Here is a 115,343-nt window from a genome sequence, read left to right as displayed (position 1 = left end):
AGACGACCTTCGTCGCATGGCGTATAAAGAACAATACCAAAACCTACATCTGTACATTCTTCAATTTTTTCAATAATTGTTTTTCCATTATTGGCTTGCTCTTGCAAAATAATCGGTTCTAGCCCTAATGCTCTTAGTACATTCTCTACTTGCGTGCGGAGAAGAGTATCCCGACCATGAACAATGAAAACTTTATGATTGGAATAAATGGGTATCTCTTTTTTTAATTCCGAAACAGCAGTATCCAATGAGTTTTGAGCTTCTTCCAAAATTTCATCAGTTATATCTTTTGTATATTGTTCGTCTCTTGATACTATTTCTCTTGAATATCTAAAGGAAGAATATACGCGGAGACTTTTCTGTTTTCTATCCAACTCATCTTGTTTAACTTTTCTAATTGTTTCAGTGTTTAATTCAGATTGCGTTACAACAAATCGACAAGCATTATCTATCAAATAACCATATACTCTTAATGGTTGCCCTTTTAGATGCCGAACTGCAAACTTCTCCAATACTTTTTCTTTATCATCTATATCAAGCTGATGATATTGTCTATTATTGCCATTTTTATCTTTTTCATTGGTTTCTACTAATACATGATAAAACATCATTTTTCCCTTCAGCATTATTCTCTCAATATTTTTCAGACGACCTTTTAAACGCTAAAAGTCGTCTGAAAATCCCCCTTATCAAATCTTACAAGCCCCGCCCGCGCAGCTGTCATCTTGAATATCGGCCTGCGTATCGTCCGCTCCGTCGCGGGTGTTATGGTAGTACAGGGTTTTGACGCCGTATTTATAGGCGGTCAGCAGGTCTTTGAGCATTTGTTTCATGGAAACTTTGCTGCCTTCAAATTTGTTCGGGTCGTAGGCGGTATTGGCGGAAATCGATTGATCGACGAATTTTTGCATTACGCCGACGAGTTTCAGGTAGCCTTCGTTGCCGGGAAGCTGCCACAGGGTTTCGTAGGCATCTTTCAGGGTTTCAAATTCCGGTACGACTTGTTTCAAAATACCGTCTTTTGATGCTTTAACGCTGACCAGGCCACGTGGGGGCTCGATGCCGTTGGTGGCGTTGGCAATTTGCGAGCTGGTTTCAGACGGCATGAGTGCGGTCAGGGTTGAGTTGCGCAGACCGTATTTGACGATGTCGGCGCGCAGGCTTTCCCAGTCGTAGTGCAAAGGCTCGTTGCACACGGCATCCAAGTCTTTTTTGTAGGTGTCGATAGGCAGTTTGCCTTGCGAATAAACGGTTTGATTGAACAGCGGGCATGCGCCGTATTCTTTGGCAAGGTTTACCGATGCTTTGAGCAGGTAATACTGCATGGCTTCAAAGGTGCGGTGGGTCAGGCCGAGGGCTGAGTCGTCGCTGTAAGGTACGCCGTTTTTCGCCAGATAGTAGGCGTAGTTGATGACGCCGATACCGAGTGTGCGGCGGTTCATGGTTGCGGTGCGAGCGGCTGCAACCGGATAGTCTTGATAATCCAACAGGGCATCAAGTGCACGTACGGTCAAATCGGCAAGCTCTTCCAGTTCGTCCAAGTTGTTCAATGCGCCCAAGTTGAAAGCGGACAGGGTACACAAGGCAATTTCGCCTTCAGCGTCGTTGATGTTGTCCAGCGGTTTGGTCGGCAGGGCGATTTCCATGCACAAGTTGGACTGATGAACAGGCGCAACGCGCGGATCAAACGGGCTGTGCGTGTTGCAGTGGTCAACGTTCTGGATGTAGATACGACCGGTACCGGCGCGCTCCTGCATCAGGGTGGAGAACAATTCTGTTGCCGGTAAAGTACGTTTGCGGATGTTTGGATCTTGTTCGTATTGAGTGTAGAGACGCTCGAATTCGTCTTGGTCGGCGAAGAAGGCATCATACAAACCTGGAACTTCATTCGGCGAGAACAGGGTAATGTTGCCGCCTTTAATCAAGCGGGTGTACAGCAGGCGGTTGATTTGTACGCCGTAGTCCAATTGGCGGATACGGTTGTCTTCTACGCCGCGGTTGTTTTTCAATACCAACAGGCTTTCGGCTTCGATGTGCCACAATGGGTAGAACAAGGTTGCCGCGCCGCCGCGTACGCCGCCTTGCGAGCAGGATTTAACGGCCGCTTGGAACATTTTGAAAAACGGAATGCAGCCGGTGTGTTGCGCTTCGCCGCCACGGATTTCGCTGCCCAAGCCGCGGATACGGCCGGCGTTGATGCCGATGCCTGCGCGTTGGGAAACGTATTTCACAATCGCGCTGGTGGTGGCGTTGATGGAGTCGAGGCTGTCGTCGCATTCAATCAATACGCAGCTTGAGAATTGACGGGTAGGCGTACGCACGCCGCTCATGATAGGTGTAGGCAGCGATACTTTGAATGTGGAAACGGCGTCGTAAAAGCGTTTGACGTAATCCAAACGGGGCTCTTTCGGATATTTGCTGAAGAGACACATCGCCACCAAAATGTATAAAAACTGAGGTGTTTCATAAATTTGGCGGGTAACGCGGTTTTGAACCAGATATTTGCCTTCCAGCTGTTTTACGGCAGCATAAGAGAAGGTCATGTCGCGGCTGTGGTCGATATAGGCATTCAGCTCGTCGAATTCTTCGCGGCTGTAATCTGCGATGATATGGCGGTCGTATTTGCCTGCTTCGGTCAGTTTTTTAACGTGATCGTAGAGGTGAGGCGGCTCGAATTCGCCATAAGCGATTTTGCGCAGATGGAAAATGGCGAGGCGGGCGGCCAGATATTGATAATCGGGCGTATCTTGTGAGATCAGGTCGGCCGCGGCCTTGATGATGGTCTCATGGATGTCGTCGGTACGGATACCGTTGTAAAACTGAATATGTGATTTGAGCTCGACTTGCGATACGGAGACGTTTTGTAAGCCTTCCGCCGCCCAAGTAACAACGCGGTGGATTTTGTCTAAATCGATATTTTCCAAGCGTCCGTCGCGTTTGGTTACTTTAATATTCGTTGCTGCATTCATTGTTCAGTCTTCCCATTAAAAAACACAAGATACGGTATGTGATTGCTTTGAACGGCACAATATAATGTATTTTTCTTTGTTTAACTAGACTTGACAATGCGCTTTTTTCGGGGTGTGGATTAGGGGATGGGAGGCTTAAACCAGATTTTATGTGGCTTTGTGGCGATTTGACATTTTTTTGCATTTGCATCACATTTGTCCAAACATTAGCTAGAGGCTTATGAAATAAAGAAATTTATATTCGGCTTCTGTCTGCATGGAAGGTGTGTTAAATTTTGCAAAGCAAGAAGGATAGTGCTGTAATTGCTTACACTCATTTATCATGAAACATATTGAGAAGTTTGTCGATGTATTAGGCGAGGCATATAATGGGATGACTATCCAACCTAAACTGGGAGCAAATCATGTTGACACTGAAAACTTTAGGTTCTGCACTGGTAGTGGTTGCCGTATTGAGCTTGGGTACTTATTCTGCAGAGGCGGCGGCCAAACCGCATGGCCATCATGTGAGCAAACACCAGCATGCGAAGAAAAACAAATTGCATCCTGCTTGCAAGAGATACCTTGAGCGCCGTGCTGCTTGGTATCGCTATAAAGGCAACAAGGCCGAGTTGAGGGAAAACCGTAAAGCGGCAAAAGCGTTCCGCGGTTTGCCTTATGCCGAGCAAAAAATTCAATGCCAAGCTGCTTATCAGGCATTTGATGATTTTGATCACGGCAAATTCCGCCGCCGTTAATCGTCTGATTTAAACAAAGGCCGTCTGAATGTTTCAGACGGCCTTTGATATTTATTTCTCAATAATGATTTTGTTTTCGGCTTGAGGCTCGTATTGGGTGGATTCATCACCGTAATACAATACGCCCAGCTTGATGGGGATGCGGCCTTGCGATTTGCGGTGGGCATTGGAGTCGCGCAGGGAGTAGGCGCAACCGCAATATTCTTGTTGGTAGAAATGCTCGCGCTTGCTGATTTCAATCATGCGTGCACTGCCGCCGCCTTTGCGCCAGTTGAAATCCCAATAAACCAAGTCATCGTACGGTTCGGCAGCGCGATGGCCGCAGCCGTTGATCTGTTTCATGTCTTTCCAGCGTGAAATGCCCAGTGAGCTGGTGAAAACATGGAAGCCGTTTTCATGAGCGTATTGGGCCGCTTTTTCAAAACGCATATCGAAACACATGGTGCAGCGGATACCGCGTTCGGGTTCAAATTCCATGCCTTTGGCTTTGGCGAACCATTCTTTGCGGTCATTTTCGTAGTCGTCGTCTTTATCGACAAAGGGAATGCCGAATTTGTCCGCAAAGCGCATGTTTTCTTCTTTGCGCAACATATATTCTTTGTGCGGATGGATATTGGGGTTGTAAAAATAAATGGTGTAGTCGATGCCGCTGGCAAGCATGGCTTCCATCACTTCGCCGGAACATGGGGCGCAGCAGGAATGCAGCAGGACTTTTTTATGGCCGCCGGGCGGAACGAGGATGGGGCGGTCAATGTCGGTAACGATGGGAGTGTTTAATTTGGTCATGGTTGGATTCTATTTATTGTTAAGTGTTTCAGACGGCCTTGGGTATTGAGGCCGTCTGAAATATAAAATGAAGCATATATTTTAACAGAGCCGCACTTTATGGAACAGTTTACTACTGCTTTTTCTTTTCGTTCAATGGTTTGAACTCTTGTGCATCCGGAGGCGGGGCTGCGAAGATGGTGTCTGGATTGGGGTGCGCTCCGAATTCTGCCAGCAGGTTGCGGTAGTCCAACGATTGCTTCATCAGTTCGGCAGCGGCGGTACGCAGGTTGTCCACATCTTCCGGCGGCAGATAAAAACTGGTCGGAATGTTCAATACTTTTTCCCTCAACTCGGAAGGAGGGAGGTCTTTGAGGTTGAGGCTGACGAAGGAGAAGCTGATGCCGTCGGTTTGTTTGTCTTTATTCCACTGATCGACGAAAGCACGGAAACGGCGCAGGGATTCTTGCGAGTTTTGGTCAATGGGGATATTGACGATGGAGGAGACGACGTCGCGGAAACCGGGAACGGCCGCAGTTTTGTCCAAATTGCTGCTGACTTGGTTTTGCGCATTGACGTTGATGACGACGATATGGCGGATGTTGTTTTGCAGGATTTTGTTTGTCAGGATTTTTTCCGGGTACATTTCCGTCATATCCAAAAGGCTACGCATACCCAGATTGTCGGTCAGGCCGCCGTCTATCAGGTGGATGTAGGGTCGGTTTTTCCCGTCTGCGTATTTTTGGAAGCGCTCGTAAAATTCTTTTATGGTGCGGCTTTGTTGTCTGCCTGTTTCGCTGTCGTCTGCATCTTCGATTTTGATCGGTGGCGTGTAGCTGCAGCGTCCGCCGTTGTTGTTTAGGGTAATCGGTGCAAATACCATAGGCACGGAGCTTGAAGCTGCGACGGCGCGGGCAAGTCGCAAGTCGCCCAAGTCGATACACATCGGGTCGAAATATTCCTGCGTGAAATTGAAACGCTCGCCTATGCCCATATCGGTGGCGGAAATGATGGCAAACGGGCCTTTGGCATTTTTTTCCAAATCGCGGAAAGTGGTTTTGCCGAAAAGGTAGTTTTCAAACTGCTCCTGTAACAGATCGCCGCGTCCGTATTCAGGCGAGGCCAGTCGGGGCAGATTGGACATGGAAAATGCTTGTTTGACGACTTGGCGTTGGAAGTTTTGGTGTAGGAAACGTTTATAAAACAAAGGAATGGTTTCTTCGCCCTTGAGTGCAAAATAAGCTGCCAAAACCGAGCCGCCGGATACGCCGACCACTACATCGACATTCGACATCAAAGACTGTTTTTTGCCGCCGATAGTAATCTGCTGCTTATGAAGCTGCTCCAACACGCCATAACCCAAGGCCGCCGCACGCGTACCGCCGCCGGAGAACATCAACACAACAAGCGTATCGTCTTCGTCGTTGCGCTGAAGCCGGCTGGTTTCAAAGCGGTAGCCGCGTTGCAGGTCGACCGTATCAATACCGGCAACAGGCTGATATTTTACCAGTGAGCAGGCGGATAATAGGGCTGCGGAGAGCAGGGAAAGGGCAGATTTAAAAGAGAATTTCGGCATAAACACAGGAAAGTCGGTTGTTTATTCAAAACGGATTATAAAGGTTTTCAGACGGACTTTATAGAAGGCAGACTTTCAGACGGCCTTTTTGCGTCGATTTTCCGTTATAATCGACACAATCTTTATCTTTCCAAACCCTTATGGCGCAACCAAACCGCATCAACCACGAACCTATCTTTCTGCTTGCTTCCGCCCCTTGGCGCGAGAGCAGCTTGTGGGTGGAGGCTTTCAGCCGCCGCTATGGGCGGGTGGCTTTGTTGGCCAGAAGCGCGCGCAAACGGCAGAGTGAATTGCGCGGCGTGTTGGTGCCGTTTGTGCCGGTGAGCGCGTCTTGGTATGGCTCGCAAGAGTTGAAGACCCTGCATCGCGCCGAATGGATAGGCGGGTGGCCGCAACCGCAGGGCAGGGCTTTGTTCAGCGGATTGTATGTGAACGAGTTGATGCTGAAGTTGACCGTCCGCGAAGACCCGTTGCCCGAGCTTTACGATGTTTTGGCGGAAACCATGAAAACCATCTGTTGCGAGGCCAACCACATTGCCGCTTTGCGCCGTTTTGAATGGTCTCTGTTGACACGCTTGGGCTTTGCCCCCGATTTGTTCCATGACGGCAACGGCAATGAAATTAACGGCGAAGAAACTTATTGGCTCACACCGGAAGAGGCTGTAATTCCCCTGTCTGAGGCCGACCGCTTTCACACACTCAATAAGGGCGTGGCCGTATTGGGCGCGACTTTAATCGATTTGAGGGAAGGTAGTTTCGTTCATCAGGAAAGCCTCGGTCAGGCTTTGAAAGTGACGCGGCTTTTGATTGACAACCTTCTACCAGAGGGCATTAAGTCTCGGCAGGTTTTGCAGCAGTTGCAGCAGTTTGGTTTGGGCAGTTGAATTTTTTCAGACGGCCTTTGTAGGTAAAGGCTCAGGCCGTCTGAAACCTTAATGAAAGGACATTATTATGTTGTTAGGCGTAAACATCGACCATATTGCCACCGTCCGCAATGCGCGCGGTACGATTTATCCCAGCCCTGTCGAGGCGGCGCTGATTGCGGAAACCCACGGCGCAGATTTGATTACCATGCACTTGCGTGAAGACCGCCGCCATATTAAAGATGCGGACGTGTTCGCCGTTAAAAACGCCATCCGCACGCGTCTGAATTTGGAAATGGCGCTGACGGAAGAAATGCTGGAAAACGCGCTCAACGTCATGCCTGAAGATGTGTGCCTCGTGCCTGAAAAACGTCAAGAAGTGACTACAGAAGGCGGTTTGGACGTATTGGCGCAACAGGATAAAGTGGCCGAATTCACCAAAATCCTGACCGGCGCAGGCATCCGCGTGTCTTTGTTTATCGATGCCGACAACGCGCAAATCCAAGCCGCTTATGATGTCGGCGCACCCGTTATCGAATTGCACACCGGTGCATATGCCGATGCGCACAGCCACGCCGAGCAAATAAAACAATTCGAGCGCATTCAAAACGGCGCGCATTACGCCAGCGATTTGGGTTTGGTCGTTAACGCCGGACACGGCCTGACCATTCACAATGTTACGCCGATTGCTCAAATTCTCGCCATCCGCGAGCTGAACATCGGCCATTCGCTGATTTCCCAAGCACTCTTCCTCGGCCTGCCTGAAGCTGTCCGCCAGATGAAGGAAGTCATGTTCAGAGCAAGAATGCTGCCTTAACGGCATCAGCCATACAGGCTAAAGCGGTTTGCTTTGGCCGGTATCCACACTTTCAGACGGCCTGACTATTTAAACAAGGAGCAGACCCATGATTTACGGAATAGGTACAGACATTGTTTCCCTCAAACGCATTATCCGCCTAAACAAAAAATTCGGACTGGCATTTGCGCAACGCATTCTCAGTCCGGAAGAGCTGTTGGAGTTTCCGCAGGCAGGCAAACCGGTTAACTATCTTGCCAAACGCTTTGCCGCCAAAGAGGCTTTTGCCAAAGCCGTCGGGACGGGCATACGCGGCGTGGTGTCCTTCCGCAATATCGGTGTTGGGCATGATGCATTGGGCAAGCCTGAATTGTTTTTTGCACCGGCTTTGACCAAATGGCTGGAAGAGCAGGGCATCCGCGGCTGTCATCTGAGCATGAGCGATGAAGAGGATACCGTCATGGCTTTTGTCATTGCGGAAAAATAAGGCCGGATTTAAGTATTCTGAAATAGAGCATCCTTTTCAGACGGCCTGAAGAGTTAGGTATTTGTCAAAGGTCGGGCGTATAGGCCCGACATCGTTTTTTTTTACACATAAATCGGCAGGTGTCGCCGCCTGCCTCATATAAGAATAATCTCATGATGACTGAAGACACACGTCCATTGGTGCAAGTGGTTGCTGGGATTTTGCTCGACAAAAACGGCCGCTACCTGCTCAGTTCCCGCCCGGAGGGCAAGCTGTATGCCGGCTATTGGGAATTTGCCGGCGGCAAGGTTGAAGCAGGCGAAAGCGATTTTCAAGCCTTGCAACGCGAGTTTGAAGAAGAACTCGGCATCCGTATCCTCGTCGCTACGCCATGGCTGACCAAAGTCCATTCCTACGAACACGCACATGTACGCCTGCATTTTTTATGGGTAGAAGCCGACCAATGGGCGGGCGAAATCCAATCGAGGGAAGGGCAGAAATGGGCATGGCAAAAGGCAGGGGATTTTACCGTTGCGCCGATGTTGCCTGCCAATAGCGCATTATTACGTTCCCTCTCTATTCCGCGCCAGCTTCAAGGCCGTCTGAAAAGCGGCTTGAGCGGTCAAAACAGCATGGGCGAATATCATGTTGTGCCATATATGTCGGCTCAGCATCAAACCGCATCTGCCGTATTGTTGGAATTTGCCGATTGGCAGCAAGGCAAGCCGATAGAAGCGTCTAGCGCATGGCCAATCATTGAAAATGCCGAACAATGGCAGCAGGTGCAAAATGCGGATGCCGTCGTATGGAAAGTGGCGAATGAAGCGGCCGCCAAGCAAGTTATGGATATTTTGGCGCAAGGCGTGGCTATGCCGTTGATTGCAGCTGCTCCGGAAAGTATGGTTTCCATTTATCGCGAACAGTGGCAGAGCATGGGTGCGCATGCTGTTTTGATCGATAATGATATTGAGGCCGTCTGAAATGAGTAAAAATCAAAAACTACTGATTGCTGCTGTTTTACTGATTGTGTTTGCGGCGGCTAAACTGCTGCTCTTGGATTGGTGGCAGCGGCAACAGACAAAAGCGAATGTAGTCGAATGTAGTCTGACACAAGGCTGCGTTCTGCCTGACGGTTCAAAAGTGCGTGCGACCTCTATCAATACACACGAGCCGTTTGATATTGTGGTGGAGAATGTGCCGGAGAATACGGGTGCGGTCAGTATCAGTTTCAGTATGAAAAACATGAACATGGGCTTCAACCGCTATAACCTGACGCAACAATCGCCACAAAGTTGGCAGGCTGCGCAAATCCGCTTGCCGTTTTGCGTCGAAGGCCGCCATGATTACACTGCCGACATTACCATTGGCAAACAGACTTTTCAGACGGCATTTAGTGCAGAGTAGTCATCATGCAAAGGCCGTCTGAAAATTTAAAGGCTAAAATTTTAAAATTTTTCAGAAGGTATATTTAAAAGTTCCTTATAAATGAATCAATTATAAATTATTTTTGGATAGATTGTTTACAATTATTTTGACTATAAGCCAAAAGCACAAAACGGACAGAAGCTAAGCCACGCAAGGATTTGATGTGGTACAGCCTGTCCATTTTTTACATTTGTTGCAAAAAAATCGTTTATTAATAACTGAAATTTTTATAATTTTTTTGAAAAAAGTGTTTGACAAGACCGGTTTTATTTTTTAAATTTGTTTCCATAAATAAAAACTACATCGCACTACAAAGGAACATCATCATGAATCTGTATCAAACCACTCTCTCTTGTTATAGATTTTCTCCCATCTCTGCCGCTCCCGTCGCCGCCAGTTTATTGGCAGTCCCGACGGTCTGAAGGCTCTCAACCCGAATCCAGTTTCCGTATTCCTACAAACGCTTCGGGTTTTAAAATATCTGTATCTCCAATCGAATTCATATTTTGATTAATAAAAATTAAAAAACGTACACCTCTGCTTCAGCCTTATTGTATTTATTGTTTTGATAACTATTTGTATTTATTGATTTTAAATTTTCAGATGGTTGATGATTGAAATTTTACAGGCCGTCTGAAAACAGTTTTTAGAACGATTGTTTCTTTTTAAACGGTTCGTTTCAAGTTGTGAAAAAACCGAGCCGTCCGATTAATACTGATGAAAAAAGTCTATAAAGGAGAAATATGATGAGTCAACACTCTGCCGGAGCACGTTTCCGCCAAGCCGTGAAAGAATCAAATCCACTTGCCGTGGTCGGTTGCGTCAATGCTTATTTTGCACGATTGGCCACTCAAAGCGGTTTCAAAGCGATTTACCTGTCTGGCGGCGGCGTGGCAGCCTGCTCTTGCGGTATCCCTGATTTGGGCATCACCACAATGGAAGATGTTCTGATCGACGCGCGACGCATTACGGACAACGTGGATACGCCTCTGCTGGTGGACATCGATGTGGGTTGGGGCGGTGCATTCAATATTGCCCGTACCATTCGCAACTTTGAACGCGCTGGTGTTGCAGCAGTTCACATCGAAGATCAGGTAGCGCAAAAACGCTGCGGCCACCGTCCGAACAAAGCCATCGTTTCTAAAGATGAAATGGTCGACCGTATCAAAGCTGCCGTAGATGCGCGCGTTGATGAGAACTTTGTGATTATGGCGCGTACCGATGCGCTGGCGGTAGAAGGTTTGGATGCCGCTATCGAACGCACTCAGGCTTGTGTCGAAGCCGGTGCAGACATGATTTTCCCTGAAGCCATGACCGATTTGAAAATGTACCGCCAATTTGCAGATGCAGTGAAAGTACCTGTATTGGCCAACATTACCGAGTTTGGTTCCACTCCGCTTTATACCCAAAGCGAGCTGGCTGAAAACGGCGTGTCACTGGTGCTGTATCCACTGTCGTCATTCCGCGCAGCAAGCAAAGCCGCTCTGAATGTTTATGAAGCAATTATGCGCGATGGAACTCAGGCCGCAGTGGTTGACAGTATGCAAACCCGTGCCGAGCTGTACGAGCATCTAAACTATCATGCCTTCGAGCAAAAACTGGATAAATTGTTTCAAAAATAAGTAACCGCTTTCAGACGGCCTTTCAACAAATCCGCATCGGCCGTCTGAAAAATAAAACCCACAAAAATACAAAGGAGAAATACCATGACTGAAACTACTCAAACCCCGACTTTCAAACCTAAAAAATCCGTTGCGCTTTCTGGCGTTGCGGCCGGTAATACCGAATTGTGTACCGTTGGCCGTACCGGCAACGATTTGAGCTATCGCGGTTATGACATCTTGGATTTGGCACAAAAATGCGAGTTTGAAGAAGTCGCCCACCTGCTGATTCACGGTCATCTGCCCAACAAATTCGAGCTGGCCGCTTATAAAACCAAGCTCAAATCCATGCGCGGCCTGCCTATCCGTGTGATTAAAGTTTTGGAAAGCCTGCCTGCACATACCCATCCGATGGATGTGATGCGTACCGGCGTATCCATGCTGGGCTGCGTTCATCCTGAACGTGAAAGCCATCCGGAAAGTGAAGCGCGCGACATCGCCGACAAACTGATTGCCAGCCTCGGCAGCCTCCTCTTGTACTGGTATCAATATTCGCACAACGGCAAACGCATTGAAGTTGAAAGCGACGAAGAGACCATCGGCGGTCATTTCCTGCACTTGTTGCACGGCAAACGCCCAAGCGAATCACACATCAAAGCCATGCACGTTTCACTGATTCTGTATGCCGAACACGAGTTCAACGCTTCTACCTTCACTGCCCGCGTGATTGCCGGTACAGGCTCTGATATGTACTCCAGCATTACCGGTGCAATCGGCGCCTTGAAAGGTCCGAAACACGGCGGTGCGAACGAGGTGGCTTACGATATTCAAAAACGCTACCGCAATGCCGACGAAGCCGAAGCAGACATCCGCGAACGTATCGGCCGCAAAGAAATCGTGATCGGTTTCGGTCATCCGGTGTACACCATCTCCGACCCTCGCAACGTTGTTATTAAAGAAGTGGCACGCGGTTTGAGCAAAGAAACCGGCGATATGCGCCTCTTTGACATTGCCGAACGCTTGGAGAGCGTGATGTGGGAAGAGAAAAAAATGTTCCCGAATCTGGACTGGTTCTCCGCCGTTTCCTACCAAAAATTGGGCGTACCGACCGCTATGTTCACACCGCTGTTCGTGATTTCCCGTACAACCGGTTGGAGCGCACACGTTCTCGAGCAACGCAAAGACGGCAAAATCATCCGTCCGAGCGCAAACTACACAGGCCCTGAAGATTTGGCATTCGTGGAGATTGAAAACCGTTGATACGCGTAACAGCAGGGTGGGCCGCCAGCCCGCCCCATCTCGAAATGCCGTTTGAAAACAATGAATAAATGATGTTTTCGTTTTTCGACGGCCTAGTGCAGTATGCGAGAGAGAGAGCCGGCCGTTTGGAAAACATGCTGCTCTGCTGTCGTCATTCCCATACAGGCAGAAATTCAAAAGTTGAAATGTCCTGCTGTAAAGAGTGCTGAAAAATTTAAGTTTGGATTTCCGTCTATACGGGAATGATGGTAGCGGAGCAGCAATTTTTTTTCATACCGCGAATAGATTTCAGACAACAAGCAATAAAACAGAATTTATGGTTTCAGACGGCCTTAAGGTCCGAATCAACAGGCCGTCTGAAACCCAAAACCAAAAAAAGAATAGATTTAGGAGAACCGACATGACTGCCAACCAACGCTACCGCAAAGCTTTACCCGGTACGGATTTGGAATATTACGACGCGCGTCAGGCGTGTGAAGACATCAAACCAGGCTCTTATGACAAGCTGCCTTACACAAGCCGCATCTTGGCTGAGAACTTGGTCAACCGCGCAGACAAAGTCGACCTGCCTACGCTGCAAAGCTGGCTGGGTCAGCTGATTGAGGGAAAACAGGAAATCGACTTCCCTTGGTATCCGGCGCGCGTGGTGTGTCACGATATTCTGGGTCAGACAGCGTTGGTGGATTTGGCAGGTTTGCGCGATGCGATTGCAGAGAAGGGCGGCGATCCTGCCAAAGTGAATCCGGTGGTGCAGACGCAGCTGATTGTCGATCACTCGCTGGCGGTGGAATGCGGCGGCTACGACCCCGATGCGTTCCGCAAAAACCGCGAAATCGAAGACCGCCGCAACGAAGACCGTTTCCACTTTATCAACTGGACGAAAACCGCCTTTGAAAATGTGGACGTGATTCCGGCGGGTAACGGCATCATGCACCAAATCAATCTGGAAAAAATGTCGCCCGTCGTCCAAGTTAAAAACGGCGTGGCGTTTCCCGATACCTGCGTCGGCACCGATTCGCATACGCCGCACGTCGATGCGCTGGGCGTGATTTCCGTGGGTGTGGGCGGTTTGGAAGCGGAAACGGTGATGCTGGGGCGCGCGTCCATGATGCGCCTGCCCGATATCGTCGGCGTTGAACTGACCGGCAAACGCCAGCCGGGCATTACTGCCACCGACATCGTGTTGGCACTGACCGAATTCTTGCGTAAAGAGCGCGTGGTTGGCGCATTTGTCGAGTTTTTCGGTGAAGGTGCAAGAAGCCTGTCGATCGGCGACCGCGCCACCATTTCCAACATGACCCCTGAGTTCGGCGCGACTGCCGCGATGTTTGCTATTGATGAGCAAACCATTGATTATTTGAAACTGACCGGACGCGACGACGCGCAAGTGAAATTGGTAGAAACCTACGCCAAAACCGCAGGCTTGTGGGCAGATGCCTTGAAAACCGCCGTTTATCCTCGCGTATTGAAATTTGATTTGAGCAGCGTAACGCGCAATATGGCAGGCCCGAGCAACCCGCACGCGCGTTTTGCCACCGTCGATTTGACGGCAAAAGGGCTGGCGAAGCCTTACGAAGAGCCTTCAGACGGCCAAATGCCTGACGGAGCAGTGATTATTGCTGCGATTACTTCCTGTACCAATACTTCCAATCCGCGCAACGTTGTCGCCGCCGCGCTGTTGGCACGCAATGCCAACCGCCTCGGCTTGAAACGCAAACCTTGGGTGAAATCTTCGTTTGCCCCGGGTTCAAAAGTAGCTGAAATTTATTTGAAAGAAGCAGGCTTGTTGCCCGAAATGGAAAAACTCGGCTTCGGTATCGTCGCCTTCGCATGTACCACCTGCAACGGCATGAGCGGTGCGCTCGATCCGAAAATCCAGAAAGAAATCATCGACCGCGATTTGTACGCCACCGCCGTATTGTCGGGCAACCGCAACTTCGACGGCCGCATCCACCCGTATGCGAAACAGGCTTTCCTCGCTTCGCCTCCTTTGGTTGTTGCCTATGCGCTGGCAGGCAGCATCCGTTTCGATATTGAAAACGACGTACTCGGCGTTGCAGACGGCCGCGAAATCCGCCTGAAAGACATTTGGCCGACCGACGAAGAAATCGATGCCGTCGTTGCCGAATATGTGAAACCGCAGCAGTTCCGCGACGTGTATGTGCCGATGTTCGACACCGGCAAAGCGCAAAAAGCCCCAAGCCCACTGTACGATTGGCGTCCGATGTCCACCTATATCCGCCGCCCACCTTACTGGGAAGGCGCATTGGCAGGGGAACGCACATTAAGAGGTATGCGACCGCTGGCGATTTTGCCCGACAACATCACCACCGACCACATTTCACCGTCCAACGCGATTTTGGCGGCGAGTGCGGCAGGCGAATATCTGGCAAAAATGGGTTTGCCCGAAGAAGACTTCAATTCCTACGCCACCCACCGCGGCGACCACCTTACCGCCCAACGCGCCACCTTCGCTAATCCGAAACTGTTTAACGAAATGGTGAAAAACGAAGACGGCAGCGTACGCCAAGGTTCGCTGGCACGCGTTGAACCCGAAGGCGAAACCATGCGCATGTGGGAAGCCATCGAAACCTATATGAACCGCAAACAGCCGCTCATCATCATCGCCGGTGCGGACTACGGCCAAGGCTCCAGCCGCGACTGGGCGGCGAAGGGCGTGCGGCTGGCGGGCGTGGAAGCCATCGCCGCCGAAGGCTTCGAGCGCATCCACCGCACCAACCTCATCGGCATGGGCGTTTTGCCGCTGCAATTCAAACCCGGCACCAACCGCCACACCCTGCAACTGGACGGCACGGAAACCTACGATGTGGTCGGCGAACGCAAACCGCGCGGCGACCTGACCCTCGTCATCCACCGCAAAAACGGCGAAACCGTCGAAGTCCCCGTTACCTGCCGCCTCGATACTGCAGAAGAAGTGTTGGTGTACGAAGCCGGCGGCGTGCTGCAACGGTTTGCACAGGACTTTTTGGAAGGAAATGCAGCGTAAGGTAAATCGGGCATCGTCAAAATGCCCGGGCTACGCCCAAAAAGGTTTTCAGACGGCCTTGAATGTTTGAGAGGCCGTCTGAAAAAACCATACTAAAAATACAAAGGAGAACCCGAAATGCCGCAAATTAAAATCCCCGCCGTTTACTACCGCGGCGGTACATCTAAAGGCATTTTCTTCAAACGCACCGATCTGCCGGCCGCTGCGCAGGAAGCAGGCGAGGCACGCGACAAAATCCTCTTGCGCGTACTCGGCAGCCCCGACCCTTACGGCAAACAGATTGACGGTTTGGGTAACGCCAGTTCGTCCACCAGCAAAGCCGTAATTTTGGACAAATCCGAACGCGCCGATCACGATGTCGATTACTTGTTCGGACAAGTTTCCATCGACAAACCTTTTGTCGATTGGAGCGGTAACTGCGGTAATTTGACCGCCGCCGTGGGCGCATTTGCCATCGAGCAAGGCTTGGTTGATAAATCCAAAATCCCTTCAGACGGCCTGTGTACCGTCAAAATCTGGCAGAAAAACATCGGCAAAACCATTATTGCCCATGTGCCGATGCAAAACGGCGCAGTTTTGGAAACAGGCGATTTTGAGCTTGACGGCGTAACGTTCCCTGCCGCTGAAGTACAAATCGAATTTTTAGATCCGGCCGACGGCGAAGGCAGTATGTTCCCAACCGGCAATTTGGTCGATGAAATTGATGTGCCGAATATAGGCCGTCTGAAAGCCACGCTTATCAATGCCGGCATTCCAACCATTTTCCTGAATGCCGCAGATTTGGGCTACACAGGCAAAGAGTTGCAAGACGACATCAACAACGATGCCGCGGCTTTGGAAAAATTTGAAACCATCCGTGCGTATGGCGCGCTGAAAATGGGCTTGATCAGCGATGTATCCGAAGCCGCCACCCGCGCCCATACTCCGAAAGTCGCTTTTGTCGCCCCCGCGGCCGATTACACCGCTTCAAGCGGCAAAACCGTCCAAGCTGCCGACATCGACTTATTGGTACGCGCGCTGAGCATGGGCAAATTGCACCACGCCATGATGGGTACCGCTTCAGTCGCCATTGCTACCGCCGCCGCCGTGCCCGGAACGCTGGTCAACCTTGCAGCCGGAGGCGGAGCGCGTAAAGAAGTCCGCTTCGGTCATCCGTCAGGCACACTGCGTGTCGGTGCAGCCGCCGAATGTCAGGACGGACAATGGACGGCCACCAAAGCGGTCATGAGCCGTAGCGCACGCGTGATTATGGAAGGACAAGTCCGAGTGCCGGAAGATTGCTTTTAAGTTTTCAGACGGCCACGCCATTAAACAAGGCCGTCTGAAAACCAAATAAGCAGATTTTAGTCGGGTAGCGATACCTGCAATGGAGATTATGGTTGGGTATAAAGCCTGACTAAACACCAAACCAAAGGCAATCTGAAAAGCTCTCAAATGTTCTTGCTCTTTTCAGACGGCCTGAAGCCAAAAAAACAATCAAAAATTCAAAGGAGAAACACTATGTCCAACCAACTCATTCTTGTTCTGAACTGCGGCAGCTCTTCACTCAAAGGTGCCGTTATCGACCGTAAAAACGGCAAAGTTCTTTTAAGCTGTCTCGGCGAACGTTTGGGTACGCCCGAAGCAGTCATTACGTTCAGCAAAGACGGCAAAAAATGCCAAACAGCCTTGACCGGCCGTAACGACCATGCCGGTGCCGTAGGTATGCTGTTGAAAGAGCTTGAAAAACACGGCCTGCACGACCGCATTAAAGCCATCGGCCACCGCATCGCCCACGGCGGCGAAAAATACAGCGAATCTGTTTTGATCGACCAAGCAGTAATGGACGAACTCAATGCCTGCATTCCGCTCGCTCCGCTGCACAACCCTGCCAATATCAACGGCATTTTGGCTGCGCAAGAGCACTTCCCAGGGCTGCCCAATGTCGGCGTGATGGATACCTCGTTCCACCAAACCATGCCGGAGCGTGCCTACACTTATGCCGTTCCGCGCGAATTGCGTAAAAAATACGCTTTCCGCCGCTACGGTTTCCACGGTACCAGTATGCGTTACGTTGCCCCTGAAGCCGCACGCATCTTGGGCAAACCGTTGGAAGACATCCGCATGATTATTGCCCACTTAGGCAATGGCGCATCCATTACCGCCATCAAAAACGGCAAATCCGTTGACACCAGTATGGGCTTCACGCCGATCGAAGGCTTGGTAATGGGTACGCGCTGCGGCGATATCGACCCGGGCGTATACAGCTATCTGACTTCACACGCCGGTTTGGATGTTGCCCAAGTTGATGAAATGCTGAACAAAAAATCAGGTTTGCTCGGTATTTCCGAACTCTCCAACGACTGCCGTTCTTTGGAAATCGCTGCGGATGAAGGCCATGAAGGCGCACGTTTGGCTTTGGAAGTCATGACTTACCGCCTTGCCAAATATATTGCTTCGATGGCTGTGGCTTGTGGCGGCGTTGACGCGCTCGTGTTTACCGGCGGTATCGGCGAAAACTCGCGCAACATCCGTGCCAAAACCGTTTCTTATCTTGATTTCTTAGGTCTGCACATCGACACCAAAGCCAATATGGAAAAACGCTACGGCAATTCAGGCATTATCAGCCCGACAGGTTCTTCTCCGGCTGTTTTGGTTGTGCCAACCAATGAAGAGCTGATGATTGCCCACGATACGGCACAGTTGGCAGGATTTTTGGAAGAAGTAGGCTAGGGTAGTGTAAATAAAAAAGTGCGGATTCATCATCCGCACTTTTTCATTGCATCTCAAATCAAGCCACTTGGGTTTGATGCTCGTCGCCGTTGCGTTCACGAATAACGCCCAAACGGTAAACGGTTTCGCCTTGTTCGCTCAAGAAAGCTTGTACTGCATCGGCATTTTCTTTGGCAATGATAACGACCATGCCGATACCGCAGTTGAACGTACGGTACATTTCTTGGGTTTCCACATTGCCTGCTTTTTGCAGCCATTGGAATAATTTAGGCAATTCCCACGCTTTGGCATCGATTTGTGCAACGGTATTTTCAGGCAAAACGCGAGGTACGTTTTCGATAATGCCGCCGCCGGTAATATGGGCCATGCCTTTAATGGTGAATTTTTCCAAAGCGGCAAGGATAGGTTTCACATATAGGCGGGTAGGGGCGATGATGGCTTCGCGTAAGGTTTTGCCGTTGTCAAATTCCGCGTCCAAATCAGGATTGTCACGCTCGATGATTTTGCGTACCAAAGAGTAGCCGTTGGAGTGTGCGCCGTTGGAAGCCAAGCCCAAAACAACGTCTCCGGCCTGAATGCTGCGGCCGTTGATGACGCGTTCTTTTTCAACCACGCCGACGGCAAAACCGGCCAAGTCGTATTCGCCTTCGGGATACATGCCCGGCATTTCGGCAGTTTCACCGCCAATCAAAGCGCAACCCGATTCTTCGCAGCCTTGGGCAATGCCTTTAATCACATCAGTCGCGCGGGCAACATCCAACTTGCCGCAAGCGAAATAGTCCAAGAAGAACAAAGGTTCTGCACCTTGAACCAAAATATCGTTGACGCTCATGGCAACCAAATCGATGCCGACGGTATCGTGTTTGTCCCAGTCGAATGCCAGTTTCAGCTTGGTGCCGACGCCGTCCGTACCGGAAACCAATACCGGATTTTTGTATTTTTTGCCGATTTCGACCAAAGCGCCGAAACCGCCCAAATCACCCAACACTTCAGGGCGCATAGTACGCTTGGCAAAAGGTTTGATGTTTTCGACCAGTTGATCGCCTGCGTCGATATCCACGCCTGCGTCACGATAGCTCAAAGAAGTGCTCATTGGATTTCCTTATTCGGGTATGGGGGTAGATTGTCGGAGCGTATTTTATCTTAAATTGGAGGATTCAGGCTGAATTTTTTGGCATTATTGTCAACAATTTTTATTTTATCTTAATAGCCGTCTCACTTTCAGACGGCCTTTGTGAATCTGTTATACTGCTTATTTATTTTGAAAACCTTAAGCATCAACTGGGGAACACCTTTTTATGTATCAAAAGAAAACGCGCGGCGCAAAACCGTGGATTATTATGGCTTGCGTCATCGCAGCCTTTATTTGGCTTTTATATGCCTTGGGCGATGTTTTGACGCCGTTTATTGTGGCCGCCGTTTTGGCCTATGTTTTGAATCCCTTGGTCGAGTGGCTGCAATTGAAGCGTATCCGCCGCGCGCCGGCCTCTATGATTATTATGGCGTTGGCTTTGTTGATATTGCTGTCGTTGGTGCTGATTATCGTACCTATGTTGTTGAACCAGTTTAACAATCTGGCCGAACGCCTGCCGCAAATCGTGGGCTTTGTTCAAAACAAACTGCTGCCGTGGCTCAACAGCGTCAGCGGGGATTATATTCAAATCGATCAAGAATCAATCATCGCATGGTTGCAGTCGCATACGGATGAGTTGAGCAATACGCTCAAAGCATGGATTCCGACCTTGATGCGTCAAAGCGGCAACGTCATCAGCGGTGTCAGCAATTTGGTGTTATTGCCTTTGTTGCTGTATTACTTCTTGTTGGATTGGAAACGCTGGTCTTCCGGAATCAGCAAATTGGTTCCGCGCCGTTTTATCGAGACCTACACGCGTATCAGCGGCAATATGGACGAAGTTTTGGGCGAGTTTCTGCGCGGCCAGCTGATGGTTATGATGATTATGGGCTTGGTCTATGGCTTGGGCTTGATGTTGGTCGGTTTGGATTCCGGCTTTGCTATCGGTATGATTGCCGGTATTTTGGTATTTATTCCGTATTTGGGCGCATTTACCGGCCTTTTGCTGGCGACAATCGCCGCGCTTTTGCAATATGGCTCATGGCAGGGCTTGTTGATGGTCTGGGCTGTATTCGGTGTCGGACAATTCTTGGAAAGCTTTTTCATTACGCCCAAAATCGTCGGCGACCGCATCGGTTTGTCTCCGTTCTGGGTGATTTTCTCATTGATGGCTTTCGGACAACTGATGGGTTTTGTCGGTATGCTTGCCGGCCTGCCGCTTGCCGCTGTAACGCTGGTTCTATTGCGTGAAGGCGCATCTGCCTATTTCGGCAGCCATTTTTACAAACATAAATAAATCGATAATATTAAGGCCGTCTGAAATTCAAGTTTCAGACGGCCATTGATAACAAAGGAAGTTTATATGTTAGCCATTATCGGCGGCAGCGGTTTGACCAAACTGCCGGAACTTGAAATTACTGAACGAAAAATCGTACGCACCCCTTACGGCTTAACCAGCAGCCCTATTTTGTTCGGCAGGTTGGGGCGCTTGGATATTGTTTTCCTTGCACGACACGGCTTCAGCCATACCATCGCGCCGCATGAAATCAACTACCGCGCCAATATCTGGGCGTTGCACTCTTTAGGCGTTGCAAACATCATTGCCATTTCTTCAGTCGTCGGTATTAATCCTGATTTTGAAAACGGCAGTTTGGTGTTGCCGGACGATTTGATCGACTATACCTATGGCCGTAAAGATACTTTTTTTGAAGGCCAAGAATGCCCGGTTATCCATACCGATTTTTTCAATCCTTATTGCGATGAATTGCGACAAGAATTGTTGAATATCACGAAAGCGCACAATGTGCCGATTTACGATTCCGCCGTTTATGGCTGCCTGCAAGGCCCTCGCCGTCCAACCCGCGCAGAAATCGCCCGTTATCGACGTGACGGCGTAGATGTACTCGGTATGACCGGCATGCCCGAAGCCGTTTTAGCCAGAGAGTTGAAAATGGCCTATGCCCACTTTTGTAGCGTCAGCAGTATTGATTGCTTTGATAGCGGAGTAGGGACTGAGGGCTGTAATGAACAGACTTCTATGACGATGACCAAAATCCGACAATTATTGAATGGTTTGTAACTGATAATGCCGTCTGAAATGATATTTTCAGACGGCATTGTTTTATTTAAGAAGCTGTTTCCCGCGCCCAATGGGGCAGGGAGGCTTTTTGTTTGCGGAACGAGGCAAGTTTCATACCCCGACATTTTTCAAAAATCAATTCAACCCCGCTTTGCAGCTGCAAAATTAAATTGGTATGCGTTTCCGTTTTAATAAAGTCAATATTGCGTTGCACCAAGCGCTGAATGACGGCATAAACATCAAGGCAGCCATTTGCAAAAAACCACGGATTCAACTTTACCCAACGGCCGCCGCTTAATGCAGCATCAGGCTGAAAATCAGCGCGAATCTGAGTCAGCCGATTGTCGGAGAAATGCAGTTCGATATCGCCATAAAGCCAAATATTCCAGCCATTTTGCACCAACAAGCCTTTAGGGACGCAATCAGGCGCAGGAAACATCTGCAAAATAGACTCTGCAGATTGTCCGATTTCCAGATAGTCAAATCGGCCGGTATACAAAAAATCATAAATATCAACGGCAATAGGAAAGTGGTAGCGCATGGCAATAACCATAGAAAAGCAATTAACCAAGCTATCTTAAACTTAAAATATAATGAAATCAATTCTTATTACTATTTATTTAATATAAGAAAGACCGTCTGGAATTTCAGACGGCCTTGTAGCTTTGGTTTAAACCGATATTGGTTTACTCAGCCTTTAAATCAGCCACGCATTGCTTATCGCGTGCCTCAAAAGCTTCCGCGCCACCCAAGAGCTTGAGCTGCTCCTCAGGGCTGATTTTGCCGAAGTTTCGGATTTGCTCGTCAGAGAGTTTGCTTAAGGGCTGATCCCACATGCAGACACAATAGTCTTGAGCCAATTTCTCGTTTTGCGCATCCAAACCTTTTGCCTTCAAATCAGCTTGCCATTTTTCAGCAAAAGGAATGTTTTTCACGCAAGACTCCACCACATTTTGTTTCATCTGCGGCTTGTTCATCGCGCATTGTGAGAGCAGGGCGGTCAGAGCCAGCAAAGACAAAATAATCCATGCCCAAATGCGGATGGTGCGGATTTTTGCCTTGGCTTTCTTTCTGGCCGCCAGTTGCTCTTCAGACGGCCTTTCCGTTTGTTGCTCAGTCATGCAGGCTTTCCATGCGGATCATGGTGATCGGAGCATCCACGCAGCTCAGCGCTTCAATCGCTGCGATAGCGCGTTTGATATTGTGTTCCACCGTGGTGTGGGTCAGAATCACAATTTCGGCAGTGCTTTGATTAATCACGCCTTTTTGAATCAGAGCCTCTATAGAAACATTTTCTTTGGCCAAGAGGGCGGCAATTTGACCCAAAGTGCCAGGTTCGTCAGTTGCTTGAACGCGCAGATAGTAGCTGCTGGTAATTTCATCCATAGGCAGAATATTTTGCGCTTGAACTTGTGAAGGCTGGAATGCCAAGTGAGGAACACGATGGTCAGTTTCTGCTTCGATCAGTCGAGCAATATCAATAATGTCGGCAACTACGGCAGAAGCAGTCGGCAATGCACCGGCACCTGCACCGTAATACAAGGTTTCACCAACCATATCGGCATTGATACGGACAGCATTCATCACGCCATTAACGTTAGCCAGCAGACGGCTTTCAGGAATCAGAGTAGGGTGTACACGCAACTCAATGCCTTTGTCGGTTTTACGGGTAATACCCAACAATTTGATGCGATAGCCAAACTCTTCAGCATATTTGATATCGCGACTATCGAGTTTGCTGATGCCTTCCAAATAGCAGGCAGAGAAGTTCATCGGGGTACCGAATGCCAATGCGCTCATGATGGTGATTTTATGGCCAGCATCATGACCTTCAATATCAAAAGTAGGGTCAGCTTCTGCATAGCCCAAAGCCTGAGCTTCTTTCAATACGTCTGCAAACGCGCTGCCTTTTTCACGCATTTCAGTAAGAATAAAGTTGCTGGTACCATTAATAATACCGGCGATGCTACGGATTTGGTTTGCAGCCAAGCCTTCACGCAAAGCCTTGATAATAGGGATACCGCCGGCAACAGCAGCTTCAAACTGCACCATGACATTTTTTTCTTCCGCCAAAGGGAAAATTTCATTGCCGTATTCAGCCAGCAGTTTTTTATTGGCAGTAACAATGTGTTTGCCGTTTTCAATTGCTTTCAAAACCGCATCTTTAGCAATACCGGTACCGCCAAACAATTCAACAACAACATCAACATCTTGATGTTGAACCAGCTCAAACGGATCTTTGATAAAAGCAGCATTCGGGCAAATTTGTTTGGCTTTTTCTTCGCTCAAATCACAAACAGCAGAAATACGGACTTCACGTCCCAAGCGGCGGCTGATTTCCGCAGCGTTGTCCTGCAATACAGTGGCCGTACCGCCACCGACTGTACCCAAACCTAAAAGACCGATATTTACTGGCTTCATTGTGTCTCCTTTTGAGCCGATACTTTAAAATAATCACGAAAAACCAAGGCTTGTTATAATCGCTTGCAATCGTAAATTCAGAGCAAAGCATCAATGCACAAGGTCAAACGTTGAATCCTACCTGATATTGCTTGATTTTGCACCTTTTTTTGCAAGTTTCCAGAGGCCGTCTGAAAAATCGTTCTACCATAAAAACAGGAATTGCCATGAAAATCACAGAAAACCATATCGATGAAGCCACATCATTTTTTTCATCCTCGCAAGGAAGATTGCAAATCGGTGAACAAACATATTCAGAACCCATTTGCTGGCAAGATGGCAAAGTAAGCATCATTCCTCAAACAACCATCGAAGAATTAAATGAACAAATTTTTATATCAGCAATTGAAACAGCAGAAAACCGTCCTGAAGTCATTATTATAGGTACAGGAGAAAAACAAAAATTCCTGCATCCCAAAATTGCTGCAGCCTTATCAGCCTACGGAATCGGCTTCGAATGCATGAACACAGCTTCAGCTTGTAGAACTTTAGTTTTACTGCAAGGAGAAGAACGAAGCACATGGGCTTGGTTGTGGCCATAATTTGTAGAAAAGACTATTGCATCATGCCAGTTTAGGTTCGCATAATTTATATTATGTAATAATCCATTAAGATCAATAATATAGGCCTAACTACTTTCCCACGTAGCATGTAGTTGTTTACATTTTTAGGTATGGTCTAAATCATAGCTTTGTTGTGTAATTCAAGTCAATACCCTTTAGGTTTTATAGATATTTTTTCAAATATTTTGCCTGTAAAAATATAGCTATGCTTAATAGGGTAATTGGGATCAACAAAATTATTGGATCGATAGAGAAGGGCATACTTAAATATATAAAAATAGTTGTCCATAGTATTCCGGTTCTCCAAAATTTAGCTCTATGGTAAATAGCAGCAGATTCTCGTCCCGCATTTTGTTGCCGTACTTTTCTTTTCATTAGGCCATCAAAAAATGCACTTGATATTGAAATAAAAAGTAGCGGAAAAAAAGCAGAAATATTACCTATCCGGATAGAAATTATTTTCAAAGTATCGTTCAATATAGCCAATTCGGGCTTAAATGAATCAAGCATACCGGCAAGTCCAAAGTTGATAGCGTCAGATTGAGCTTCACTTAAAAGTGATTCTATGCCGGTTACGTTAAATATGGCTAAATATAGAGTCTCATAAGCGAATCTTGTGATTTTTATATGAAACGGCACATCATCATTTTCGATACTGCTAAAAACCTGCTGGGTTTTTAGCAGTTCAGCTTCCAATAAATGTTCCTGTCCGAAATAGGACTGGATGCTGATTGATGATATAAACAGTATGATTACAATCAGTAGGATAATGCAAATCCACTTAAAGGGAGTTGTAATAATGCCAATGCTGGTCGACTTACTTAGAAAATCAGAAGACTGTCTAGCCATAATATTCTCCTTCTACGAAAGCATGATTTTCATCGTCATCTACTCGGTTCAGACGAACGATCTCGCGCATTTTTTCTGCTACTGCCACCAAATCAGAAGGAACATCAAGATTTGGATCGGGGAGCGGAAGGGGGAGACGGATTTTATATAATTGACCGCCTTCCAAAAGCGCAAACGCTTGTCCCTTGGGTAAATTAATCAAATCAGATGTCTGTAGCATCGGCACAGTTTCTGTTGCTAATCTGTCTTCGTTTGAACTGGTAAAATCTTCCATATCGCCGGGTACACCTATATCTCCTGCAGAAGATACTAAGGTGCCAGAAACGATTTTGACATCAGGTAATTTACTGGTTAAAAGTTCGGCTGTTGATTCGTGCTGAACTCGCAGCATAATCATATTGTTCAGGTTACCCGCAATTTGCCCTGCTTTCGCTGCTGATCCGATTTTAGCTTCAACATCGGACCATGTCTGTGTATAGACCGTCACTTGATAGCCTGCGCCCCCGGCTTTGTTGAGTAGGGGGATGAATTCATCACCAATTAATTCATTAAACTCATCGGCATGAATTGCAACTTTGCGTTTATTGGTTTTTCCTGATTGGCCGTAACCGTGACCGTGCTTATAAATATGGCCAGAGAGTGAAGTGAGGTCGGCGAACATCGCATTTCCTACTGCAGCAGCGACTTCTGGGTCTGTCAGCGCGTCTAGCCCAACATATACTACCGCTTCAGAAGCCATAACTTTTCGCCAATCCATTAGCGGCCGCTCATCGGTCAAATCACTAAAATCAGGGCTAATCAGTTCAGCAACTTTACCACTGGTCAGTTTCTCTAAAAGGGGATAAAGCGATGATACGAGTTTATCGAAATAGGTTCGCTCATTACCTAATATACCGATAACCGCATCGGTCAGCGGGTCATTGGCTCCGGCTGATTTTGATTTTAAGAAGAAGGCTGTTTTAACTGCTTCTATATCGCGCCCGGTTTTGCCGACAGTTTTTTTCTGATCGTTATCCAACTCATAAGCTGCATATTCTGATTCCCATCCGGGATATTGCCGTTCCAAAGTCTTTTCAAAATATGCTTTTGCCAAATCGTCCATATTAACGGCACACTGGTAAATGCTCAAATAGGTTGGTTTAATGGACAAAGCCTCCATTATTTTGGCCAAGACATTTACAAACCGCCACACAAAAGCTTTAAAGGCGGCAGAGTTTCCTTCCCCCGGTAGGCCGTTCGACATTCGGGTTGCGACTTCGGTAATACGTGAAAAATCTCCTACAGGATTATATCGGCAAGATACCTCAGGAAAGCCCAGATGAAACAGGTAAAACGGCCGATTCATTTTTTTTGCCCGTGCATACATCATCAACATTACATCTGCATCACCTTTGGGGTCGAACATGATAGTAACGTCGCCTCGACAGATATCTTGATTAATCATGACTTCCGCTAAACGTGTTTTCCCTACACGGGTTGTCCCCCAAACCCCTGTATGGCCTACACGTTCTCCCAGTGACATGAAAATATCTTCTTCATGCAGCTCCACACCATGAATTTCAGGGGCCCCGCCAACAGGAGGTAATGGCGCAACAGGATTCCACCAAGCATTAGAGGAAGTCAGCTTGGTGAACCATGTTTGTCCTTCCGTCCTGATCTCATGAAGACGCGCTGCCTTGTAGATTTTTCCGGGAAGTCTCAGATGGTCATTTTCAGGTTGTCGGATCATCATCAGACGCTGTGTGTGTTTTTGCGTCCATCGAAATCCCTTACCTAGAAACAATGCCTTGTCTGAAACTGGAATCTGATCCGGCGTAGCGGCATAGTAGGGCAGATTTTTTACATTTTTCCGATACCTGCGTATACGGTTTCCTTCTTGGCTGCGTTTCAAAGCCATAAGGGTCATGGCAGGGATCGCTATATAGGGACTGAATCCGGGCATGGGCATTTGTGCGGCTGCAAACGCGGCTGCAGAATAGGCTGCTGCACTCAAAAACTCATAAGGATACCGATACACATTTTCCGGTACTCGAATGGTCAGACTCATTTTTGTTCTCCATTTACGCCGGGTTGAAGTAAATTTTGGCTGTCCGCTAATACGATATCAATGTTGTTAGGCGGCCTACGATCTGCCTTAATAATCAAGTGGACTTTACTTTCAGGAATCAAATAACAATGGAACAGTAGTTTTTGTTGAGCTTTCACTGCTAAAGCCGAGTAGATTGCCGATCGCTTGGTACGTTCGTGCAAACCCAAGGATGTAAATCCTTTCTGTGCCAAGAGGCCTGGACAACTAGGATTATTTTTGTCAAACAAACCACCCGCATATTCACGGAAAATAACAGGTGTAACGAGCAACATGCCTTGTTCGACAAAATGAATTGGGGAACTGCTTTGATTAACAGTAATCGTTCCTTCGGATAGGCCATTGGCCAACCAGTTCCAAAAGCGTTTACCTTCGTCTTTTAATGCCTGCTTTTGGCCTGCAAAGAATTCCGAGGCAGCCTGTTTTTGCTTCGGTTCTTGATCCAATATATTTTCCTGTTGATAGGGCGTAACCGGACGGGGCGATTGAACAGGAAAGGAGAGCCTCTCGGTTTTGATTTCTTCAAATTCGGCTGCGGCAGTATCTTCTTGCGCCAAATAAACAGGCTTAGCCAGGTTGTCAGGTTGGGCCGATACCAACTTGGATTCACTCGTTTCAAAATCTGCAAAAAGGTCATCCAGCACAGACATCGGCTTATTTTTTACGGGTGCTGCAACAGGATCGGATTTCTTCTGCGGAGGCTGTATTTCCGTTTTTTCTTCCATTTTTTTGGAAGTTACTTGAGGAGAGGCCATAGACGATCCATCTTGAGTAATCGCTTCATCGGGTCTTTCTGCTTCAGTTTCCGAATCATCCAACAGATACAGATTATGAACACTCAATAAAGCATCAATTCCCGACATGCCTTTTTGTTTAGCTTTCTTCTTGGGAGCAGGGGGCACATCAATTGCAACAACATCTTTTTCAGGCATGGATACTGCTTCAGCTTTGGGAAGCACTGTATCAACCGTATTTACGGCCATGAAATCCATGGCCTTTTCGGAATATTCTGTATGCTCATTTTCTACTGAGTGATTTTCTGTTTGGACGTTTTTCTCCAGCCCCCCATTATCGGACGAGGGCTCTATTTGGTTTTGGCCTATCTCTGAAGTTATTTCCAATGTTCCACTAAATTCGTGAGGGTAGTGGCCGTCTGGATATAGGGTTTCCAGTTTGAAACGCAGCATAGTAAAAATATGTTTTTTGAGCATGCCGTCCATACGTTCGAAACTGACTAAAACATGAGTCACTGCCTTATGTTCATCGTAAGGGTTCGCAATAACTGCACCATACTCTAATAATGTATCGAAAATCCGTTGGTTATCGGTTGGGAAAGAGGGGGCTGCAGGATGCTTGTTCTTTTTCAGGTATTCACGGATATAGTCCGGAACATTTTTCGCCATCATAAATACCATATCGTCTTTGCGAAAAATATCGCCGCCGGCCGTAGTTGCAATACTGAAATGAGCCCCCCGTTCGGCAAGCATATTGCGCAGAGCCGTCATAATGGTTTCGATAAGTGGCGTTCGCTTGGCTGTAGAGAATCGCTGTCTGGAACCATGTCGTAAATCACGTGCTGTAGAAGCCATATCCGCCTGTTTAATAATATCTGCCAACGGGCCGTCTTTTTGACTGCCTGAAAGATAGCTGCGTAAGGTTTTAATGAGATTCGGATCGGATTCGTTCATCCATTTTCGAGCATTAGACGGTACAATGCTTTGGAAGAATGTCCAGCCTAATGAGGCATGGACTTCATAGGGCGTTTTATTGTCAGGGAATGTAACGCGGTAAAAATTCTTACCACTTTCATTCATATCTCCTGTATCAGGTAGCCACAATGAAAAGGCTTTTGAATCCGGCTGCTCATAGAGTTCGACTTCAAAAGAGGTTAGAGTTTTACCGATGTCATGAAGTAGGGCGGCTGTCAAAATACCGTACCGCCACACAGCCGTCAGGCGTGCGATGTCTTCGGTTTTTGCGTTTGGCGGCCAACTGCGGGATGATGAGGCAAGCAAAGATAGGGCGGCAACATCTAAGGTATGTTTAACCAAACCACCGTCTCCTGCATGGTGGTGGGATTCTGAGGCAGGAAGTCTTTGAACAAAGTTGATGAAATTATGAATCAAAGGCAGGCCGTCTAAATGCCAATTTTCATTAGATAGACCCAAGTTGCTACGAATATTGGTGATTGAAGGCTGTAAGTCCAGCTCCTCAATCAGCTCTGCCGGAGATAAAATCAAAAATTTATCGCCATGGATTTTCGCTGCCGACATGGAAACGTGCTTATCCTCCTCAAGAGCGGGTTGTGTATCTGGCCGCCGGTTGAAGTACAGGTAGGCAATGCCGGATCCGCTTAAAAGTGCTAATCCGGTATAAGATAACCAATCCATTCAATACTCCGTATAGTCAGGTTGAATCAGCCGCATCATTTTTAATTTGAATTGTGCAGCGGGGGCATGGGGCTGATCGCCTATATAAACATCTGCGTCAGGATAATATGCAAAAAAATCACGGAAAGATTCGGTCAGGCTGTTCCAGTTCCCGTTTGGCGTTTGTGCGATGAAATAACAACCTTCAAATTCCCGACTCAATAAATCGGCAATTTCGCAGTCGGTGGCAGTGGCCGGAAGCTGTGCCAGTAATGAGGTTGTTTTGTTTATAAGAAAAGCTTCGGTGGTTTGCTCGTCTAAGGTAAAGTATTCCATAAAGCCCTCGCAGCGGTGCAGCATTAACATCAGTATGCCGGTCCAGCGAGGACTGATACGCTCAAAACGCTCTAAGCTGAGGCAGAGTTGATTGAACAGGGATTTGTCCATCTGCTTATCCGTCTTTGGTTGTAATTGGTCATACTGTAAAGTTTTATCTAAAGCCGCGATTTGCAGCAAGAAAAAAACGGTACTGGTACTTTTTTTGATTGTTTCTTGACATTTTTTTTCAAATATGAAACCCAAGTCTTTTTAGGCATACCGTCAGGTATGCCGTTCCCTTTAACCTTTTGCTTTGCCTTTAAGCCTTTTTAGTCCTTTACCATTAAGTCTTTTCCTTTACCTTTAAGCCTTTTAAAAAGGGAATGCGCGGTTTTTAAGCGCATTCCCTTTTTGGCTTTTTGATAAGCCCCTTTCCCTTAATCATAACAAATCAAATATGTCAAGAAACAATACGAAAAAAAATGATTTTCTATTGTTGGTATCGAAATTGGTTGCGCAGAAGCAAAATCCACATGTCAGTGCAACTGCACGACTATTCAATTTATAACCGGTCTGTGTTTTGGAAATAGAGATGGGGGCATCTTTAATTTTCAAAGAATCCGTATTCTTAAAGAGGGACGTTGAGAAAACCTGTTCCATGCAGACGTACCGTATAGCGTCTGTTTCAGCGTCCTTCTTTAAGAATATGAGGTAGAGACCGACCATGCAAAACGTCAATCACACAGAATTTCCTGTCGCTTTTCGAATGCTGCTTCAAGAAGAAGGTAAAAAATTCGATATCGGCGACTCCGGAAAATTTCTTAAAAAAAATTCCGGCGACGAAGAAGTTGTCGGCTTTCTGAATTGGGTATTCCCTTACGCAAAATCTCTTAAGGCTTCGGACGTACATTTTTCAAGTCGTGAAAACGGCTGCCAAATACGTATCCGTCACGAAAACATGGAAATCGCTAATGAATGGCTCTTTTCTCGCCAGTCAGCCTTAGTCATCAACGATCACATCCGTGCCAAATGCCGAATGCCTATACACGACATTGATTCCTGCTTTGATTCATCATTTTGGATGCTGGATAAAGATGGGGAGTCAATGATTGATATCCGGGTAAGCCTCGTTCCCACCACTTTTGGGCAAAACATTGTTTGCCGTCTGGGTAATCAGGCAGCGGATCTTCCATTGGAAAAAATAGAAATGTCCGATAACGTCCGGCATGCTTATATGCGCGCTTTGGACAGTAAGCAGGGAATGATTATCGTCAGCGGCCCGACCGGGTCAGGTAAGAGTGCTACGTTGGCGGCAAGCATCAACCATCTGAATCGTGAAGAAGTCAATATCATGACGGTTGAAGATCCGGTTGAAAACAGGATCCCGGGAGCTAACCAGGTCAGTATCAGTGTTCATAGAACATTTGCTCAAGTATTGCGTTCTTTTTTGCGTCAGGATCCTGATGTCATCATGGTTGGAGAAATTCGTGATGAAGAAACAGCCTCAATTGCAACTACTGCTGCCAATACCGGCCATTTAATCTTATCAAGTGTGCATGCTAACGATGCGCCGGCGACATTACTGAGGCTTATGGATTTGAGCGCCGAGCCTTATGCGCTGGCAGAAGCCTTACTGTGCTTCTTTTCTCAAAGATTGGCACGTAAATTGTGCAGCAACTGTGCAAAAGAACTACGGCTGTCTGCCGAACAGTCGGAGTCATTACCTACCCGGTTTAAGGGACAAACTTATTATGTTATGAACGAGCAAGGTTGTGATTTGTGTGAGGGTAAGGGGCATAAGGGCAGAATCCCTGTCTTCGAAATGGCTTTCAATAACGAAGATGTGCGCAAAGCGATTTTAGAGAGAAACATGGAGAATGTTCGTCAGGCCCTGTTTAAGCAGCCTGCATATCGTACGTTGACTGAGGCTGCCTTAGAGATGTCGGCGATTGCAAAAATGGATTTTTACGATGCTTTGTCGATTACTCAGCAAAGCTCTTTACCAGACATGAAAGACGATTGAAAAATGCAAAAAAAACTGGCATCGGTATTATTGGCTCTTTCATTGATTCCACTAACTGCTTTTGCAGAACCGGAATTATCCGCACAGTCGTCAAAGACGACGGCTGATTTGGCCGGAGTCATTAAACCCTATCAAACAGTGGGAAATTATAAAGATGAAGCACAAAGAATTTATATGTTTGTTTCATTTGACTGCCCATATTGCGCTAGTTCGTGGGCAGGGTTTCAGCAGTGGGGTAGAACGCTGCCGAATCCCTACCGCTTGGTTTTTGTCCCGCTTTTCGGGAGTAAGAGCCAAAGTGCAGCAGCTACTGCATTTTATATCGTCCGTGATTTAGCTCCTGAAAGAACGGCCGAATATATGAGACTTGCTTATGGTGAAACAACCAACAGGAAGGTGACTCCTGAAACCTATGTCGGCATTTTAAAACGGATGGGATTCAATCAGGCGCAAATCAATGCGTCACTGAACAGCAAAAACACCCAAAACCGGATTGCCAGAGCAATGGATTTGGCGCGTCGCTACCATGTAACTGTAACCCCAACCTTCGGGGTGGCAGGGAAATACAATACTCATGCAGGCTTTACTAATGGCGACTATAACCTTCTGACCCAGCTGTTAAACGGATTGGTATCTGATGCAATGGAAAAAAATTAAACCTTATCGGAAGCTGATTTTCTGGAGTGCAATTCTGATATGGGGAGGATATACGTTGACGGCTACGCCTCCGCTGCGTTGCACAATGCCTGCACAGGCAGCCATTCTTTCGATGGGGCATATTTCGGAGATATTGAAAACCGCTTTAATAACGGTAGCAAGTTTTCTATCGACCCCCGATTGTTTTGCCCCTGCTGCCGTTTCAGTTGCAGGATGGCCGTCTGATGCCGCCCGGGCATTACAGTTGCATGCTTATAACAGTTATGTTTTTTGGATCAGACTGTTCGGGGGAATCATCACAGCAAACGCGGTTTGGATATTGCTGTTTGAAATATGGGCCAATTTGAAAGGTGGTAAAAATGCCTGATTTTAGAATCAAAACAGTTTTAATGATTTTTCCGATATTACTGGGAGCCTGCCAGTCGATGCCGCCGGAAGAAACCGAGCAGTTACAAAACCAAGGTGTGGTCGCCGCTCCGATGGAGCGAACGGAATTGGTTGTTTTACGGCAGCCTGCGGGGTATTCGGATGTCGCCCTGATGGGTATTGAAGAAGGTACCTATATCTGGCGGGGACAGGAAATCAGCCCTTTCGGCATCCGATTATCGTTTGAAGAGGGCGGATCTGGAACTAAACATCTTCATACCGTTTATTTTTCAACTGATTCATCGACTATCAGCAAACAGGAAAGACAACGTCTTCATGCCGTACTGTCGAAATTGCCGAGTGGTACGGTGGTTTTATCTGGGTATGCGGATCCCCGAGCTTCGGGTTCATATAATCTCAAGCTTTCACAAAAGCGGGTAAATGCCGTTGCAGCTTATTTGGAAGGACGGGGTATCAGTATTGAAAAAGAATGCGCATACGGGAAATACAGGCTTCCGGATGCAGGCTTATGCGACTAATTAAGGAGATCAGTCATGACTACAGAAGAAGTTTATTTTCCAGAGTATCTCGATACCATGCAGCAGGTTTTGATGTTCGAAGCAGATGATTTAATGCCGATTTTTTTAGGATTAGCTATTGCGGCGATCATCAATATCCAAGCAACCAATACCATGATGTATGTATTTGGCTTGATTGGCGGCATCCTGATGAGCATTTTATATATCCGTCTGAAACGGAATAGTTTGCCGGGGGCGTTTATCCATCTGTTCCACCTTTCCGGACTCCCTCTGAACAAAGTATTTATCAACGGCTTGCTGCAACGGGTAGAGGAGTAAATATCATGCAGTTAAAAACAGCACGCAAATCGATGGCTAACCTGGTTGGAGAAAACAGAACCCTTAAATTTGTTGCACTTGGTGCGACAACTATTGCCGTTCTGCTGACATTTAAAGTCGTAACCATGCATGAACGCTTGGTTATCCAACCGCCCCATCTCACTAAAAAGGCAATAGTCGCCTTTGACCATGCCTCTACCGAATACTTTGAGCCGATGGCTTTGTATATCGTTTCTACTATTTCATCTGTTGTGCCGGAATCTGTAGATTTTGTTTCCAACAGTATGGAGCAGTTCTTCGATCCCGAAGTCTGGGTATCTCTCAAACCCCAGTTGTTGGCTGTCAAAAGCAATCCAAAATATAACGGCATCAATGCGATGAGTTATTTCCAGCCGACTAATGACATCATCTATGAGCCTTCGACAAAGAAATTTTATGTCAGTGGCAAACTGACTTCATCGGCATACAGCAAGGGAGCGGTGCAAAATATCGGCTCGGTTCAGGCTACCTACGAATTGAAGATGTATATGAAAAACGGTTTGCCTAGAGTAAGTTATTTCAAGGCCTATACCGGCGAACCGATGACTGAAGCATGGGTACGTTCCCACAAAGATCTTGCCGAAAAACGTCAGGAAAATACGAAGCAGGTTATACCTGATGCGCGGGAAAGTGAAATTACACGTGATTCAATCAGTCAGCCGGCTCCTTCGCAACCGAACCAGCCTAACAAAGTAATCGAAGAACAGAATGCGCCTATGCCTGAACAGCCTGCAGCATCACCTGCAGGATTACAGGCTGTCCCTCAGTTGATTGATGGAGTAGAACCTCCGGCCGGCAAAGAGGATGTGTTACCGTGAAAAACAGAATGAAAAATCAATATTTAATCAGTTTGGCCATTATTGCCGCTTTAGCAGGCTGCGCATCATCTCAACAAGCCAGTGAGCCGTCTCCTGTAGAGGAGGAGGTTTACAGATCTGTTGAGGAAGTCTGGCCGGAAGTAGTAGCCAAACAGCCCAAGAAACGTACAACTCAAAACGCTAAGTCAAGTTCCGAACCGGCTGTAAAGCTGCCTAGAAAAAGCAACTTTGCACAGCGTCGTGTTGTACAGGTCAAAGCTCCCGTCAGCGGAGGCTATCAGGACAATATTCAGGAGGGTTTGGTACGTGGTGTTCACAATATTACCTCGCTTTACGGTGAGAATCATACCGTCCCAGTTGCATTGAATTATCCATCGCTGGTTTTAACACCATTTGCCAACCCTGTGATGGTAGGTGAAAAAACGGTGTACGAATCCAAGCAATTTGGCCCGAATTTCATGATAAAACCCATGTCCAGCCGTCGGTTTATGGTCATGATTTATGATGAAAGCAATCCTACTTTGCCTATTTCGCTGACCTTGGTTCCTCAAGCCAAATTGAGTTCACAGACGATCAGCGTGGCGACAGGCGGTTTGTCTCCGGCGGAGAAAAGCGGGGGAAAAATCGCGAAACAGGGTGGCTTGGCACAAAACCTGTCTGAGGTATTACAGGAAATCGTGAAAGGCAAATTGCCGAGTGGATATACCGTTCGGCCGCTGCGTGAAACCATCCGTATGGCCAACGGTATGAGCTCTACTCCTATACAGCGTTACAGCAGTAGCCAATTTGATGTCTATCGCTACCGGTTGAAAAATACGACACAGACACCGCAAGTATTGGCAGAAGAAATGTTCGGTGCCAATAAGAGAGTAATGGCCGTCGCTTTTTATCCTAAAGTCAGTGTTTATCCTGGCGAGACAACCGATGTGCTGATCATGGTTTCTAAGCAGGGAGCGAAATGATGGGGCTGAAAAACAAATGGTCATCAATGACCGGTAAGCAAAAACAGATAGCCGTACTGGGTGGGGTAGGCGGTGTGGGTTTACTCATTCTGATTACTGCCGGCATCCGTGACTACAATAACGGCATTTTGAAAAAGCCCGAAAAAGTAACAGAAACCCAAGTTCTGACACCGCTTACCCGCAATCTTAACGAAGAACGCATGGCAGCGGAGATTCAGGCATTGCGCCAACAGATGGAAGCAGATAAGCGGGAGCGGGCCGGACAACAGCCGGAGTCGCAAAAAAGCGGCTTAAGTGAAGATGATGTAAACCGTAAAATTGCCGAAGCATTACGTGCAGAGGCAGAGATGCGGGCAGCAAAAGAAGCTGTTCCGGATAAGGTCGTGAATAAAGAAGCACCTTTGGCGGAAGGGGCTTCGGGAACACCGCCGGCACAGCTTCCGGGTGATGTTACGGGTGAAGCGGTTTCGGAGACAGGAGAAGAGCGACAGAGCCTGTTCCAAAGCACCGCCCCTGAAAAGAAGACGGCAAAAGAAACATCTTCCACTAAAAGTAAGGCTGTTTCGGATGCCGAAGATGAAAGTAAAACATACCTTCCTCCCGGCTCCACATTATCTATTGCTCTGCTTACCGGTGTGAATGCGCCTACGAATACCAATTCTGATAGCAAAGATCCTCTACCTGTGTTGATGCAGGTTAAAGGAACGGCCATTTTGCCAAACGGATTCCGTTCTGATCTTTCCGATTGCTTTGTCTTGGCTTCTACATTCGGACAGTACATGGATTCCCGAGCCATGATGCGTACCAAAACCTTATCGTGTATCCGCAGTGACGGTAAAGCGGTTGAAGCGGAAATCAGCGGTACTGTATATGGAGAAGACGGCAAACCCGGTTTTCAAGGCCGTTTGGTTTCCAAAACCGGTAAGGTTATTTCACAACTGCTCAAGGTCGGAGCAATGGAAACTCTCGCCAATACCGCGACAGGTATTGCCAACGGCGTAAGCATTAATACCGGCAGTTCAAGCGGCACTTCTACCAGCACTCAAATCAACCTGGGCGGTATCAGCGGGCAGGCAGCAGGGAAAGCGGCCAGTAAAACTTTTGACCGTATTGCCGATATTTATAGCAGTTATGGAACACAGGCCATTCCTGTAGTGGAAGTTGAACCGTTGCGTACGGGAGAGGTTATTTTGACTAAGGGTGTGTTCTTACACATCGTGCATGATAAGAAAGGCCGAAAATGAAACCGTTTATTTTAAGTGCAACAGTATTGCAGATGTTACTGCTTTCCGCATGCTCTTCGACTTTCAATGTCGGTGACAGCGGCAAATTGTCCTGTCCTCAATCTGTAAAAGGCATGCCTTGTGTGACAGTTCGCGCAGCACATTATGCGGCGCAGGAATATGATCCGGACGAAGTCATCCAAATCGGTACGAATGATCGTAAAAAAGGCAAATCAGCATCGAATAAGATTGTTCCTTTTTTGCCTGAAACCATACCAAATGTTGCCGTTATCGGCGAGCCTAAGCCTTTATTGGAGCCTGCCCGTGTAATGAGGGTATGGGTCAATGCCTATGAGGACGAAAGCGGCAACTTGGTTTATCCGAGCCGTGTTTTTTCGGAAGTCACACCGAGAAAATGGGATGTGGGCTATTCAACGGAGCAGGGGCTTCAAAGCTCTCGTCGCATTACCCCTTTGGTTGTCCAGCCGGCTGAAACAGAGGTGGAAGAATCGGCAGAGGTTGCAGCGGAAGAAGCCGGGAAAAAATCGGCGGCAACAAGCCATCAAGAAAGTAAACCGCAAGAAAATCAGACTATTCCCGACTCCCTGCCCGCAGGAGTCATCCCTCCGTTGCAGTAATGTGACTTAACTTTCTTAACAAATAAGGAAATATAAAATGGCAAAAACAAAAATCGGTAATAAATTGCAGCAGAAATGGGTAAATAGCAATCAAGCTGTCGTGGCAATGATTGCTTTGACTGCCCTGGCAGCACCGGCTCATGCCTCTGGCGACCAATCCTTCTCCGACGGTGTTGACTGGATTTTAGGTCTTATGCAGGGCAGTATGGGTGGCATTATCATGCTGATAGCAATTATTTCTGCTGTTTTAGGTATGCTTTTGGGCGGTTGGAAAGGCCTTTTGACTGTCGTGGGGATTCTTTTTGGTCTTATTATCCTTCCCCCCGCAATTATGCCGTTCTTTTCAGCAACCATTCCGCTTTAATACGGAAACGGTAGGCAGGAGGGCGTGATGAAACTCTATCTCTGTGAGAAACCCAGTCAGGCAAAGGACATCGGTAAAGTGCTAGGCGTTTTGGACGGCCGCTTCGACGGCTATTTCCAAAAAGGCGATACCACCGTCACTTGGGCATTCGGACATATTCTGACACAGGCCATGCCTGCTGCTTACGGTGAAGAGTTTGCCGACTTCGGCAACATTTCCGCTCTGCCTGTCTTACCTGATAACTGGAAAATGGAAGTCCAACCCAAAGCGGCCAAGCAGTTCAAAGTCATCAAAGGGCTGTTGGCCAGAGCCGACGAAGTCGTCATCGCCACCGATGCCGATCGTGAGGGAGAGGTGATTGCGCGGGAGATTTTGGATCTGTGCGGCTACCGCAAAAAAGTTTCCCGCTTCTGGACCAGCGGTTTGGATACTGCGTCAGTTAAAAAGGCCTTGGCTTCCATTATGTCCGGCAAACAGAAAGAAACCCTGTATCAGGCAGGTTTGGCGCGCTCCCGCGCCGACTGGTTGGTCGGGATGAATCTGAGCCGTGCCTATACCGTGGCCTATTCGGAGGGATTCGGCAAAGAACATACGCTGTCCATCGGCCGCATTCAAACCCCGACGCTGAATTTAGTGGTGCGCCGCGACCACATCATCGAAAACTTCCAACCTTATCCGTATTACATTTTGAGTGCCGTTTTTCAGACGGCCTCAAAAGAACGGTTTACGGCGCAATGGCAGATTCCTGAAACACTTAGAAATTCAGACGGCCTGTGTACCGACAAAGCGTTTGTTGCCAACTTGGCCAAACAATTGGCCGATGCGACAGGTTGTGTCGTTTCCGCCAAAACCGAACGCAAAAAAACACCGGCACCGTTGCCGTACAGTCTGTCTGCCTTACAAAAAGAAGCCGGCAAGAGACTGGGTATTTCAGCTTCGAAGGTACTGAAAATCGCTCAGGAATTGTACGAAAAACACAAAATTACCTCTTATCCGCGTACCCCTTGCCGTTACCTGCCCCAGTCGCAACAAAGCGAAGTGGCCGATGTGTTTGCTGCTATGGCTGCCATTGACGGCAATCTTGCCCAGGTATTGGCCAAAGCCGATCCCAAGCGTCCGTCGCGGGTATGGAACGACAGCCAGGTCAACAAACATTCGCACCATGCCATTATTCCGACTAAAGTCAGCAATTTCAATTTAGCCCAACTGGACAAAAACGAGCGGGAAATCTATCTGATGATACGCAACCGTTACATTGCCCAGTTTTATCCCGACTACGAATACGACGCGACCGTTATCTTGGTGGAAAGCTGCGGCCAGCAATTTAAAGCCACCGGTCAAACCCCTAAAGTTCAGGGCTGGAAAACATGGTTGGGCAAAACAGATGAAGACGGCGGCGATGATAACGACAACACCGTATTACCGGCCGTTTCAGACGGCCAACAACTGACTGTAACCGGCAGTAACCCGGAAACCAAGAAAACCGCGCCGCCGCCGCGCTTTACCGAGGCGACGCTATTGGACGAAATGCAAACCCTGTCCGACTTCCTTAAAACCGTGGATGACGAGCAGATTAAAAAAATCCTCCGCAGCACCGAAGGGCTGGGAACGGAAGCGACCCGCGCCAATATCATCGACCGACTGTTTGAGATGAGTTATATTGAGAAGCAGAAAGGCAAGATCGTTTCTACCGAAAAGGGCCGCAAACTGATTGCCCAAATACCGGCCATGGTGGCCGACCCCGTTACCACGGCCAAGTGGGAATTGGCGCTTGCAGGGATTGAGGCGGGCAAATTGACTATGGCCGATTTTATGGCCTATCAGGAAGATCTGATTCAGCAGCTGGTAGATCAGGCGAAAGCCGATGCGGCTAAACGGCCGCGGCCAACAAGACCGGCAGCTTCCGACCAGCCGAAAAATTCAGCAAAACACAAAGCCGGAGATACTTGCCCTGATTGCGGTGGAACGTTACAGGAAAAAGCGTTGAAGAAAGCTCCGGAGAAAAAATATTTGGGATGTTCCAAGTATCCGGAATGTAAGCATTTTGAATGGCTTCAATGAGCATCTTTTGTATATTTTATCCAGCGTAATTGGATAAATTTTGTTCAGAGTAAATTAGACAATTCAAAGGATTAATACATGAATATGAAAAAAATCTTTATTTTAGCCGTAACTGCAGGTGTATTGACTGCTTGTTCTACTAATCCTGACGGCAGTATCAACTGGGCTGATAATCCGGTTGAGCGTGCTGCTCAAAAAATCAATGCAGGTATTCAGGGAACCAATGCGGCTCTGGACACTGTGGCAGGATCCGGTTCGAAAACCGGTAAGAAGAAAACAGGCAACCCTTTGGATGAACAAGTCTATGCTGATATGAAAATTACATATCGAACCCTGTTGGATTTAGGCTATATCCGTAAAAACCCTGATTATCCTAAAAATGCTTCTGAGCCTTACGTCTTTACGTCGTTGAACTGCAGTAAAGACAAACAGTGTTTCCGTAATACAAGAATGATTGCACCTCGCCCTTAATATTTTGGAGCTTAAGATGACGAGAAGGGATTTTCTTGCCAAAGCTCTGCAATCAGCCACGGCAGTTTATACAACCGGGGTTGCAGGACTTCTTTTCTCTGATGAAGCTTTTGCTTTGTCGGCCGATAATGGTTTTTGGCAGCGTGACCGTTTAATTTATTTCAGACGTTCTGATACTGGAGAACAAGGCGTAATACAGCATTTTTCTAAAGAAAACGGTTATCTTAAAGAGGGATATCGAAAAGCCTGCTGGCACCTGAGAGATGTTAAGGACGGCAATGCCGTCACACAGATTGATGTACAACTGCTTAATTTACTGTATGCGATACAGGAATGGGCAAGAATGGCAGGGAAAACCAATCCACTGATTACCATCAATAGTGCCTATCGGACAGCACGCAGAAATGCACATATAGAGGGTGCAGCTTTAAATTCCATGCATATTCATGGTAAAGCTGTCGATATTACCGTACGCGGTATTGAGAATTGGCAGGTTGCCGAGATGGCTAAACATTTCAATGGTGGCGGAGTAGGGCATTACAATACCTTTACCCACGTTGATACAGGCCGTCTAAGGGAATGGAGAGGATAACCGGATATGGAACTTATAACCGATTTGACACAACGGGAGTATATTCCTGCCAACATGGTTTCGGCAGTTGAGTGGTTAAGTAGCCTGAAAGTTGATTTGGACCGATACTATCGTTCTGATTGGGGAAAGGATTTTGTCGGAGATGTTCTAAATACCAATTTGACCTGTCCAATGTTCCCATTTGAATTTTTATCCCGTATTATCCCGTTTCTTTTGCTTGCTTCTAAAGAAACGACAAATTATCCGGCTTATGTCTCTCCTTTTCGGGTTATAGGTGCCAGCATTCACGGTTATCCGGAAGATATTCGTGAAGATGAAGTCAAAGAGCGTATCCATAAGTATTCATCATGTTTCAGTAGTGACAATTTAAGCTGCTACATGTACTTTAAACCGCTGGGATTTATTGCTGCTCATGAAGGGAAAAATAGGGTTGCGTTTATGCGCAAGCACCAACAGTCAAAACTCGCGGCTAATATCAGTGAATACGGTTACCCGGAACCGGAACGGATTAAATTGGTTTGTCGGCAAACCGCACATGAAGCACAATATTGGGCTGTATTGGATGGCAAACTCATACAAAAGGTTATGTTTCCTAGTTTGACAAAACGTATTATGGGAGATTACGGTGTCCAAACGGTCGGATGGCGGGATATTTTTCAGGCATACGGTTATGGTGTTATAGACAAGGAAAACAGCGAGGTATATGAAATGCCTTGGATGATCGGTGTGGGCGGGTTTTATGAATCCTCAAAATCTCTTTGGACGGGATTATCGAGTGATATGTTGTTTTTCCTGTTGTTGGAGCAGGCATTTGAAGAAACAAACAGTACCGGCACTCCCCAAACTATTGTTGAATTGGCAAAAATCTTTGAAAAGGCCAAAACAATTAGTGCTCATCATGAAAAACGATTGAAAAAGCCCCGCTGGGAGTTACTAAAAGATATATTTTTAGGAAGTTACTAATCAGAGTAAAAATTAACTGATTGTCTTGACAATGGATTTCAAATCATCCAATATAAAACTGTTTTATGTGTTTTGTACTTTACACTAAACAAAAGTACGGTATGTTGCCATTCACGCATACACCCATTTACTTGGGCATGGCTTTTTATTTAACCCTCTTGGGGATACTCATCCCCAAAGGGCATGGTGTATCCCCTTAATTTATTTATGGAGATATATCATGCAAACTAGCAAAACTGAAAAAACTTACTTCAACCTGACATGCGACGGTGTTGGCTATCTAAATCGCCCACGCTGGGTTGAAAGCAAGAAAAGTAAATATATTGCCTGCACCATTCAGGCACTTCGTGGTGACGAAGAAGACAAAACCCGCTTTGACGTTCGCGTTGTTGGCGGACAAGCACAGAAGGTTTTTGAAGATTTATTGAAAGCCTACCCTGATTTGCTGTCCAATGACTACAAAAAACGTCCAACCGTTACTATCGGTTTCCGTATCGGCGATATTTACGCAAAAACGTATGAAGCTGAGGATCGGGAAACAGGAGAAAAAATCCTGACACCGACCATTGACGGCCGTCTGATCAGAATCAAATATCTGAAAGTACGGGGCGAAATGTTTTATCGTGACGAACCTAATGCCAATCAAGAGGCAGATTCCGCTGCTGATAATACTGTTCCAGAACAGTCTAATCAGGGAAATTATGGTTCACACCGCGAATAACCGACAGTAATTGCTGTCTTTGAAGCGAAAGTCCTAGGACTTTCGCTTTGCTATTTTCCCGCCGGGATAAACACTATCCCGTAGGGACTTGTGTTTATCCCGGCTTTTTAATTCATTTTACAAAGGATAAACATGAGAAGATTATTCAAACGCGCAACAGATCGGGTTGCTGGTTTTTACAAATTGTATCGAGTTTATATCTATTCTATTCTGGATAAATATGAACTGACAGAAAAACAGATTGATTTCATCACTTCTAGGCTGGAGCTTCTGGGAGGTGCGGCAGTTGCACAATTTGCTGTATTTCCTTTAAAGGCTGAATGGCCAAGCATGTTGGCCTGCATTGCCAGTTTAGGATTCTGTGCTACAATTTGGTTGACAACTTTCATCATGAAAGGATATAAAAAATGAATGTATTTACCGTAGTTTTTACTGCTCTCGTCGGCGTTGTGACTGTGTCAATGGTTGCCTTTATCTTCATTGAGGGTAAACGAGCGATGAAAGAAAAGGAAGAACGTGAAAAGCATTCTGTGAAATAAGTAACCCGAAATTTAAAAACCTGCGCTTCAGCGTAGGTTTTCCATAGAAATTTTATGAGAGATTTCTCCGGAAAGCCTACTGTCTCTTGATAAAAGATAATTCTATCGGTTACAATTCAAGATAAGCGGTAATTATGTACGAACACCCTAATTCGTACCGCCTTTATAGGCGAGGGTTGTGTAACACTTCTAAAATAAAAAATAAAATTTTTATATCTTTCTGGCAGTTGTCCAAATGAAATTTAAATTAAATAAGTTCCATTCGGACAACTGCTAATCTGCACCCATCTATGAATTCTCTGCACAAAATAATATACAGGTACGACCGGCCTTTAATCGGACGCGCTTTTTATCTTGTTTTTTTGTCGATACCGGCCTCTCACGAGACGGTATCCGCAAGTAAGCAAATCGTTCCTTAACAAATTGGATTCTATTTATTGCTGCAGCCGTTTTATTACGGCTGCCCGACCTTATTTAGGTCTTTTTTTATTTTGCATAGCAAAGGAAAGGTAAGCCTGTATCAGCAGGCTTATCAGAGCCATCTGATACAGTAGGTTCCGATAAGCAAGTTTCCCACAGCCTGACTAGCTATATCAGTCTTGATGTCGCCGTTAAACAGCATCTGCCATATTCGTATGGCCACGGTTTTTTTTTCTAACTATTTTTCCAACGGAGATGTCAATCCTGAGGAAAACAGTAATCTCGTTTCTCCCACGGAAACCGGTTTACTGCATCTATAAACGGAGTACATGACAGCTTTGCTTTTGCGCAACACTGGATGCTGTTCCGTATACCGCATCCCTTGCCCCTGTTGCAGAGCAGGGTGGTATTCCGTTAAGCGCCGTGTGTTCAAAGATGCGGCTATTGCCCGCTGCGAGCGGGTTTACCAAAGGTCGGAGCTTTTGGTAAACCTATTTCACAGCTGAAAGACTGCCTTCTTTCTCTGCATTGCCGTTAAACAGTGCAAACCTGGTTCATCAGGTACGGCCTTTTCTTTCAACCCATCGGGGCACCTTCCCCGGCGGGTTTGGTGTCCCTTTTTTTGGAGTGCACCATGTTTCATTTCTTTTCCCGCCGAAATACCGGCGATCTCCCCATCAAATCTGCGGAAATCCGCAAAGGTATGGTTCTGACTCATCTGCCCACCGGCACGCGCCGCACAGCGGTATATGTTGCATCAAGCAGACTGCTTTTGATAGACGACTACGGACACCTGTTCAGGCCGTCTGAAAAAGAGCTAGCACAGCAATACTGCCTGCGCGGCTACAAACTCCGCTGCGGCTTCGAAATCGAAGCCCTGTGGAAGAAAGCCAGTCAACTGCATCAGGCCGACAAACGCCTGCTGACACGTTTGGGCTTTCGGCTGAACCCTGAAACCATCCGTCGTTCTCTGGCAGCCTGATCAAACTTTCAAATTTTTCTATTCAACCCTATGGGGATATACCCCATCAGGGCGGTATATCCCTTTTTTGGAGATATACCATGTCTATTAATATCCCAGGCACCTTAACGGTGCAAATCATACAGGGTCGTCGAGGCCCTTTCAAAACGGCCAAATTGGCCACCTCTATCGGCACTTTCGATGTCAAAAATCCGGTTTTAAAACAGTTCGAGCCTGGTGAATACCAGGGAAACTTCATTATTGAACAGCTCAAAGTTAAGGCTTATGAGTGGGGTGGTGGTGCCACCTCTTACTTAGATGCAGCTCTTGACTGGCAACATCTTGCAGATTTTGCCCAAGAATGCGGCTTTTCAGATGAACAATCTAATCATGCTTCTACTTTTGATCCTGTTTCTGAAAACGGCATTGAATTGCCAGAATTTGCCGAATCTGTCGAACAGGTCGAGCAGATGATTGAAGACAGATGGTCACATATCAGGTTCGGTGAGTACATTCTTGCTGATCGTGAGGATTTAAGAAATGTCGTCTCGATTGTACGTGAGGCTGGCTATTCCTATGATCCTCGTGAAAAAACTTGGTATATCTAGGAGGTCAGAATGCTTTATCTCACTTCCAGAAACAACCTTATGGCTGATGCCTTCTTCATTTGGGACCGACAGTTGATGTTCGCTTCACTACACGGCCGAGATGCGGACATGTTGTCCTTTCAGGCGCAGCTGCAATCTTCGCAGGGTTACGGATACGACAGACTGGGTTTCAGACGGCCTGACGATTCCCTGTCCTGTCCGCGTCTGACAACTGCAGAGTGTTTTATCAATCTGAGTAAACACATAACAAAGTACCCGACCCATAATTACGGTTCGGTGACACATATGTTTTTGCATACGGAGTGTTTGATACAACCCGATCGTGATGTGAAAACCGGTTGGGTGATGTTGGATGATGTTACAGCTGATTTAGACAAAGCAGCTTGGAAGTTGGTACAGCAGCTTTCCGACATCCCGTTGTTGGATCATTGGCAGTACCCGGTGTTATCTGAGCTTTCCTCAGATAATTCTGTAATACGCTTCCCATCTGAAATTGGCGAAGAGTATGCCGCTGTCGGTGTACAGGCTGTTAAAGTGACCGTTCCTGAAGATTTTGATGTGCGATTGACCGCAATGCTTCAAAGTGGCCAACTACAACCATGATCTAAAGCCCCTAGCGGGCTTTTTCAGATGATTTGAAATTCAGGTCGTCTGAAAAAGTCAGTTGGACTGAGTTATTTCAACAGCTGACGGACTGTTTCTTCCGTCTTGGATACTGCTGCTGAAATTATCCAATCGCACTGCGATTGTAGCTCTTTTTTAACCCACTATTTTATTTTTTAACCCTGACGGGAACGCTTTTCCTGTTGGGGAAACCGTTTCCTGTCACTTCCTGAAAGGAAACAAAATGTCTCAACTGATCGAAATCATTGAAAATGCTTCGAAACACTTTAGTAATATTGAAATATTTAACCCAAAGGGCAAAGATCTGATCTTTAAAGGAATTGAGTTGGTGAAGCTCACCAGTTCATCTGAAAATCCTATCCAAGGTTTGCCGGAAGGCGAATACATTACCATCTATATGACTGACAAAAATAAGTTTATAGTTTTTGACAGTCGGAAAAATGAGATGGAAGGACCTTTGGTCATTAATGATAGACATAGTCTAGCATTTGGTTTTTACGGATACGATCGTGTCGCTAAGGCACTTTATCGCCTGCTTACGATTGATGCTTACAACTATGTCTAGATGATTGTTCTGGCATCGGCCTTTTAAGCAACCCATAATCCCACCACAGTATGAACTGCCGGTGGGATTTTTATATCCGTCCGAGACGGACATTTTTTAACCCTGTGGGGATACGTCTCCGACAGGGGATGTTTTCCCCTGTTTTTGGAGACTGTTATGATAATTTGTTACAACGTTTACGAAAAAACCGCCTATTTGCGTACATGCGATTTTCGTGCAGAATTTCTTTTTGAGGACGAGAAAACTCGTCGAGAAACTCGTGTTCTTTTACCCGAAGCCCGTTTTGGACGCTATGCGTATCTTTCAGGTAAATGGTTGTTAGAGGATGCCAGTGTGTCAACCAAATTGACCATGGAACTCAGACTGCCAATTGCCTGGAAGGACCTCGGTTATTACGAATTTAGGCAAGCTGTAAGTCAAATGGCAACTGACTGGCTGGAACAACGTATTTGTGAATTGGAAAATGATTTTACAGAAGTCATTTACGATCCTGATACGGTGTTTCAACAGCAAGATGTACGAGACATCCTGCTTGGAACGTACAATTACGGCGGTGCTCAGATAATGCGAAATGTGGTTCTCTCGTTCTATAGGGGCGAACCCGTCGAGCTGGGTACGGTGACACAACTGGATCGGAAGCATTATGCGATTTTCCAAGCCATACTTGCCCATTACCGCAAACACCGTGAAAGTGAACAACTTCGCGAGATAGTAGGCGAAATGAACCGTATGAAGGCTAAAAAGGTGCGAGCCCAAAATGCCGAAGAGACTGAAGAAGACTTACCTTTTTGATGGAGTAACGTGGTTATGAATATTTCCAAACCCGAAAATGAAGATCTGCGGATTGCCGGCGAATTCATCGGTATGATGAATCTGGTCGCACAAGGATACAATCCTTTAAAAAAAGATGAGTCCGATGAATTCATAATGTTGGAAGATGAGGACAAAGATAAAGTTTTGGATGCTTTGTGCGAAAAATTCAACAACTGTGATTTGGATTGGCTATTTTGCGTTTTGGGTGTTCTACTTTCACCTAATGCGGGCGTTATTGATCAAGAGTCAGATATCTTGGTCATCCATCCCCGGCAGATACCGGCGGATGGTAATGCTGAAAAATCCGAAGGCTGATTCTTTTTTTAACCCGAGCGTTTACATTCATGTGTAAACGGATCCATTTACCCCCAATAGGGATACCGATATCCCTATTGGGGGTAAGGTATCTCTAAGATGTTTTAGGAGATACACAATGCAATATATCAAGGAAATGACTGTCGAAATTCGGATTACGAAGGAGGGCAGTGTTTATGGCTGTGATGTGGTCAATACCAGCGGCGAATTAATATTCGGATCAGACCCGGAATTTGATACCGTTAAGGAGGCACTGACATTTTCCCTATCTCAACCGGAGGTTGGGTTATGTGGTGAGTCCAGTTAAGCCAGATATGATGTAACCCTTATTCTACCTGCCTTCGGGCAGGTATTTTCAGACGACTTTAGTAAGGTCGTCTGAAAATACCTGTTTACAGGCCGGCAGTCCTTATCTGCCACCCGCGTACTGCCGTTATCCATTGCGCACGTCCTTCCGGGCGGACGGCTATTTTTATCAACCCTGTGGGGATACGTCATTCCCTAGGGCATGGCATATTCCCTATTACTTGGAGCTTATGCCATGCACGCATTACCCTTAATTCGCCAATTCAGCGAAACCCGAATCAAACCGAAACTCAACGAAGGTAAAACCTTGGACATCGGGTTGATGTATAAGAAAGCCAATAATGCTGCCGAACGTGGCTATTATTTGCATGTACGAGAACTTATCAGAGAGGGACTATTCGTCAGATATATTCTTTTCAAATCCCCATACCTGGAACTGCAACTGAACACCGTTTCCCGAAAATCGGCTAAAGCGGAAGAACAGGCATTTAGTATTCTGAAAAGTTTGGTGGATTCTGACCGTCTGAAATCCGCACTGGAAAACGCCGGCTTTACCTGTTGATTCCTATTTTCGAACACTAGGAGAGCAATATGCACACAATGAGCAGAATGGTGGCTGTTTCTTCGGTAACAGTTTATGTATATTCGTCGGAAACACCGTTGAAACAGGCGGATATAAACCTGCTTGCCCCTAGCGGTCGGATCCGCATCACTGCCGAAGTGGAAACCGACGCAAACGCAGATATTATCTGCGAGAGTTTACGCATTACCGACCTCGCCAGTTCGGAACTGGTGAAGGAGGATGGTGAAATTATGCCACTGCCCAGCCTTGACAACCGTTTCTATAACGAGGCCGTTTATGCGGCAGCAAGCTCAGTTTATGGTATCGGTGTAGGTTTGGTGCAACTTCCCATCCAATACGAATAGTTTTCCCTTTTTTAAACCCCGACGGGGCAATTCCCCGTTGGCGGGGTTTTGCTCCGTTTTTTTTATAGGAGCATATGATGACATACCCCGCATCAAACGCTGAAGGACTCTTTCCCGATTTCGCAGAACTCGACCAGACTGTGAAACTGATGGAGGAGCATCAAAAGCAAATCATTGAAGACTTCAACCGAATTTTCCGCAAAGTGTGCGAGGAGGCCGAGAAGGCGCATGTAACTGGAACAGCCGAGGAAACCGCCGAAGCGGAGCAGTCGGATACCGACATGCCGCTGACTCAGTTTTTAGCCGAATTCGGCGAAAGCCTTTTTCAAGCAGTAACGGAGCAGAACCGACCCGTCTATCACGGACAAACCTATCCGGAGCTGGAGGAAGTGTTGGATGGTCTTGCCCGACCACTGTTCACGGCACAACGGGAAGTCGTCCGTGCCGTATTGCAGCAGTTGGTTGAGGAAGACAAACCCGCCGCCATTATCAATGCTGAAATGGGCACCGGCAAAACCATGATGTCCATCGCTGCAGCTGCTGCGGCCCATCGTGCAAGACTGGACCGCACCCTGGTACTCAGCCCGCCGCATTTGGTATACAAATGGCGGCGCGAAATCCTCAATACTGTCCCTGATGCCCGTGTGTGGATCCTCAACGGAGCCGATACATTGGCCAAGCTGCTACAAATCCGCGCCCTTGAACGAAAACCCGAAGTACCGGAGTTTTTTGTGATGGGCCGTGTGCGGATGCGCATGGGCTACCATTGGCGGCCTGCCTTCGCAGTACGCCGCCGGTGGATTCCGTCAGAAGGTGCATCTGAAGGCTATCCGGTAACGGAATACTACTGTCCGAAATGTGGAGGTGAAATCCGGGATGAGGAGAATAAACCGTATCTCAACGAAGGCCGTCTAAAAGACGTGCTGTCCAAAAACCGTCTTTTTTGCAAAAACATGCTCAACGACAAACGCTGCGGCGAACCGCTGTGGACGTTATGTCGGAAGGAGCAGGCGGAAGAGGGCGTTGCTCCAACGGTGTACGAGCGCGTACTCAAAACCATGACCACCTTGCCCGGCATCGGTCCCAAAACCGCTGCCAAAATCATCGGGATGTACGGCGAGCAGTATCTGGCCGGTCTCTTGGAAAACAACATTCAGGCGTTTTCCAATTTGATGGATGAAAATGGTGATTTTTTGTTCGACGACCGTCAGGCGGCGCGCATTGACCGGGATTTGGGCAAAGCGGAGTTCAGCCTCGGACGCGGCGGATACCAACCCACCGAATTCATCAAACGCTACCTGCCCAAGGATTTTTTCGGGCTGTTAGTGGTGGATGAAGGCCACGAGTACAAGAACTACGGTACGGCTCAGGGTCAGGCGATGGGCGTTTTGGCGCGTTGCTGCAAAAAAATCCTGTGTCTGACCGGTACCTTAATGGGCGGCTATGCGGAAGACCTGTTCTTCCTGTTATGGCGGCTTTGGCCACAGATGATGATTGAGGACGGATTCGGTTACAACAAGGGTAATACCTTGGGTTCTGCAAGTATGGCGTTTATGCGTAAGCATGGCGTACTGAAAGAAGTCGTCCGGCACCTTGGCAGCGAATACAGCAACGGATCGTTTACCAGCTCCAAGGCGGAACGCAGCAGTGTGCGAACCGCCAAGGCACCGGGGTTCTCCCCGTTGGGCATTATGCGGTATGTCCTGCCGATTACCGTGTTTTTGAAGTTGCGCGATTTGGGCGAAGGCGTTTTACCCGGCTATACGGAAGTTTTTCGGCCGGTGTTGATGACTCCAGACCAAGAGTCAGCCTACAAAATCATGGAAACTACGCTGCAAACGCATTTGAAAGCGGCACTCAGAAGCAGAGACAACACCCTCACGGGTGTGGTCATGAGTGCTTTACTGGCTTGGCCGGATTGCTGTTACAAAGCACAGGAGGTTTATTGGAAAAAAGAAGGCAAGGTACTCCATCGCACCGAACCGATGTTTGGAGAGGAGGAGATTTCTCCCAAGGAAGCCGATGTGCTGGAAGTAGTTAAAGAAGCCCTTGCCAAAGGCCGTAAATGCCTGGTTTACACTGTCTATACCGATACCCGGGATACGACAGGCCGTCTGAAAGAGATTTTCAAGCGGCACGGTATCAAGGCGGCGGTGATGAAGGCGACGGTCAAAGCCGATCAGCGGGAAGACTGGGTTGAAGACCGGTTGGCAGAAGGAGTGCAGGTGGTTATCTGTAATCCGGAGCTGGTCAAAACCGGTCTGGATTTGTTGGCATTTCCGACCATCTACTTCATGCAGACAGGTTATAACGTTTATACCCTGATGCAGGCTGCACGTCGTTCGTGGCGTATCGGTCAGAAGGAAGATGTAGAGGTTTATTTTGCCGGGTACAGCGATACCGCCCAGCAAATCTGCCTTGAGCTGATGGGTAGGAAAATTGCCGTGACCCAATCGACTTCCGGCGATATGCCGGATTCGGGTTTGGACATTCTCAACCAGGTCGAAGATTCGATCGAGGTCGAGCTGGCCAAACGTCTGATCGCAAAACATAATTGATGCTTTTGCATCCAACCCACGTCAAGTGGGTTTTTTCAGACGACCTCAACGCGAGGTCGTCTGAAAAAGCCTGTAACTTGGAATCTCATATACTGCAAAGGAAAACCATGAAACACTCTGCCGGTAGTTACATTTCGGATCTGAAAGTAATGCAATCCAATGCCGGATATTATGTCGGCAGGGATTACACTGAAAATTCATTTCCCGGAATGAAAATGCCTTTTTCACGCGAATCAGATTATTTCGCCACTTACGAACAGGCGCATAACTGTCTACAAATCATGAAACTGGAAATGTCCTTGGAAGGTCTCTGATATAACTATTTCAAACGCCGACAGTCGTTTTACTGTCTCGATGCTGCCGTTAAACATCATCATCCACATTCATGTGGCACGGCTATTTTTCAACCCCTCTGGCGGTGATATGTTCTCCGCTGGGGGATGTATCTCCGCCTATTTTGTAAAGGAGATACATTTATGTTGTACACAACCTCATCCGTTCCGGATGAAATCTATTTGATACAAACACATATGGTGGTAATATATGATTAAGAAGTTTTTGAAGATCATATTCCCATATGATTTGCCAGTATCAAAGAAGATCTTTGATTCTTGGGTTAAAATCCTAGATGATACGTCTAAAGCAGCTTTCTTAGCTGCCGGACCGTATTTTTGGATTGGCACCGGTAGTTTTACCCAGCGGTTTGTAAACACTTTGGTATTACTACTGGCCGCCTATGTGGCCCAAGTATTTATCTTTTACTTGGATAAATATGAATCAAAGATTGTCAAACAGGAACCCAAGGAAAGGGAAAAACCATGATCATGACCTACAGCTTACTAATTCTGATTGCCGTCATGTTGTTTGGTATCTTTAAGCTAGTGAAGTTTGGTGAATCACAGCAAGACACTAAAACACGAAATGACCGGTCATGTTAATGGGTATTCCCATCTCAATTTAAACAGAACGCTGATACGTTCCTTTTTAGATCAATCCGGCTTGTAGCCGCAAATCCCGCTGTTGCGTACGTCTTGTACGGCAGTGGGATTTTTCTTGGATGTTACGCGGTTACGTTTTTTTAATCGTATGCGTGTATTTGAACCACTTGTAGGAGGAAGACCTATTTTTTTTCGGAGAAAAAATGAGATATAGCAGAAACAAAGACTTCCAATATTTTGTACATCAACTGGTATCGGAAGGAGAGTGGTTATTCCTTCCCAAAAATGGCCGTAAGCACAGTGCATTGAAGCACCGGCTGACCGGTCGAAAAATTCCGATACCCGGATCGCCGGATCAGGATCCGCGCGGATTGCTGAATTTTAAATCCATGGTACGCCATATAGAACGCGGTAACACCATCGACTGAACCTTACTTTAACCCCTGCGGGGACTGTCCCGCACGGGGTGGTCTCCGTTTTTTTTGAATGGAGACCAATATGGAAACCAAAAATCATCTCATGCACCCCCGTGTCGCAAACAACCACCGCGACCACGGCTATTTCCCCACCGATAACGCCACACTGGCGCGTATAGCGGCCTGCCTGGATACTTCAGTTTCCGGCGGCACGCTACGTCTTTTTGACCCCTGCTGCGGTACGGGCGAGGCTTTGGCCACTATCGCGTCCACTCTACAGACTGAAGAAATCCGTTGCCAAACTTTCGGTGTCGAACTGGACAAAGGTCGGGCACAGGAAGCCGCAGGCCGTCTGAACTTTGTTGTCCAATCCGACATTGAAAACTGCACCATGCAGGCTTCAGCTGTCGGATTACTGTTCCTCAATCCGCCTTACGGTTTTACCGCTAAAGACAACCTCTCAAACCAACGCACCAAACGCCTAGAAGAACTCTTCTTTGCGCGTACCTTCGGCACTTTGCAGGCAGGGGGCGTGTTGGTGATGATAGTTCCGGAAGCCGCTCTGACGGAGCACCTAACAGGCGAAATCTCTTCCCACTGTACGGATGTCCGTATGATCCGCGCGGCGGTGGATACCTATAACCAACTGGTTATTTTCGGCATTCGACCGAAAAACAAAGCGTCCATAGGTAAGAAACTGGCGGACGCACAACAGCGGTTACTGATGGACTATGCCTCAGCTCCGGAAACGCTTCCGGCCGGCACCCCTGCATACTGTGTGCCGGAGGCTTCGGCCAAAGGGTTCCGCCCAATGAGCTTCAAGGTGGAACACGATGTGCTGGATGAGGAGCTGAAACAGTCTAAAAACCGTACCTTGTGGCCATCTTTCGGACAGCATTTCGGCACTTCTGCCGTATCTGCAGAGAAAAGGCGGCCCTTGTGTGCACTGGGTCAGTGGCATGCCGCGTTGGCACTGGCAGCAGGCCAGGTTAACGGGATCGTTACCTCGGCCGGCGGTCGCAGGTTATTGGTCAAAGGTTCGACACATAAAACCAAGGTCCAAACAAAGTCGGAGGAATACGACAGCAAAGACCGCCTGGTCGTGACGCTTACTTCGACCGACCGGTTTTCTCCGAGTATCCGCGCGGTCGATCTGACCGTCGGCTCTCCCGATTACGGTCGTGTCCTGACGATCAAGTGAACAGCCGTCAAATTTTTTTCTAACCCTGCCGGGTACGTCCCGCAGGGGGTGTATCCGGTTTATTTTTTGAAGGATATACCCTATGAACTCCATCAATTTGGCAGACTTGCCCGAAAATCTTCCCGTGCTTTTCCCTGTGGGCAGGGTGGTTTACACCCGCTCGCTCGACAACTGGGCGCAGGAAAACCTTCCGCGTGACCTCTACGAAAACAACCTCTATATCAAAATTTTATTGGACGCACATCAATGCGGCGTGTGGGATGACCTGCCGCCGGATGATGCCAAAACCAACCGTCTTGCCCTAAAGCCGGGCGAAGAAGGACGGATATTTTCTTCCTATACGGTTGCCGATCATAAAATCTGGGTAATTACCGAGTGGGACCGCAGCGTTACCACGTTTATGTTGCCCAGCGACTATTGATGCGGTGTATTACCGTAACACCTGCCTTCGGGCAGGTATTTTCAGACGACCTTGATTGAAGGTCGTCTGAAAATACCTGTCTTTACAGGCTGACAGACCTTATCTGTCTTGTGTCCTGCCGTTAAACATGACACGCATCCTTCGGGATGTACGGCATTTTCTTTTATCAACCCCTTGGGGACCGTACCCATGGGGAACGGTATCCCATTTTTTTAGGAGCAATACCGTGGAAAAAAATATTGAAACTTATATCGTATGGTTCAAAAAGGAGTTTGAAGTGGCTGGCAAGGCTGCTGAGGCCCTTAACGGACAGGTCATCTGTTATCCGTCTAACGACGAAAGCCTCACCGATAAGATCGGTTGCAAATTGGCCGAGCTGGGCTATTCCGCCAATCTGATCAGTGCCATCGTACCGGTGGCCGAATACGTCAGAATGGAAAACGAAATGGGATCTGTACCCAATATGACCGAAAACCGCCATACCGCCGCCGTATCCTTCTCCGTCATGAACGACCATGACGCGTGGACGGCATTGCTGCGTCAACCCGGATTCGCCGACATGTTGACAGATGACCAGGCTCAGGAGGTTTTCCAAAGCATTATGCGAGGCCGTGATGTCGGTTACAGCATGCTGATGGAGGCAGTGTTCGACAGCGGCATGCCTTACAACGACTGCTTTGTGCTGGTCCCCGTTCCGCAGATTGGCGGTTACGACGACATTGCCTACCTGCTTAAAGATGTGGAATACGGTCCGTCCAATCATATCGAACTCTTGGAACAGGTTGTTTCGGAAAAAACGGCAGCCTGGCTGTTCGAACGCAACGAAGCGACTGTGCTTCAATGGATGGAGGGAAACGGCTTAAATTGGGGTAATTTCACCGATTTGAACGCCTCCCGACCGGAATCAAAAGGCGAAGTCATCCATAAAGCCATCAAAAGCTGGGCTGTCGATACCGTCAGGCGTTATTTGAACAGCCTTCCACTGCAAAACTTTTAAACCATATAACCTAACTATGCAGAACGGAATATCCGTTCCTTTTTTCAACCCCGAGGGGCTGACCGCCCTTCTGGGCGGCAGTCACGTTTTTTTTGAGAGTATTTCTTATGCAAACCTACATCATTACCATGGATATGGAAAACGAACTGTCTGAAGCGGCTGCGAGTGCTTTGAACGGACGTTTTTTTGCCTGTCCACAAAATTATCAGGCAATTTGGGATCAGGTATCGGATTATCTGTCCGATAAAGGTTTTCCACACGGTATTGCCCAAGATGTCTTTGAAGCGGTCGAGTATTTCGCGCAAAACTTCCATTCGGAAAATTGGCCGTCCAAAGACCTTAACCTGTTCGCAGCGGCTGTATCGGTAGAGCATTCCGTTGAGGATCAAGGCTGCGCCGATCTGCTTCACCTGTTGAGAAACAAGGACGATATGGAAGCGTCTTTCGAAGATTATGTCGAAGACCTGACCGGTAAAGACCTGCAGTGGGTTTATGCCGCAATCGCGATGCAGTCAACCTTTGGCTGGCTGAAAGCAGAACCGACCTCTTTGACCTACTCGAAACACAGGAGAATCTGGCTGAAGTTGTAACCGTTTTGTGGGCCAAAGCCGTATTGGGAAAGTATTTCGTCAAATATGGCCGTAATAACCCAAGCAGTTCACAACTGGAAGCTGACGAAGCCGTATCAGCATAAACCTATTTTTCAACCCCACGGGGATATGTTCCCCGACGGGCGCGTATCCCTCTTTTTATCCTGAAAGGAAATATCGTGTCCGTTTCAAAATATTTCATGCTTCGCCCGTCCGCTTTGGACTGGGACTTTATCGAAAAACACTATCCCAATTACTACCGCAGTAACGCCATCCTCAAATCGGACGATATGAGTTACTGTCTTGGGGATATGGGTGATGTTCCCCGCGATACAGTAATTACAGAGGAAAGTTATAAGGCATTTGAAGAATATGCCGAAGACCTTGCCTATCGTGTCGAAAACGGCTTTGCCGACTTTATCGGCAGCGGTCTGACGTTGGGACAGACAGCCGATTATTTCGACGATTGGCTGTATGCTGTCGCCGTTCTCGAAGGAGAAGGTTGTATTCAGGTCAGTGAGGCGGTGCGCCTTTGGGCTGAGAAAATCTACAACACACCTTCAAAAGAGCGCAGACGATGGTACACCGGCAGACTGTCGTCTGATCCCAAGCCGTCTGATGCCGAACGTCTGTTGATTGAAGTGGCAAACTATATTGCCCTGAAATACGGTTTGGTCTTTGGCGAAAACGGGGAATCGGTCTTGGATGTGTTTGAAAACATCCTTCAGGCCCATTTATACCGTGAGGCAGAGCCTGGCTTTTCATTTCACCTCAAACCCGATCGTTTGGGCTTGTCCGTGACCGGCTACAGCAGGTATCTTCAGTTGCAGAGTATTGTGATCAGCAACGAGATGCCCATCGCAGCCGCACAGACACTGATTGACATTCTGATTTCCGGAAATGCACCGAATACGGTGGTTTCCGGTTGAAATCGTAACTTCTACCTGCCTTCGGGCAGGTATTTTCAATTATCAACCCCGAGGGGAACACAATCCCTACGGACAGTGTTCTCCGTTTTCTTTTTAAGGAGCAACATAATGCAAAACTTTATTGTATGGATGAATCCCGATAGGGAAGAATCGGCAGCTGCAGCAGCTAAATTAAACGGTGCTGTTTTGACTGCCCACACGGATGGTGCCATGGCCGCTATTAGACGTGAACTGAAAATATTTGGATTAGAGGCTGATTTAGCCGTCTTTGCCCAAACCTGTGAAGAGTTTGCCAAACAGGCTAATGCCGACATGGTTTGTATCAGCAGTAGCAATGGTGATGCTGTTGCAGCCGTCACTTACCTTGAGGACGGATACGCCGGTGAAGGCGTATCCGCCGTTGCCGACATGCGCTATCTGATGTCTGCCTATCGGCAGTATTTTAACCGTCCTGACAAAATGGTTATTTTTCAGGTGGCATTGCAGTATTTATCAGATGAAGACATTGCCTGGATTTTCCGCCGCCACAGCAATGCCATCATCGAGTGGCAGTCGAATGAAGGGCTGGGACTGTACGAGTTCAGTTTCAGTCTATCCGATGTTCTGACTGATGGTTGCCGCCATGTGCTGCGCGAAGTCGTCACCGGCTGGCTGCACCGCGAAATCCTGCCCGAACTGTACGCAGAGTCGGCATAACTTCCGTGCTTCTTTTCCAAGCCAGCGGGACCGTCGTTCCGCTTCCTGAAGGCAAAGTTACCGTTTCGGTTTCTTTGCCTTTTATCTAAAGCACCTGTCGTCTGAAATGTGCTCCGGATTCCCGGTGGCGACTCTTTTATCAACCCGGGCGCATGCCCATTAACCTGCGGGTTTCCTTATCCGCAGGGATAGGGATTCCTGCTTAGGAGCTTTATATGCCTAATTGGTGTAGTAACAGCCTTCATTTTGAAGGCAATCCCCAACGTATCGCTGAAGTTGCGGAACAAATTCTGATCAAAACCGACGATGGGTATCAATTTAGCTTTCAGCATATTGTACCCATGCCGGAGGAGCTGATTCTTCCTGAAGTGCCTGATAGTTACATGCAGCTGACCTGGCTTCAAATTGCTCAACAACCTGAAAAGAAGTTGATCAATTTGGAACAGGAAATGCTGGAACAGAGCGATAAATCCTTTTGGTCCGTTCAATATAGATTGCCGGATGAACTTTTCTCCGAATTAAAGCAATATTTTTCGGAAAAATTTGATTGGGACAATCTGACTGTTGGTGAAGTATTTACCCATTTTGAAGATAACGCTGAAGTCGCATCTCGTTTTCGTTACGATCAACAATTTGCCAAGCGTATTGCGGAAAACATCCGCCAATACGGTCATAAGGATTGGTATGACTGGCGAATGGCTAACTGGGGCTGCAAATGGGACGTAGATCCCGACTGCACTTTTGTGACGGTTGGGAAAAGCGACATCTGGATCAGCTGTGACACTGCCTGGGGTCCTCCGGATAGGCTTTATGAAGAAATCGCCAAACGCTTTCCTGACCTTGTCTTTGAAGCCAAATACTTGGAGGAGGGAATGTGGTTTGCGGGATCTTATGAAGGTCATGAAGGAGCATTGTTCGATTATCCGTGCACAGATGATGAAGTCCGTGACTTCGCTATCGAGCACTTTGGATGCGAATACGATGACGATGATTAAAGAAATTTGATTTCGTTAAACGTATTGGCAACTCATCCTGCGGGGACAACCCGCAGGGTTGTCTCCCGCTTTTTTATGGAGATTAAAAATGATTGATAATCAGGACAAAGGGGTCACTCAGGCTTCATGTGGAGCCCGATTCATCCTAAAACAGGAAAACGGTAAACGTATCCTTTACCTTAACCTGCCCGATGGTAGTAACGAATTGAATACCATTTGGCAGACGGACGAGTATGACTTCACCGTACCCGACTTAGAAGTCAGCATCGATGTTGAATCCCTTTACACTGCTGTTAGACTTTTGAACGAAAACCAGGGCATTTTGCACAGCATCAGCGCAAAATGCAGTGCGGATTCGTTCGGTTTCGAAGGAAAGTTGAGATACGAAAGATTGGATGTAAAGCCTTTCCCTATGAATTCTTTCTCTTATTATCTGGAGTTCTACAACGACTGGACAGGGACGCTGTATGAACTGGACTTATCACCGTTTCTGGAAGACTTTTTCGGAGAGTGTGATCCTGAATCCAAGCTTGAAGCCTGTTTGAGGCAGCATTTGTGTCTCAAATAATCTTTTTCAAAACCAACGGCCACTGATGTGGCCGTTTTTTTATCTTCATAGGGGTCGTTTGCGGGAGAGGGCGAAATCCTACGCTAAGGCTTTGGCCAACGATATTCTCCGGTAAGATTGATGTGTTCCCAGGGGATAGGAGAAGTCGCTTGATATCTAGTATGACGTCTGTCGCACCTGCTTGATCGCGGCCGCGATAGCTAGATCGCGTTGCTCCTCTTCTCCATCCGCGTTCCAAGCTGCGGAAAGGCACCCATAAGCGTACGCCTGGTCGAGCAGGCGACGCGGATCGACGTCCAGCGCACGAGAGAATGCGTCCGCCATCTGTGCAATGCGTCTAGGATCGAGACAAAGGTCGTCTCTGTCAGCCGGATCGTAGAACATATTGGCGGCGCCAAAGCCCACTTCACCGACCAGACCGACGGGATCTATCACCAGCCAGCCGCGACTGGAGAACATGATGTTTTCATGATGCAGATCGCCATGTAGCCCACGCAGTTCCGAGGCATTGCTCATCATTTGATCGGCTATAATCGCCGCGTGGACGTAGTCAGTTTGACAACCTGCGTTTTGATCATCGCGCGCCCGCTGAAACAAAGCTGCAAAGCGATCCCGGATCGGGAGAAGGGCAGAAGGCAGGGGTTCCTCAGATGCGGCATACAGCTTCGCCATTAGTTCCGCTGCAATTTCGGTCGCCTGGTAGTCGCCGTGCTCGGCAACGATGTGAGAGAGCATTCGCTCCCCGGCATATTCGAGCAACATCAGATTGTTCTCACGACCGAGCAACCGGACTGCTCCCCTCCCATTGCGCCATACCAGATAGTCGGCCCCGCGCAGTTCATCAGCAATGTCTTCTATAGGTTTCAATCCCTTGACGATTGCAGGAGTCCCGTCTGGCAATGAAACTTTCCAAACGAGGCTGGAAAAGGTGTCCGCAATGAGAACAGGTTGCGAAACGTGCCAATGAGCAGGAAAAACAGGCGGCATGAACATCAACCCCAAGTCAGAGGGTCCAATCGCAGATAGAAGGCAAGGCGTTCGCGGTCGGGGGCTTCGATCCCCAATACATTGAATAGGACAGCGAAGGCGCGCTCTGCTTCATCTGGCGCTGCCCAGTTCTCTTCGGCGTTAGCAATCATGAGTGCCAAATCGGCATAGCGATCTGCTGTTCCGAGCCGCCCAAGGTCGATCAGACCCGTGCATTGAAGAGTTTTAGGGTCCACCATGAAGTTCGGCATGCAGGGATCACCATGGCAAACAACCATATCGGTGCGCTCTTGGTCGAGCCGCACCGGTAGCTCTCGTTCGACACGAGCCAAAAGATCGAGCTGCGGCGTACTCTTGTCCTCGTCCGGTAAGAAGTCGGGATTGACGGCATTGCGGGACACCACATCAACGGCGCGTCCGAACATTCGCGACAGCCTGCGCTCAAACGGACATTGATCAACCGATAGGCTGTGAACAGCGCCAAGTTGCTGCCCCATTGACGGCCACGCTTTGAGCAAATCCGCTCCAGACAGATCAGCCGCCGGTACTCCCGGAATTGCCGTTATCACCAAGCATGCACCCTCCTGTTCCTCCTGCCAGTTGATGACCTCGGGGCAAGCCACACCTCGACCTTTGAGCCAAATGAGGCGGTCACGCTCTCCAGCGAGCTCACCGCGGCGGGAAGCAGGTGCGATTTTCGCGAAGGCATGCCCGTCACCACGTCGAAAAACAAAATCACCAGATTCTCCGCCTCTGACAGGCAACCAGTCAGAATGCGATTTACCAAAAAAAATATTAGTTCGATTCAATGGAGGTTCCTTCAGTTTTCTGATGAAGCGCGAATATAGAGAAATATCCCGAATGTGCAGTTAACGAATTCTTGCGGTTTCTTTCAGCGCCGCCAATACCGCCAGCCCGTCGCGCAAGGGGCGCGGCTCGTGTGTGCGGATGAAGTCAGCTCCACCTGCGGCGGCGGCAAGCTCTGCAGCGAGTGTCGCGGCCCCGACATCCCCCGGACCACGGCCTGTGAGCGCGCGCAGAAAGGATTTGCGCGAAACAGACAGAAGCACCGGCAAATCGAAGCGCAGCCGCAATTCATCGAACCGCGCCAGCACCGAGAGCGAGGTTTCGGGAGCAGCCCCCAGAAAAAACCCCATGCCGGGATCAAGGACAAGGCGGTTGCGTTTGATACCGGCACCCGTCAGCGCCGCGATGCGCGCGTCAAAGAACGCCGCAATGTGATCCATGATGTCGCCAGCGGGTGCCTCGCGCCGATCTGCCTGCCCGTCTTGCACCGAATGCATAACGACGAGTTTGGCAGATGATTTCGCCAATTGCGGATAGAACGCAGCGTCTGGAAAACCGCGAATATCATTGAGATAGGCCACACCACGCGACAAGGCATAGGCTTGCGTCGCGGGTTGATAACTGTCGAGCGAGACGGGAATGCCATCTGCCTTGAGCGCGTCCAGCACCGGCGCGATACGCGCGATTTCTGTGTCGGACGAAACAGGCGCGGCGTCGGGATTGCTGGATGCCGGACCGAGGTCGATCACATCTGCCCCCTCGGCCATCAGCTTACGCGCCTGCGCAATGGCTGCGTCTGGCGCCAGATACCGGCCTCCATCGGAGAAACTGTCCGAGGTTATGTTGACGATGCCGAAAATGATGAGCGATTTATTCATGGGGGCTTCTATAATAATAATAATCGAGCATGAGTCTCATACGGATGCTCGGGTCGAAAGGGAATCCCCAGGCGAGTAACCTGTTTGCGGTGATCCATTAGCTGCAGGAGCAGAATAGCATACATCTGGAAGCAAAGCCAGGAAAGCGGCCTATGGAGCTGTGCGGCAGCGCTCAGTAGGCAATTTTTCAAAATATTGTTAAGCCTTTTCTGAGCATGGTATTTTTCATGGTATTACCAATTAGCAGGAAAATAAGCCATTGAATATAAAAGATAAAAATGTCTTGTTTACAATAGAGTGGGGGGGGTCAGCCTGCCGCCTTGGGCCGGGTGATGTCGTACTTGCCCGCCGCGAACTCGGTTACCGTCCAGCCCAGCGCGACCAGCTCCGGCAACGCCTCGCGCACCCGCTGGCGGCGCTTGCGCATGGTCGAACCACTGGCCTCTGACGGCCAGACATAGCCGCACAAGGTATCTATGGAAGCCTTGCCGGTTTTGCCGGGGTCGATCCAGCCACACAGCCGCTGGTGCAGCAGGCGGGCGGTTTCGCTGTCCAGCGCCCGCACCTCGTCCATGCTGATGCGCACATGCTGGCCGCCACCCATGACGGCCTGCGCGATCAAGGGGTTCAGGGCCACGTACAGGCGCCCGTCCGCCTCGTCGCTGGCGTACTCCGACAGCAGCCGAAACCCCTGCCGCTTGCGGCCATTCTGGGCGATGATGGATACCTTCCAAAGGCGCTCGATGCAGTCCTGTATGTGCTTGAGCGCCCCACCACTATCGACCTCTGCCCCGATTTCCTTTGCCAGCGCCCGATAGCTACCTTTGACCACCATGGCATCAGCGGTGACGGCCTCCCACTTGGGTTCCAGGAACAGCCGGAGCTGCCGTCCGCCTTCGGTCTTGGGTTCCGGGCCAAGCACTAGGCCATTAGGCCCAGCCATGGCCACCAGCCCTTGCAGGATGCGCAGATCATCAGCGCCCAGCGGCTCCGGGCCGCTGAACTCGATCCGCTTGCCGTCGCCGTAGTCATACGTCACGTCCAGCTTGCTGCGCTTGCGCTCGCCCCGCTTGAGGGCACGGAACGGGGTCTGACGCTCAGTGGAACGAAAACTCACGTTAAGGGATTTTGGTCATGAGATTATCAAAAAGGATCTTCACCTAGATCCTTTTAAATTAAAAATGAAGTTTTAAATCAATCTAAAGTATATATGAGTAAACTTGGTCTGACAGTTACCAATGCTTAATCAGTGAGGCACCTATCTCAGCGATCTGTCTATTTCGTTCATCCATAGTTGCCTGACTCCCCGTCGTGTAGATAACTACGATACGGGAGGGCTTACCATCTGGCCCCAGTGCTGCAATGATACCGCGAGACCCACGCTCACCGGCTCCAGATTTATCAGCAATAAACCAGCCAGCCGGAAGGGCCGAGCGCAGAAGTGGTCCTGCAACTTTATCCGCCTCCATCCAGTCTATTAATTGTTGCCGGGAAGCTAGAGTAAGTAGTTCGCCAGTTAATAGTTTGCGCAACGTTGTTGCCATTGCTGCAGGCATCGTGGTGTCACGCTCGTCGTTTGGTATGGCTTCATTCAGCTCCGGTTCCCAACGATCAAGGCGAGTTACATGATCCCCCATGTTGTGCAAAAAAGCGGTTAGCTCCTTCGGTCCTCCGATCGTTGTCAGAAGTAAGTTGGCCGCAGTGTTATCACTCATGGTTATGGCAGCACTGCATAATTCTCTTACTGTCATGCCATCCGTAAGATGCTTTTCTGTGACTGGTGAGTACTCAACCAAGTCATTCTGAGAATAGTGTATGCGGCGACCGAGTTGCTCTTGCCCGGCGTCAACACGGGATAATACCGCACCACATAGCAGAACTTTAAAAGTGCTCATCATTGGAAAACGTTCTTCGGGGCGAAAACTCTCAAGGATCTTACCGCTGTTGAGATCCAGTTCGATGTAACCCACTCGTGCACCCAACTGATCTTCAGCATCTTTTACTTTCACCAGCGTTTCTGGGTGAGCAAAAACAGGAAGGCAAAATGCCGCAAAAAAGGGAATAAGGGCGACACGGAAATGTTGAATACTCATACTCTTCCTTTTTCAATATTATTGAAGCATTTATCAGGGTTATTGTATCATGAGCGGATACATATTTGAATGTATTTAGAAAAATAAACAAATAGGGGTTCCGCGCACATTTCCCCGAAAAGTGCCACCTGACGTCTAAGAAACCATTATTATCATGACATTAACCTATAAAAATAGGCGTATCACGAGGCCCTTTCGTCTTCAAGAATTTTATAAACCGTGGAGCGGGCAATACTGAGCTGATGAGCAATTTCCGTTGCACCAGTGCCCTTCTGATGAAGCGTCAGCACGACGTTCCTGTCCACGGTACGCCTGCGGCCAAATTTGATTCCTTTCAGCTTTGCTTCCTGTCGGCCCTCATTCGTGCGCTCTAGGATCCTCCGGCGTTCAGCCTGTGCCACAGCCGACAGGATGGTGACCACCATTTGCCCCATATCACCGTCGGTACTGATCCCGTCATCAATGAACCGGACTGCCACGCCCTGAGCGTCAAATTCCTTTATCAGTTGGATCATATCGGCAGTGTCGCGGCCAAGACGGTCAAGCTTCTTAACCAGAATGACATCACCTTCCTCCACCTTCATCCTCAGCAAATCCAGCCCTTCCCGATCTGTTGAACTGCCGGATGCCTTATCGGTAAATATACGGTTTGCTTTCACACCTGCGTCTTTGAGTGCTCTGACCTGAAGATCAAGAGACTGCTGACTGGTTGAGACCCGAGCGTAACCAAAAAGTCGCATAAAAATGTACCTTAAATCGAATATCGGACAACTCATGTCTATTATTACAAATTTACGATTTAATAGACATATTAATGTAACAGTTTTACGATGTCCGATAATTTATAACATTTCGGACGGTTGCAAAAATGTTACTAAATGCCCGTCAGGCAGGGAGGCCGATATGCCCGTTGACTTTCTGACCACTGAGCAGACTGAAAGCTATGGCAGATTCACCGGTGAACCGGATGAGCTTCAGCTGGCACGATATTTGGCACTGTTGCAAATAGTCGGTGGTGATAAACTTATCATCCCCTTTTGCTGATGGAGCTGCACATGAACCCATTCAAAGGCCGGCATTTTCAGCGTGACATCATTCTGTGGGCCGTACGCTGGTACTGCAAATACGGCATCAGTTACCGTGAGCTGCAGGAGATGCTGGCTGAACGCGGAGTGAATGTCGATCACTCCACGATTTACCGCTGGGTTCAGCGTTATGCGCCTGAAATGGAAAAACGGCTGCGCTGGTACTGGCGTAACCCTTCCGATCTTTGCCCGTGGCACATGGATGAAACCTACGTGAAGGTCAATGGCCGCTGGGCGTATCTGTACCGGGCCGTCGACAGCCGGGGCCGCACTGTCGATTTTTATCTCTCCTCCCGTCGTAACAGCAAAGCTGCATACCGGTTTCTGGGTAAAATCCTCAACAACGTGAAGAAGTGGCAGATCCCGCGATTCATCAACACGGATAAAGCGCCCGCCTATGGTCGCGCGCTTGCTCTGCTCAAACGCGAAGGCCGGTGCCCGTCTGACGTTGAACACCGACAGATTAAGTACCGGAACAACGTGATTGAATGCGATCATGGCAAACTGAAACGGATAATCGGCGCCACGCTGGGATTTAAATCCATGAAGACGGCTTACGCCACCATCAAAGGTATTGAGGTGATGCGTGCACTACGCAAAGGCCAGGCCTCAGCATTTTATTATGGTGATCCCCTGGGCGAAATGCGCCTGGTAAGCAGAGTTTTTGAAACGTAAGGCCTTTGAATAAGACAAAAGGCTGCCTCATCGCTAACTTTGCAACAGTGCCGGAGAAGAACGTCAACAGATTGACCCGCGCAGTATACCCTATTCCCGGTGGTTTGCATTTACTGCACTCATGGCGTAATATTTAACCGTCAATTGTTTTGGTTGTTCCCGCCTCCATCCGGGGCAAAACATAAAAACCCGATCTCACCAGTCGGGTTTTTTTGTGCCTCCATTCTGGCAGAAATCGCATTTCCTCAAATAGGGGTCGTCTCAGAAAACGGAATCTATGGTCACTCCCGTTTTTGCAACACCGATTTTGACGATAAATTGGCTTGCTTGAATCTATCCGGCGTCTGAATGGGATTTTATTCCCGCGCCTCGATGAGTTCCGCGCCTGATGAACCTCCAGAAAATATACGGCTTCAATGAGCCTTTCCGTTTTACAGGTTCCTCAACAGGCCGGTGGGCCGTTAGTATCATCAATATCAGTATTCGCAAAACCAGATCAGTGATTCTTTAAACCGGTGTATTTCTGCCGTTATGCTACATAAGTTTGCTGTCGTGCCGTTAGGGCCCAGGCTATTCTGGCCAGCTTGTTTGCCAGAGCACAAGTGACGACAAAGTTGCTTTTCCTACACAGTAGATCCCTGACCCAATCGGCCAATTTGCCAGACTGGTGTTCCAGTTTTTGTATGAATACCCTGGCACATTGAACCAACAAAGTTCGGATCTTTTTGTTACCTCGCTTACTAATTCCCAGCAATGTCGTCCTACCTCCCGTGCTGTACTGCCGAGGTACAAGCCCTGTTGCCGCCGCAAAGTCACGGCTGCTGGCGTACTGCTTCCCGTCGCCAATCTCAGTTGAAATAGTACTCGCTGTCAGTGTTCCGACGCAGGGAATGCTCAGCACTGATGAATCCCCTAATGATTTTGGTAAAAATCATTAGGGGATTCATCAGGGCTCAACCTGCGAAAAGAAACGAGTTGCTACGTAAGTCCGAGAACATGCTTTCCATGGTCTCTGAGCTCGCCTTTGGGACCGACATATCGGTAGAGAGTGACGCGCTCGATGCCGAGTTCCTTGCAGAGATCGGAAACTGAAGTATCGCGCTGGGCCATGGCGGCTTGCGCGAGACGCACCTGAGCTTTGGTGAGCGCGAATTTTCGTCCGCCCTTGCGACCGCGCGCTCTCGCGGAGGCGAGACCCGCCATGGTGCGCTCTCGGATCAGATCCCGCTCGAACTCGGCCAAGGTGGCGAAGATTCCGAACACCATGCGACCGGACGCAGTCGTGGTGTCGATCTGAGCGCCCTTTCCAGTCAGAACCCGCAGGCCGATCTTGCGGTCTGACAGCTCCTTCACCGTGTTGACCAGATGGGCAAGCGATCGTCCGAGGCGATCGAGCTTCCAGACCACCAGCACATCGCCGTCACGCAATGACTTGAGGCAGGCAGTCAAGCCAGGGCGATCATCACGACCGCCGGAAGCAAGATCATCATAGATATTGTCCCGTTCGACACCTGCGGCGCGCAAGGCGTCGTGCTGCAGGTCGAGAGACTGCGAGCCATCGGCTTTGGAGACGCGGGCATATCCGATCAGCATGTATCACAAACGTTGGTTTGAGGCGGCGCTTCGGCCACGATTGCATTGACCTCTGGAAATGTATCTCAACCAGCTTCATAAACAAAGCGTCTTGAACGCTATCAGATTTTGAAAAAGGAACATGTATGCCGCGTCGCGTCACTCTAACCGATCGGCAGAAAGACGCGCTGTTGCGCTTGCCGACTTCACAGACGGATTTGCTCAAGCACTATACGCTGAGTGATGAAGACCTTGGGCATATCAGGCTGCGTCGGCGCGCTCACAACAGGTTCGGCTTCGCCCTGCAATTGTGTGTCCTGCGCTATCCCGGCCGGGTGCTGGCTCCAGGCGAACTGATCCCTGCAGAGGTCATCGAATTTATCGGAGCGCAGCTTGGCCTGGGTGCCGACGATCTCGTAGACTATGCTGCCCGCGAGGAAACACGGCACGAGCATCTTGCCGAGTTACGGGGGCTCTACGGCTTCCGCACCTTCTCCGGACGTGGTGCGAGCGAGCTGAAGGAATGGTTGTTCCGAGAAGCCGAGATGGCGGTGTCGAACGAGGATATCGCCCGTCGCTTCGTAGCCGAGTGCCGACGCACCCGCACTGTCCTTCCCGCGACATCCACGATCGAGCGGCTTTGTGCCGCGGCTCTCGTCGATGCCGAGCGACGCATCGAGACGAGGATCGCCAGTCGGCTGCCTATGTCGATCCGAGAACAGTTGCTGGCATTGCTCGAGGAGACGGCTGATGATCGGGTGACCCGTTTTGTGTGGCTGCGCCAGTTCGAGCCTGGCTCGAACTCTTCGTCGGCCAACCGGCTGCTCGACCGGCTCGAATATCTGCAACGCATCGATCTCCCCGAGGATCTGCTTGCCGGCGTTCCTGCCCATCGGGTGACTCGTCTGCGCAGGCAGGGTGAACGGTATTATGCCGACGGCATGCGCGATCTCCCGGAGGACAGGCGGCTTGCGATCTTGGCTGTTTGCGTCTCGGAATGGCAGGCGATGTTGGCCGACGCAGTGGTCGAAACCCACGACCGGATCGTCGGCCGTCTCTACCGTGCTTCGGAGCGTATTTGCCATGCAAAGGTCGCAGACGAAGCGGGGGTGGTGCGTGACACCCTGAAATCCTTCGCCGAGATCGGGGGCGCCCTGGTCGATGCACAGGATGATGGCCAGCCGCTGGGCGATGTCATCGCGAGTGGGTCAGGGTGGGACGGCTTAAAAACCCTTGTTGCAATGGCAACCAGGCTGACCGCCACCATGGCCGACGATCCGCTCAATCATGTGCTCGACGGTTATCACCGCTTCCGCCGATACGCTCCACGCATGTTGCGCCTGCTCGATCTGCGAGCTGCGCCCGTTGCACTGCCGCTTCTGGAAGCGGTGACGGCCCTTCGTACCGGTTTGAACGATGCCGCGATGACCAGCTTCTTGCGGCCCAGCTCGAAATGGCATCGCCACCTTCGGGCCCAGAGGGCTGGCGACGCTCGCCTATGGGAGATCGCGGTGCTGTTCCATCTGCGCGATGCGTTCCGCTCCGGAGATGTCTGGCTTACTAGGTCCCGGCGCTATGGCGATCTGAAACACGCACTCGTTCCGGCACAATCCATCGCGGAAGGCGGTCGTCTCGCTGTGCCATTGCGGCCGGAGGAATGGCTGGCAGACCGGCAAGCTCGCCTCGACATGCGGTTGCGCGAGCTTGGCCGTGCCGCTCGCGCAGGCACGATCCCGGGCGGGTCGATTGAAAACGGCGTTCTGCATATCGAGAAACTCGAAGCCGCCGCGCCGACAGGCGCCGAAGATCTGGTGCTCGATCTCTACAAGCAGATCCCGCCCACGCGCATCACCGATCTCCTGCTGGAGGTGGATGCGGCGACCGGCTTCACCGAAGCGTTCACCCATCTGCGCACAGGAGCACCCTGCGCTGACCGGATCGGGCTAATGAACGTTATCTTGGCGGAAGGGATCAACCTCGGCTTGCGCAAAATGGCGGATGCGACAAACACCCACACCTTCTGGGAATTGATCCGCATTGGACGGTGGCATGTCGAGGGCGAAGCCTATGACCGGGCGCTGGCCATGGTGGTCGAGGCACAGGCAGCGTTACCCATGGCCCGGTTCTGGGGCATGGGCACGTCGGCTTCGAGCGACGGACAGTTCTTCGTCGCTACAGAGCAAGGTGAGGCCATGAACCTGGTCAACGCGAAATATGGCAATACCCCGGGCCTGAAAGCCTATAGCCACGTCTCCGACCAATATGCGCCGTTCGCAACCCAGGTGATTCCTGCAACGGCAAGCGAAGCGCCTTACATCCTCGATGGCCTGCTGATGAACGATGCTGGACGCCATATCCGCGAGCAGTTCACCGACACGGGCGGCTTCACCGATCACGTCTTTGCCGCATGTGCCATTCTCGGCTACCGGTTCGCTCCGCGCATCCGCGACCTGCCATCCAAACGGCTCTACGCGTTCAATCCGTCGGCCGCCCCGGCGCACCTGCGAGCGTTGATCGGCGGAAAGGTCAACCAAGCCATGATCGAGCGCAATTGGCCCGACATCCTGCGCATCGCCGCCACCATTGCTGCCGGGACCGTCGCGCCAAGCCAGATTCTGCGGAAACTCGCCTCCTATCCGCGGCAGAACGAGCTCGCGACAGCCCTGCGGGAAGTCGGTCGCGTCGAGCGCACCCTGTTCATGATCGACTGGATTCTGGATGCCGAACTCCAACGGCGTGCCCAGATCGGGCTCAACAAAGGCGAAGCTCATCATGCGCTGAAGCGGGCAATCAGCTTCCACCGCCGCGGTGAAATCCGCGACCGTTCCGCCGAAGGCCAGCATTACCGCATCGCCGGCATGAATCTGCTCGCCGCCATCATCATCTTCTGGAACACCATGAAGCTCGGCGAGGTCGTTGCAAACCAGAAACGCGATGGAAAGCTGCTATCGCCCGATCTCTTGGCCCATGTTTCGCCGCTCGGATGGGAACACATCAATCTCACCGGAGAATATCGCTGGCCAAAGCCTTAGCGTAGGATTCCGCCCCCTCCCGCAAACGACCCCTTCATACTCTTCTTTTTTGGGGACTCTGCCCCCAAGCCCCCGGTCTCACCGCCGACGGCTCGGAAACAGGGAACGGCCTCCAGCCTACACCTGCTCCCTCACTTAATGATCATTTAGGGGAGGGGTTGCATACGGTGAAGGCCGTCTGGTTTTTAGACGACCTTCAATTTATCGCTGTTTAATTTTTGTTAATCATATGATTAACCTGTTAATTTTATAAATTTTCTTTTATAATTATATCGTACGATATAAATTTGCTCAATCATGAATACACCTAAACCCACAATGCAAATGTACAGTTTTGTACAAGATGCTTATGACTTTTTTAACGATAAACTGTTTGCCGGCGAATTACCGCCATGTTTACTGACATTGCAACGGGAAAAAAACACGATGGGATACTTCTCCTCGAATCGCTGGCAGGGAGGAGGGAAGCAAGTCGTACATGAAATCGCACTTAATCCTGCGTTTTTCATTACACATAAACCACTGGAACTGATGCAGACCCTTGTTCACGAAATGGTGCATCTGTGGCAGCACGAGTTTGGCAAGCCAAGTCACCGTGCTTACCATAACACAGAGTGGGCGAATAAAATGGAATCTATCGGACTGATGCCAAGTGACACAGGGGAACCCGGGGGAAAGAGGACAGGGCAACGGATGAGTGATTACCCTATAGAAGGAGGGGCATTCTATCTGCAATGTATCGTCTTTGCAAAAATGGGCTACAAACTGCCATTCTACGACCGCTACGCCAAAAGGGAGTCCACTCAAATCCGCAATATCTCCGAACCAGCATCCTTCATAAATTCGGGGACTATGTTACAAGTGGGGGAGTTGCCTGCCGTCGAAATTGCGATAATTGACGATGAACCACCTTTTACATCATCTGATATTCCGACCGCAGTAACAGACAGCGATGAAGCTGATGATTCGGTTGCTGTAGCGTCTTTATTACGCCCTCTGTCGGAGCAGTTTGACATCGACGCCGCCGAACTGTGCCAACAACATGAAAAAGAGGTAAACGCAAAACGTAAAACCGTTTACCGTTGCCAGTCATGCGGAGATCGTGCATGGGGCAAACCGACACTGGATTTATGGTGCGGGAAATGCCAAATTCCATTTGTCAAATTGGAGGATTTTGAAAATTAGATTTACCTTTTACCACTATACAATAGATAGAAAGGGAATCCACGGAAATATAAAAGGTCGTCTAACCAGGCGACCTTTTATATTCGGTTAATGTTATCCACAGATTTTGTGGATGTCTTGGGGAAATCTTACCCTCTCAAAGCAAACAGGATGATGAAGAGTGCAGCAATGCGATTGCCCTGGTCATTTAAAGGTCGAAAGGATTGGGTATTGACTACGTAAGGAAATTTCCTTACAATAAACAGAATGCTTTAATCTAAGCAGTTTTAACATAATTAATAAGTTCCCAAGCCGCTAAGTAAAAGATGTGCGTAACTAGGACATTGAAGTCACAAGTAGCAACAGTAAATTTGAATGAAGGCAGGGCAAAGAGACCATGAAGATTATTTTTGATGCAGTGTCAACTATGACCAGCAAAAACCAAACAACCATTCCCGAGTCAGTACGCAAGGCATTAGGGTTGGAAAAACAGGACAAAATCCGTTTTTCCGTCTTAGACGGCGGACAGGTATTGCTAGAAAAAAACAATACTGAGGAAGAAGAATTTGAGCATGATCCAATTGTTGGAAAATTCCTGTATTTTTTGGAAAATTCTATGACAAAAAATCCGAATTCCATCAAACCCACATCTCAATCACGCTTTAACCGCCTTCGCCAACTGACTTGGGAGACAGATATGAAAGACTAATATGCCTGACTCCCCCATGCAGATAAACGGATATACCGTTTACGAACACGAATGCTTTACGCAGCAATTAGACAGACTGGCCACTACGATAGAAAGCCAGAAACGATCCGAAAAATCCAGTAGATCCGAAGAGACCAAACTGCTGAAACGGATCTTAGACGAAATAGAAAATATTGCTCTTAATCCGGATAGCCCGGAATATCGGCTTGGCAAGACACTCGGCTCGGAATACAAATTTTGGCGACGTGCCAAGTTTATGGGTAGATATCGATTGTTTTTCCGTTACGACTCAAACAGTAAAATCATCATTCTCGCATGGGTAAACGACTCGGGTACGAAAAGAACTTATGGCGGCAAAAATGATGCATATACCGTGTTCAAAAAAATGCTGGGGAACGGAAATCCTCCTTCAGATTGGACTACACTGCTTGACGCAGTATCAAAGGAATAGAACAAAAGAGAAACAGCCCTTATGGGCTGTTTCTCTTTTTATACTATCCCTTGCCTAGTTGGTGTTCAGGCTGCAAATCAGCTTTCGTTTCATAGGCACTGCGGCGCGCCCATCGAATACCAAACCGGAAGAGCAATCGGTTGTGAATTGGTCTTATGATATGGGGCTCTGATGCCCGTCAAATTACTTAATTATAGGAAAATAATTTCAATACTCTTTCTTTTTTCATATCAGTTTTAATTTATAAAGTACGATATAAATTAGATTTACAAATACAATCAAAATTTTTTTTTAATTTAATTTATTAATTTATAGAAACTTTAAGTGGGCCACTTTTTAATAGACACTTTAAATTAGGCACTTATTAAAAATTATACTAAAATATCCTAGTCACTTAGGGTATACCCAAAATTGCCACCTATCTTTAGTAATATAGGATATAGTAAATGTCTAAACCACCGTTTTCTCTCACCAATGCCATGCTGAACGATATGCTCGAAATCTCCCGGCTGATCGGACAACTGCAATTTCAGCATGAACGCAATCTTGCCTTGCGAAGGGAAAACCGTATTAAATCGATTCAGTCGTCGCTGGCCATCGAAAACAATTCCCTGACAGTCGAGCAGGTAACGGCCATCCTTAACGGCCAAAGAGTGTTGGGACCGTTGGAAGACATTCAGGAAGTTAAAAATGCCTATGACGCTTACGAACAGATTCTGACTTATGATGCTTTCAGTATCGGGGACTTTCTAAAAGCACACCGGCTGTTGACGCAAGGACTGGTCAAACAGGCGGGTCGTTTCCGCACCGGCGATGTTGGTATTTTTAACAGGGAGGGCAAAGTCATCCATTTAGGCGCAAGACCCCAGTTTGTCTCTAGCCTGGTTGAAGATTTGTTCCGCTGGGCGAAAACCGATCAAACCCCGCTGATTATCAAAAGTGCCGTTGTCCATTATGAAATCGAAATGATTCATCCGTTTGAAGACGGTAATGGCAGAATGGGGCGGTTATGGCAAAGCGTACTTCTGAGTAAATGGAACCCTCTGTTTGCATGGTTGCCGGTGGAAACCATGGTTCACGAGCACCAACAAGATTATTACAATCATCTTAGAGCGGCAGATGCAGCCAACGACTCAACCGTATTTATCGAATTTATGCTCGGGATGATTTTGCAGACCTTAAAAAGTTACCCTGTTACGGATATCGCCCAAACGGGCGATAAAGTGGGCGGTAAACCGGGCGATAAATTAAGCCTGTTCCGCAATATGGTTGAAGACATCCTATCCCGTCAGGAAACGGTGACTTCCATAGAACTCCAACAGGTAAGCGGCAAATCTGCATCAACGGTAAAACGTTATTTGGCCGAATTGGTGGCTGAGGGCTATCTGCTTGCAGAGGGCGAAAACAAATCACGGTGTTACCGTAAAGCCGTCTGAAAAAAGATGGATACTTTGATATTTGAGGAGTGGTCAATGAAAAAACTGACTCTAACCGTTGCATTACTGGCCGTAGCCGGGACGGCATCCGCTACCGCTCAGGGTGTTTATACCTCTGACGAAGGCAGCCGTAAGATCGTATTTTGGTATGATTCCAAAGACGGTACGGTTGTTTATAACTTTAATATTTCGGACCATACCGGCAGACCTGCGACAAAAAACGGTATTCTGTATCAGTCATCGAATCCGCAAAAACCTGTTGCAGGCAATGCCTATACATTCGCACAAAACAGTTCGTATTATGAAGGAAAGGATAAAAGCCGCTGCCTGATTTCCGCCTCTTGGAATAAAAAGGGCGTACTGACGCTTGCCGCAGGAAACAGTTGCAGTAAGAATGAAAAAACCGTTTACACCGGCCGTTTTAACTATACGCCGAATATCGTGTTTCCGGAGAAGTATCGTGGCGCGTGGGCTGCAGACTGCCGTAAAACCGAGCCGGGTGAATGGCTGCGTATCGGCAAAACCACCTTTACCCAATTCCAAGATTTCGGTGCAGCCAAGATTGTCAGTACCAACAATGTAGACGGTATGTTTGTGGCCGCCGCCGCTGAAATCAGTGGGGGAGCCGGCAACCGTTCATTCCTGATGATTCGTCCGGAGGGACGCAAATTGAGGGTAACCGGCGAGCATCATGCCGAACAAATCAATATGGCCGTGCAGAAATGCTCGAGCAAATCGGGATTGCAATGAAAACCGCACGAATTTACGGACGTGTCAGCACCGAAGAACAGGACTTCGGCCGCCAATACCGTTTGGAGGAAGAGGCCAGAAAACAGGGGTATTATGTTGCCAAGGTTTATATGGAGAAAGCTTCCGGCACAACGGCCGACCGGCCGAAGCTGAACGAGCTGATTGAAGACCTCCAACCCGGTGATGTCATCATTGCCGAGAACATCGACCGTATCAGCCGCCTTCCTCTTCAGGATGCAGAGCGATTGATCAACCGTATCAAAGATAAAGGGGCCGTACTGGCCATACCGGGGCTGCTCGATTTATCTCAGCTCAATATGGAAGGACAGTCGGATATGGCCAAGATTTATCTCAACGGCCTCTCGGATATGCTGTTGAAGGTTTCTCTGCTGATTGCACGGCAGGATTACGAAACCCGGCGTGACCGGCAGCAGCAGGGGATTGGATTGGCCAAACAGCAGGGGAAATATAAAGGCCGCAGACCGGATACCAATTTACACCGTAATGTCTACCGTCTGCGCAGTACCGGAGTCAGCATAGCGGAGACGGCCAAACTGGCCAACTGCAGTCCGACGACAGTCAAAAAGATTATGAACATATATCGCAGTATTAATGACATTCCGCTGTAACTTTGCATGAATTTACATTGAAATTTATTTTCATATATATGCTTCGGTATCAAAACTGGCACAATGATATACATGTATATCAAATTCCGAACTTAAAAAGGAAAACCATGATTGCCGTCAGATTGCCTGAGGATATTGAAGCCCGCCTAACAGAACTGGCAGCTAAAACCGGACGCACAAAGACCTTTTATGTGCGTGAGGCGATATTGCACCATTTGGAAGATTTGGAAGATTTATATTTGGCCGAACAGCGTTCCATTGAAATCCAGGCCGGTCACAGCCGACCCGTTCCATTGGAAGAAGTGATGAAAAGCTATGGCTTGGAAGGTTGAATTGCACAGGTCGGCCGAAAAAGAATTGGCCAAACTGGATAAACCAGTCGCTGTCAGAATTTTGAAGTTCCTCCACGAACGGGTAGTCGCATCTGAAAACCCGAGACAAATAGGGGAGGCACTCAAAGGTTCGGCACTGGGAGAATATTGGAAATACAGGGTAGGGGATTACCGTATCATTGCAGAAATCAAGGATAATGTTCTGACGGTTTTGGTATTAAAGGTCGGCAACTGCCGGGAAATATACCGACCCCGCAATTGATTGCCGCTACTCCTATTTTTGCCTTAACTGCCGGTAGATTGGAAGTATCCCCCCGTATCGGCTGCATGGGATACCGCTTTGCCGGTTGACTGGAAGTTGCCGCTACTGCCCGAACCCTTGGCGGTACGCTCCGTTGTATGGAAGTAGCCTTCTGGCTTCTTAACGGATTTTTTAGCGGATCGGACTGTATTGCTCGGACGGTCTGTCCCACGCATAGGTGTGGGTTTGGAAGGCAGACTGACACGGGGTGTTTCAGCCGTTACCGAACCGGAAACTCTTTGCAGATTTCCCTGTCTATAATCATCTGCTTTAGACGACTTTTCTTGGAAAAGGCGGTATAGGGAAGTAATATTGCGGACATAGTCACGGGTTTCCTTAAACGGTGGGATAGTGCGACCATATTTTCGGACGTTGCCCGGACCTGCATTATAGGCAGCCAATGCCAATTCGACGGTTTTAAATTCGTCCAACATCTTGCGTAAATAGCGGCTGCCGGTACGGATTGAAACTTCGGCATCAAACAACTGCAAATGGTGTACGCCTAAATCGGCAGCGGTGCCCGGCATGACTTGGGTTAAACCGGCCGCTTTCACTCGTGAAACTGCCTTGCGGTTATAACGGCTTTCATAAGCAACCAAAGCCTTGAACAAATTTGGATCAACACCTTCGTCACGTGCTATTTTTTCGATAGCAGGGCTGTGTTTCCAGTAATTGGCAATCATCTCCATGCAGGATTTATTGGCAATTTTACCCTGCAGGCAACCTTCCACCTGTTCGCGGGCAGTTGCAGCGGACGCGGCCGAGACGGAAAGAAATGCCGATACGGCCGCAATAAGAATATATTTTTTCATTTTATCGGTTTCTCCATAAGTTAATAAGGAGTAGGGCTATGAAGCAAAAACAACATATCGACCTGAATAAAGTGGATCTGACCCAGTTGGACAGCGAATCAATGGATCGTCTGATTACTGCTTTTAAAGGGACTGAATATTATAAACGTCACAACAAAATTGCAAAATTTGCAAAGTTTATTTTATTTGGTGTATGGGGGGTATTAATTGCTGATTTTATTTTTTGGTTATTAAAAGCAAGTTTTTCGTGAAAAATATTCCATATATCGATTGTTCCGTAAGTCAACAAAAAGTAAGGCTATGAAGCAAAAACAGCATATCGACCTGAGTAAAGTGGATCTGACCCAGTTGGACAGCGAATCAATGGATCGTCTGATTACTGCTTTTAAAGGGACTGAACACTATAAGAAAAGTCAAAAACGAGTCAAAATTGGTTCCATCATTTTATTTTTCTTTATGGCATTGTTTGTCATAATGGTCGGTATTTCATAATTTATTTATTGAAATATCAAAGAGTTTTACTCAGTAAATATTTATCAAAGAGTTGGCGGCTTATCCGCCAACTCTTTTTTCACACTATGCAAACGTTTTTCTTGCATGAATCAATGCGGCACGAACATCGCTCAGACTGAGATGAGCCTTATTGTTGCCGACACCCTGATAATAGCTCTGGCCGGCCGCTACATGCTGTTTGTGCCCTTTCATGGCATGAGGTACAGGGAAGGAAGCCCATTCCTTGGCCATGGCCGTCAGGGCACGGTTCAGGTCATTATGCTTGCCTTGGATATAGGCCAGCGCATCACCATCACCGGCTTTTTTAATCAGGTATTCACTGAAGAAGCGTTCCTGCAGTTCCGGCGTAAACTTCTCGTTGCCCGACAGCCCCAGAGCTTTCACCCCTGAGGCAAACGTGGAAGGGATCATCTGATAACGGCCAACGGCATTGAACTCTTTGGCCCGCTGTGCTGCCATAATCTGATTGACCGTCATTCCGGTCAGATTCCGCGTAGCCGATTTTTGGCCGTGACGTTCCCCCAGATTGACCGAATTGTATCCGCCTTCACCCCGGCTGATCAGTTTCCGCAGTTCCCCGGCAAAGACTCCCGAAGCAGACGCGCTGCCTGTCGGTACGACATGCTCGGCAGCTCCGCCTAAGCCTTTTACCTGTCCCGATTCGGCAAGCCGTTCAAAGCGTTGTGCAGCAGCTTCATTACGGAACTCGAAATGGATATGGCTGCCGGTCGCGCCTCCTTTCCCTGATCGTTCATAATCCACATAATAGTCTTTGGGACTGAAGCCGTTCTGCCGCATAAACTCACCGATTTTACGTTCGGCTTCGTTCCAGCTGCTGTGGTTTCCCGGCAGCGCATCGGTACTTTTGCCTTCCTTATCCAGCACCATATCGAGTGCCAGGCCGCGCGTATGGTTACTGTTCGGCCGGTTGGCAACATGATAGCTGTCGTTAAACGCACTGAAACGGACATCTTGGCTGTCGGTATCGAACAGTCTGTTCATGGCGTGACCCATCGCCAGTATGCCGGCTTGGGTTTTGACACCGTTTTTGGCTTCACCGCCGAAAGCCTGATTTCTGGCCAACGTGGTCAATCCCTCGCGTCCGGTCGGCAAATGGCTGCCGGCGACTGCCGTATGGCCGACCTGATTTTGCAGGCCGTCTGAAGGATGGCGGTCGCTGTAATCCATCATCTGCCCGGCGGTCGGGGCGGTCAGCTTACGGCCGATAATGCTTTCAACCGATGAGCCGTCGAAAGTCTTGGTGGAATCGTTCGGATTGTAATTTTCCAGCATCCGGCTTAATTCGGCGTGTTTCTTTTGCAGCGCATCTGTGTCTGAAAACATTGCAGTTTTACCCAAAATGCTGCTTCCTCCCTGCTTGTCGGTCAAGAAAGCCAAATCTGCCGCTCCTTCAAGAAGTTTCTCTTTACCAGACCGGCTGCGCAATTCTTGCTCAATAGCATGTTTTTCCTGAATGGCCCGCATCTTCATCTCGTTGTTGGCTTCAATGACCTTACGCTGCTCGGCAATGGTCATCCCCATACTGTTTACCTTCTCACTGACTTCGGGGCCAAGGTTGCGGGAGGCTCCTAACCGCTCGCCGACCTTAAGATCCTGGGCAAAATTTCCGACCGAAGCGGCATACTTAGGATCGATACTTTGTCCGATCCGTTCGGCCGCGTGACTGCCCATCATACGTTGGTGTTCCAATGTGTCTACCCGGGCTTCCAACATAGCTTTGTGCGTTTCTATCCCTGTCGTTGGGATACCATTAGCTTCACTGTGTTTGAAAATTTCGAGCATAGCAGCACTGGCTGCCAGCCGTTCGGCATCATTGCCGCTTGCGTTGAACGACTGCAGCTTGTCGAACAACGCACCGTTGGCATTGCCGCCGAAGCGTCCGGCATCCATAAGCGTCTGCGCGACCTTACTGCTGTATTGCCCGGCAGCGGTAATGGCAGCATTACGCTGGATATCGGCAGCCTGACTGTCACGTCCGACATCGTTCATAACATGGTTAAACAGTTTCTGATCGATTGCGGTGGTCACATTACCGGATTTCTGCAGGGCAGCCGCATTCTCCAGGCTGTTCATTTCCGAACGCAAATCGGACAGGGTTTGGCTGTGTACTTCCTGCAGCGTCTGCGAACTCAGACTGGCCGAAGTCATGGTCAGGCCGTTGCTGTTGGTTACCGTGCGGCTGCTGGTTGTGCCGTCGGATTTTTCACTGGAGGTACTCGAGCTTTCGGTATCGGAAGTCTGGCCGTTGGCGGAGAGCTCTACCATGCCTCCACCTTTAATTTTGGCTCCATTACCTAAAAGCTCTAACCCACCTGAAGCTTCCATTCCGGCATATACTTTACCGCCAATCCCTTTGGTGGTTGAATCCGCCATCACATGACTGCCTGCTTCGACATAACGTGCCGAGGCCTGCTGTCCGGTTGCCTGATCGATGACCCAGCCGGAGGAGGTGGCCACACCTTCCGAATTGACTTTGGCAAAAGTCATCTGTTCGGCCGTGGTTCCCAAGGCGCTGGCCTGTGCAGACAAGACGCGTTTGGCCGTTTCGGTCTCGCTGTCGCTGACCGACATGTTGAACACCGTTTTACTGTTGGCAAACTCGTTGCCTTGCAACTGGCTCGGACTCTCTACCGGCCCATATTCGGACGCATTCTGAATCATTCTGTCTGCGCCGATAACGCTGGATTTTGTCAAATCAGGGGCTTCCAACTCCTCTTTGATGGCATTCTGGCCGACCAGATTGGCACGGTTGGCAATCTGGGCAAAGCCGTAGGCCGAACCGCTCAACAGGAAAAACAAGATGGTCGGTATATACGCCATCAGAGACGAACCTGTCAGTATCGATTTTTGAACGCTGTCGAATAGGCCGCTGGTAAAGCCCGGTGTCAGGACGATGTTCGGATTGCCGCTCTGGATGACGGCCATCGTCGCCTTATACAGGTTATCCATCAGGTTTTGTTGCATAAAATGGGCAATCAGCGTGTCGATCGGCAACCAGGCGTTGATCCAGGCCGCCAACATGATATACATGCCCAGCAGTTTGAAGCCGCCCCAGCCCCGGATAATAATCATAAAAATCATCATCGGCGTCAGCCCGATATACAGACACAACATCAGATTCAAAAAGCCTTCGGCCAGGGTTTGAAAAACCGAAGCCTCACCGGCGGCATCTACGGCCGAAGTACCGATGGCATCATTCATGATGTAGGTTGCTTGGGCGCAAGTGGCATCGCCCGCACCGATACACTGCTGTGCAATCTGGTTAAAAATCATCGATGCCTGAATCGAAGCCGCATCCACCTGCATCCCTGCCGCATAGTATTGCGCCAAAGAGTTGGGACTCAGCCGGCCGTATTCCTTGGCTTGCGCGTAGGCGGTGGCCAACACGTCGGTAGGGCTGTCGTTCCCGCCGCTGCCTACCAAACCGGCCAATGCGCCGGGCAGCTCGTTCAACTCATTTTGAACCTTTTTTTGCCGTTCCGAAATATCCAGCGTAATACCGGCAACCGCACTCATATTCTGAGCCGCAGCTACTCGTTCGGCAGCCGGAGAAACACTGTCACCTGTTTTTTGCGCCGTATATCCATGCACTTGAGCCGCGATAATTTTACCGGCATCGGCACAGTTCATCGAAGTTTGGATCGGCCGGCCGTTACTATTCGGATCCGGCACCATAATCTCCGTCCAACCGCTTTGATGTCCGCTGGTCAAGACCCGTAAAAAACCTTCCTGACCGACATCATTCCAGCGCGTATTCCAACCGCAGGCTTTTGAGGCCGTCATCATATTGGTCATAATCAGTGCGCTTTCGGGAGAATTGTACTGTCGGCGCAAAGCCATCAGTGTCCGCAGCGGACTGAAAAAACCCTGAGTGCCGTGCACGGACAGATTGCCGGCCACGGCACCGGCAACCGCCCCCGTACCTGTCCAGTTGGCATCCGGTACCACAGTGCTTGCCGTATCGATACCTTCGGTAAAGCTTTTGCCCAGCTTGCTGAATAAACCGAGTGTGTACGCCACACCGACCGGAATATTGTCGATTTTTCTGAAGCGGACGGCTCCGGCATTGCCGGTAAGCGCCTGATCATAATAGGAGGCGACGTATACCGGGGTAGTCGGTATCACCGCAACCGCCAAAAAAATAATCATCAGCATGGTTTTCATCGGCTCGAACTTAAGCGATGTCGCCATGGCCAGCGCCGCCAGCGTGATACTGATCAAAACGGCAAACTGAATGGCACTGATGACCATAGAGCCGGAATCACTGTTGAACAGCATGGCCACCATACTGAGTGTGCGGGCGACCAGCTCGATATCGCCGACTACCCAGATGGTCGCAATATCCGCATTTCCGGCAATTTCGCTTTCAGGAATCGCCGCCTGAGCGGCAGGAATAAAGGCTGACAGAAGAATCAGTCGGAACAGTAGGGTTTTCAGGAAATTCATATCCGGCTCCTTATTTGGAGGCTGTGTTCAGGCCGTTTTTCACAGCCAATGCGGTATCCAGCATGGTGGACAGGTTCTGCATGGTCTGCGCGCGGGCATTAAAGTTCAGGCGGGCGGCAGCTTCCTGTTCCAGCTGCGCCATTTTGGCTTTTTGGGCATCGCTTAAGGGGGCGATATTCTTGCCTGAAGCAGATACATTGACTGAATAGGCCGAAGTGATATTCTTGTTCATGGCCGTTACCAGTTCGGCGGCCATCTGTTCTGCCCAAGCGTCGGCAAAAGCCGATACTGCCGAAGTTTGCAGCCGGCTGCCGCCTTTGGCCGCCGCTGCCAGTTTGGTACGGATTTCATCGGGTATGGCATTGATAAAGGCCAGTTGGCGGCTGTTTTGGGCAATACTGTTGTCGGCAAGATGCGCCATCACGGAGTCTGCTGCAATTGTCGTTACCACGGAATCCCCCATACTGTTGCTGTCACCGAAAGCCGTCTGTTTTCCGGCCATCATGTTGATGATGTAGCGTTTGACTCCCGGAAATTCGGTTTCGGACAAGGTAACTGTCTGGCAGCTGTCCGCTTTATTGATATTGAATTCACTGCATTTGTAGCCTTGCAGTACGGAACCGGTTTCTTTGCCATAGGCCAAATCGCGGAAATTCCAGATACCTTCGTACACTTTGTCTGCTTTTTCCTTCGATTCTTTGACGAATGAGCCGCCGGAGGTACTTGATGACGCATTGCTGCCGGTCATGGCAACAGTGGTGCCGTACAGGTTCATCGCCAGCTGCAGATAACTCTGATCGCCGCCGTAAGGTTCGGTATCGATGCCGCCGCCGTCTTGGCCGCCTTTGCCGAATACGCCTGCGCTGGACAGCGTGTTCATCATATTGTTGCCGTACACCGTTGACTGGTCGGCAGCATCGTCAGGGCGGTTGGCGTTTTTACCGGCATAGCTGCGCTTCTGCATTGCTTCCGAAAAGTCCGACATCGCCCCCTTGGCCGCCGCCCATGCACCTTCAAAACTGCTTTTGGTTTCACCGACCATACTGCTCATTTGAGAGGTATCGCCACGAACCGCTTCAACCATCGCACTGCTGATTTGGCATGTGTTTTTGGCCGCACCGTTGATTTTGCTGGTCATATCGTGCAAACCGCTCATGATGTTTTGACAGGCAGGGCACATATTGTCCAGGGCGATTTTGAGTGCGTAACCGGTACCGTTGGCCATAATCGCGCGGATGATATTACGCATGTTATCGACCGACATCATCGAAAAGGAGCCGAAGTAGGCATCGATGCCGCCGCAACCTGCCGAAAAACGGGGAGGGTCATAGGCCAGCACGTTGAATGAGCGTACTGGTGCACGCATACTCATGCCGCCCAGCGAACCTCCGTAGTTACCGTTGACCGCACCGAACTCCGGAGTGGTAGCCGTCCACATGGCATCCATCCCTGAGGAAATATCAGCCTGCACGGGGGCGGGCAGCATGGCAAAGAAAAGGGATGCGGCTACGACCCCGATTTTGACGGTGGTGTAGCGGCGTTTGGTTTTCAGATGCAGCATTTTCGGTTACCTCCTACATATTGTTTTTAATGATGCCGTTCAACATTTTGACGACTTCATCCATGTTTTCCGGATTGTTGAGTTTTTGCTTGGCACGCTCGAGGTCTTTTCTGTTAATCATCCCGCGCTCGTTGAGTTTGGCAATATTGGTCAGGTTGGGATCCGCCAGATTCATATCGATGGCAGCCGTCACGATTTTCTGTTCCAAATCGCTCATACTCATCGCCCCATGCGCCACGACCGCCATGCGGTCGGGCGGAGCCACCAGCACCGTTGCCGGGGTCAGCTGAATGCCTATGCTGCGGGCACGCTGCGCCCCACGGTCATAACGGATTTGGGAAGGTTTCATCCCGGGAATCGTCCCGCCGTCCGTACTGACGTAGCGGACCTGCATACCGTATTTTTCCGCCAGCATCTGTGTGACTTGAAACTGGCTTTGGCAGAAACTGCAGCTGCTGTCAAAAAACATCCATATCCCCGCTTTTTTACTGAGATCTTTGATGATGCCTTCCTTGGCTTGGTCGATTTGCCACAATGCCTGTTGACGCGCCAGGGCGGAAATCGGTACCCGTACCGATTCGGACAACATTGGGTCTGCATCGGTAACTTTTTTGCTGATGCGGGCAAATTCGTCAGCCCGGTCCAGCATCAACCGGTTGACGTACAGATAGGCACGGACGTTTTCTTCGGTCGGATTGGAAATGGCCAGCTCGAGCAGTTCTTTCTGTTTTTCGCGTATCCATGCGGCCGAACCGAAATCCTGCTTTTTTTCTTCCTTGGGCTCCGCTTTTTTTTCTTCGGGCTTTGCCTCAGATTTCGGTTTTTCCTCGACTTTGGGCTTCGGTTTCGGCTTAACCTTGGGTTTATCCTTGTACCAGAAGTAGCCATCGGCGGTTGCACTGCCAAATGCCGAATCGTCGGCAATGGCATTCAGGCTCCAAAAACTGCCGGTTACAGCCGCCATCAGCAGAACGGCCGCATACGGCACAGTATGTCTGTATTTCATCATTCGTCCTCTTAACGGATAGCTGCAGGATCATCCTGCAAGGCAGCAGCGTAATCAAAAGAAGCAGGGCGGATTCCCCGGCGTTTCAACCAGGCGGAGGCCGAAGCCTGAACACGTTTCTGTTCGTCGGCATTGAGGCCCGCCTGGGCACGTTTGGCATACGGGGCATAACGTTTGTCGGCAACGGCCGCAAGCTGCAGCCAGCGGGCATTTTCGCTCCGGTCGGCCTTATGCAGGCTGTCACCTTTGGCGTAATAGCGTGCCAATGCGACCATGGCTCCACTGTGCCAGCGGTCTGCCGCACGAGTGTAGTAGGATAGGGCTGCCGGAGGATTCTCCAGCGCAATCAGCAGGCCGTAGCGGTAAAGCGAATCCGGATCGCGCATTCTGGCCGCATTGCCGTAATGCGACCGCGCTTCGGCCAATTGAGCCGGTACGTTTTTGGCGGCTGCCTCTTTAATCCTGCCGACATGGTATTCGGCAGGCCAAAATACCGCATTGTTTCCTTTGCTTTCACGGTAAGCCTGTATGGCAATCAAAAACCACTTCAGTGCTTCAGCAGGATTTTGGGAGCTACCTTTGCCGTAGTAATACATCAGACCGATGTTGTAGGCGGCCAGATGGTTGGCGGTAAGACTGCCGTCGGTATTTTTGACGGCTTTTTGGTATGAACGCCGTGCCAGCTCGTAATCCTTGGCTCCGGACAATTTGCCGGTTTCCGCCAAATAGCCGTAATAAAACGCCGCCCAGCGGTTGCCGCTGTTGGCTGCATCACGCAGCTTGACGGAGTACAGGCTGTCTCCATAGGTAAAGCGGTCGAACATCTGTTTGGCAGACTCGCGTTCGCTCAGTTTGCGCTGATAGGTCCAAGGTGCTTTACCTGCCTTTTTGTCAGCCGCCGGTGCTGCAGTATTTTTTGCCGGAGTGCCGATATTGCGCTGGCTGCTGCCGAACACCTGTTTTTCTACATTGGGCTGCCCGGTTTGCGCCACAGCGGGCAGGGCGATCAGCAACAGACAGGATAGTGTGGTTCGAATCGTTTTCATCTTTGTTCCTCAATCAAATTCACAGCAGTCTACCCAGCGCCACAGCAGGTAGACGGCATCTTCGTCTTCGGTGCGGGTGGCGCGTTCGCTGCGGTTCAGACCCCAACGCAGGCTGCTGGCACCGAGACGGTGGGCGCAACGGCTGGTTATACCCAAAAAGCTTGCTACCTCTCCGGCTCCCTGTTGGACGGCCGATTTCAAATCCAAATCCGAAGTTGATGAAGAAGAAGCAGTAGAGGCTTCGCTGTAGGGAAACATCATGGTGGCTTTAAATTCGGATTTGCGTGGAAACGGCGCCGCAATCGGGGAACATAGCGCGTTGTCGCCGACAGTCGAAACCGAGGCAAATCCGCCGGTACGGTTGGATACCATAATCGAACGGTTCAATATGGTGGAACTTGCTGTGACACTGCCTCGCTCTGCAGACATCGATCCTGTTGCAGGCATCGTATTCCCCATGCAGCCGCCTAACCAGTAGGCGGTATCATCGGCGTATCCCGCTCCCAGTCCGGTGGTATTGGCCACGCAGGAAGCCGTGTGTGCGGCCATGTCGAACAATGGGTTGTTGACCACATTACCGATGACCATCCACTCCGGGTACAGCAGATTGCCCCAAACCGGATCACGACTCGACCAGGTCGGCTGTATCACAGAACTTTCAAACGAACCGCGATGGAAGCAGCGCGGTGTCCAGCCATAGATGTTGTACAGCGGAAAAACCCAACTGTGGTAATGATAAAAGCCGGTATCGTAGTTGCTGTGGCCGACGCTGCCGCCACCGGCGGAAGTCGTTGTGCCGAACAAACCGCCAATACGCGATGCCTGTTTCAACGCCTGACCGACGGCATTGCCGTAAACCGGCGAACAGCTTGGATTGCGTACAACCTCCACCATACGCGTCGGCAGCCACATCCCCCGCGTGTAGCCGTAACGCACATACGGTTCTTTACCGCATTTGCAGATACTTTGTCCTGTCGCGTGCGACGGATTCGGTACATCGTTACCGGAGATGACGGTATTGCCCATAATCCTCAGCGGAAAAGCCGAATCGAAGCAGAAATTCATCACGGTAGAGAGACCGGCATTCGAACAGGTGTTGGCCGTTGCAGAGACAGCAGCAGACAGGAGCAGGGCAGTAAACAGTTTTTTCAGCATGGAGTGTCCCTATTGCGGATTGGCGACTTCCACCACATCGAAATGGCGGCCGTTCTGCCGGTAGTAGGTTGGAACAGCTTTGACCTTGAGCAGGCCGCGCATTCTTTCATCCAGCGGAGCGGCATTCAGACCGGCCTGTTCCAGATTGCCCAAACGGGTATACAGCACCACCAGATCGGGATGGTATTTTTTGATTGCCCGTGCAAAGGCCGTCTGAAAACGACTGCGGCCGTCAATAACCACCAAACCGCGACTGCGGGTATCGTCCAAAGCCAAAACATTAAATCGTGTTCCGCGCGGATACAGCACTTTTCCGGTTTTGGGATCGAGGATGTCGGCAGCAGCAGCCTGATAAGGGATCAGCCGGGTCACGCTGCGGGCTTTCGCGTAGGGTAGGTTCAGACGGCCTGCAACGGCGGTTTGCACTTCACGCCGCGCCTGCTCCGCTTCCTGCTTCAAATTGCGGCCTGCCGCCTGACGGCGCATCACCTCGGCCTGATCCGGTTCGCTGACACGCCATTGCTGGCTCAGCCGTTGGTTAAAACGGCGGGCTTTGACCGCATTGACCGAAGCATTGATACTCTGAACGCCCTGTACCAGATACCATTTTTTATCGGTATCCATATGCACCAGTGCAGGCACATAGGCAATCCGGTATTCGGCAAATGCCGCCGGTTGCACAATAATATTCGGGGGGTTCTTTTGTGCACGCTGCGACAGTTTTTTATAAAGTTTGTCGGTATAAGAGAACATTTCTTCTACCGAACCGCTGCCCCAGCCGCGATAAGCAAAAACAACATCTTGCCGACCGGCTCCCTGCTCGAGCAGACCCAATACAATCTGTTCCGGCATAGCCCGGCTTAAAAAAACCACGGTTTTGGTGTTTTGCAGCTCTTCCATGGTCGGATTCTGACCGGCAGCCATCTTGCGCGTACCGGCCGTCAGTTTTTCTGCCTCGGCAGTAAACCGGATACTGTTCTGCTTCTGCTGCTGAATCAGATTACGCAAAAATGCCGCATCATCAGCATAAGCGTTAGAACAGTACATGCATACGGCCAACCACGCTGCCGATAGAATACGGCCCCCAATAACGCGAGTCGTAAGAGTGTTTTTCGGTTCCATATACAAAAATCTCGTCTTTACCCAAACGGTAAGAAGTGTCCCAGCTGTCCATCGGTTTGTGCCATTTCCGGGCGACATAGGACACATCACCTAAAAATCGGCCATTAATGTAGAGCCTGCCGTTTTTAACGGTAATCTGATCACCCGGCAACCCCGCTACCAGTTTGCCGACCGGTGCTCCGTCCGCGAGGACGGGCATCATTTTTTTAGCCGGAAACAGCACCAAATCGTAGCGTTTGAGCGTACCGATCTGTTCCTGTTTGTTCCAAAAATAAACCGACCAGGGCAGACAGCCGGAAACGGTCGATTCCAGCATCAAGGCATAGCGTTCCGCAAAATATCCCGCCCCCAATTTGGCTGCCAAAACCAAGGGAACAGCCAGAGAAGCGCGAAGCCAGTCCTGTTTGCGTATATCCCGCCCAAACAGCTTCATCAATCGAGCTCCGCGCCGCCGCCGACCGATACCGGACTGCCGTCATGAGGCAATGTTGCAGGGGGAACAACCGTTGAAGCCTGCGCTTGTCCGGCAGGTACCAGAGTAATACCCAATTCCTGTGCCACACGCTCGGTAATGTCGTTTCCTTTAGGGTAGGTCACCACGGCGGAGCGCTGAATAATGATCATGCCCTCGTCGGACATCTGATTGAGTTTCGACTGTACGCGGGCGAGATTCTGTTCCAGCATTTGTCGAACTGCATCCGGATCCTGGTTTTGCGTCTGACTCATTGCCTGTGTCAGATACGATGCCGCCAGACGGTCGCTGTCCACAACATAGAAGCCGGCAGCAGGTTTGGCTGCATGGCCGAGGGACGACTGGTAAAAATTGTATCCGGACAGCATTACTGCTCCGGCAGCCAAACCCAATGCCAGCAGGATGCCGGAGCCGTTATCGGCTGCCGGCTGTTTGTTTTCTGTTGTTTGCGGTTGTTTTTCATTGCTCATTTTGCTTCCTCCTGTTGTCAGTCAACCGTGCCGTCGCCATAGCGGTTCCATGCTTCCTGTCGAACCAAGTCTTCCACTTTTTCTCCGGCACGGATACGGTTTTTGATTTGGGTAAAGAACTCGCCCTCGGTGCTGAACAGAACCCGGTTGAACGGGGTTTCAATCAAACGGACGATACCGGCAGTATGGTCTCCGGAAACCAGAACAAATTCGCCATATTCGCCTTTAACGGTTTGGATCTTGTGCAACAGGGATTCAATGTAGGGGGAAGGATTGAACCATCCCTCGCGTTTTGCCTGTTCCAGCGTATCGCCGGTTTGGCGGAACATCATTTTCGAATAAGTCGACCCCATAATGTCTGCACCGAATTTGGTGGCAAACAATTGGTTGAAGGTCTGTGCGACCGCCCATACGCCACCGTCTTCCTTACGCACTTTCGAGCATAACTGACCGACCCATTGGGAAAACGGTGCATCTTTCAGCAAATCACCGCATTCTTCCAACCACAGCAGACGTTTGCGGCCGTCATGCACCATGAACATTTCCTGACTGATGGTTGTGGCCGTCATCATCAACACAACATCATGCAGGTGACGGTTGGTGGCCAATCCCGACATCTCCAATACCGTCCAATCCGCCTCGGTGCGCAGATTGTTGCGGCCGCGAAACCAACGCCCCATGCTGCCGGTCGAACCGAACGGCATCAGCAGCATCGCCAGCTCGTACTGTTTGCCGCTCATATGGCCGCTCTGAGCCTGCAGATACTGGATGACATCGGTAATTTCCGCATCATTGGCTTTAGCAGTAAAGACCGACTGAATGGCTTCCTGTATCAGGGCATTCTCCAAGTCATCCAAGCCGGCAGTCGGTTTGGCCATCTTGCCGAATATAGGCAACAGGATTTCCATCTCACGTTCGATGTCGCTGATTTTGGTAAACGGATTCAGGCACAGGTCGGCATCCGGATGAAAGTCGATAATCTGTGCACCCGCCGTCTGTGCAGCAGCGACATAACTCATACCCCGGTCTATGGTCCAGACTTTGGTACCCAAAGACAGCTCGTCTTGGATCATTCGCTGTGACAGTACCGATTTACCCTGTCCGGGCTGCCCCAGTACCAAGCCGTTATAATTGGAGTTGGATGATTCGAATATACCGAACCGGAAAGGTTTGCCGCGCCGGGTGGTAAACAGGTTGCGGCTCCCGAATCCGCTCCATTCGTCCATAACCGGAATCAGGTGTGCCGCCAGCCGTGTGGGCATGGTTTTAAAGCGGAATGTCCGTTTAATACTTTCGGGCGAAGCATTCATCGGCAGTGAATTGAAAAAGCTGACCGCAGGCAACAGCCGCTCCTGCCGCATCACGAATCCATTGCTGCGGAAATAAGAGGCCATTCTGGCCAGTCCTTCGCGTAATTCGCGCCGCGAATGGTTGAATAAAGAAAAAGTGGTACATGCTTCGACAAGCTGACCGCCTTTTGTCAGCTCTTCCTGTATCATGCGGAAACCTGCCAGACGGCGGCGCAGACGCGGAGAAAACTTCAATGCACCCGGAACTTGGGCGGCACGTTCGGTTGCAACCTGATCCGCACCGGCTTTGGTTCTTTTTTTATCCTGATTAGGGAAATGAATGCTGGTTTGCAGGATATAGGGCATACCCGGCTGTGGGCCGCTGCCGCCCGGATGTCCGAGAAGGTCAATCATCCGCGACATATGCCAGCGGTTCTCTTCATTTGGATAACGGTCCACGGTCAGAATACCGACATTTTGATTTTTTCCCTCATGGGAGAAACCCTTAAACATCAACATTCCGTTGCGGAACACATTCCAGTCGACCGTACTTCCGGGCGGGAACAGCTGCATATTGAGCGGCAATTCTTCATCGATGCCGTCATCCCATTTGCCGTCCATATCGAAAATACGGCGCAATACCGCCATGGCCTGACTGCGGCCGGCAACCGAAAGGTTGAATCCCGCCGTTTTAAGCTGTGTCAGACAATGCCCGTACAGTCTTTTAAATTCCTCGCATTCTTTGAGAAACTTGCGGTGATCTTCTTCGGAACCGTCCAGCGGTTTTTTGGTTTTGACGGGGATTTTGAGCGTCCATACACAAAGCGGATGAAGGATTTTTGCCGTACTGGAACGAAGGAGACGACGTTTGGTACCGGTTTCCAGATAATCGGCACGGTTTTCGACGGCCAATTTGGCTAAAGTAACCGATTCATCACCGACCGTACCGATACGGCCGACTTTATAGTGACGGATCGTCTCACCGATATCGGGTATCCCAAACTGGAAGAACGACATCAGGGTTCCCGCCGGATAACCGGCTTCCATCAACTCTTCAACAGCATTACCCATGGCCTCATTCCAGCCCGGAGCAGGCTCGAACAATGCCATGACAGCAATGGCATTTTCTTTTTCGTAATAGAAAATCCCGTCCTGATCGTCACCGGCGACCAGGCTGATGTATCGAATACCCTGATCGCGGTTACGGTTGATTTCGAAAATATCGGGTTTAGACATAATTACCCCAAAAGAAATATACAGGGGCGGCTACAGCCGCCCGGTCATGGCACATGATTAGAACGGAGAGTCTTCATCAGTTTCAGAAGCATTATTTTCATTGGTACGCGGAGGGCGTAATGAGACGGACTCGATACGAGATGAGTCCAAATTGAGGTAAACATTGTCGACACGGATTTTACGCGTACGCTGCAGCACACCTTCTTTTTCATAAGAACCGATGCTTTCGCGACCGGTCAGGGTGACCGGCATACCTTTGACAAGCAGGTTGGCCAAATGCTCTGCTTTACGATCCCAGTATTCGCATTCGACCCATTCGGTTGCACCGGCAACATAACGACGTTCGCCGGAAGAATTATCTTGGCGGTATTCGGTAGAAGCAATAGAGAAATTCAGAACGGTGGCATCTTCGCCGTTTGGACGTTTGATTTTTTTGAGGGTAATGTTTTGACCGAGATTACCACGGATAGTTAAATCAATAGACATAGCAGGCATTCCTCTCATAAGGATTGCCTGTATTTTGGATAGGGCATTTAAAATGCCCTTAATAAAGATGGGGGTAGGGTTAATTTACCTTATGAAATTTCTGCTGTCAACACTTTTCGAATAAAAACTTCAAAAAAATACCATATAAAAACAAGGCCGTCTGAAATCAGACAGCCTTACAGTTTATCCAATCAATAACCCGGAAAATCCTCTTCGTCGAGATTATATTTCATTCGATCCGGCAGCATTTTTGTATCCAACCCTGATACAGAAAGTGCATTCCCTGCCTCAACCTTGAGATCGTACAATTGCCTCAGTCTGAAGACCAATAAGCCTGCACGATGGAAAAAGTCACGCATCCCCAAAAATATCTGCAGATGAATCATGATTTCATCGGCCGAGGCATTCATCTGTTGCAGTAGTGCATAAATCTTATCCCAATCATACAGATTTTTTTTCCGGTAGGTAAAGCAGAACGATGGGATGTAGTATTGATCTTTCGGATAATCAGGAAGGTTTTTACCGATACCGTAATTTTTATGGGCCCGGGTTCCCAAAAGCAGAATCTTCTTCTGCTTCATTTCCCTGATATCTTCCAAAAAAAGCGTCATGTCCTCTACCAGCATACGCCATTCTTCTTCAAAACGTTTGATTTGTCCGTCAATGGCTTCAATACCCTTGAGACGCTGTAAGCTCGGATAAAGGTCGTATACTGCTTCAATAGAGTTTGGTTGCTGTTTCTGCATAATATCCACTTACTCAAAATCTGCCTGCAAAAAGGTGTATGCAGTGCATACAGTCATTTGTTCGTTTCCATGGTGTATACGGGGTATACAATTTTTAGTTCGGTTCCGGGTGTGTCCACTGGGCACAGTCCCCACTGTGTTTGCAAGGTGTATCCGGGGGATACAGTCCTGTTTTGTTTTCAGGTGTATGGGGGCATACAGTTACCCCCTTACCCTTAAAAGCCTTTTAGTATATTAAGTCCAATTACTCGGATTCTTCTTTTACCAATAACCCATATTGCTGTGTATACACGGTTATTTTATCCATTTCTTCCCGACTAAACGATGGCCTCATGAAAACAAATTCCGGCATAACCTGATAGTTCAACACTTCAAGCGGAATTGGGGCAAGGGCGTTTTCATGGACTGCCATCTGTAACCGTTTTCCCAGGCTACCGTTTTCATCCAGCAAAAAGTCTTTTCTGGAAATATTTTTGATTTTACGCATCCGCATAGTAACCAAATACAGGTTTTGATTGAGACGCCGTATTCTGGTTCCGCCGTCACGGATGATTTCGTTACACATCGAATTTTTCAGCAGTCCTTTAAGCATAAGCGTTTTAGCCATACGGATATACAGATCATAGGCCGTCAGAAGCTGAATTAGATTGAAACCGTAACCACGGATATGCCCAATCGGCACACTGACCGGCTTCTCATTTTCTACCACCCCAATATGTATTCCCGAAGAATTGATACGATCAATCAACAACTGCATCTTATCGGTTTCCTGCTTTAGGAAAGACGATGTTTCCATCAGTTCTTTTTCAAAATCAAGCAGTGCAGCATGGGCAAAAGGGTTGCCGTTTTGAGTCAGTCGAGCCAACTCGGCAGTCAATGCCATAACATAACGAATCCCCGGCCAACGGGTATGCGGTTGCTGTTTATCGTTTTTACCCTCCCAAGCCCGTACAGCCTGTTTCGTATGAAGCAAAACATAATCCTGCTCGGTATCGCGTAATTTACCGATACTGTCAAATTTGGCATCGGCACTTAAGAAGATATCAATCTCATCCAATGGGACAGTCTGAGTACGTACCGGTCTGCCGGACGACATCACACTCGGCGCACGATAAAGCCGTTTTCGATGAATGTAATTTTGCAGCAGAATTCTGTGGTTGGCAAAATTGAAAACTGCCTCATATTCAGGGTTTTCTTTTGGGAGGTTGAAGATATTAATCATGTGCGACCCACCAAGAATTGCACCTAAACGTTGCTCTTCTCCATCATAATCATAGCCGTTGGAAAAATAGGACTGTTTGGCAGTCGGTATTTTTTGAGACCATTCCGGCGGAGTCTGAATAGAGAAAGGTGGAATAACAATACGGTGTTTTGCGGCCATTCGAAAAGCTCCTCGGGTTAGTTTGTCAGTATGTTTTCGGGTGTATCCGGGGGATACAGTCCCCATTGTGTTTTCAGGGTGTATCCGGGGGATACAGTCCCCATTGTGTTTTCAGGGTGTATCCGGGGGATACAGTCCCCATTGTGTTTTCAGGGTGTATCCGGGGGATACAGTCCCCATTGTGTTTTCAGGGTGTATCCGGGGGATACAGTCCCCATTGTGTTTTCAGGGTGTATCCGGGGGATACAGTCCCCATTGTGTTTTCAGGGTGTATCCGGGGGATACAGTCCCCATTGTGTTTTCAGGGTGTATCCGGGGGATACAGTTATTCCCCCTTACCCTTAAAAGCCTTTTAGGGTATTGAATCTAATTACACAATCTGTTCCCCCCGTAAACGATGGCATAGAACCACCGTTTACACCGGAAATTACCGTGTAGGATTCTTTTTGCAGATCTGTTTAAGCAATTTATTCAGGCCGTTTTTGATTGCCTCCTTTGAATTTTGGCTAGGTACTCCCTCTGTTTTTTCGTTTTGAACAGCCATAGCAGCTCTAAGTTTCAGGCTTTCTTCGCGTTGTTTCTTAACTATCGGAGCAAAATTGCAAATCAGCCCATCTGTAGCTGCAGCTTGTTTACACAGATGAGTCAACAATCCCAAAGGGCTGCTGACAGGTTTGGTCTGTCCTGCAATTTCATCCAGAATCTCCTGGTACTGTTCCTGACCGCCGTCGGGATAGTACCGTGTGAATACTTTCCGGCAGTTTTCAGTCATTTTTGACAGCAGGCTTGGGTAAACCAATCCGTCAAAACGCCTGCTGTCGTCCTTCGTACTGGAGAGAACAGAATCATTCACAACCACCACATCTGAATCTGCCGAATTTGCCGTATCCGTTGGTGTTGTAGTTGTAATATCATCCAAAGGATGATGTTTGTAATTATCTCTATATATATTTCGCCAATTTGTTACTTCTGACTTTCTCCTTTTGTAACTTCTAAACTTCTGACTTTCTCCTTTTGTGACTTCTGAGTTTGCCAATTTGTTACTTCTCAAATCTTGGCCGCTTCCAGCTTGTACGTATTCGGTATCTTCAGAGTTTTCCAAAATGTCACTTCCGGATATCTGAGACTGCTTCTTCAATACGAAAAGCCGCATTTCGGGCTTTTGGGCAAGACTGATTTTTTTATCCAGCATGGCCATCAGCTTAACGCCGTCGATATGGCTGAAGATACGCGCACTTTGCTCATAGTGCTTTTCGATCAGCAATCCCGCATTTTTCAGCATAATCCGCGTTCTCTGCTGCGGTTTATATCCGAGCATGGTGGCGTCTTCCCATTCTTTAATGGTTGCGGAATAATACAGCCGCTGTTGCACGAAGGGATTGTGCAGCGTGGCTCTTCGTGCACTCTGATGAAGGGCGTTCGAAAGAATCACGGCGGCGTGGATATCGCCTGTCAGCCATACCAAGTCCAAGTGATATACAATCGAATCACTGAAATAGTCTCGGATAAAACCCAACTCCTGTTTGCGCCATTCTTCGATGGTCAATTGGGTAAAGCTGTCTAATCCGAAATGGTCGCAAATGGCGTTGGACAGTGCATCCAGATTAACGCGCACAGCCAATCTTGCGCCTTGGCCGATCCGGGCAGTTTCTATCAGGTTCAGTTCGGCCAGCTTGTCTTTGCACAATCCCTGTTCGCGTTTGGTCAAACCGGTTTCTTCTTCTGTTTCGGCAATGGATTTAAAAATCCAGCCGTTACGAATCTCGACATTAATGCCGACACGCAGCCAATACAGCAGCTGTGACAGGTAGGTAGCGGTTTTGAGGTTGCCGGTAATCTCAATCAGGCTGCGGTGAACCACAATTCGGCGGCCTGATTGCAAACGCCGCCAACAAGTGGATAACGCTTGGTTGAACTCTTTGGGAGGAAGCATATCGTTCATCATATCCCTCCATTTCCCGCACCATGTAGATACTGCCATGACAGATTGGCCATGGCCTGATAATTCAGGCGGAATACAGTGATATTGAATAAAGGATGCCGACCGCTTTCTATCAGACCGGCTTTGTCTAAGGCCTTCATCGATCGTTGCTGATCCTCATGAGACAGCATAGCCAGTGCGTTAGCCTGTTCTTCGTTATAGGGGATCCACTCGCTGTATTCACCGCGTTTGTCCGGTGTCAGATACCGTTGTTGTGCCTGTACTGCAAAATAAAACAGTACATCGTTAATTTTAAGACCTGAACGCAGCATTGCTGCCGTACACAAACGGTCTAGCGGTACCGACGGCATTTCGCCATAAGCACGGTCTCCTTGGTGCCGGTTATCCTGTTCGCGCAATGCTTCAGAGAAGTCTGATTCGTTCAGGCTGTATACCGTATGGCCGTCTGAACGTGCCGAATTCAGGAATTTAAGCTGTTTCAGCAGACGGCGTACCGAATGCCATCGGGAAACAGTCAGCCCCAAAGCTTCCAGCATGTCCTCATCTCTTATTTTGATCGACTGGCCGTAAGGACAATTCCGCAAAAACCAAGACAGGAAATAACCGGCATAGGTATCTCCCGCCAATTTACTGTAAGCGGGTACATACAGGATAGGCTCTTCCATAAGTGAACCTAAAACCGAATTGGCTGTTTCGATTTGGCCGACAGCCGCCAGTTCCGGATATTCGAAAAGGCTGAGAGTTTTGCTCATTTTGCATACTCCGAAATAGCGGTATTCATTTGTGACAGCGCGTAGTCGGGAAATTCCCGGCATAATTTCTGATAGCGCACAAAAGTATCTTTTTCCTGGCGGCATAAATCCGACCAATAGGCCGCTACCGTCAGCTGCTCTTCTAATTCCAATGTTTTACGGCGGCCGCACACAACCGGCTGCTCCATTTCCAGCCGCATTTTTTTGATGTCGGCCGAAGTCAGCATGGCGCACATATTCAGAATCATGATATTGCTCGCCCCATGGGCAATCATCCACTCGCATTGTTCCAATTGATTGTTCCGCTTCGCATTCTGTTCACGTTCGATCCACATGATTTCCTGCAGGGTATTTAAATCAACTCGAACCTCCAGTACGCCGCCCAGCCTTTCCGCAATCGTTCCAACCTGCTCGGGTGTCAGCTTGCGCAGATATTCAAAAACTTCCGCATATTTGCACAACATGACCGAGTTTTTGATTCGCTCCTGTTTATCAGGCAGGCCGGATGCCAGGATATTGATAATTTGGCTGTACAGCAGGGGATTCTTTCCGTTCAAATGGAGCCGGTAAGTATCAGCAACCGGAGTGTGAGGGCGGAACCGGCCATGGCTTTTAGTACCTCTTTTTTCGGCAAACATCGCTACCTCCCTTACATCACTCTAAACAGCGGCCACTGAAGCGCATCTGAATGGTTGACGTAAATCACTGCTTGCAGATAATCAAACAACAACGGACCAAGTTCCTCATCCATGGTCATCAGGTAGTAGACATTCAGATTGAGGTTCTGAAAGTATTTATCCCCACCCAAAGCATGTTCGGTAATTTGGCTGTAGAGTTCAGGATTACGGTATGCTTCGGCCAAAACAGGGTATTTGCGCTCGTTGGACAGGAATGGATTGTATTTCTGCAGCATATGAGGAGACTGGAACAGTTCCTCTTGGCCACTTGTTTGCCACAAATATCCGAAGATAACTGCGGCACTTGGGTGACGTGCATTCAAACTGCCGTCTATCAGCTGCAATCCGATCCATTCCGGCTTTGAGAAATCAGGCAGATCCATCATGTAGCCATAGGGCATTTTGTCGTCAAATACCAGAAAATCACGGATATTCGCTGCATTTGCCAGCTTAATTACGGTTTCATGCAATTTCTGTAATGCCTGACGGCCGTCTTGAGTCTCAACAGTTAAAGAAGGGAATACGGCTTGCTGAAGAGCAGGGGACGTATTCGTAAATTCGTTTTCCTCGGACTCTGGGGTAATTGCCCCGGACTGCGGATTGACCGCAGCCCGAGTCACGCTGTCGCTCTGAATCTCATCGTCGGTAGGATGCTCACCGGTTGACTGCTGTTTGACTGCAGATGCTGAACCAGTATCATCATTATGTAATGCCGCCCGCTCGGTCGGCCGTGCTGGCGCACTATTTTTTTCTGCTCCAGATTCGATGTCGTATGCAGTTTCAAACTGCTGTTGCAGGTATTCCTGAAGAGCCGGAACATCAAGTTCCGCCTCTTCAGTATGCTCGGCGCACCATGTCTCCAGAGTATTTTCCCAGAAGAGGGCAAACGTCGGTTCAGGTTCTGAAACGTCAGGCAGCTGCTCCAGCAAGTCATTGTATTGTTTGCGTAATACTTCGGTTTTTGACAAAGAGAGAGCATTGCAGAATTTGCCGAGGACGCACAAATTGTCTGCAGCGAAGAAATACAGCGATAATGGCCTTAATGAGACGGCCAAACCTTTTGAATCGAACCCCTCAATCAATTTACGCAATCCCAGTTTATCCGCCGATTTGGCCTGCAGCATATCGCGGATGTCCGCATAAGCGCAGGCCTTATCCCAGAACACCATGTCGGCGCGCTGTTCGTTCTCAATCAGATGGGCAATCTGGATGTCTTCATCATTGGTGTATTCGATATAGATGCAAGGAATGCTCGCAAAGCGCGAATCTCCGGTTTCCGCATAGAGTTCTTTGACGATTTTAAGGCGCGTATTACCGCCCTGAGCCAAAATATAACGGCTTTCATTAGGTCTGCGCGTAATATGGACAGGATGCTGGACACCGGATGCGCGGATAGATGCCTTAATCTGGGCATACAATTCCTCATCATGTTGGCGGCGCGGATTTTTATCGAAGAAATCGATATCGCCGACGGCAATATTTAAAAACATGCCGGGAATATTGTTAGACGGTGTTTTAGCCAAATCCATACTGGTTTGCGATGGATTGGAGACGAGCAGGCTGGAACTAACCAGCCCTTCAGTCAGTCTTTTGACCGGTTTCACAGGTTGGTTTTGATTGGCAGTCATCATCATTCCCCTTTGTTTTCAGTATCAGCTTCAACAGGCTGTTCAGGATACAAATCAGCCATATTATTGAAGAAAGTACCTTTCAGCTGTTTGTCGCGGATTGGCGGAAACAGCTCATAGACAAGAGAAGTCATAACTGACAGGGCGGACTCGGATTTACCGGCATGTTCGCGTTCGTGGACATGTACCGGAATCCGGAAAGTAGAAGCCTCCAAATATGCTTTTGCATAAGGAATAACGGTATTCAACAGCTGGTTTTTACCGTCAATGGAAGTATTGAATTCGTCTTTGATTTCATCTGCAATCAGTCGGGCATTGCGTGACCGGTCTTGCGCATAAATCAAAGCACGCAGCGGCGGAACATCCAAATTAATCGCAGAGCCGAGACTTAATCGATCCAGCAAACCCAATGTTCCTTTTAAGAATTCCCGCGTGCTCAGTGCACTTGGGTTAATCGGGCTGATCAGCATGGTCGAAGCATAGACGACCGCATCCTGTACCGGACCGACGGCACCTTGGGTATCGATAATAACGATGTCGTAGTTGGATTGAATATAGGGATGTACCAGTTTTGAACGCAGCAAAACGGCACGGTCGATACGGCCTTGGACATTGATGCGTACATCATCCGACAAATTATTGGATAAGACGATGTCAAGGTTCGGATAAACCGTATTTGAGATAGTCGATGTAATGATATCTTCAGAGTTTTCACCTAACAAAAGCTCGACGATACCGTTTGGTGCGGTGTAATGAAGTGGATAATATTTGCTTAAGGAAGCCTGAGGGTCGGCATCAATCATTAATACACGAAACCCCATATCGGCAAGCATACCGCCGATATTTGCAGTAACAGTTGTTTTTCCTGTTCCACCTTTGGTTCCCACGATTCCAAGAGTTGTAATAGGCATAGGATGACCTTTGTAAAAATGTGTTAAAAATAGGCCTATACCGTATATATTGATTGTTTTTGAACACAAGGCAGCATTTCAGCTTTTTTGCTGTCTATTAGTTCGCATAATTTATATTATGTTAAATTCATAAAATGACATTTGAGCCTGATAATTCCAGTTTCTCTTAAATTCTACAATTACTTACAATATTTAAAAACAAAGGTCGTCAAAATTTTTGACGGTCTGAGACCTTTGCAAAATTTCTCCCACCCCTACAGCCGAAATCCAAACAAAGATTTTCGGCTGTTTTTGTTTCAAATATCCACTGATTCTACTTAAATCCCCCCTTAATCTCCCTTGGATACCTGATTAATCAGGCATCCAGCCGCCTTTTAGGCAGCAACAGGCGCACTTAGCCTGTTGGCGGCTTTCAAAAGGTTCAAACACATCGCCTTCAGATGGCTTTGTGCACTCACTTTAATCAGCCCGAAATAGGCAGCCCGCGCATAGCGGAATTTACGGTGTAACGTACCGAAGCTTTGTTCGACCACATAACGGGGCTTCGACAAATATCGGTTGCGTTTGGTTTGCGCTTCCGACGGCGGATGTTTGCGGTGGGCTTTGCGCATAATGCCGTCCTGCAGTCGACGCTCTTTCAGATGTTGTCGGTTTTCCTCACTGTCATAGCCTTTGTCGGCATAGACGGTCGTACCTTTGGGCAGTCCTTCCAACAAAGGCAACAGGTGTTTGCACTCATGGGCATTGGCAGGGGTAATGTGCAGTTTCTCGATATAGCCTTCCGCATCGGTACAGGTATGTTGTTTGTAACCGAGTTTGTAGAGGCCGTTTTTCTTTATCCAACGGGCATCGCTGTCTTTACTCGGTGTGGTTTGGCCGCTGACTTGTCCTTCTTCATCGACTTCTATGGCCTAACACTGTTTGCTGCCGGCGGTCTGAATAATGGTGGCGTCAACGACGGCGGCGGATGCTTTCTCTACTTTTAGGCCTTTTTCAGTCAGTTGGCGGTTAATCAGTTTCAGCAATTCGGACAGGGTGTCGTCTTGCGCCAGCCAGTTGCGGTAGCGGCATAAAGTGCTGTAATCTGGAAAATCCCCTAAATGTCTTGGTGGGAATTTAGGGGATTTTGGGGAGTTTTGCAAAGATCTCAGCCTGTGTTCGTTGTCGTATAGTTCGCAACGCTACACATGTAACATAAGGTCGTTCAAACGGTTTTTTTGTTCTTGAGGAGTTATGCTTTTGTCCTATATAGAGATCGAATATTTGAGGCCGTCTGAAAGTGTTTCCCAGACGGCCTTCCCCATTGCCATCCTATATGCCGTCCAATACCGCAAACCCTTGTTTACGGGCATATTCGATATAGTCCTTCGGATAAAAACCCATTGCCTTTAAGGGTTGACCTTCTATATCTTCATGAAGCAGCCGGGTCAAGATGGCGGTTTCGAATGCCCAGTAGCCGAAGAACAACTCTCCATCCCTAACTTTATGATAGTCATAGCAATAAGTATCCTTATTGGTTTTGTACCAGCCTTTCAGGTAGTCCCGCAGTAGCCTGCCGCGAAGGATACCCGAAGATTCAAACGGGTTGTCGGGGTTCTTGGGCGGATGGATGATGTCGGGTATCAGCATATAGACGCTTTTTGGAAAAAACGGTTCGGGATTGACCTGAACCCTGCCCCGATAACCGACCAAATCCAGCAATGCCTTCATCGGTGCATCCACCAGTGGCGCACCGCCAAGGATGCGCTCTCCGTTTTCGTCCAAATCGGGCGAAAGCCAGCCGGGGATGCGGTTGAGGCTTTCTTTATGGTTGGACAATACGGCCAGCCCCAGCAGCCAGAGGATATAGGCGTAGGAATCGGCTTCCCACAGTTGCAGCTTGTCTTCGGGGAAATCAATATCGAAATGCTTGTGGAAGCGTTCGAGCATGTCATGGGTGGCGGAAACGACTTCGGGCATGGGAAGGCCTGCGGAATAGAGGAGTTGGCAGTAACGCATGGCGGTTGATATTTGATTCCAACTCAAGCCGCGGTGATAACGCCTCTGCCCACTTTCTTGTAAGAAAGATTGCTATGAGCTACACACAATCACACTCTATCACAGCACCGTTTACCCCTACCTTCGCCAAGATAAAAGCAACGGCGGCACGTTGTGGCAACATCTCAGAATATGCAGCAAAGTCTACCACAAACGCTACGGCAGCACACAGACCAGAGGCAAAGTGCCCAACCGCGTCTGCATAGAAAACCGACCCGCCATTGTCGACTAGAAAACCCGTATCGGCGATTGAGAGGCCAGCACCATCGTCAGCAAAGATCAGAAAAACGCATTATTGACCTTGGTCGAACGCGTTACCCGCTACACCATCATCTGCAAATTGAATAGCTTAAAAGCCAGAGACATTGCCCTGGTAGCTGTTAGAGTATTGAAGGCGCATGAAGACAGGGTGCACACCATCACCATAGATAACGGCAAAGAGTTCTACTAACACACCCAAATAGCCAAAGCATTAAAGACGGAAACCTATTTTTGCCGCCCTTACCATTCTTGGGAAAAAGGGCTGAATGAAAACACCAACGGACTTATCCGGCAATATTTCCCCAAACAAACCGATTTCAGAAACATCAGTAATGGGGAGATACGCAGGGTTCAAGATGAGTTGAACCACCGGCCGAGAAAAACACTTGGCTACGAAACGCCAGGTGTTTTATTCTTGAATCTGTTCCAACCACTGGTGCCCGAGTGTTGCACTTGAAGCCCGAATCCAACGACCTTTATAAATTTAGGGCTAATCTAGTACAGCCCCTAAATTTAATCTGTATTTTGCTTGAAACTTAGTCAAGGATTCAAATAATGAAGGATTTAACTCAATAATCGTCCCAAGCAAAATCCCTTAACTACTTCATCTTTAATTATCTCTCCACTGTTCCCAATATAAATATGCCTCTCACAGAAATCGCTTGAGTCGCGATAAAATTCCATGGACCTCTGCTTTGGAGTTGGTACAGATTCATCTGTATAGAATACATCATTATTATCTGGCAGGGAAAAAGAAAAACCAAGATAGAGGGTTTCATTAATATTTTTTTATTATATGAGAAGTAGATCGGGGAAGATTCATTCTTCCCTAAATTGAAACCCCAGTAATTTTTCATGCTTCATCCTCAGTCTGATTTTCATACGTTCTAGAAACGTCAACTTGCAACCAATAAGAAGATGAATTATGGATGACGATTTGTCGTTTTTGTTCAGTAATGAAGTCATGTATCACAAAGGGAAACACGTAAAGCAATATTAGGAAAATTATTTTTTTCATGATAGGTTAGAAAACAAAAGGTTCAAAGAGGGCTCTTTCCGTTCAATAAAACAATTCAACCAGCCACCGTATAATTTTTGCATCTATCCGTTGAAGGAGGTTGGGATGCAGTGGAGCAACAGGACCGCCATTAGGTCCGCCACTCCAGCCGATATATTCGTCATTGATAGAGAGTCTTGCAAAATTTTCAGGAACCTATTCCGAACCAAATGGGGATGTATCTCGATAATAGTAGAGCAAATTATCCTTTTCATCGGCAATAAAGATTGCTGTCCTAAAGCCGTTCCATCCTGTGCAGGCAAAGATTTTTCTATTTTGTAATGTCTTTTGATCTTGTAATAATTTATTTTTAAATCTAATTATCTCTTCAACTTTTTCTTCCTCTCTGCTATGTCTAGTTTCACAAAATTCATATTCCTTATCATCAGATAATCCTTTTGAGATTTTGTTTATAAAATAAAATCCACAAGAATAATTGTTATATTCAATAAAGTCATTATTCTGGTAGCATTCGCTATTTATATCCAGGTTATTAATTTCCTTTCCAATATCCTTGATTCTCCAATATTCCACTAACCCAAATATCAATATAAAGAAACCAAACCATTTCACTATTTTTCATAAATTTTGCCTATTATTTCAAAACTACTTCAATTGGGATTAAAACGATATTCTTTGAAGGATAAAAATACCGGAAGGTCCTCTTTTATATTTTAAGTGCCTGAATTTTAGAAAATAAATATATTAATTTTTTATTTATAGCATAGATTATCAATAAATTCTGCTTCTATCCTATGGAGAATAGATGGGTTTATAGAAAAGGATTCTGCTTGAGCATATAGACCTAAATCGAATATACCTTCTTCATCTAAGTTCAAGTCTAATGACATGCCTAGCCAAACTTCATTATAGAGATAATAAAAAGACAGCAATTTACCTTGGCCATCATATAAATAGATACCAGAGTTAAGGCCATCTATGCTTAAAAAATTTCCTATACTATCCAAACAAACAACAATTTTTTTATTTTCACTTATGCTAAACCTTTCGCACTGATCTCCATCACTAGGAACTTGATAACTAGGTAAAGTCTTTTCTTTATAATGGCAATATGCGCTATATCTAAAATAAAAATAAGAAAAAATTATAGTCAACAAAATAGTTATTAAAGCAAATTTTTTAAACATGATTCCACTTTAAAAGAAGGTCGTCTGAAAAGTCTCAGGTGACCTTTATTAATATTGTGTTACCAACCTAAGCTACTCTTACTTTATTCCCCATACAGAGTCACAATGCTTTGGCACCACTATGTTTGAAACGACAGAATTAGTCTATTTTTCATAACTGCAAGCAAGGGTGTTCATTTCCATAGCAATTTGCTTTTTTCAACATTTTCTCCATTCTTTATTAGAAATTTCTTTATGGGTTAATCCTATCAAACATTCTCTTTCCCAATCTAAGCATTTCTATTTTAAGAAAGAAAAGCCAATTGTCTTTCAGGATAGCATGTTAAAATATTACTGCAGTCTTTCCTAATCACCAGCCATTACACTGTCTAATACGAATTCCACCTGATGGTTCGGGTAAAACACCCCTATAAAGGGATTCGAGTATTCAGATAACTGTGCCGTATAACGGTAAGTCACCTAGTCATCAATATCGATGGACTACTCCTGCCATATTTTACTAAATGATTTTGGATCTCTAAAATTAATGCTCACTTAAATATTTTTTTGTTTCCTCTTGTATCTCTACAGTACATGGAAATTCATTAAAAATATTAGCATTACAATATAATAGGTATTGTTTCAATTGCTCTTTAGGTACATCTTGTATATCACGATCTCCTATGGGATCGTAGTATATGCTTTGAAAAAACCACGGTTTTTTTAAAAAAAATACATAATTATTGTCAAATTCCCCTGTTCTATCAACAATACCTATAAACAAATACAATAATATAAAAATAAAAACCAGCATTTTATTCATAAAGTTTCCTTATCTAATTTTTTAAGTTGTAATGCTTACCTTAAAAACAGCAAGGGACGTTAACTTTAGGCTGTCTGAAATGGTTTCTTTACAGATTCCACATCTTACTTCGTACTCTACCGATCTGCCTTTCCTCCAAAAGCCAACAAAAACACGAGTTTTCAGCTATTTTCGTGCCTAATATCCCCTTTTCTTCCTTACCTCTCACAAACATTCAAAACCAACCAGCAACAACACTGAACAGATAAGTCATACCGCTCCATATCCATTTACTCATTGCAACCGTTATCCACCCCATCAGCACCAACACAATCAAACCAAAAAAATCAGGTATATGCATATAAAGCCAAACCGCAACAGGTTTTTGCCAAAAATCTGATTGTTGCTGTTTCTTCTCCAAAGCCAAATGCATAAATGGGCGCTCTAGATGCAGATCGCTGTCTATACCATACTCGCTACGCACATATTCATTGATGATTTTCAAAGTACGGCGGCTCGGTTGCAGGAAAATATCGATAAGTGTACCGACAACAGGAATCATGCCGAGCACCATATCGGCAAAAGCAAGATATACAGCAGGACGCATTTTATGATCCGGCACGCCCAACTCCCGTCCCATACGAAAAGCCTTCATCGTCAGAAAAAGTCCGGCAATATCCCCGACAAAGGGGATTAGCGACAATATGACATCAACACCCATCCCCTGTTTGGTAAAAGGAATGCAGAACAAACTGTCCATAGTATTGGCATATTTAGCCAACTCGCGCTCACGTCGGATGATTTCCTGACGCTCATAAGGTATAGATTTATGCTTCATCATGTTTTTATATTGTAGTGGGTTTAATAAAATTTAGAGCGGCACAACGCCATGACCGTTTACGGTTATTCTCTATAAAAGCCAATTACAGCATGGCCGTTTGTAACACAAGGTCGTCTGAAAAGCATCTGGGTGTTTTCCTTTCATTGAAGTAGCGCTTTTAGACGACCTTTGAACGTGGTCAAACTACTTTTGGCGCACATTGATTCTCTTACTTCGTCAGCCCAGTATTCGGATCCAATCCCGCCTGTTGCTCCAATCTGCATACCAGTTCATCGGATGGTTTTGCCAGAGCAGATCCTTCTTCAAAACGTTGGATAGCGATTTTATCGTCCCAGCTCTGCAGTTTTTCCGGAGGCAGCGGGACGATTTCGTCTAGATCATGGACGTTGTGCTCGGGTTTTAGGTGAGCGTTTTTCCAAAGGCCGTCTGAAAGATTGAATTTGGGCAATTCAAAATCTTAGCCCCTATTCAATTACACCTGCTATCAGTGATAGAGTAACAGTCTGTAAGTTGAAGGTACTTGGTATCGTACTAAGGCTCCCTGCTCTCTACCCTATTCCACCAACCAATAATTAAGTGGTAGAGTTACGGCATGATTAAACTGCCAAATTTCTCTTAAAACCTATTGATTTTATACCCAAAATTTGAGTACTATTAACCTACCCTCTAGAGTATCATTAACTCTCAGTTAGCAATTAGGAGCAAAAAGCAAATTTAATATAACAATAAGGAAAACTTCCTTAATTTATATTATATTAAATTCATAAAAATAGCATTTAGTCTACTAAATCCTGTTTTCCTAGCTGTACAATTACTTATTTAAACACAAAAAGGCCATCTGAAATGTTTCAGACGGCCTTTTTCTCTATTTTATGCCTTTTATGCATTCACACTTCATACTCCTTGTAAAATAGCTAGACTTTTTCTATTGAAAAATTCAGCTATCTCAAGGTAAATCAAGATGAAAAATATTATTATCTTGATTGCCAACGGCACAAAATAGCCAACCTGAACTTGCGTAAAGCAGATAAATACCTGTAACGTGAACTTCAACAAAGTTCCTTCGGAACTAAAATGTAAAGAGCAACCTGCACTCGTATCTATCAATGTGAAGGCTGCTTTGTTTTCAGCCTATCTGAAACGATCAAAAAACAGTATGATTTGTCTGTTTTCTGTTTGGAAGAGTCATCCATGATCGCAGCTACCATCACCATCCAAGACCAAAATCTCGCCGGCAAAGTGTTGCATGAGTTATTTTTAAAATTTAGATCCAACCACATCAGCGCGGCGGAGCTGATTGCCGAACGCGTGCGGCAGGAAGTTGCAGCCTACAACAACCGCGCCGCCGATGTCCTGCTACGCCACAGCCTCGTTATCCCCACCGATCGCGGCGACATCGTGATTCGGAAAACGCACGGCAAAAAAGACACGCACTCGCAACCTGTGGACGCGGAAAAGCAAATCGTTATCGCCTTGAAAGCTTTTGAGCAGAACGCGTTTTTCATCCTTGCCGACAACCGCCAACTGGAAACGCTGGACGACATGGTGTATCTGCATGACGGATTAGTCGTCAATTTCATCAAACTCACGCCGCTAGTAGGCGGATAAGCAGCCTGAAAACCGCCGCGCAACGCTACCTCACCTTTGTAGAAGATGCCCATACAGCCTGAATAGTGCGGACAAGAAAACCCTTACCGACGTTATCCACCTTTGCAGCGAAATAACCAACACATTGATACACAAGGACAGTCCTATGAGCCAAAACCAAACCGTGCAGATTTCCGACAGCCACCGTGCCAAGTTTAATCAGCTTCTCAACACACTGGAAAAAGAATGGCTCCAAAGCCGTTCACACGAATACGACACGATAAACCTGAAGCTCTGCCCTAGTTTTGCCGAAGTGGAGAAAGCCGCACCCGGATACCGCGTCGATTTGCTGATCCACTGCATTGATTTGATACGCGGCTGGGGACGGAATAAAATTTTTAAAAATATGGGCGAGGACAGGATACACAATTACGGCACCATCCGTGTAGCGGTAGCGATGGCTCTGGCGCGTAAAACGTTGCCGATGACGGAGCAGGATGTGCAGCATATTTTTGCCGCAATGCTGGACGATAACGGGCTGTCCAAGCGGGAGGCAGACTACTATCCTCTCAAATATCTGATAAACCAAATCAAAAAACAGTTTCCCAATCCGAGTGAAACGCTTTCAGACGGCCTGAAAAACGTCTGCGACCGTTACCGCGTCTTTGCGGAAAACCTGTGGAACAAGAAAGCGGCTACCGCCAACCTTGCCGCCCTGGCAGAACTGGCAAGCGGTTCCGCCGAAGCCTGTTTTCCCGCCCAAGACGACGAGTTTGCCCGATACGCCAATCCGCAACTTGCTGCTCTGCCGCCCGAACAGCAGGACGTATGGAGCAAAATCATTGCGCTTGCCCTATCCGCCAATGCGGGCAAGCCGAGCGAAAAATACCTGAAAGAAGCCAAAACGCTGATTGACGGGCTGAGTCCGGACAGATTCAAAAAAATGCTGCACGGCTGGATAAAATTTGTCTGCAGCAGCGAAGTGCAGACCGAAACCGTCACCCACGGAGCATACAGCTACGACACTCATATCCTGCCCGTTTGCAGCATCAACCAGACCGTGCTCAAAGGGCTGGTGTGGATGTGCAGCCACTTCCACGACAGCGCCACCCTATCCGCCCTTACCCAACTTGGGCTGCATTCATACGACAAAATCCCCAATCTCGGCGCGCGCTATGCTTCCGTGGGCAACGCCTGCTTCTATGCGCTGTTCCGCTCCAAAGGGCTGGACGGCATCGCCTGCCTTTCGCGCCTGCGCCTGCGGATTAAGTTCAGCAACGTGCAAAACTCGATTGCTAAATATCTGGACGAAGCCGCTGCGCAGCGAGGCGTATCCCGCAACGAAATCGAAGACATGGCGGTGGACGATTTCGGCTTGCAGGAAGGCCGCCGCGACTACGACTTCGGCGGCTACACCTGCCGTCTGGCAGTTACGGGTGTAGGCAAGTCCGAACTGCGCTGGTTCAAACCCGACGGCTCGCCGCAGAAAACCGTGCCCGCCTTTGTGAAAACCGACTACGCTGACAAACTGAAAAAGATTAAAGCTACACAGAAAACCCTCAACGCCACGCTCACCGCCCAACGCGACCGCTTGGACCAAATGATGCGCTCCGAACACCGCGTACCGCTGGAACACGCCGAACAGTATTACTGGCAACACGGGCTGATGTCCTGCCTCACGCGCCCGCTAATATGGCAGTTTTTCCGCGACGAAAACGATACGCAGGGCAAATCCGCGCTGTGGCTGGAGGGAACATGGGTGGACGAAACGGGCGCGCAAACCGATGTTTCGGACTGCCTGCAAGTCAGCTTGTGGCATCCCGCGCTCGCTACGCAGCAAAGCATCGCCCAATGGCGCAAACTGCTGCTGGACAAAGAAATTCGCCAGCCGCTGAAACAGGCATACCGTGAAATCTATCTGCTCACCGAAGCCGAAATCAACACCAAAACATACAGCAACCGTTTTGCCGCCCACATCCTGAAACAACACCAATACATGACGCTTGCCAAGGGGCGCGGCTGGAGAGGCTCACTGGCAGGCGCGTGGGACGGCGACGACGCAACCGTATCGTTGGATTTGCCCGAATACAACCTGCTCGCCCAATTTTGGACAAACGCAGTGGATAGCGAAGAAGTATGGACGGAAAGCGGCATCTGGCAGTATGTCAGCACCGACCAAGTGCGCTTTTACCGGTTGGACGACGATTACAATGCTACCGCGCTGGACTTAATTGATATTCCGCCGCGCGTGTTTTCCGAAGTGCTGCGCGATGTCGATTTGTTTGTCGGCGTGGCAAGCGTAGGCAACGATCCGACTTGGGAAGACAACGGCGGAGAGGCACGTTTTTACAGCTACTGGCAGAGCTATTCCTTCGGCGATTTGGGCGAAGTCGCCAAAACCCGCAAAGCCGTATTGGAAACCCTGCTGCCGCGCCTGAAAATCGCCAAGGTTGCCCACATAGACGGCAACTTCCTCGTCGTGCAGGGCAAACTGCGCACCTACAAAATCCACATCGGCAGCAGCAACATCCTGATGCTGCCGGACGACCAATACCTCTGCATCGTGCCCGACAGCCGCAAAAAAGACGCATCCGACAAGCTGTTTATCCCGTTTGAGGGGGACAACACACTCTCGGTAGTTCTCTCCAAAGCCATGCTGCTGGCAGAAGACGACAAGATTACCGACAGCACGATTACCTCGCAGATTCAGCGGTAAATTGGGACAGCCTGAAAACCGCAAATGCCTCCATCCTTGCGGTTTCAGGCTGTTTTGGAACACAAGACGCGTAGGCAGCAAATGCTCATCACGCGCATAGACCAGGCTCAAATCCAACATTTCAGAAAGCTTGACCGTTTTGTTAGTTTTTGAGCCGACCTGAGCTTGCTCGATATCTGCCGCCAAAGGTCGTCTAAAAATCCGTCCAAACCTTTAAATTTAAGGAAATTAGAATGACACCGAAAAAACAAATGAACATCTTTTGGTATTCAAATCCATCATTTGCTAGCATACCAGATTATTGTCTTGGCAGATGAACATCCACGTTTTGGGATATTCGTTTTCCTAGCTAGACCGTCAGAAACCCAAAAACCAGCCTACACCTCTCCCTCTCGCCTCAGTGAGGGGACAGATTACCGAAACCCTATCGTTTGCCACAAAGCCTAAGTGAGAATTTCAGCCGGACATAGTTCAGAAATGCAATGGAAATTCAAATGAAAAAAAGAGTTGATAACCTTTGAACCAAAATCAAAGTTATCCATTAATGATCATCTTCGCCTGTAGGCAGTTTTAGATGGATTTAGAATTGCGTGTGGAGCGTATATGATCTCAGTAGATACAATCTATTCAGGTCAGCTTGATTGCACGCGCTATGGCTATGGTTTGAAACAATTATTTAGACGGCCTTAACCCTAATTAGTATATAAATTAATAGAAATGATATTATTGTAATATCAAAAATAATAAAACTAGATAGCATTTTAGTTATAGAATAAGTTTCACTTAATATTGATTTAATATTATCTATCATTTCTAGTTTATATTTAATTTCTAAAAATATATTTAAAATATAACCTATTTGCAAAATAAACAATAACAAAACAAAAAGTATCATTATTATTTTACTATAAATACCCACTTTAAATCTCCTATTAATTTACGAAAAATACTATAGTTATTTATCATGTTATGTGATGATCCACTTACCCTTTGTCAGTAAGACTTCCTGCGAACAGATTCAAAATGCTGCGTAATAGTTGATGCAGGAAAAAGAAGTGAGGAAAATTAGTGGGGTTAACTATAATTTAAATTTGTTAAGTGAAATCAACTAATTTAATGTACAAAAGGAGTAAACTGAAAATACAGCTCCAGGTAAGTTGAGACCTTTGCAAAATTCCTTCTCCCCCCCCCGACAGATGAACCTAAACAAAGATTTTCGGCTGTTTTTGTTTCAAATATCCACTGATTCTACTTAAATCCCCCCTTAATCTCCCTTGGATGCCTGATTAATCAGGCATCCAGCCGCCTTTTAGGCAGCACAGGCGCACTTAGCCTGTTGGCGGCTTTCAAAAGGTTCAAACACATCGCCTTCAGATGGCTTTGTGCACTCACTTTAATCAGCCCGAAATAGGCAGCCCGCGCATAGCGGAATTTACGGTGTAACGTACCGAAACTTTGTTCGACCACATAACGGGGCTTCGACAAATATCGGTTGCGTTTGGTTTGCGCTTCCGACAGCGGATGTTTGCGGTGGGCTTTGCGCATAATGCCGTCCTGCAGTCGACGCTCTTTCAGATGTTGCCGGTTTTCCTCACTGTCATAGCCTTTGTCGGCATAGACGGTCGTGCCTTTGGGCAGTCCTTCCAACAACGGCGACAGGTGTTTGCACTCATGGGCATTGGCGGGGGTAATGTGCAGTTTCTCGATATAGCCTTCCGCATCGGTACGGGTATGTTGTTTGTAACTGAGTCTGTATAACCCGTTTTTCTTTGTCCAGCGGGCATCTTTATCTTTACTCGGTGTGGTTTGGCCGCTGATTTGTCCTTCCTCATCGACTTCTATGGCCTGGCGCTGTTTGCTGCCGGCGGTCTGAATAATGGTGGCGTCAATGACGGCGGTGGATGCTTTCTCTACTTTTAAGCCTTTTTTAGTCAGTTGGCAGTTGATCAGTTCCAGCAGTTCGGACAGGGTGTTGTCTTGCGCCAGCCAGTTGCGGTAGCGGCATAAGGTGCTGTAATCGAGGATGCTCAGTTCGTCAAAACGGCAAAACAGGTTGAAATCGATGCGGGTGATGAGGCTGTGTTCGAGTTCGGGATCGGAGAGACTGTGCCATTGGCCAAGCAGGACGGCTTTGAACATGGACAACAGGGATAGGCGGGGCGGCCGCGGTGGTCTCGGAGGTAACGGATTTTTTGACGATTCAGGTATTGTTCGATCGGTTGCCAATCAATCACTTGATCCAACTTCAATAGTGGGAAACGGTCGATGTGTTTGGCAATCATGGCTTATGCGGTTTGCTGAAAGAAGGTGCTCATGAGAAATCCCCTAAATGTCTTGATGGGAATTTAGGGGATTTTGAGGAATTTTGCAAAGGTCTCAGGTCAGCAGCCCGCATTCGTTATAACGGTAGCGGGTTTCACGTCCCATTTCATCAGTAATTTTAATGGGACGGCCCAATGCATCGCGTTCAGTTAAAACGCTACTGCCATCTGCAAAGACTCTTTTAACGACTTCGCCATGATGGTCGTAATAAAGGTGTTCACTACGCCCGATTTTTTCAGTTTCTTTAAGTCGCTGTTGATGTGGTTTGCTTGGGCAATACTTTCTGTTGCAGTATTGCCCGCACGTTTGGCGGCAGTATCTAGTAATTTGACAGCTATCAATGTTTTTCGCATGCGTCGTATTGCCTTGCCCATTTTCAGGACTTCGCCTTTTACGCCTCCCTGAGCATCTGCACTGACGAGTATGCCTTCGAGGTCACCCGTGCGGGCAGTGTGCTGACAACAGGGGCGTCTGAACTTTGGTTTCGCTGGTGGAGGGAATGAAGTTTCCAGTGCTGCGGAAGTAGTGTTCCAGATTGTCCCTTTACCTATTTAATAAATAACATGTAAGTTAATAAAAATAATATAATTAAAACATCAAAAATAATAAAAATAGATAGAATTTGTGTTATGGAGTAAGTTTCTATTAATAGCTTTTCAAGATTATCCATCATTTCTAGTTTATATTTAATTGTTAAAAAAACATTTACAATATAACCCACTTGAAAAATAAATAATAACGAAGCAATAATTATCATTGATACTTTACCTAAAATACCCATTTTAAGTTTCCTATTAGTTTATGGAAGAGCCTACACTCCCTGCACTAGAAGCAGGACTACTACCCGAACTCATTTGTTCAGAACTAGAAGAATTGGCACTACTTCCAGACGAATTTCCTAAACTACCGGACGATTCTCCCAGTGAGCCAACTTTTTTTAAATTATTTATTTTAGCACTATTAGGAAAATAACTTTTCATCCTATCAGTTACATTTGTTACTCTATTGTCCCTATAACTCTTTTCATCTAAAAATTTTTTCAAAGAACTAGGGATTGTAAAATCCTCCTTATACGTATATAAATTATAACTAAAAATACTAACATTCGTATTGAAAATTTTAGTTCCAGCCTTGATTAATACATCAATTACTTTAGTAGTACAATTATTCCCTGATAAATCATAATGATCAATTACTCTTCCAAATTTTTTAATGTCTTCAGCTACTCCCTTACCATCTGGATGTTCTGAACTGCTATTCCAAATTTGATCAAAGATTTGTTTAACTTTTTCTTTTGAAACATCAGAAATTAAATATGCTTGGCATGAAAGGCGATACAGCTCTTTCTTTATATAGGTTGTAGCTTGAGTACCAGTATATCTAATTAGTACACCCTCTCCCATCAATCCCGCTGTTACTAAATAAGCATCATCATATCTGCCATACGTATATAATATTAGATCATCTTTATTATGTACTGTTAAGAAAGTATGCCCCGTTCCTTTAGTTTCTACCCAAATACATACCCCTTGCAAAGGGGCATAACTTTGTAGAGTTGTGATAGGTTTACCATTTATTGTTCTGTCGTTTCGTTTAGTAGACACAATTTATTCCTCTTAATATTTAATTTACCTTTTACATCCATGAGGTAGTAATAATTTAGCCCCTACAATTGGCTTGTCACCATCAGAACAACTATCCTCATAAATAAATATTTTTTGAGTTCCAAACTTTTCTGCAATCCCTTCCCACGTATCTCCAGCCTGTACTTCATAAAATGCTTGCCGGTAATCTTCCGGCTCATTATTTTTGTTCTCTGTCTCACGAAGTTCAATTTCATATACTCTGGGTGCCATAATCGGCTGCGTTATGACGTTTTTCACCCAGTAAAAAGGTTGAGTGCTGAATGCGGCATCTTGTCGCTGTCCCTGAGTCCAAAAGCGTACCCAGATTTTTTTTCCAGTAATCAATTCTGAGTCAAATGCTGCCGTACCGTTTTCATCGGCAACATCTTTACGCAGTATAGAGTCGTACTGCATGATTTGGTAGCAACATTTGACCATAGGGTTGTGGTCAGCATCCAAAAATTCAAAACGATATTCAGCCATTATTTTTCCTCACTTTCTTTACCCGGCAATAAGATGGCATTGCCTGCAAAAATTTTTACTATCTCGGCTTTATCCGAATATAGCCTGTTGGTTCTTCCCATTTTATCAAGTGTACCATGTTGACTTTCTCTGTCTTTATTGCCTATTACCGTAAAAGGAATCTTTTTCTCTGAAAAACCAAATATGTCGTAAAGGTCAAGTTTGTTACTAAATATTTGCAAAGGTGGAATATTTTGTAATGGATAATTTATCCCTTTTACCCCATTCACCACCAACGGCGCCCTCACCCGCACCACCTTCGGACTCCCGATCTCAACTTCCCCGTTGCTCAACTTGATATACGCCCCTTTGCAGGTAATCAGTATCTCTTCCTTCGCCGCTATGGTGACTTTCCCTGCACTGCTGGTTAACGTTGCATCCTTTAAGGCATTCAGCTGCAATTCGTCATTCTGTGCCTGTACTTCTACTTTGCCCTGATTGGCCTGCATCTTGATGCCGCTGCTTTGCGCAAACAGGTTGAGGCTCTCTGCCGCATGGGCGGTCAGGCTTTGGCCGGCGGTAATGTCGGTATTTACCCCGCTGACCAGGTGGATGTTTTCATTGGCGGTGTGCAGTTGGCTTTGCTCTGTTGCGGTAGCGATGCCGGCCGGGGCGGTTTGGATCAAGCCGGCCTCTTTCAGGTCTTTAAGGGCGTCTTTCAGACGGCCCCTTTGGGTTTCTTCATCGGTGTGGTGGTTGTTGGCCGTTTGGGCGGCTTTGTTCAGGCTTTTGGCCAGGGAGAGTGCTTGTTCGAGTT

The 115,343-nt window shown here is 48.1% G+C and carries 111 protein-coding genes and 6 pseudogenes (1 of these 117 running past the window's edge); 66 read left to right on the top strand and 51 right to left on the bottom strand.

The window, feature by feature from the left end:
• Both DBY97_RS07980 and nrdA read right to left on the bottom strand, forming a co-directional pair.
• Positions 1–611, bottom strand: partial view of a TIR domain-containing protein gene (locus tag DBY97_RS07980; RefSeq protein WP_234394537.1) — the 5' portion only. Its footprint begins 241 nt before the window's first position; only the first 611 of its 852 coding nucleotides appear in the window; its start codon is at positions 609–611; the stop codon falls past the left edge of the window.
• A gap of 78 nt (positions 612–689) precedes the next feature.
• The gene (nrdA, locus tag DBY97_RS07975) at positions 690–2,969 is read right to left on the bottom strand and encodes a class 1a ribonucleoside-diphosphate reductase subunit alpha (protein WP_107857997.1); all 2,280 of its coding nucleotides are present in this window, start codon (positions 2,967–2,969) and stop codon (positions 690–692) included.
• 404 nt (positions 2,970–3,373) lie between these two features.
• Between nrdA and DBY97_RS07970 the strand changes: the two genes are divergently transcribed.
• Positions 3,374–3,706: a stress response protein gene (locus DBY97_RS07970; RefSeq protein ID WP_107857996.1), complete on the top strand. Its 333-nt coding sequence runs from the start codon at positions 3,374–3,376 to the stop codon at positions 3,704–3,706.
• Positions 3,707–3,757: 51 nt separating this feature from the next.
• Here the strand turns inward: DBY97_RS07970 and DBY97_RS07965 are convergent, their stop codons facing one another.
• Both DBY97_RS07965 and DBY97_RS07960 read right to left on the bottom strand, forming a co-directional pair.
• Positions 3,758–4,492 carry an epoxyqueuosine reductase QueH gene (locus DBY97_RS07965; RefSeq protein ID WP_107857995.1) on the bottom strand — a complete coding sequence of 245 codons (735 nt, stop codon included), beginning with the start codon at positions 4,490–4,492 and terminating at the stop codon, positions 3,758–3,760.
• A 112-nt stretch (positions 4,493–4,604) separates the two neighbouring features.
• Positions 4,605–6,047: a patatin-like phospholipase family protein gene (locus DBY97_RS07960; RefSeq protein ID WP_107857994.1), complete on the bottom strand. Its 1,443-nt coding sequence runs from the start codon at positions 6,045–6,047 to the stop codon at positions 4,605–4,607.
• Between the two features lie 140 nt (positions 6,048–6,187).
• Here DBY97_RS07960 and recO point away from each other — a divergent pair, with 140 nt between their 5' ends.
• The 10 genes from recO (at position 6,188) to DBY97_RS07910 (ending at position 18,177) form a co-directional block, all read left to right on the top strand.
• Positions 6,188–6,931 carry a DNA repair protein RecO gene (gene recO, locus DBY97_RS07955; RefSeq protein ID WP_107857993.1) on the top strand — a complete coding sequence of 248 codons (744 nt, stop codon included), beginning with the start codon at positions 6,188–6,190 and terminating at the stop codon, positions 6,929–6,931.
• 67 nt (positions 6,932–6,998) lie between these two features.
• Positions 6,999–7,727: a pyridoxine 5'-phosphate synthase gene (pdxJ, locus tag DBY97_RS07950; protein WP_107857992.1), complete on the top strand. Its 729-nt coding sequence runs from the start codon at positions 6,999–7,001 to the stop codon at positions 7,725–7,727.
• 88 nt (positions 7,728–7,815) lie between these two features.
• Positions 7,816–8,193, top strand: a complete 378-nt coding sequence (gene acpS / locus DBY97_RS07945) for a holo-ACP synthase (protein WP_107857991.1) — start codon at positions 7,816–7,818, stop codon at positions 8,191–8,193.
• 155 nt (positions 8,194–8,348) lie between these two features.
• Entirely contained in the window at positions 8,349–9,152 is an 804-nt protein-coding gene (locus tag DBY97_RS07940; protein WP_234394544.1) for an NUDIX domain-containing protein, read from the top strand.
• A 1-nt stretch (position 9,153) separates the two neighbouring features.
• On the top strand, positions 9,154–9,576 hold the full coding sequence (locus tag DBY97_RS07935; RefSeq protein WP_107857989.1) for a hypothetical protein: 423 nt from the start codon (positions 9,154–9,156) through the stop codon (positions 9,574–9,576).
• Positions 9,577–10,343: 767 nt separating this feature from the next.
• The gene (gene prpB, locus DBY97_RS07930) at positions 10,344–11,219 is read left to right on the top strand and encodes a methylisocitrate lyase (RefSeq protein ID WP_199900756.1); all 876 of its coding nucleotides are present in this window, start codon (positions 10,344–10,346) and stop codon (positions 11,217–11,219) included.
• Between the two features lie 84 nt (positions 11,220–11,303).
• Positions 11,304–12,458 carry a bifunctional 2-methylcitrate synthase/citrate synthase gene (prpC, locus tag DBY97_RS07925; protein WP_063075771.1) on the top strand — a complete coding sequence of 385 codons (1,155 nt, stop codon included), beginning with the start codon at positions 11,304–11,306 and terminating at the stop codon, positions 12,456–12,458.
• A gap of 400 nt (positions 12,459–12,858) precedes the next feature.
• Positions 12,859–15,465: a Fe/S-dependent 2-methylisocitrate dehydratase AcnD gene (acnD, locus tag DBY97_RS07920; RefSeq protein ID WP_107857987.1), complete on the top strand. Its 2,607-nt coding sequence runs from the start codon at positions 12,859–12,861 to the stop codon at positions 15,463–15,465.
• Positions 15,466–15,582: 117 nt separating this feature from the next.
• Positions 15,583–16,752: a 2-methylaconitate cis-trans isomerase PrpF gene (prpF, locus tag DBY97_RS07915; RefSeq protein WP_107857986.1), complete on the top strand. Its 1,170-nt coding sequence runs from the start codon at positions 15,583–15,585 to the stop codon at positions 16,750–16,752.
• Between the two features lie 213 nt (positions 16,753–16,965).
• Positions 16,966–18,177, top strand: a complete 1,212-nt coding sequence (locus tag DBY97_RS07910; protein ID WP_107857985.1) for an acetate kinase — start codon at positions 16,966–16,968, stop codon at positions 18,175–18,177.
• Between the two features lie 58 nt (positions 18,178–18,235).
• On the opposite strand, the gene purM is transcribed toward DBY97_RS07910, so the two are convergent.
• Positions 18,236–19,270, bottom strand: a complete 1,035-nt coding sequence (purM, locus tag DBY97_RS07905) for a phosphoribosylformylglycinamidine cyclo-ligase (RefSeq protein WP_107857984.1) — start codon at positions 19,268–19,270, stop codon at positions 18,236–18,238.
• A 205-nt stretch (positions 19,271–19,475) separates the two neighbouring features.
• Here purM and DBY97_RS07900 point away from each other — a divergent pair, with 205 nt between their 5' ends.
• Complete coding sequence (locus DBY97_RS07900) at positions 19,476–20,546, top strand: AI-2E family transporter (RefSeq protein WP_107857983.1); 1,071 nt, start codon at positions 19,476–19,478, stop codon at positions 20,544–20,546.
• A 66-nt stretch (positions 20,547–20,612) separates the two neighbouring features.
• Positions 20,613–21,329 (top strand): S-methyl-5'-thioinosine phosphorylase, encoded by a 717-nt coding sequence (locus tag DBY97_RS07895; protein WP_107857982.1) that lies wholly within the window; start codon positions 20,613–20,615, stop codon positions 21,327–21,329.
• A gap of 46 nt (positions 21,330–21,375) precedes the next feature.
• Here DBY97_RS07895 and DBY97_RS07890 read toward each other — a convergent pair whose 3' ends face one another.
• The 3 genes from DBY97_RS07890 to DBY97_RS07880 all read right to left on the bottom strand — a co-directional run bounded on the left by DBY97_RS07890 (position 21,376) and on the right by DBY97_RS07880 (position 23,750).
• Positions 21,376–21,870, bottom strand: a complete 495-nt coding sequence (locus tag DBY97_RS07890; protein WP_070748065.1) for a hypothetical protein — start codon at positions 21,868–21,870, stop codon at positions 21,376–21,378.
• Positions 21,871–22,015: 145 nt separating this feature from the next.
• Positions 22,016–22,450, bottom strand: coding sequence for a hypothetical protein (locus DBY97_RS07885; RefSeq protein ID WP_049322347.1), 435 nt, complete (start codon positions 22,448–22,450; stop codon positions 22,016–22,018).
• The gene (locus tag DBY97_RS07880; RefSeq protein WP_107857981.1) at positions 22,443–23,750 is read right to left on the bottom strand and encodes a homoserine dehydrogenase; all 1,308 of its coding nucleotides are present in this window, start codon (positions 23,748–23,750) and stop codon (positions 22,443–22,445) included. Before DBY97_RS07880 ends, DBY97_RS07885 begins: the two co-directional genes overlap by 8 nt.
• Before the next feature lie 206 nt (positions 23,751–23,956).
• Here DBY97_RS07880 and DBY97_RS07875 point away from each other — a divergent pair, with 206 nt between their 5' ends.
• Positions 23,957–24,331 (top strand): Mth938-like domain-containing protein, encoded by a 375-nt coding sequence (locus tag DBY97_RS07875; protein WP_107857980.1) that lies wholly within the window; start codon positions 23,957–23,959, stop codon positions 24,329–24,331.
• Positions 24,332–24,514: 183 nt separating this feature from the next.
• On the opposite strand, the gene DBY97_RS07870 is transcribed toward DBY97_RS07875, so the two are convergent.
• From DBY97_RS07870 to DBY97_RS07855, 4 genes are all read right to left on the bottom strand, one after another.
• A complete protein-coding gene (locus DBY97_RS07870) occupies positions 24,515–25,048 on the bottom strand; it encodes a DUF4400 domain-containing protein (RefSeq protein WP_234394536.1) in 534 nt (177 codons plus the stop codon).
• A gap of 145 nt (positions 25,049–25,193) precedes the next feature.
• Positions 25,194–27,248 carry a type IV conjugative transfer system coupling protein TraD gene (gene traD, locus DBY97_RS07865; protein WP_107697308.1) on the bottom strand — a complete coding sequence of 685 codons (2,055 nt, stop codon included), beginning with the start codon at positions 27,246–27,248 and terminating at the stop codon, positions 25,194–25,196.
• A complete protein-coding gene (gene mobH / locus DBY97_RS07860; protein WP_107697307.1) occupies positions 27,245–29,677 on the bottom strand; it encodes a MobH family relaxase in 2,433 nt (810 codons plus the stop codon). The genes traD and mobH overlap by 4 nt, the downstream gene beginning before the upstream one ends.
• Positions 29,678–30,103, bottom strand: coding sequence for a hypothetical protein (locus DBY97_RS07855; protein WP_159068519.1), 426 nt, complete (start codon positions 30,101–30,103; stop codon positions 29,678–29,680).
• A gap of 595 nt (positions 30,104–30,698) precedes the next feature.
• Between DBY97_RS07855 and DBY97_RS07845 the strand changes: the two genes are divergently transcribed.
• The 37 genes from DBY97_RS07845 (at position 30,699) to DBY97_RS07665 (ending at position 59,116) form a co-directional block, all read left to right on the top strand.
• Entirely contained in the window at positions 30,699–31,997 is a 1,299-nt protein-coding gene (locus DBY97_RS07845) for a GspE/PulE family protein (RefSeq protein ID WP_107697304.1), read from the top strand.
• 3 nt (positions 31,998–32,000) lie between these two features.
• Complete coding sequence (locus DBY97_RS07840; RefSeq protein ID WP_107697303.1) at positions 32,001–32,654, top strand: DsbA family protein; 654 nt, start codon at positions 32,001–32,003, stop codon at positions 32,652–32,654.
• Positions 32,635–33,021, top strand: coding sequence for a hypothetical protein (locus DBY97_RS07835; RefSeq protein WP_107697302.1), 387 nt, complete (start codon positions 32,635–32,637; stop codon positions 33,019–33,021). The genes DBY97_RS07840 and DBY97_RS07835 overlap by 20 nt, the downstream gene beginning before the upstream one ends.
• Positions 33,014–33,559 (top strand): OmpA family protein, encoded by a 546-nt coding sequence (locus DBY97_RS07830; protein WP_107697301.1) that lies wholly within the window; start codon positions 33,014–33,016, stop codon positions 33,557–33,559. The genes DBY97_RS07835 and DBY97_RS07830 overlap by 8 nt, the downstream gene beginning before the upstream one ends.
• Positions 33,560–33,574: 15 nt before the next feature.
• Complete coding sequence (locus DBY97_RS07825) at positions 33,575–33,877, top strand: type IV conjugative transfer system protein TraL (RefSeq protein ID WP_107697300.1); 303 nt, start codon at positions 33,575–33,577, stop codon at positions 33,875–33,877.
• A gap of 5 nt (positions 33,878–33,882) precedes the next feature.
• Positions 33,883–34,734, top strand: a complete 852-nt coding sequence (locus tag DBY97_RS07820) for a TraE/TraK family type IV conjugative transfer system protein (protein ID WP_107697299.1) — start codon at positions 33,883–33,885, stop codon at positions 34,732–34,734.
• Positions 34,735–34,742: 8 nt separating this feature from the next.
• A complete protein-coding gene (locus tag DBY97_RS07815) occupies positions 34,743–35,696 on the top strand; it encodes a TraK domain-containing protein (protein ID WP_107697298.1) in 954 nt (317 codons plus the stop codon).
• Complete coding sequence (locus DBY97_RS07810) at positions 35,693–36,940, top strand: TraB/VirB10 family protein (RefSeq protein ID WP_107697297.1); 1,248 nt, start codon at positions 35,693–35,695, stop codon at positions 36,938–36,940. The genes DBY97_RS07815 and DBY97_RS07810 overlap by 4 nt, the downstream gene beginning before the upstream one ends.
• Complete coding sequence (locus tag DBY97_RS07805) at positions 36,937–37,557, top strand: TraV family lipoprotein (RefSeq protein ID WP_107697296.1); 621 nt, start codon at positions 36,937–36,939, stop codon at positions 37,555–37,557. Before DBY97_RS07810 ends, DBY97_RS07805 begins: the two co-directional genes overlap by 4 nt.
• Before the next feature lie 37 nt (positions 37,558–37,594).
• Positions 37,595–37,921 (top strand): TrbC/VirB2 family protein, encoded by a 327-nt coding sequence (locus DBY97_RS07800; RefSeq protein WP_107697295.1) that lies wholly within the window; start codon positions 37,595–37,597, stop codon positions 37,919–37,921.
• Between the two features lie 27 nt (positions 37,922–37,948).
• Entirely contained in the window at positions 37,949–39,982 is a 2,034-nt protein-coding gene (locus DBY97_RS07795; RefSeq protein WP_107697294.1) for a DNA topoisomerase 3, read from the top strand.
• A 78-nt stretch (positions 39,983–40,060) separates the two neighbouring features.
• On the top strand, positions 40,061–40,453 hold the full coding sequence (locus tag DBY97_RS07790; protein ID WP_107697293.1) for a hypothetical protein: 393 nt from the start codon (positions 40,061–40,063) through the stop codon (positions 40,451–40,453).
• Between the two features lie 16 nt (positions 40,454–40,469).
• A complete protein-coding gene (locus DBY97_RS07785) occupies positions 40,470–41,045 on the top strand; it encodes a YcbK family protein (protein WP_107697292.1) in 576 nt (191 codons plus the stop codon).
• A 6-nt stretch (positions 41,046–41,051) separates the two neighbouring features.
• Positions 41,052–42,008 (top strand): hypothetical protein, encoded by a 957-nt coding sequence (locus tag DBY97_RS07780; protein ID WP_107697291.1) that lies wholly within the window; start codon positions 41,052–41,054, stop codon positions 42,006–42,008.
• A 220-nt stretch (positions 42,009–42,228) separates the two neighbouring features.
• A complete protein-coding gene (locus tag DBY97_RS07775) occupies positions 42,229–42,729 on the top strand; it encodes a DUF3577 domain-containing protein (RefSeq protein ID WP_107697290.1) in 501 nt (166 codons plus the stop codon).
• A 132-nt stretch (positions 42,730–42,861) separates the two neighbouring features.
• Positions 42,862–43,140, top strand: coding sequence for a hypothetical protein (locus DBY97_RS07770; RefSeq protein ID WP_107697289.1), 279 nt, complete (start codon positions 42,862–42,864; stop codon positions 43,138–43,140).
• On the top strand, positions 43,137–43,268 hold the full coding sequence (locus DBY97_RS11575; protein WP_283120754.1) for a hypothetical protein: 132 nt from the start codon (positions 43,137–43,139) through the stop codon (positions 43,266–43,268). The genes DBY97_RS07770 and DBY97_RS11575 overlap by 4 nt, the downstream gene beginning before the upstream one ends.
• A gap of 1,054 nt (positions 43,269–44,322) precedes the next feature.
• The gene (locus tag DBY97_RS07765; RefSeq protein WP_107810878.1) at positions 44,323–44,670 is read left to right on the top strand and encodes a hypothetical protein; all 348 of its coding nucleotides are present in this window, start codon (positions 44,323–44,325) and stop codon (positions 44,668–44,670) included.
• 80 nt (positions 44,671–44,750) lie between these two features.
• Positions 44,751–45,257 (top strand): DUF3275 family protein, encoded by a 507-nt coding sequence (locus tag DBY97_RS07760; protein ID WP_107697287.1) that lies wholly within the window; start codon positions 44,751–44,753, stop codon positions 45,255–45,257.
• 9 nt (positions 45,258–45,266) lie between these two features.
• The gene (locus DBY97_RS07755) at positions 45,267–45,860 is read left to right on the top strand and encodes a hypothetical protein (RefSeq protein WP_107697286.1); all 594 of its coding nucleotides are present in this window, start codon (positions 45,267–45,269) and stop codon (positions 45,858–45,860) included.
• A 244-nt stretch (positions 45,861–46,104) separates the two neighbouring features.
• The gene (locus DBY97_RS07750) at positions 46,105–46,446 is read left to right on the top strand and encodes a hypothetical protein (protein WP_107697285.1); all 342 of its coding nucleotides are present in this window, start codon (positions 46,105–46,107) and stop codon (positions 46,444–46,446) included.
• Between the two features lie 156 nt (positions 46,447–46,602).
• Positions 46,603–47,238, top strand: a complete 636-nt coding sequence (locus DBY97_RS07745; protein ID WP_234394535.1) for a hypothetical protein — start codon at positions 46,603–46,605, stop codon at positions 47,236–47,238.
• 15 nt (positions 47,239–47,253) lie between these two features.
• A complete protein-coding gene (locus DBY97_RS07740; RefSeq protein ID WP_107697284.1) occupies positions 47,254–47,574 on the top strand; it encodes a hypothetical protein in 321 nt (106 codons plus the stop codon).
• Positions 47,575–47,692: 118 nt separating this feature from the next.
• Positions 47,693–47,881, top strand: coding sequence for a hypothetical protein (locus tag DBY97_RS07735; protein ID WP_107697283.1), 189 nt, complete (start codon positions 47,693–47,695; stop codon positions 47,879–47,881).
• Between the two features lie 234 nt (positions 47,882–48,115).
• Positions 48,116–48,442: a hypothetical protein gene (locus DBY97_RS07730; protein WP_107697282.1), complete on the top strand. Its 327-nt coding sequence runs from the start codon at positions 48,116–48,118 to the stop codon at positions 48,440–48,442.
• A gap of 29 nt (positions 48,443–48,471) precedes the next feature.
• Positions 48,472–48,807: a hypothetical protein gene (locus DBY97_RS07725; protein ID WP_159068517.1), complete on the top strand. Its 336-nt coding sequence runs from the start codon at positions 48,472–48,474 to the stop codon at positions 48,805–48,807.
• Between the two features lie 77 nt (positions 48,808–48,884).
• Entirely contained in the window at positions 48,885–51,365 is a 2,481-nt protein-coding gene (locus DBY97_RS07720; RefSeq protein WP_107697280.1) for a DEAD/DEAH box helicase family protein, read from the top strand.
• A gap of 107 nt (positions 51,366–51,472) precedes the next feature.
• On the top strand, positions 51,473–51,679 hold the full coding sequence (locus DBY97_RS07715; protein ID WP_107697279.1) for a hypothetical protein: 207 nt from the start codon (positions 51,473–51,475) through the stop codon (positions 51,677–51,679).
• 229 nt (positions 51,680–51,908) lie between these two features.
• Positions 51,909–52,187 (top strand): hypothetical protein, encoded by a 279-nt coding sequence (locus tag DBY97_RS07710; RefSeq protein ID WP_107697278.1) that lies wholly within the window; start codon positions 51,909–51,911, stop codon positions 52,185–52,187.
• A gap of 614 nt (positions 52,188–52,801) precedes the next feature.
• On the top strand, positions 52,802–53,920 hold the full coding sequence (locus DBY97_RS07700) for a DUF6094 domain-containing protein (protein WP_107697276.1): 1,119 nt from the start codon (positions 52,802–52,804) through the stop codon (positions 53,918–53,920).
• 82 nt (positions 53,921–54,002) lie between these two features.
• Complete coding sequence (locus DBY97_RS07695; RefSeq protein WP_107697275.1) at positions 54,003–54,341, top strand: hypothetical protein; 339 nt, start codon at positions 54,003–54,005, stop codon at positions 54,339–54,341.
• Between the two features lie 226 nt (positions 54,342–54,567).
• The gene (locus DBY97_RS07690) at positions 54,568–55,338 is read left to right on the top strand and encodes a hypothetical protein (protein ID WP_234394534.1); all 771 of its coding nucleotides are present in this window, start codon (positions 54,568–54,570) and stop codon (positions 55,336–55,338) included.
• Positions 55,339–55,445: 107 nt separating this feature from the next.
• On the top strand, positions 55,446–55,928 hold the full coding sequence (locus tag DBY97_RS07685) for a hypothetical protein (protein ID WP_234394533.1): 483 nt from the start codon (positions 55,446–55,448) through the stop codon (positions 55,926–55,928).
• 179 nt (positions 55,929–56,107) lie between these two features.
• Positions 56,108–56,857, top strand: coding sequence for a hypothetical protein (locus DBY97_RS07680; protein WP_234394532.1), 750 nt, complete (start codon positions 56,108–56,110; stop codon positions 56,855–56,857).
• Positions 56,858–56,965: 108 nt separating this feature from the next.
• Positions 56,966–57,553 carry a hypothetical protein gene (locus DBY97_RS07675; RefSeq protein WP_107697273.1) on the top strand — a complete coding sequence of 196 codons (588 nt, stop codon included), beginning with the start codon at positions 56,966–56,968 and terminating at the stop codon, positions 57,551–57,553.
• Positions 57,554–57,768: 215 nt separating this feature from the next.
• Positions 57,769–58,548: a hypothetical protein gene (locus tag DBY97_RS07670; RefSeq protein ID WP_107697272.1), complete on the top strand. Its 780-nt coding sequence runs from the start codon at positions 57,769–57,771 to the stop codon at positions 58,546–58,548.
• A gap of 88 nt (positions 58,549–58,636) precedes the next feature.
• Positions 58,637–59,116, top strand: coding sequence for a hypothetical protein (locus DBY97_RS07665; protein ID WP_107697271.1), 480 nt, complete (start codon positions 58,637–58,639; stop codon positions 59,114–59,116).
• Positions 59,117–59,272: 156 nt separating this feature from the next.
• Here DBY97_RS07665 and DBY97_RS07660 read toward each other — a convergent pair whose 3' ends face one another.
• The 6 genes from DBY97_RS07660 to DBY97_RS07630 form a co-directional block, all read right to left on the bottom strand.
• Entirely contained in the window at positions 59,273–60,109 is an 837-nt protein-coding gene (locus DBY97_RS07660) for an aminoglycoside O-phosphotransferase APH(6)-Id (protein WP_000480968.1), read from the bottom strand.
• A complete protein-coding gene (aph(3'')-Ib, locus tag DBY97_RS07655; protein ID WP_001082320.1) occupies positions 60,109–60,912 on the bottom strand; it encodes an aminoglycoside O-phosphotransferase APH(3'')-Ib in 804 nt (267 codons plus the stop codon). Before aph(3'')-Ib ends, DBY97_RS07660 begins: the two co-directional genes overlap by 1 nt.
• Positions 60,913–60,972: 60 nt before the next feature.
• Positions 60,973–61,788, bottom strand: a complete 816-nt coding sequence (gene sul2, locus DBY97_RS07650; RefSeq protein WP_001043260.1) for a sulfonamide-resistant dihydropteroate synthase Sul2 — start codon at positions 61,786–61,788, stop codon at positions 60,973–60,975.
• A 307-nt stretch (positions 61,789–62,095) separates the two neighbouring features.
• Complete coding sequence (gene repC, locus DBY97_RS07640) at positions 62,096–62,905, bottom strand: replication protein C, IncQ-type (protein ID WP_051975767.1); 810 nt, start codon at positions 62,903–62,905, stop codon at positions 62,096–62,098.
• A 115-nt stretch (positions 62,906–63,020) separates the two neighbouring features.
• Positions 63,021–63,881, bottom strand: a complete 861-nt coding sequence (locus DBY97_RS07635) for a broad-spectrum class A beta-lactamase TEM-1 (RefSeq protein WP_000027057.1) — start codon at positions 63,879–63,881, stop codon at positions 63,021–63,023.
• A 182-nt stretch (positions 63,882–64,063) separates the two neighbouring features.
• The gene (locus DBY97_RS07630; RefSeq protein WP_001235713.1) at positions 64,064–64,621 is read right to left on the bottom strand and encodes a recombinase family protein; all 558 of its coding nucleotides are present in this window, start codon (positions 64,619–64,621) and stop codon (positions 64,064–64,066) included.
• Positions 64,622–64,936: 315 nt separating this feature from the next.
• Between DBY97_RS07630 and DBY97_RS07620 the strand changes: the two genes are divergently transcribed.
• A complete protein-coding gene (locus DBY97_RS07620; protein WP_001067856.1) occupies positions 64,937–65,641 on the top strand; it encodes an IS6-like element IS26 family transposase in 705 nt (234 codons plus the stop codon).
• 529 nt (positions 65,642–66,170) lie between these two features.
• Here DBY97_RS07620 and DBY97_RS07610 read toward each other — a convergent pair.
• Positions 66,171–66,542 (bottom strand): annotated as a pseudogene (locus DBY97_RS07610) (transposase); the annotation flags it as partial.
• Positions 66,543–66,619: 77 nt separating this feature from the next.
• On the bottom strand, positions 66,620–67,234 hold the full coding sequence (locus DBY97_RS07605) for a recombinase family protein (protein ID WP_000904906.1): 615 nt from the start codon (positions 67,232–67,234) through the stop codon (positions 66,620–66,622).
• 125 nt (positions 67,235–67,359) lie between these two features.
• Here DBY97_RS07605 and DBY97_RS07600 point away from each other — a divergent pair, with 125 nt between their 5' ends.
• The 9 genes from DBY97_RS07600 to DBY97_RS07560 all read left to right on the top strand — a co-directional run bounded on the left by DBY97_RS07600 (position 67,360) and on the right by DBY97_RS07560 (position 75,978).
• Positions 67,360–70,245, top strand: a complete 2,886-nt coding sequence (locus DBY97_RS07600) for a Tn3 family transposase (protein WP_001138082.1) — start codon at positions 67,360–67,362, stop codon at positions 70,243–70,245.
• 297 nt (positions 70,246–70,542) lie between these two features.
• On the top strand, positions 70,543–71,430 hold the full coding sequence (locus DBY97_RS07595; protein WP_199900749.1) for a SprT-like domain-containing protein: 888 nt from the start codon (positions 70,543–70,545) through the stop codon (positions 71,428–71,430).
• 376 nt (positions 71,431–71,806) lie between these two features.
• Positions 71,807–72,118 carry a type II toxin-antitoxin system PrlF family antitoxin gene (locus DBY97_RS07590; protein ID WP_107697269.1) on the top strand — a complete coding sequence of 104 codons (312 nt, stop codon included), beginning with the start codon at positions 71,807–71,809 and terminating at the stop codon, positions 72,116–72,118.
• A 1-nt stretch (position 72,119) separates the two neighbouring features.
• A complete protein-coding gene (locus DBY97_RS07585; RefSeq protein ID WP_107697268.1) occupies positions 72,120–72,569 on the top strand; it encodes a type II toxin-antitoxin system YhaV family toxin in 450 nt (149 codons plus the stop codon).
• A 446-nt stretch (positions 72,570–73,015) separates the two neighbouring features.
• Positions 73,016–74,005, top strand: a complete 990-nt coding sequence (locus DBY97_RS07580) for a Fic family protein (protein WP_107697267.1) — start codon at positions 73,016–73,018, stop codon at positions 74,003–74,005.
• 36 nt (positions 74,006–74,041) lie between these two features.
• Positions 74,042–74,755, top strand: coding sequence for a hypothetical protein (locus DBY97_RS07575; RefSeq protein WP_107697266.1), 714 nt, complete (start codon positions 74,042–74,044; stop codon positions 74,753–74,755).
• Positions 74,752–75,384 (top strand): recombinase family protein, encoded by a 633-nt coding sequence (locus tag DBY97_RS07570; protein WP_107857979.1) that lies wholly within the window; start codon positions 74,752–74,754, stop codon positions 75,382–75,384. The genes DBY97_RS07575 and DBY97_RS07570 overlap by 4 nt, the downstream gene beginning before the upstream one ends.
• Before the next feature lie 107 nt (positions 75,385–75,491).
• The gene (relB, locus tag DBY97_RS07565) at positions 75,492–75,716 is read left to right on the top strand and encodes a type II toxin-antitoxin system RelB family antitoxin (protein WP_107697264.1); all 225 of its coding nucleotides are present in this window, start codon (positions 75,492–75,494) and stop codon (positions 75,714–75,716) included.
• Positions 75,700–75,978 (top strand): type II toxin-antitoxin system RelE family toxin, encoded by a 279-nt coding sequence (locus DBY97_RS07560; RefSeq protein WP_107697263.1) that lies wholly within the window; start codon positions 75,700–75,702, stop codon positions 75,976–75,978. The genes relB and DBY97_RS07560 overlap by 17 nt, the downstream gene beginning before the upstream one ends.
• A 23-nt stretch (positions 75,979–76,001) precedes the next feature.
• On the opposite strand, the gene DBY97_RS07555 is transcribed toward DBY97_RS07560, so the two are convergent.
• On the bottom strand, positions 76,002–76,829 hold the full coding sequence (locus tag DBY97_RS07555; protein WP_199900748.1) for a lytic transglycosylase domain-containing protein: 828 nt from the start codon (positions 76,827–76,829) through the stop codon (positions 76,002–76,004).
• Between the two features lie 38 nt (positions 76,830–76,867).
• Here DBY97_RS07555 and DBY97_RS07550 point away from each other — a divergent pair, with 38 nt between their 5' ends.
• Positions 76,868–77,080: a hypothetical protein gene (locus tag DBY97_RS07550; RefSeq protein ID WP_107697262.1), complete on the top strand. Its 213-nt coding sequence runs from the start codon at positions 76,868–76,870 to the stop codon at positions 77,078–77,080.
• Between the two features lie 49 nt (positions 77,081–77,129).
• Complete coding sequence (locus DBY97_RS07545; protein WP_107697261.1) at positions 77,130–77,321, top strand: hypothetical protein; 192 nt, start codon at positions 77,130–77,132, stop codon at positions 77,319–77,321.
• Between the two features lie 84 nt (positions 77,322–77,405).
• On the opposite strand, the gene DBY97_RS07540 is transcribed toward DBY97_RS07545, so the two are convergent.
• The 20 genes and pseudogenes from DBY97_RS07540 to DBY97_RS11565 all read right to left on the bottom strand — a co-directional run.
• On the bottom strand, positions 77,406–81,809 hold the full coding sequence (locus DBY97_RS07540) for a conjugal transfer protein TraG N-terminal domain-containing protein (RefSeq protein WP_107697260.1): 4,404 nt from the start codon (positions 81,807–81,809) through the stop codon (positions 77,406–77,408).
• A gap of 10 nt (positions 81,810–81,819) precedes the next feature.
• The gene (locus DBY97_RS07535; protein ID WP_107697259.1) at positions 81,820–83,370 is read right to left on the bottom strand and encodes a conjugal transfer protein TraH; all 1,551 of its coding nucleotides are present in this window, start codon (positions 83,368–83,370) and stop codon (positions 81,820–81,822) included.
• Positions 83,371–83,383: 13 nt separating this feature from the next.
• Positions 83,384–84,379 (bottom strand): conjugal transfer protein TraF, encoded by a 996-nt coding sequence (locus DBY97_RS07530; RefSeq protein WP_107697258.1) that lies wholly within the window; start codon positions 84,377–84,379, stop codon positions 83,384–83,386.
• 8 nt (positions 84,380–84,387) lie between these two features.
• On the bottom strand, positions 84,388–85,422 hold the full coding sequence (locus tag DBY97_RS07525; RefSeq protein WP_107697257.1) for a tetratricopeptide repeat protein: 1,035 nt from the start codon (positions 85,420–85,422) through the stop codon (positions 84,388–84,390).
• Positions 85,423–85,431: 9 nt separating this feature from the next.
• Positions 85,432–86,577, bottom strand: coding sequence for a TraU family protein (locus DBY97_RS07520; RefSeq protein WP_107697256.1), 1,146 nt, complete (start codon positions 86,575–86,577; stop codon positions 85,432–85,434).
• 9 nt (positions 86,578–86,586) lie between these two features.
• The gene (locus DBY97_RS07515; protein ID WP_159068516.1) at positions 86,587–87,624 is read right to left on the bottom strand and encodes a TrbC family F-type conjugative pilus assembly protein; all 1,038 of its coding nucleotides are present in this window, start codon (positions 87,622–87,624) and stop codon (positions 86,587–86,589) included.
• The gene (lepB, locus tag DBY97_RS07510) at positions 87,611–88,132 is read right to left on the bottom strand and encodes a signal peptidase I (RefSeq protein ID WP_107697254.1); all 522 of its coding nucleotides are present in this window, start codon (positions 88,130–88,132) and stop codon (positions 87,611–87,613) included. Before lepB ends, DBY97_RS07515 begins: the two co-directional genes overlap by 14 nt.
• Positions 88,132–88,641: a hypothetical protein gene (locus tag DBY97_RS07505; protein ID WP_107697253.1), complete on the bottom strand. Its 510-nt coding sequence runs from the start codon at positions 88,639–88,641 to the stop codon at positions 88,132–88,134. The genes lepB and DBY97_RS07505 overlap by 1 nt, the downstream gene beginning before the upstream one ends.
• A gap of 17 nt (positions 88,642–88,658) precedes the next feature.
• On the bottom strand, positions 88,659–91,166 hold the full coding sequence (locus DBY97_RS07500; protein ID WP_107697252.1) for a TraC family protein: 2,508 nt from the start codon (positions 91,164–91,166) through the stop codon (positions 88,659–88,661).
• A gap of 57 nt (positions 91,167–91,223) precedes the next feature.
• Positions 91,224–91,652, bottom strand: coding sequence for a single-stranded DNA-binding protein (locus tag DBY97_RS07495; RefSeq protein WP_159068514.1), 429 nt, complete (start codon positions 91,650–91,652; stop codon positions 91,224–91,226).
• A 191-nt stretch (positions 91,653–91,843) separates the two neighbouring features.
• Complete coding sequence (locus tag DBY97_RS07490; protein WP_107697250.1) at positions 91,844–92,398, bottom strand: hypothetical protein; 555 nt, start codon at positions 92,396–92,398, stop codon at positions 91,844–91,846.
• Positions 92,399–92,642: 244 nt separating this feature from the next.
• Positions 92,643–93,779 carry an AcaB family transcriptional regulator gene (locus DBY97_RS07485; protein WP_159068513.1) on the bottom strand — a complete coding sequence of 379 codons (1,137 nt, stop codon included), beginning with the start codon at positions 93,777–93,779 and terminating at the stop codon, positions 92,643–92,645.
• A gap of 427 nt (positions 93,780–94,206) precedes the next feature.
• On the bottom strand, positions 94,207–95,724 hold the full coding sequence (locus DBY97_RS07480) for a hypothetical protein (protein WP_159068512.1): 1,518 nt from the start codon (positions 95,722–95,724) through the stop codon (positions 94,207–94,209).
• On the bottom strand, positions 95,721–96,473 hold the full coding sequence (locus DBY97_RS07475; protein WP_107697247.1) for a hypothetical protein: 753 nt from the start codon (positions 96,471–96,473) through the stop codon (positions 95,721–95,723). Before DBY97_RS07475 ends, DBY97_RS07480 begins: the two co-directional genes overlap by 4 nt.
• Entirely contained in the window at positions 96,470–97,111 is a 642-nt protein-coding gene (locus DBY97_RS07470) for a hypothetical protein (RefSeq protein WP_107697246.1), read from the bottom strand. The genes DBY97_RS07475 and DBY97_RS07470 overlap by 4 nt, the downstream gene beginning before the upstream one ends.
• Positions 97,112–97,122: 11 nt before the next feature.
• Positions 97,123–98,784 (bottom strand): ParB N-terminal domain-containing protein, encoded by a 1,662-nt coding sequence (locus DBY97_RS07465; RefSeq protein ID WP_107697245.1) that lies wholly within the window; start codon positions 98,782–98,784, stop codon positions 97,123–97,125.
• The gene (locus DBY97_RS07460) at positions 98,781–99,689 is read right to left on the bottom strand and encodes a ParA family protein (RefSeq protein WP_107697244.1); all 909 of its coding nucleotides are present in this window, start codon (positions 99,687–99,689) and stop codon (positions 98,781–98,783) included. The genes DBY97_RS07465 and DBY97_RS07460 overlap by 4 nt, the downstream gene beginning before the upstream one ends.
• A gap of 374 nt (positions 99,690–100,063) precedes the next feature.
• Positions 100,064–100,777: pseudogene (locus tag DBY97_RS07450) on the bottom strand (IS5 family transposase); the annotation flags it as partial.
• Between the two features lie 223 nt (positions 100,778–101,000).
• Positions 101,001–101,318 (bottom strand): PoNe immunity protein domain-containing protein, encoded by a 318-nt coding sequence (locus DBY97_RS11570; RefSeq protein WP_283120756.1) that lies wholly within the window; start codon positions 101,316–101,318, stop codon positions 101,001–101,003.
• Positions 101,319–101,495: 177 nt separating this feature from the next.
• Positions 101,496–101,723: pseudogene (locus tag DBY97_RS11565) on the bottom strand (PoNe immunity protein domain-containing protein); the annotation flags it as partial.
• 46 nt (positions 101,724–101,769) lie between these two features.
• On the opposite strand from DBY97_RS11565, the pseudogene DBY97_RS07440 reads away from it, so the two are divergent.
• Positions 101,770–102,444: pseudogene (locus DBY97_RS07440) on the top strand (IS30 family transposase); the annotation flags it as partial.
• 756 nt (positions 102,445–103,200) lie between these two features.
• Here DBY97_RS07440 and DBY97_RS07430 read toward each other — a convergent pair.
• The 5 genes and pseudogenes from DBY97_RS07430 to DBY97_RS07410 all read right to left on the bottom strand — a co-directional run.
• The gene (locus DBY97_RS07430) at positions 103,201–103,617 is read right to left on the bottom strand and encodes a hypothetical protein (RefSeq protein WP_234394530.1); all 417 of its coding nucleotides are present in this window, start codon (positions 103,615–103,617) and stop codon (positions 103,201–103,203) included.
• Between the two features lie 140 nt (positions 103,618–103,757).
• The gene (locus DBY97_RS07425) at positions 103,758–104,192 is read right to left on the bottom strand and encodes a hypothetical protein (RefSeq protein WP_107857976.1); all 435 of its coding nucleotides are present in this window, start codon (positions 104,190–104,192) and stop codon (positions 103,758–103,760) included.
• A 523-nt stretch (positions 104,193–104,715) separates the two neighbouring features.
• Positions 104,716–104,994 (bottom strand): hypothetical protein, encoded by a 279-nt coding sequence (locus DBY97_RS07420; protein ID WP_107857975.1) that lies wholly within the window; start codon positions 104,992–104,994, stop codon positions 104,716–104,718.
• Positions 104,995–105,208: 214 nt separating this feature from the next.
• Positions 105,209–105,814, bottom strand: coding sequence for a DUF4112 domain-containing protein (locus DBY97_RS07415; protein WP_107857974.1), 606 nt, complete (start codon positions 105,812–105,814; stop codon positions 105,209–105,211).
• A gap of 208 nt (positions 105,815–106,022) precedes the next feature.
• A pseudogene (locus DBY97_RS07410) lies at positions 106,023–106,241 on the bottom strand (DUF6396 domain-containing protein); the annotation flags it as partial.
• Positions 106,242–107,005: 764 nt separating this feature from the next.
• Between DBY97_RS07410 and DBY97_RS07405 the strand changes: the two are divergent.
• Positions 107,006–107,422, top strand: coding sequence for a hypothetical protein (locus DBY97_RS07405; protein ID WP_234394529.1), 417 nt, complete (start codon positions 107,006–107,008; stop codon positions 107,420–107,422).
• A 145-nt stretch (positions 107,423–107,567) separates the two neighbouring features.
• A complete protein-coding gene (locus tag DBY97_RS07400) occupies positions 107,568–110,117 on the top strand; it encodes a DUF4132 domain-containing protein (protein ID WP_107857972.1) in 2,550 nt (849 codons plus the stop codon).
• 1,290 nt (positions 110,118–111,407) lie between these two features.
• Here the strand turns inward: DBY97_RS07400 and DBY97_RS07385 are convergent.
• The 5 genes and pseudogenes from DBY97_RS07385 to DBY97_RS07355 form a co-directional block, all read right to left on the bottom strand.
• Positions 111,408–112,399, bottom strand: a pseudogene (locus tag DBY97_RS07385) (IS5 family transposase).
• 189 nt (positions 112,400–112,588) lie between these two features.
• Positions 112,589–112,792, bottom strand: coding sequence for a hypothetical protein (locus DBY97_RS07375; protein ID WP_159069482.1), 204 nt, complete (start codon positions 112,790–112,792; stop codon positions 112,589–112,591).
• 441 nt (positions 112,793–113,233) lie between these two features.
• Positions 113,234–114,043 (bottom strand): hypothetical protein, encoded by an 810-nt coding sequence (locus tag DBY97_RS07365; protein WP_159069481.1) that lies wholly within the window; start codon positions 114,041–114,043, stop codon positions 113,234–113,236.
• Positions 114,044–114,067: 24 nt separating this feature from the next.
• On the bottom strand, positions 114,068–114,547 hold the full coding sequence (locus DBY97_RS07360; protein WP_107857966.1) for a LysM peptidoglycan-binding domain-containing protein: 480 nt from the start codon (positions 114,545–114,547) through the stop codon (positions 114,068–114,070).
• A partial coding sequence (locus DBY97_RS07355; protein ID WP_107857965.1) for a DUF2345 domain-containing protein occupies positions 114,547–115,343 on the bottom strand: 797 nt, incomplete at its 5' end. The genes DBY97_RS07360 and DBY97_RS07355, both read right to left, overlap by 1 nt.

It is taken from the genome of Neisseria subflava (genome assembly GCF_003044645.1).
GTDB lineage: Bacteria > Pseudomonadota > Gammaproteobacteria > Burkholderiales > Neisseriaceae > Neisseria > Neisseria subflava_B.
Note: the sequence above shows the minus strand (reverse complement) of the source record. Positions and strands in the feature narration are given on the sequence as shown.

Coding starts and splice junctions, on each gene's coding strand:
- nrdA (WP_107857997.1), bottom strand. CDS start 2,969: ATGAATGCAGCAACGAATATTAAAGTAACCAAACGCGACGGACGCTTG.
- DBY97_RS07970 (WP_107857996.1), top strand. CDS start 3,374: ATGTTGACACTGAAAACTTTAGGTTCTGCACTGGTAGTGGTTGCCGTA.
- DBY97_RS07965 (WP_107857995.1), bottom strand. CDS start 4,492: ATGACCAAATTAAACACTCCCATCGTTACCGACATTGACCGCCCCATC.
- DBY97_RS07960 (WP_107857994.1), bottom strand. CDS start 6,047: ATGCCGAAATTCTCTTTTAAATCTGCCCTTTCCCTGCTCTCCGCAGCC.
- recO (WP_107857993.1), top strand. CDS start 6,188: ATGGCGCAACCAAACCGCATCAACCACGAACCTATCTTTCTGCTTGCT.
- pdxJ (WP_107857992.1), top strand. CDS start 6,999: ATGTTGTTAGGCGTAAACATCGACCATATTGCCACCGTCCGCAATGCG.
- acpS (WP_107857991.1), top strand. CDS start 7,816: ATGATTTACGGAATAGGTACAGACATTGTTTCCCTCAAACGCATTATC.
- DBY97_RS07940 (WP_234394544.1), top strand. CDS start 8,349: ATGACTGAAGACACACGTCCATTGGTGCAAGTGGTTGCTGGGATTTTG.
- DBY97_RS07935 (WP_107857989.1), top strand. CDS start 9,154: ATGAGTAAAAATCAAAAACTACTGATTGCTGCTGTTTTACTGATTGTG.
- prpB (WP_199900756.1), top strand. CDS start 10,344: ATGAGTCAACACTCTGCCGGAGCACGTTTCCGCCAAGCCGTGAAAGAA.
- prpC (WP_063075771.1), top strand. CDS start 11,304: ATGACTGAAACTACTCAAACCCCGACTTTCAAACCTAAAAAATCCGTT.
- acnD (WP_107857987.1), top strand. CDS start 12,859: ATGACTGCCAACCAACGCTACCGCAAAGCTTTACCCGGTACGGATTTG.
- prpF (WP_107857986.1), top strand. CDS start 15,583: ATGCCGCAAATTAAAATCCCCGCCGTTTACTACCGCGGCGGTACATCT.
- DBY97_RS07910 (WP_107857985.1), top strand. CDS start 16,966: ATGTCCAACCAACTCATTCTTGTTCTGAACTGCGGCAGCTCTTCACTC.
- purM (WP_107857984.1), bottom strand. CDS start 19,270: ATGAGCACTTCTTTGAGCTATCGTGACGCAGGCGTGGATATCGACGCA.
- DBY97_RS07900 (WP_107857983.1), top strand. CDS start 19,476: ATGTATCAAAAGAAAACGCGCGGCGCAAAACCGTGGATTATTATGGCT.
- DBY97_RS07895 (WP_107857982.1), top strand. CDS start 20,613: ATGTTAGCCATTATCGGCGGCAGCGGTTTGACCAAACTGCCGGAACTT.
- DBY97_RS07890 (WP_070748065.1), bottom strand. CDS start 21,870: ATGCGCTACCACTTTCCTATTGCCGTTGATATTTATGATTTTTTGTAT.
- DBY97_RS07885 (WP_049322347.1), bottom strand. CDS start 22,450: ATGACTGAGCAACAAACGGAAAGGCCGTCTGAAGAGCAACTGGCGGCC.
- DBY97_RS07880 (WP_107857981.1), bottom strand. CDS start 23,750: ATGAAGCCAGTAAATATCGGTCTTTTAGGTTTGGGTACAGTCGGTGGC.
- DBY97_RS07875 (WP_107857980.1), top strand. CDS start 23,957: ATGAAAATCACAGAAAACCATATCGATGAAGCCACATCATTTTTTTCA.
- traD (WP_107697308.1), bottom strand. CDS start 27,248: ATGAGTCTGACCATTCGAGTACCGGAAAATGTGTATCGGTATCCTTAT.
- mobH (WP_107697307.1), bottom strand. CDS start 29,677: ATGGATTGGTTATCTTATACCGGATTAGCACTTTTAAGCGGATCCGGC.
- DBY97_RS07855 (WP_159068519.1), bottom strand. CDS start 30,103: ATGGACAAATCCCTGTTCAATCAACTCTGCCTCAGCTTAGAGCGTTTT.
- DBY97_RS07845 (WP_107697304.1), top strand. CDS start 30,699: ATGCAAAACGTCAATCACACAGAATTTCCTGTCGCTTTTCGAATGCTG.
- DBY97_RS07840 (WP_107697303.1), top strand. CDS start 32,001: ATGCAAAAAAAACTGGCATCGGTATTATTGGCTCTTTCATTGATTCCA.
- DBY97_RS07835 (WP_107697302.1), top strand. CDS start 32,635: ATGCAATGGAAAAAAATTAAACCTTATCGGAAGCTGATTTTCTGGAGT.
- DBY97_RS07830 (WP_107697301.1), top strand. CDS start 33,014: ATGCCTGATTTTAGAATCAAAACAGTTTTAATGATTTTTCCGATATTA.
- DBY97_RS07825 (WP_107697300.1), top strand. CDS start 33,575: ATGACTACAGAAGAAGTTTATTTTCCAGAGTATCTCGATACCATGCAG.
- DBY97_RS07820 (WP_107697299.1), top strand. CDS start 33,883: ATGCAGTTAAAAACAGCACGCAAATCGATGGCTAACCTGGTTGGAGAA.
- DBY97_RS07815 (WP_107697298.1), top strand. CDS start 34,743: ATGAAAAATCAATATTTAATCAGTTTGGCCATTATTGCCGCTTTAGCA.
- DBY97_RS07810 (WP_107697297.1), top strand. CDS start 35,693: ATGATGGGGCTGAAAAACAAATGGTCATCAATGACCGGTAAGCAAAAA.
- DBY97_RS07805 (WP_107697296.1), top strand. CDS start 36,937: ATGAAACCGTTTATTTTAAGTGCAACAGTATTGCAGATGTTACTGCTT.
- DBY97_RS07800 (WP_107697295.1), top strand. CDS start 37,595: ATGGCAAAAACAAAAATCGGTAATAAATTGCAGCAGAAATGGGTAAAT.
- DBY97_RS07795 (WP_107697294.1), top strand. CDS start 37,949: ATGAAACTCTATCTCTGTGAGAAACCCAGTCAGGCAAAGGACATCGGT.
- DBY97_RS07790 (WP_107697293.1), top strand. CDS start 40,061: ATGAATATGAAAAAAATCTTTATTTTAGCCGTAACTGCAGGTGTATTG.
- DBY97_RS07785 (WP_107697292.1), top strand. CDS start 40,470: ATGACGAGAAGGGATTTTCTTGCCAAAGCTCTGCAATCAGCCACGGCA.
- DBY97_RS07780 (WP_107697291.1), top strand. CDS start 41,052: ATGGAACTTATAACCGATTTGACACAACGGGAGTATATTCCTGCCAAC.
- DBY97_RS07775 (WP_107697290.1), top strand. CDS start 42,229: ATGCAAACTAGCAAAACTGAAAAAACTTACTTCAACCTGACATGCGAC.
- DBY97_RS07770 (WP_107697289.1), top strand. CDS start 42,862: ATGAGAAGATTATTCAAACGCGCAACAGATCGGGTTGCTGGTTTTTAC.
- DBY97_RS11575 (WP_283120754.1), top strand. CDS start 43,137: ATGAATGTATTTACCGTAGTTTTTACTGCTCTCGTCGGCGTTGTGACT.
- DBY97_RS07765 (WP_107810878.1), top strand. CDS start 44,323: ATGTTTCATTTCTTTTCCCGCCGAAATACCGGCGATCTCCCCATCAAA.
- DBY97_RS07760 (WP_107697287.1), top strand. CDS start 44,751: ATGTCTATTAATATCCCAGGCACCTTAACGGTGCAAATCATACAGGGT.
- DBY97_RS07755 (WP_107697286.1), top strand. CDS start 45,267: ATGCTTTATCTCACTTCCAGAAACAACCTTATGGCTGATGCCTTCTTC.
- DBY97_RS07750 (WP_107697285.1), top strand. CDS start 46,105: ATGTCTCAACTGATCGAAATCATTGAAAATGCTTCGAAACACTTTAGT.
- DBY97_RS07745 (WP_234394535.1), top strand. CDS start 46,603: ATGATAATTTGTTACAACGTTTACGAAAAAACCGCCTATTTGCGTACA.
- DBY97_RS07740 (WP_107697284.1), top strand. CDS start 47,254: ATGAATATTTCCAAACCCGAAAATGAAGATCTGCGGATTGCCGGCGAA.
- DBY97_RS07735 (WP_107697283.1), top strand. CDS start 47,693: ATGCAATATATCAAGGAAATGACTGTCGAAATTCGGATTACGAAGGAG.
- DBY97_RS07730 (WP_107697282.1), top strand. CDS start 48,116: ATGCACGCATTACCCTTAATTCGCCAATTCAGCGAAACCCGAATCAAA.
- DBY97_RS07725 (WP_159068517.1), top strand. CDS start 48,472: ATGCACACAATGAGCAGAATGGTGGCTGTTTCTTCGGTAACAGTTTAT.
- DBY97_RS07720 (WP_107697280.1), top strand. CDS start 48,885: ATGACATACCCCGCATCAAACGCTGAAGGACTCTTTCCCGATTTCGCA.
- DBY97_RS07715 (WP_107697279.1), top strand. CDS start 51,473: ATGAAACACTCTGCCGGTAGTTACATTTCGGATCTGAAAGTAATGCAA.
- DBY97_RS07710 (WP_107697278.1), top strand. CDS start 51,909: ATGATTAAGAAGTTTTTGAAGATCATATTCCCATATGATTTGCCAGTA.
- DBY97_RS07700 (WP_107697276.1), top strand. CDS start 52,802: ATGGAAACCAAAAATCATCTCATGCACCCCCGTGTCGCAAACAACCAC.
- DBY97_RS07695 (WP_107697275.1), top strand. CDS start 54,003: ATGAACTCCATCAATTTGGCAGACTTGCCCGAAAATCTTCCCGTGCTT.
- DBY97_RS07685 (WP_234394533.1), top strand. CDS start 55,446: ATGCAAACCTACATCATTACCATGGATATGGAAAACGAACTGTCTGAA.
- DBY97_RS07675 (WP_107697273.1), top strand. CDS start 56,966: ATGCAAAACTTTATTGTATGGATGAATCCCGATAGGGAAGAATCGGCA.
- DBY97_RS07670 (WP_107697272.1), top strand. CDS start 57,769: ATGCCTAATTGGTGTAGTAACAGCCTTCATTTTGAAGGCAATCCCCAA.
- DBY97_RS07665 (WP_107697271.1), top strand. CDS start 58,637: ATGATTGATAATCAGGACAAAGGGGTCACTCAGGCTTCATGTGGAGCC.
- DBY97_RS07660 (WP_000480968.1), bottom strand. CDS start 60,109: ATGTTCATGCCGCCTGTTTTTCCTGCTCATTGGCACGTTTCGCAACCT.
- sul2 (WP_001043260.1), bottom strand. CDS start 61,788: ATGAATAAATCGCTCATCATTTTCGGCATCGTCAACATAACCTCGGAC.
- DBY97_RS07635 (WP_000027057.1), bottom strand. CDS start 63,881: ATGAGTATTCAACATTTCCGTGTCGCCCTTATTCCCTTTTTTGCGGCA.
- DBY97_RS07630 (WP_001235713.1), bottom strand. CDS start 64,621: ATGCGACTTTTTGGTTACGCTCGGGTCTCAACCAGTCAGCAGTCTCTT.
- DBY97_RS07620 (WP_001067856.1), top strand. CDS start 64,937: ATGAACCCATTCAAAGGCCGGCATTTTCAGCGTGACATCATTCTGTGG.
- DBY97_RS07605 (WP_000904906.1), bottom strand. CDS start 67,234: ATGCTGATCGGATATGCCCGCGTCTCCAAAGCCGATGGCTCGCAGTCT.
- DBY97_RS07600 (WP_001138082.1), top strand. CDS start 67,360: ATGCCGCGTCGCGTCACTCTAACCGATCGGCAGAAAGACGCGCTGTTG.
- DBY97_RS07595 (WP_199900749.1), top strand. CDS start 70,543: ATGAATACACCTAAACCCACAATGCAAATGTACAGTTTTGTACAAGAT.
- DBY97_RS07590 (WP_107697269.1), top strand. CDS start 71,807: ATGAAGATTATTTTTGATGCAGTGTCAACTATGACCAGCAAAAACCAA.
- DBY97_RS07585 (WP_107697268.1), top strand. CDS start 72,120: ATGCCTGACTCCCCCATGCAGATAAACGGATATACCGTTTACGAACAC.
- DBY97_RS07580 (WP_107697267.1), top strand. CDS start 73,016: ATGTCTAAACCACCGTTTTCTCTCACCAATGCCATGCTGAACGATATG.
- DBY97_RS07575 (WP_107697266.1), top strand. CDS start 74,042: ATGAAAAAACTGACTCTAACCGTTGCATTACTGGCCGTAGCCGGGACG.
- DBY97_RS07570 (WP_107857979.1), top strand. CDS start 74,752: ATGAAAACCGCACGAATTTACGGACGTGTCAGCACCGAAGAACAGGAC.
- relB (WP_107697264.1), top strand. CDS start 75,492: ATGATTGCCGTCAGATTGCCTGAGGATATTGAAGCCCGCCTAACAGAA.
- DBY97_RS07560 (WP_107697263.1), top strand. CDS start 75,700: ATGGCTTGGAAGGTTGAATTGCACAGGTCGGCCGAAAAAGAATTGGCC.
- DBY97_RS07555 (WP_199900748.1), bottom strand. CDS start 76,829: ATGAAAAAATATATTCTTATTGCGGCCGTATCGGCATTTCTTTCCGTC.
- DBY97_RS07550 (WP_107697262.1), top strand. CDS start 76,868: ATGAAGCAAAAACAACATATCGACCTGAATAAAGTGGATCTGACCCAG.
- DBY97_RS07545 (WP_107697261.1), top strand. CDS start 77,130: ATGAAGCAAAAACAGCATATCGACCTGAGTAAAGTGGATCTGACCCAG.
- DBY97_RS07540 (WP_107697260.1), bottom strand. CDS start 81,809: ATGAATTTCCTGAAAACCCTACTGTTCCGACTGATTCTTCTGTCAGCC.
- DBY97_RS07535 (WP_107697259.1), bottom strand. CDS start 83,370: ATGCTGCATCTGAAAACCAAACGCCGCTACACCACCGTCAAAATCGGG.
- DBY97_RS07530 (WP_107697258.1), bottom strand. CDS start 84,379: ATGATGAAATACAGACATACTGTGCCGTATGCGGCCGTTCTGCTGATG.
- DBY97_RS07525 (WP_107697257.1), bottom strand. CDS start 85,422: ATGAAAACGATTCGAACCACACTATCCTGTCTGTTGCTGATCGCCCTG.
- DBY97_RS07520 (WP_107697256.1), bottom strand. CDS start 86,577: ATGCTGAAAAAACTGTTTACTGCCCTGCTCCTGTCTGCTGCTGTCTCT.
- DBY97_RS07515 (WP_159068516.1), bottom strand. CDS start 87,624: ATGTACTGTTCTAACGCTTATGCTGATGATGCGGCATTTTTGCGTAAT.
- lepB (WP_107697254.1), bottom strand. CDS start 88,132: ATGAAGCTGTTTGGGCGGGATATACGCAAACAGGACTGGCTTCGCGCT.
- DBY97_RS07505 (WP_107697253.1), bottom strand. CDS start 88,641: ATGAGCAATGAAAAACAACCGCAAACAACAGAAAACAAACAGCCGGCA.
- DBY97_RS07500 (WP_107697252.1), bottom strand. CDS start 91,166: ATGTCTAAACCCGATATTTTCGAAATCAACCGTAACCGCGATCAGGGT.
- DBY97_RS07495 (WP_159068514.1), bottom strand. CDS start 91,652: ATGTCTATTGATTTAACTATCCGTGGTAATCTCGGTCAAAACATTACC.
- DBY97_RS07490 (WP_107697250.1), bottom strand. CDS start 92,398: ATGCAGAAACAGCAACCAAACTCTATTGAAGCAGTATACGACCTTTAT.
- DBY97_RS07485 (WP_159068513.1), bottom strand. CDS start 93,779: ATGGCCGCAAAACACCGTATTGTTATTCCACCTTTCTCTATTCAGACT.
- DBY97_RS07480 (WP_159068512.1), bottom strand. CDS start 95,724: ATGATGAACGATATGCTTCCTCCCAAAGAGTTCAACCAAGCGTTATCC.
- DBY97_RS07475 (WP_107697247.1), bottom strand. CDS start 96,473: ATGAGCAAAACTCTCAGCCTTTTCGAATATCCGGAACTGGCGGCTGTC.
- DBY97_RS07470 (WP_107697246.1), bottom strand. CDS start 97,111: ATGTTTGCCGAAAAAAGAGGTACTAAAAGCCATGGCCGGTTCCGCCCT.
- DBY97_RS07465 (WP_107697245.1), bottom strand. CDS start 98,784: ATGATGATGACTGCCAATCAAAACCAACCTGTGAAACCGGTCAAAAGA.
- DBY97_RS07460 (WP_107697244.1), bottom strand. CDS start 99,689: ATGCCTATTACAACTCTTGGAATCGTGGGAACCAAAGGTGGAACAGGA.
- DBY97_RS11570 (WP_283120756.1), bottom strand. CDS start 101,318: ATGCTGATACCCGACATCATCCATCCGCCCAAGAACCCCGACAACCCG.
- DBY97_RS07425 (WP_107857976.1), bottom strand. CDS start 104,192: ATGTTTAAAAAATTTGCTTTAATAACTATTTTGTTGACTATAATTTTT.
- DBY97_RS07420 (WP_107857975.1), bottom strand. CDS start 104,994: ATGAATAAAATGCTGGTTTTTATTTTTATATTATTGTATTTGTTTATA.
- DBY97_RS07415 (WP_107857974.1), bottom strand. CDS start 105,814: ATGATGAAGCATAAATCTATACCTTATGAGCGTCAGGAAATCATCCGA.
- DBY97_RS07405 (WP_234394529.1), top strand. CDS start 107,006: ATGATCGCAGCTACCATCACCATCCAAGACCAAAATCTCGCCGGCAAA.
- DBY97_RS07400 (WP_107857972.1), top strand. CDS start 107,568: ATGAGCCAAAACCAAACCGTGCAGATTTCCGACAGCCACCGTGCCAAG.
- DBY97_RS07375 (WP_159069482.1), bottom strand. CDS start 112,792: ATGCGAAAAACATTGATAGCTGTCAAATTACTAGATACTGCCGCCAAA.
- DBY97_RS07360 (WP_107857966.1), bottom strand. CDS start 114,547: ATGGCTGAATATCGTTTTGAATTTTTGGATGCTGACCACAACCCTATG.